Source organism: Agrobacterium sp. CNPSo 2736, assembly GCF_004005385.1.
Classification (GTDB): domain Bacteria; phylum Pseudomonadota; class Alphaproteobacteria; order Rhizobiales; family Rhizobiaceae; genus Agrobacterium; species Agrobacterium leguminum.
This window is the reverse complement of sequence record NZ_RZTX01000018.1, coordinates 1-110831: the sequence shown is the minus strand read 5'-3', so window position 1 is coordinate 110831 and position 110831 is coordinate 1. Positions and strand designations below refer to the sequence as shown.

General features: G+C 61.0%; 96 protein-coding genes and 1 pseudogene. 54 read left to right on the top strand and 43 right to left on the bottom strand.

All coding sequences use genetic code 11. From position 1 onward, the window contains the following. The 4 genes and pseudogenes from EM858_RS23205 to EM858_RS23190 all read left to right on the top strand — a co-directional run. Positions 1 to 186, top strand: a pseudogene (locus EM858_RS23205) (IS110 family transposase); the annotation flags it as partial. A gap of 192 nt (positions 187 to 378) precedes the next feature. After that, positions 379 to 1251 (top strand): bifunctional helix-turn-helix domain-containing protein/methylated-DNA--[protein]-cysteine S-methyltransferase, encoded by an 873-nt coding sequence (locus tag EM858_RS23200; protein WP_127758091.1) that lies wholly within the window; start codon positions 379 to 381, stop codon positions 1249 to 1251. Positions 1252 to 1305: 54 nt separating this feature from the next. Then, a complete protein-coding gene (locus EM858_RS23195; RefSeq protein ID WP_127758090.1) occupies positions 1306 to 1542 on the top strand; it encodes a CopG family ribbon-helix-helix protein in 237 nt (78 codons plus the stop codon). 5 nt (positions 1543 to 1547) lie between these two features. After that, positions 1548 to 1835: a type II toxin-antitoxin system RelE/ParE family toxin gene (locus tag EM858_RS23190; protein WP_127758089.1), complete on the top strand. Its 288-nt coding sequence runs from the start codon at positions 1548 to 1550 to the stop codon at positions 1833 to 1835. Here the strand turns inward: EM858_RS23190 and EM858_RS23185 are convergent. Further along, complete coding sequence (locus EM858_RS23185) at positions 1832 to 2818, bottom strand: sugar-binding transcriptional regulator (RefSeq protein ID WP_035259694.1); 987 nt, start codon at positions 2816 to 2818, stop codon at positions 1832 to 1834. The genes EM858_RS23190 and EM858_RS23185 overlap by 4 nt on opposite strands. 206 nt (positions 2819 to 3024) lie before the next feature. Here EM858_RS23185 and tal point away from each other — a divergent pair, with 206 nt between their 5' ends. Further along, positions 3025 to 3990 (top strand): transaldolase, encoded by a 966-nt coding sequence (gene tal, locus EM858_RS23180; protein ID WP_127758088.1) that lies wholly within the window; start codon positions 3025 to 3027, stop codon positions 3988 to 3990. A 106-nt stretch (positions 3991 to 4096) separates the two neighbouring features. Here tal and EM858_RS23175 read toward each other — a convergent pair whose 3' ends face one another. Further along, complete coding sequence (locus EM858_RS23175; protein WP_127758087.1) at positions 4097 to 4870, bottom strand: IclR family transcriptional regulator; 774 nt, start codon at positions 4868 to 4870, stop codon at positions 4097 to 4099. 199 nt (positions 4871 to 5069) lie between these two features. Between EM858_RS23175 and EM858_RS23170 the strand changes: the two genes are divergently transcribed. Continuing rightward, complete coding sequence (locus EM858_RS23170; protein WP_127758086.1) at positions 5070 to 5801, top strand: SDR family oxidoreductase; 732 nt, start codon at positions 5070 to 5072, stop codon at positions 5799 to 5801. Positions 5802 to 5858: 57 nt separating this feature from the next. Here EM858_RS23170 and EM858_RS23165 read toward each other — a convergent pair whose 3' ends face one another. The 5 genes from EM858_RS23165 to EM858_RS23145 form a co-directional block, all read right to left on the bottom strand. Then, entirely contained in the window at positions 5859 to 6032 is a 174-nt protein-coding gene (locus EM858_RS23165) for a DUF1328 domain-containing protein (protein ID WP_003499086.1), read from the bottom strand. Positions 6033 to 6242: 210 nt separating this feature from the next. Next, the gene (locus EM858_RS23160; RefSeq protein ID WP_127758085.1) at positions 6243 to 7097 is read right to left on the bottom strand and encodes a metal ABC transporter permease; all 855 of its coding nucleotides are present in this window, start codon (positions 7095 to 7097) and stop codon (positions 6243 to 6245) included. Next, positions 7094 to 7954 (bottom strand): metal ABC transporter permease, encoded by an 861-nt coding sequence (locus EM858_RS23155; protein WP_110759904.1) that lies wholly within the window; start codon positions 7952 to 7954, stop codon positions 7094 to 7096. Before EM858_RS23155 ends, EM858_RS23160 begins: the two co-directional genes overlap by 4 nt. Continuing rightward, positions 7935 to 8843: a manganese/iron ABC transporter ATP-binding protein gene (locus EM858_RS23150; protein WP_003523118.1), complete on the bottom strand. Its 909-nt coding sequence runs from the start codon at positions 8841 to 8843 to the stop codon at positions 7935 to 7937. Before EM858_RS23150 ends, EM858_RS23155 begins: the two co-directional genes overlap by 20 nt. Next, positions 8840 to 9730 (bottom strand): metal ABC transporter substrate-binding protein, encoded by an 891-nt coding sequence (locus EM858_RS23145; protein ID WP_162520335.1) that lies wholly within the window; start codon positions 9728 to 9730, stop codon positions 8840 to 8842. Before EM858_RS23145 ends, EM858_RS23150 begins: the two co-directional genes overlap by 4 nt. A 314-nt stretch (positions 9731 to 10044) precedes the next feature. Here EM858_RS23145 and EM858_RS23140 point away from each other — a divergent pair, with 314 nt between their 5' ends. Then, positions 10045 to 10947 (top strand): hypothetical protein, encoded by a 903-nt coding sequence (locus tag EM858_RS23140; RefSeq protein WP_164865538.1) that lies wholly within the window; start codon positions 10045 to 10047, stop codon positions 10945 to 10947. A 54-nt stretch (positions 10948 to 11001) separates the two neighbouring features. On the opposite strand, the gene EM858_RS23135 is transcribed toward EM858_RS23140, so the two are convergent. From EM858_RS23135 to EM858_RS23100, 7 genes are all read right to left on the bottom strand, one after another. After that, complete coding sequence (locus EM858_RS23135) at positions 11002 to 12741, bottom strand: patatin-like phospholipase family protein (protein ID WP_127758082.1); 1740 nt, start codon at positions 12739 to 12741, stop codon at positions 11002 to 11004. Between the two features lie 307 nt (positions 12742 to 13048). Next, a complete protein-coding gene (gene lysS, locus EM858_RS23130) occupies positions 13049 to 14548 on the bottom strand; it encodes a lysine--tRNA ligase (RefSeq protein WP_065117072.1) in 1500 nt (499 codons plus the stop codon). A gap of 251 nt (positions 14549 to 14799) precedes the next feature. Beyond that, positions 14800 to 16257: a glutamate--tRNA ligase gene (gene gltX / locus EM858_RS23120; protein WP_127758081.1), complete on the bottom strand. Its 1458-nt coding sequence runs from the start codon at positions 16255 to 16257 to the stop codon at positions 14800 to 14802. Positions 16258 to 16469: 212 nt separating this feature from the next. Next, positions 16470 to 18242 carry an SLC13 family permease gene (locus EM858_RS23115; protein WP_127758080.1) on the bottom strand — a complete coding sequence of 591 codons (1773 nt, stop codon included), beginning with the start codon at positions 18240 to 18242 and terminating at the stop codon, positions 16470 to 16472. Between the two features lie 241 nt (positions 18243 to 18483). Next, positions 18484 to 18771, bottom strand: a complete 288-nt coding sequence (locus tag EM858_RS23110; RefSeq protein WP_065117070.1) for a GIY-YIG nuclease family protein — start codon at positions 18769 to 18771, stop codon at positions 18484 to 18486. 177 nt (positions 18772 to 18948) lie between these two features. Next, a complete protein-coding gene (locus tag EM858_RS23105; RefSeq protein ID WP_127758079.1) occupies positions 18949 to 19707 on the bottom strand; it encodes a TerC family protein in 759 nt (252 codons plus the stop codon). 265 nt (positions 19708 to 19972) lie between these two features. After that, positions 19973 to 20659 (bottom strand): TetR/AcrR family transcriptional regulator, encoded by a 687-nt coding sequence (locus EM858_RS23100; RefSeq protein WP_080820634.1) that lies wholly within the window; start codon positions 20657 to 20659, stop codon positions 19973 to 19975. A gap of 161 nt (positions 20660 to 20820) precedes the next feature. Between EM858_RS23100 and EM858_RS23095 the strand changes: the two genes are divergently transcribed. From EM858_RS23095 to EM858_RS23060, 6 genes are all read left to right on the top strand, one after another. Further along, positions 20821 to 22035 carry an HlyD family secretion protein gene (locus EM858_RS23095; protein WP_127758078.1) on the top strand — a complete coding sequence of 405 codons (1215 nt, stop codon included), beginning with the start codon at positions 20821 to 20823 and terminating at the stop codon, positions 22033 to 22035. A gap of 34 nt (positions 22036 to 22069) precedes the next feature. Beyond that, entirely contained in the window at positions 22070 to 23653 is a 1584-nt protein-coding gene (locus tag EM858_RS23090; protein ID WP_003520997.1) for a DHA2 family efflux MFS transporter permease subunit, read from the top strand. A gap of 340 nt (positions 23654 to 23993) precedes the next feature. Beyond that, positions 23994 to 25016, top strand: a complete 1023-nt coding sequence (locus EM858_RS23085; RefSeq protein ID WP_127758077.1) for a LacI family DNA-binding transcriptional regulator — start codon at positions 23994 to 23996, stop codon at positions 25014 to 25016. Positions 25017 to 25120: 104 nt separating this feature from the next. Continuing rightward, positions 25121 to 26575 carry a xylulokinase gene (gene xylB, locus EM858_RS23080; RefSeq protein WP_127758097.1) on the top strand — a complete coding sequence of 485 codons (1455 nt, stop codon included), beginning with the start codon at positions 25121 to 25123 and terminating at the stop codon, positions 26573 to 26575. Positions 26576 to 26811: 236 nt separating this feature from the next. Beyond that, the gene (gene xylA / locus EM858_RS23070; protein WP_004433392.1) at positions 26812 to 28122 is read left to right on the top strand and encodes a xylose isomerase; all 1311 of its coding nucleotides are present in this window, start codon (positions 26812 to 26814) and stop codon (positions 28120 to 28122) included. A 746-nt stretch (positions 28123 to 28868) separates the two neighbouring features. Continuing rightward, positions 28869 to 30248 (top strand): GH1 family beta-glucosidase, encoded by a 1380-nt coding sequence (locus EM858_RS23060; protein ID WP_127758076.1) that lies wholly within the window; start codon positions 28869 to 28871, stop codon positions 30246 to 30248. 78 nt (positions 30249 to 30326) lie between these two features. Here EM858_RS23060 and EM858_RS23055 read toward each other — a convergent pair whose 3' ends face one another. The 3 genes from EM858_RS23055 to EM858_RS23045 are packed head-to-tail and all read right to left on the bottom strand — an operon-like array spanning position 30327 to position 33339. After that, entirely contained in the window at positions 30327 to 30968 is a 642-nt protein-coding gene (locus EM858_RS23055) for a ThuA domain-containing protein (RefSeq protein WP_003523774.1), read from the bottom strand. Between the two features lie 17 nt (positions 30969 to 30985). Beyond that, positions 30986 to 32086, bottom strand: coding sequence for a Gfo/Idh/MocA family oxidoreductase (locus EM858_RS23050; RefSeq protein ID WP_127758075.1), 1101 nt, complete (start codon positions 32084 to 32086; stop codon positions 30986 to 30988). Positions 32087 to 32139: 53 nt separating this feature from the next. Next, positions 32140 to 33339, bottom strand: a complete 1200-nt coding sequence (locus tag EM858_RS23045) for an ROK family transcriptional regulator (RefSeq protein ID WP_020809468.1) — start codon at positions 33337 to 33339, stop codon at positions 32140 to 32142. Positions 33340 to 33534: 195 nt separating this feature from the next. Here EM858_RS23045 and EM858_RS23040 point away from each other — a divergent pair, with 195 nt between their 5' ends. From EM858_RS23040 to EM858_RS23015, 6 genes are all read left to right on the top strand, one after another. Next, complete coding sequence (locus tag EM858_RS23040) at positions 33535 to 34836, top strand: extracellular solute-binding protein (RefSeq protein WP_127758074.1); 1302 nt, start codon at positions 33535 to 33537, stop codon at positions 34834 to 34836. A gap of 70 nt (positions 34837 to 34906) precedes the next feature. Then, positions 34907 to 35845, top strand: a complete 939-nt coding sequence (locus tag EM858_RS23035; RefSeq protein ID WP_127758073.1) for a sugar ABC transporter permease — start codon at positions 34907 to 34909, stop codon at positions 35843 to 35845. Next, on the top strand, positions 35838 to 36686 hold the full coding sequence (locus EM858_RS23030) for a carbohydrate ABC transporter permease (RefSeq protein ID WP_078052712.1): 849 nt from the start codon (positions 35838 to 35840) through the stop codon (positions 36684 to 36686). The genes EM858_RS23035 and EM858_RS23030 overlap by 8 nt, the downstream gene beginning before the upstream one ends. Positions 36687 to 36703: 17 nt before the next feature. Continuing rightward, complete coding sequence (gene ugpC / locus EM858_RS23025) at positions 36704 to 37777, top strand: sn-glycerol-3-phosphate ABC transporter ATP-binding protein UgpC (protein ID WP_127758072.1); 1074 nt, start codon at positions 36704 to 36706, stop codon at positions 37775 to 37777. Between the two features lie 143 nt (positions 37778 to 37920). Beyond that, positions 37921 to 38973 (top strand): sugar phosphate isomerase/epimerase, encoded by a 1053-nt coding sequence (locus tag EM858_RS23020; RefSeq protein WP_059757362.1) that lies wholly within the window; start codon positions 37921 to 37923, stop codon positions 38971 to 38973. Positions 38974 to 38994: 21 nt separating this feature from the next. Next, positions 38995 to 40182 carry a Gfo/Idh/MocA family oxidoreductase gene (locus EM858_RS23015; RefSeq protein WP_127758071.1) on the top strand — a complete coding sequence of 396 codons (1188 nt, stop codon included), beginning with the start codon at positions 38995 to 38997 and terminating at the stop codon, positions 40180 to 40182. Positions 40183 to 40457: 275 nt separating this feature from the next. On the opposite strand, the gene EM858_RS27475 is transcribed toward EM858_RS23015, so the two are convergent. From EM858_RS27475 to EM858_RS23000, 3 genes are all read right to left on the bottom strand, one after another. Further along, positions 40458 to 40706 (bottom strand): hypothetical protein, encoded by a 249-nt coding sequence (locus EM858_RS27475; protein WP_127758070.1) that lies wholly within the window; start codon positions 40704 to 40706, stop codon positions 40458 to 40460. 119 nt (positions 40707 to 40825) lie between these two features. Beyond that, complete coding sequence (locus EM858_RS23005; RefSeq protein ID WP_127758069.1) at positions 40826 to 42112, bottom strand: glycerate kinase; 1287 nt, start codon at positions 42110 to 42112, stop codon at positions 40826 to 40828. A 3-nt stretch (positions 42113 to 42115) separates the two neighbouring features. Next, positions 42116 to 42472, bottom strand: a complete 357-nt coding sequence (locus EM858_RS23000; protein WP_080820661.1) for a DUF1304 domain-containing protein — start codon at positions 42470 to 42472, stop codon at positions 42116 to 42118. Positions 42473 to 42702: 230 nt separating this feature from the next. Here EM858_RS23000 and EM858_RS22995 point away from each other — a divergent pair, with 230 nt between their 5' ends. The 3 genes from EM858_RS22995 to EM858_RS22985 are packed head-to-tail and all read left to right on the top strand — an operon-like array spanning position 42703 to position 48171. Next, entirely contained in the window at positions 42703 to 43467 is a 765-nt protein-coding gene (locus EM858_RS22995) for an ImuA family protein (RefSeq protein ID WP_127758068.1), read from the top strand. Then, positions 43382 to 44899 (top strand): DNA polymerase Y family protein, encoded by a 1518-nt coding sequence (locus EM858_RS22990; protein ID WP_164865536.1) that lies wholly within the window; start codon positions 43382 to 43384, stop codon positions 44897 to 44899. Before EM858_RS22995 ends, EM858_RS22990 begins: the two co-directional genes overlap by 86 nt. Beyond that, positions 44896 to 48171, top strand: a complete 3276-nt coding sequence (locus EM858_RS22985) for an error-prone DNA polymerase (protein WP_127758067.1) — start codon at positions 44896 to 44898, stop codon at positions 48169 to 48171. Before EM858_RS22990 ends, EM858_RS22985 begins: the two co-directional genes overlap by 4 nt. A 9-nt stretch (positions 48172 to 48180) precedes the next feature. Here the strand turns inward: EM858_RS22985 and EM858_RS22980 are convergent, their stop codons facing one another. Beyond that, positions 48181 to 49119, bottom strand: coding sequence for an AraC family transcriptional regulator (locus tag EM858_RS22980; RefSeq protein WP_080820666.1), 939 nt, complete (start codon positions 49117 to 49119; stop codon positions 48181 to 48183). Positions 49120 to 49301: 182 nt separating this feature from the next. Between EM858_RS22980 and EM858_RS22975 the strand changes: the two genes are divergently transcribed. Further along, positions 49302 to 50519 (top strand): MFS transporter, encoded by a 1218-nt coding sequence (locus tag EM858_RS22975; protein ID WP_127758066.1) that lies wholly within the window; start codon positions 49302 to 49304, stop codon positions 50517 to 50519. A gap of 43 nt (positions 50520 to 50562) precedes the next feature. Here EM858_RS22975 and EM858_RS22970 read toward each other — a convergent pair whose 3' ends face one another. The 5 genes from EM858_RS22970 to ytfQ form a co-directional block, all read right to left on the bottom strand. Beyond that, on the bottom strand, positions 50563 to 51297 hold the full coding sequence (locus tag EM858_RS22970) for a FadR/GntR family transcriptional regulator (RefSeq protein ID WP_127758065.1): 735 nt from the start codon (positions 51295 to 51297) through the stop codon (positions 50563 to 50565). A gap of 18 nt (positions 51298 to 51315) precedes the next feature. Further along, complete coding sequence (gene yjfF / locus EM858_RS22965; RefSeq protein WP_127758064.1) at positions 51316 to 52296, bottom strand: galactofuranose ABC transporter, permease protein YjfF; 981 nt, start codon at positions 52294 to 52296, stop codon at positions 51316 to 51318. Further along, positions 52293 to 53336, bottom strand: coding sequence for an ABC transporter permease (locus EM858_RS22960; RefSeq protein WP_164865537.1), 1044 nt, complete (start codon positions 53334 to 53336; stop codon positions 52293 to 52295). Before EM858_RS22960 ends, yjfF begins: the two co-directional genes overlap by 4 nt. Continuing rightward, positions 53336 to 54859: a sugar ABC transporter ATP-binding protein gene (locus EM858_RS22955; RefSeq protein ID WP_127758062.1), complete on the bottom strand. Its 1524-nt coding sequence runs from the start codon at positions 54857 to 54859 to the stop codon at positions 53336 to 53338. Before EM858_RS22955 ends, EM858_RS22960 begins: the two co-directional genes overlap by 1 nt. Before the next feature lie 75 nt (positions 54860 to 54934). Then, positions 54935 to 55894, bottom strand: a complete 960-nt coding sequence (ytfQ, locus tag EM858_RS22950) for a galactofuranose ABC transporter, galactofuranose-binding protein YtfQ (RefSeq protein WP_020809449.1) — start codon at positions 55892 to 55894, stop codon at positions 54935 to 54937. 522 nt (positions 55895 to 56416) lie between these two features. On the opposite strand from ytfQ, the gene EM858_RS22945 reads away from it, so the two are divergent. Continuing rightward, positions 56417 to 58237, top strand: coding sequence for an IlvD/Edd family dehydratase (locus EM858_RS22945; protein WP_065655500.1), 1821 nt, complete (start codon positions 56417 to 56419; stop codon positions 58235 to 58237). A gap of 164 nt (positions 58238 to 58401) precedes the next feature. Here the strand turns inward: EM858_RS22945 and EM858_RS22940 are convergent, their stop codons facing one another. From EM858_RS22940 to EM858_RS22895, 10 genes are all read right to left on the bottom strand, one after another. Next, on the bottom strand, positions 58402 to 58617 hold the full coding sequence (locus EM858_RS22940) for a hypothetical protein (protein WP_127758061.1): 216 nt from the start codon (positions 58615 to 58617) through the stop codon (positions 58402 to 58404). Between the two features lie 50 nt (positions 58618 to 58667). Beyond that, positions 58668 to 59072: a VOC family protein gene (locus EM858_RS22935; protein ID WP_080829785.1), complete on the bottom strand. Its 405-nt coding sequence runs from the start codon at positions 59070 to 59072 to the stop codon at positions 58668 to 58670. A 14-nt stretch (positions 59073 to 59086) separates the two neighbouring features. Further along, positions 59087 to 59575 carry a helix-turn-helix transcriptional regulator gene (locus EM858_RS22930; RefSeq protein WP_127758060.1) on the bottom strand — a complete coding sequence of 163 codons (489 nt, stop codon included), beginning with the start codon at positions 59573 to 59575 and terminating at the stop codon, positions 59087 to 59089. Positions 59576 to 59641: 66 nt separating this feature from the next. Next, positions 59642 to 59836 (bottom strand): hypothetical protein, encoded by a 195-nt coding sequence (locus tag EM858_RS27225; RefSeq protein ID WP_003523745.1) that lies wholly within the window; start codon positions 59834 to 59836, stop codon positions 59642 to 59644. 158 nt (positions 59837 to 59994) lie between these two features. Continuing rightward, entirely contained in the window at positions 59995 to 61113 is a 1119-nt protein-coding gene (locus tag EM858_RS22920) for an aminotransferase class V-fold PLP-dependent enzyme (RefSeq protein WP_127758059.1), read from the bottom strand. A gap of 9 nt (positions 61114 to 61122) precedes the next feature. Beyond that, positions 61123 to 61902 carry an ATP-binding cassette domain-containing protein gene (locus EM858_RS22915; RefSeq protein ID WP_127758058.1) on the bottom strand — a complete coding sequence of 260 codons (780 nt, stop codon included), beginning with the start codon at positions 61900 to 61902 and terminating at the stop codon, positions 61123 to 61125. Beyond that, complete coding sequence (locus EM858_RS22910; protein WP_127758057.1) at positions 61899 to 62702, bottom strand: ABC transporter ATP-binding protein; 804 nt, start codon at positions 62700 to 62702, stop codon at positions 61899 to 61901. The genes EM858_RS22915 and EM858_RS22910 overlap by 4 nt, the downstream gene beginning before the upstream one ends. Beyond that, positions 62699 to 63529 (bottom strand): ABC transporter permease, encoded by an 831-nt coding sequence (locus EM858_RS22905; protein ID WP_127758056.1) that lies wholly within the window; start codon positions 63527 to 63529, stop codon positions 62699 to 62701. The genes EM858_RS22910 and EM858_RS22905 overlap by 4 nt, the downstream gene beginning before the upstream one ends. After that, positions 63526 to 64515 (bottom strand): ABC transporter permease, encoded by a 990-nt coding sequence (locus EM858_RS22900; protein ID WP_127758055.1) that lies wholly within the window; start codon positions 64513 to 64515, stop codon positions 63526 to 63528. The genes EM858_RS22905 and EM858_RS22900 overlap by 4 nt, the downstream gene beginning before the upstream one ends. A 9-nt stretch (positions 64516 to 64524) precedes the next feature. Next, a complete protein-coding gene (locus EM858_RS22895) occupies positions 64525 to 66135 on the bottom strand; it encodes an ABC transporter substrate-binding protein (protein WP_127758054.1) in 1611 nt (536 codons plus the stop codon). A 374-nt stretch (positions 66136 to 66509) separates the two neighbouring features. Between EM858_RS22895 and EM858_RS22890 the strand changes: the two genes are divergently transcribed. Beyond that, complete coding sequence (locus EM858_RS22890; protein ID WP_127758053.1) at positions 66510 to 69200, top strand: DNA translocase FtsK; 2691 nt, start codon at positions 66510 to 66512, stop codon at positions 69198 to 69200. A 92-nt stretch (positions 69201 to 69292) separates the two neighbouring features. Next, positions 69293 to 70369 (top strand): Ldh family oxidoreductase, encoded by a 1077-nt coding sequence (locus tag EM858_RS22885; protein WP_164865535.1) that lies wholly within the window; start codon positions 69293 to 69295, stop codon positions 70367 to 70369. Positions 70370 to 70413: 44 nt separating this feature from the next. Here EM858_RS22885 and EM858_RS22880 read toward each other — a convergent pair whose 3' ends face one another. Beyond that, positions 70414 to 72408 carry a GGDEF and EAL domain-containing protein gene (locus tag EM858_RS22880; RefSeq protein ID WP_080820699.1) on the bottom strand — a complete coding sequence of 665 codons (1995 nt, stop codon included), beginning with the start codon at positions 72406 to 72408 and terminating at the stop codon, positions 70414 to 70416. Between the two features lie 316 nt (positions 72409 to 72724). Here EM858_RS22880 and EM858_RS22875 point away from each other — a divergent pair, with 316 nt between their 5' ends. The 9 genes from EM858_RS22875 to EM858_RS22835 all read left to right on the top strand — a co-directional run bounded on the left by EM858_RS22875 (position 72725) and on the right by EM858_RS22835 (position 85680). Then, positions 72725 to 73771 carry a class I SAM-dependent methyltransferase gene (locus EM858_RS22875; protein ID WP_164865534.1) on the top strand — a complete coding sequence of 349 codons (1047 nt, stop codon included), beginning with the start codon at positions 72725 to 72727 and terminating at the stop codon, positions 73769 to 73771. Positions 73772 to 73863: 92 nt separating this feature from the next. Beyond that, positions 73864 to 74688, top strand: coding sequence for a bifunctional allantoicase/(S)-ureidoglycine aminohydrolase (locus EM858_RS22870; protein ID WP_127758052.1), 825 nt, complete (start codon positions 73864 to 73866; stop codon positions 74686 to 74688). 166 nt (positions 74689 to 74854) lie between these two features. Beyond that, positions 74855 to 76360, top strand: coding sequence for a sensor domain-containing diguanylate cyclase (locus tag EM858_RS22865; protein ID WP_080820704.1), 1506 nt, complete (start codon positions 74855 to 74857; stop codon positions 76358 to 76360). 417 nt (positions 76361 to 76777) lie between these two features. Further along, a complete protein-coding gene (locus tag EM858_RS22860) occupies positions 76778 to 77992 on the top strand; it encodes an efflux RND transporter periplasmic adaptor subunit (protein ID WP_127758051.1) in 1215 nt (404 codons plus the stop codon). Positions 77993 to 78004: 12 nt separating this feature from the next. Beyond that, complete coding sequence (locus EM858_RS22855) at positions 78005 to 81139, top strand: efflux RND transporter permease subunit (RefSeq protein WP_127758050.1); 3135 nt, start codon at positions 78005 to 78007, stop codon at positions 81137 to 81139. Between the two features lie 118 nt (positions 81140 to 81257). Beyond that, a complete protein-coding gene (locus EM858_RS22850) occupies positions 81258 to 81881 on the top strand; it encodes a TetR family transcriptional regulator (RefSeq protein ID WP_080820708.1) in 624 nt (207 codons plus the stop codon). Positions 81882 to 82078: 197 nt separating this feature from the next. After that, complete coding sequence (locus tag EM858_RS22845) at positions 82079 to 83602, top strand: sugar ABC transporter ATP-binding protein (protein WP_127758049.1); 1524 nt, start codon at positions 82079 to 82081, stop codon at positions 83600 to 83602. Positions 83603 to 83652: 50 nt separating this feature from the next. After that, positions 83653 to 84654, top strand: a complete 1002-nt coding sequence (locus tag EM858_RS22840) for an ABC transporter permease (protein ID WP_003506587.1) — start codon at positions 83653 to 83655, stop codon at positions 84652 to 84654. A 72-nt stretch (positions 84655 to 84726) separates the two neighbouring features. After that, positions 84727 to 85680, top strand: a complete 954-nt coding sequence (locus EM858_RS22835; protein WP_020810860.1) for a substrate-binding domain-containing protein — start codon at positions 84727 to 84729, stop codon at positions 85678 to 85680. 246 nt (positions 85681 to 85926) lie between these two features. Here the strand turns inward: EM858_RS22835 and EM858_RS22830 are convergent, their stop codons facing one another. Further along, a complete protein-coding gene (locus EM858_RS22830) occupies positions 85927 to 86820 on the bottom strand; it encodes a LysR family transcriptional regulator (RefSeq protein WP_065117027.1) in 894 nt (297 codons plus the stop codon). A gap of 537 nt (positions 86821 to 87357) precedes the next feature. On the opposite strand from EM858_RS22830, the gene odc2 reads away from it, so the two are divergent. From odc2 to EM858_RS22800, 6 genes are all read left to right on the top strand, one after another. Then, positions 87358 to 88491 carry an ornithine/lysine decarboxylase gene (gene odc2 / locus EM858_RS22825; RefSeq protein WP_003523360.1) on the top strand — a complete coding sequence of 378 codons (1134 nt, stop codon included), beginning with the start codon at positions 87358 to 87360 and terminating at the stop codon, positions 88489 to 88491. A 192-nt stretch (positions 88492 to 88683) separates the two neighbouring features. After that, on the top strand, positions 88684 to 89253 hold the full coding sequence (locus EM858_RS22820) for an N-acetyltransferase (protein ID WP_127758048.1): 570 nt from the start codon (positions 88684 to 88686) through the stop codon (positions 89251 to 89253). A 147-nt stretch (positions 89254 to 89400) separates the two neighbouring features. Further along, positions 89401 to 89802 (top strand): MarR family winged helix-turn-helix transcriptional regulator, encoded by a 402-nt coding sequence (locus EM858_RS22815; RefSeq protein WP_080820716.1) that lies wholly within the window; start codon positions 89401 to 89403, stop codon positions 89800 to 89802. Between the two features lie 87 nt (positions 89803 to 89889). Beyond that, positions 89890 to 91185: an MFS transporter gene (locus EM858_RS22810; protein WP_127758047.1), complete on the top strand. Its 1296-nt coding sequence runs from the start codon at positions 89890 to 89892 to the stop codon at positions 91183 to 91185. A gap of 310 nt (positions 91186 to 91495) precedes the next feature. Then, positions 91496 to 92194, top strand: a complete 699-nt coding sequence (locus tag EM858_RS22805; protein WP_127758046.1) for an OmpW family protein — start codon at positions 91496 to 91498, stop codon at positions 92192 to 92194. Between the two features lie 210 nt (positions 92195 to 92404). Continuing rightward, positions 92405 to 92848, top strand: coding sequence for a glyoxalase superfamily protein (locus tag EM858_RS22800; protein WP_077984241.1), 444 nt, complete (start codon positions 92405 to 92407; stop codon positions 92846 to 92848). 72 nt (positions 92849 to 92920) lie between these two features. Here the strand turns inward: EM858_RS22800 and EM858_RS22795 are convergent, their stop codons facing one another. From EM858_RS22795 to ugpB, 4 genes are all read right to left on the bottom strand, one after another. Next, complete coding sequence (locus tag EM858_RS22795) at positions 92921 to 93982, bottom strand: sn-glycerol-3-phosphate import ATP-binding protein UgpC (RefSeq protein ID WP_127758045.1); 1062 nt, start codon at positions 93980 to 93982, stop codon at positions 92921 to 92923. Further along, positions 93982 to 94830, bottom strand: coding sequence for a sn-glycerol-3-phosphate ABC transporter permease UgpE (ugpE, locus tag EM858_RS22790; protein WP_127758044.1), 849 nt, complete (start codon positions 94828 to 94830; stop codon positions 93982 to 93984). Before ugpE ends, EM858_RS22795 begins: the two co-directional genes overlap by 1 nt. A gap of 10 nt (positions 94831 to 94840) precedes the next feature. Beyond that, positions 94841 to 95722, bottom strand: a complete 882-nt coding sequence (gene ugpA / locus EM858_RS22785; protein WP_003523346.1) for a sn-glycerol-3-phosphate ABC transporter permease UgpA — start codon at positions 95720 to 95722, stop codon at positions 94841 to 94843. Between the two features lie 69 nt (positions 95723 to 95791). Beyond that, complete coding sequence (gene ugpB, locus EM858_RS22780) at positions 95792 to 97102, bottom strand: sn-glycerol-3-phosphate ABC transporter substrate-binding protein UgpB (protein WP_127758043.1); 1311 nt, start codon at positions 97100 to 97102, stop codon at positions 95792 to 95794. Between the two features lie 337 nt (positions 97103 to 97439). Here ugpB and EM858_RS22775 point away from each other — a divergent pair, with 337 nt between their 5' ends. The 3 genes from EM858_RS22775 to EM858_RS22765 all read left to right on the top strand — a co-directional run bounded on the left by EM858_RS22775 (position 97440) and on the right by EM858_RS22765 (position 99349). Then, positions 97440 to 98546 carry a GTP-binding protein gene (locus tag EM858_RS22775; RefSeq protein ID WP_245483037.1) on the top strand — a complete coding sequence of 369 codons (1107 nt, stop codon included), beginning with the start codon at positions 97440 to 97442 and terminating at the stop codon, positions 98544 to 98546. Beyond that, on the top strand, positions 98543 to 98821 hold the full coding sequence (locus EM858_RS22770) for a hypothetical protein (protein WP_080820725.1): 279 nt from the start codon (positions 98543 to 98545) through the stop codon (positions 98819 to 98821). The genes EM858_RS22775 and EM858_RS22770 overlap by 4 nt, the downstream gene beginning before the upstream one ends. A gap of 90 nt (positions 98822 to 98911) precedes the next feature. Continuing rightward, positions 98912 to 99349, top strand: coding sequence for a YqaA family protein (locus EM858_RS22765; protein ID WP_127758042.1), 438 nt, complete (start codon positions 98912 to 98914; stop codon positions 99347 to 99349). A gap of 156 nt (positions 99350 to 99505) precedes the next feature. Here the strand turns inward: EM858_RS22765 and zigA are convergent, their stop codons facing one another. After that, positions 99506 to 100711, bottom strand: a complete 1206-nt coding sequence (zigA, locus tag EM858_RS22760) for a zinc metallochaperone GTPase ZigA (RefSeq protein ID WP_080820728.1) — start codon at positions 100709 to 100711, stop codon at positions 99506 to 99508. 296 nt (positions 100712 to 101007) lie between these two features. Here zigA and aztA point away from each other — a divergent pair, with 296 nt between their 5' ends. From aztA to ugpC (EM858_RS22710), 10 genes are all read left to right on the top strand, one after another. Further along, positions 101008 to 101835, top strand: coding sequence for a zinc ABC transporter ATP-binding protein AztA (gene aztA / locus EM858_RS22755; RefSeq protein WP_127758041.1), 828 nt, complete (start codon positions 101008 to 101010; stop codon positions 101833 to 101835). Continuing rightward, on the top strand, positions 101828 to 102694 hold the full coding sequence (gene aztB, locus EM858_RS22750) for a zinc ABC transporter permease AztB (protein ID WP_127758040.1): 867 nt from the start codon (positions 101828 to 101830) through the stop codon (positions 102692 to 102694). The genes aztA and aztB overlap by 8 nt, the downstream gene beginning before the upstream one ends. A gap of 28 nt (positions 102695 to 102722) precedes the next feature. After that, on the top strand, positions 102723 to 103748 hold the full coding sequence (gene aztC, locus EM858_RS22745) for a zinc ABC transporter substrate-binding protein AztC (RefSeq protein ID WP_127758039.1): 1026 nt from the start codon (positions 102723 to 102725) through the stop codon (positions 103746 to 103748). Between the two features lie 125 nt (positions 103749 to 103873). Next, on the top strand, positions 103874 to 104347 hold the full coding sequence (locus tag EM858_RS22740; protein ID WP_127758038.1) for a ribonuclease HI: 474 nt from the start codon (positions 103874 to 103876) through the stop codon (positions 104345 to 104347). Between the two features lie 229 nt (positions 104348 to 104576). Beyond that, positions 104577 to 105269, top strand: a complete 693-nt coding sequence (locus tag EM858_RS22735; RefSeq protein WP_161991439.1) for a FadR/GntR family transcriptional regulator — start codon at positions 104577 to 104579, stop codon at positions 105267 to 105269. Beyond that, positions 105266 to 106438 carry a PLP-dependent transferase gene (locus tag EM858_RS22730; protein WP_065117691.1) on the top strand — a complete coding sequence of 391 codons (1173 nt, stop codon included), beginning with the start codon at positions 105266 to 105268 and terminating at the stop codon, positions 106436 to 106438. Before EM858_RS22735 ends, EM858_RS22730 begins: the two co-directional genes overlap by 4 nt. A gap of 38 nt (positions 106439 to 106476) precedes the next feature. Then, positions 106477 to 107736, top strand: a complete 1260-nt coding sequence (locus EM858_RS22725) for a sugar ABC transporter substrate-binding protein (protein WP_127758036.1) — start codon at positions 106477 to 106479, stop codon at positions 107734 to 107736. Between the two features lie 151 nt (positions 107737 to 107887). Next, positions 107888 to 108832, top strand: coding sequence for a sugar ABC transporter permease (locus tag EM858_RS22720; RefSeq protein ID WP_127758035.1), 945 nt, complete (start codon positions 107888 to 107890; stop codon positions 108830 to 108832). 3 nt (positions 108833 to 108835) lie between these two features. Further along, complete coding sequence (locus EM858_RS22715) at positions 108836 to 109666, top strand: carbohydrate ABC transporter permease (RefSeq protein ID WP_127758034.1); 831 nt, start codon at positions 108836 to 108838, stop codon at positions 109664 to 109666. Between the two features lie 4 nt (positions 109667 to 109670). Continuing rightward, entirely contained in the window at positions 109671 to 110747 is a 1077-nt protein-coding gene (gene ugpC / locus EM858_RS22710) for a sn-glycerol-3-phosphate ABC transporter ATP-binding protein UgpC (protein ID WP_127758033.1), read from the top strand. Positions 110748 to 110831 lie beyond the last annotated feature (84 nt).

Sequence of the window (110831 nt, the reverse complement as noted above, 5' to 3'; positions counted from 1 at the left end):
GTGCGCGATGCCCTCTATATGGCGGCGCTGGTGGCCTACCGGCTAAAGTCGCCCTTCGCCCGCATGGTTCAAGCCATGCAGGCCAAAGGCAAACCGTTCAAGGTCATGATCATCGCCATCGCCCGCAAACTGCTCGTCATTGCAAATGCCATTCTCAGGGATAAAACCACATTCGAAGCAGCTTAAAACAACATGCATTAATACAGTTGCCAGCCGACGCGCGTCTGCGCGGCGAGACGACTCTTTTCAGCCCAAGGACTTGGGCTGGCTGGATACCGGCTCGAGGCCGGTATGACGGTAGAAACTGAGTACGGCGCAAGAAACGGGTGGAGACGAAGTCGCTTTAATGGTTTTCTCCTACCCGTTAGGAGATTTGCGATGAACGCCAATATTACGCTGAACGAAGATATCACCCCCATCGGATCGGATTACGACACGGTGCGCGGGGTTATCGAGCTTTTGACGCTGGATTATCGCGAGCAGCCCTCCCTCGAAGCCATTGCTGCAGAGCTCGGCCAGTCGCCGACGCAATTGCAGAAGACTTTCACCCGCTGGGCCGGCCTTTCACCCAAGGCATTCCTGCAGGCCGTAACGCTCGATCATGCCAAAAGGCTGTTGCGCGAGGAGGATTTGCCGCTGCTGGAAACCTCTATCGAGGTCGGCATGTCGGGGCCGGGACGCCTGCACGATCTGTTCGTCACCCATGAGGCCATGTCGCCCGGCGAATGGAAGGCCAAGGGCGGCGGGCTGACGATCCGTTACGGTTTCCACACCTCGCCCTTCGGGCTTGCGCTGGTCATGGTGACAGATCGTGGCCTTGCCGGCTGCGCCTTTGCCGATCCGGGTGAGGAAAGGGCCTGCTTCGAGGACATGGCCGGCCGCTGGCCGAATGCGGAATATCTCGAGGATCGCGAAGCGACGGCACCCTACGCCGCCCGCATCTTCGATCCGTCCATGTGGTCGGCGGACAGGCCGCTGCGCGTGGTTCTGCTCGGCACGGATTTTCAGGTGCGGGTCTGGGAAAGCCTCCTGAAAATCCCGATGGGCCGCGCTGTTACCTATTCGCACATCGCCTGCGATATCGGCCAGCCTACCGCGTCGCGTGCGGTTGGTGCGGCGGTCGGCGCCAACCCGGTGTCCTTCGTCGTTCCCTGCCATCGCGCCGTGGGGAAAAGCGGGGCTCTGACGGGCTACCACTGGGGCCTGACCCGCAAGCGGGCGATGCTCGGCTGGGAAACGGGGAAGGTGTGAGGCGAGGCTTGGATTGTCTTTGCCGATCTGCCCAGGATCGGTTATTCTTGGCCCATGAAAAGCACGATTGAACTTCCCGACGATCTTAAACACCGGCTGGATATCTTGGCCGAGCGCTCGAACTCGACTCCAAGCCGCATCATAGAAGATGCGCTTTCTCATGGACGTTCTCTGGCATGGCAGGAGAAATGGACGAGCGGCGTGAGGGCAGGGTTGGCGGAGGCCGAGGCCGGGGAGTTTGTTACTGAAGAAGAGATCGACGTCGTTCTGAATAAATATGCCAAGGCCTGAAACGCGTGCGGTTGGTTTGGACGCGGCGTTCTCTCCGGGAGCTTGATGCTATAGGCGACTATATCGCCGAACGTAATCCGCGTGCGGCAGTAAAAGTCGTTAGGGCAATTCACCAGACGACGGCACGTCTTTTATCTGATAATCCTCATTTAGGACGCAGTGGCGAAATCGAAGGGACCAGGGAGCTGGTTATTTCCGGCCTGCCCTACATTGTCGCCTATCGCGTGACGGAGCAACAGGTCGAAATCCTGTTCGTGCAACATGCCGCCCGCCAATGGCCCGGCGAGACCTAAACCAGTTCCATCAACGCCCGCGCCGCCGCCTCGTCTGTTATCAGCGTATTGCACCCGATCCGCTTGATCGTGGCGCGGATGGCGATGGCGCGGTGGGCGCCGCCGGAGGCCAGCACGATGTGTTTGGCCTTGCGCAGCGTATCGAGATCGATTGCCATGGCGCGCTGATTGATCGGGTGATCGACCGAGCGGCCTTCGGCATCGATGAAATTGAACATGGTGTCGCAGACGCAGCCGGCATCGATGAGTTCCTGCAGCGTCGCCTTGGAAATGAAACCTTCCGACAGCGATGTCGAATGCGGGCCGATATCTCCGCAGGAGACGATGGCGAGATCGAGCGTTTCGGCGAGATCGTAAAGCGTCGCGAGCCCGCATTTTTCAATCAGCGCCCGTTTCGTCTCAACCGAATCCACCAGGAGCGGCGCAAGGAACATGTAACATTCCGCCCCGAGCGCGCTCGCCAGCCGCCAGGTGTAATCCAGCGGGTTGGTCTGGTGCACGGCGACGATGCCGCCGAGCAGCGAGACGACCTTGCAGTTTTCCCGGCGCGGCGGGCGGAAGCTGGAAAGCGAGGCGGTCATGGTGCGGCCCCAGCCGACGCCGATGGTGGCCTCGTTCGGCACCGCTTCGGAGAGGAACTGCCCGAGCGCCAGCCCGACTGCCTTGGCCGTGCCTTCGGCGTTCGCCTTGTCCGGGGATGGGCCGGGGGAAGGGATGATCACGGCCTCGTCCAGCCCGTAAGCCGCCTCCAGCTGGCCGGCCAGCTCGACGAAATCCTCGATGCCCTCGTTGATCCATATCTGCACTTCGGAGCGCTTCATCGCCTCGTCCAGAAGGCGGATGACGGTGGAGCGGCTGATGCCGAGTTTTTCCGCGACGTCTTTCTGCGTCATACCCTGATTATAATAGAGCCATGCGGCGCGTAGCCTCAGCGAAGCCGCTTCCGAATAGGCCGTATGGGTTTCTCTTCTCAGTTTCGCCACGGTTTCCGCCATTCTTTATTAGCGACCGAGTATCGCAGGCGTGAAACTTATGTCAATTGCGATGCGCAAATGTCTTGACTTTCGCGCCTTCGACTTGCGATAGTTGGAACCGACGAAACCGCGATTTCGGCCTTGGGCGCACCCCCGGTGCGGGAACGAAATGACGGCAGAGCAAGTTTTCAAGAGATCATGAAGGATCATCAGATATGACATCCAAACTCGAACAACTTCGCGCCATCACCACGGTCGTTGCCGATACCGGCGATATCGAGGCGGTTGCGCGCCTGAAGCCGGTGGATTGCACCACCAACCCGACCATCGTTCTGAAGGCGCTCGGCACACCGGCCTTTGCGGATGCGGTGAAGGAAGCCGTCGCATGGGGCAAGAAGCAGGGCGGCCAGTCCGACGCCGTGGTTGCCGCCGTTGCCGACCGTCTGGCCATTTCCGTGGGCGCGGCCCTTGCCGGCCTCGTTCCCGGCCGCGTGTCGACCGAAGTCGATGCCGACCTTTCCTTCGATACGCAGGCCTCCATCACCAAGGCGCGCCACATCATCGCCGCCTATAAGGAGCGCGGCATCGAGCGTGAACGCATCCTCATCAAGCTGGCCTCCACCTGGGAAGGCATCAAGGCTGCCGAGGTTCTCCAGTCCGAAGGCATCGACTGCAACCTGACGCTGCTCTTCTCGCAGGCCCAGGCGATTGCCTGCGCCGAAGCCAAGGTCTTTCTCATCTCGCCCTTCGTCGGCCGTATTCTCGACTGGTACAAGAAGTCCACCGGTGAGAACTACACCGCCGAGACCGATCCGGGCGTCGTTTCGGTGCGCAGCATCTACAATTATTACAAGGCCAACGGCATCGGCACCGTCGTCATGGGCGCCTCCTTCCGCAATGTCGGCGAAATCGAAGCACTTGCCGGTTGCGACCGCCTGACGATCAGCCCGGCGCTGCTGGAAGAACTGGACAAGGACGGCGGCAAGCTGGAGCGCAAGCTTTCGCCTGACAATGTCAAGGCAGAGCCGCTGCAGTCGCTCGACGAGAAGGCCTTCCGCTGGGCGCTCAACGAGGACGCGATGGCCACCGAGAAGCTTTCGGAAGGCATCCGCCTGTTCGCCAAGGATCTGGTGACGCTGCGCGAGATGGTCCGCAAGGAACTGACGCTGGCTGCGGCCTGATACAAAAAGGGGGAACCATCCACGTTCCCCCTGCGTTTAAGAGATATAAATCTCCAGTCACTCAAAACGCGATCGGGTCCCTGCCGGTCGCGTTTTTTTGTGCGTCTCAGGAATTTCCGTTTCCCGTCGCCACTTCGGAAATCCGTTTTGCCGCCTCGCGGATCAAGGCTTCACAGGCCTCGCGTGTCGGGGCCTTGCCGCCGAGCGGGGTAATATAGGGGCAGGTGATGACGGCAAGCGCCGTGCCGTCGAGCGTCAGCACCGGGGCGGAAATATTGCGCACGCCGGCGGTCTGAAGGCTGTCCATGGATTCGAAACCGTTTTTGCGCACGTCCGTCAGCCGCCCGGCAAGGTCCGGCGGTACGGTTTCGCCGCTGCCGCGCACCTGTTCGGTTATCATGATCTGGCGCTGCGCCTCGGTCTGGAAGGCCAGAAGCACATGGCCGGAGCCGGTGTGGAACAGGCTCATCTGCGCGCCGACCCGCATGGACATGGCCCAGTAAGTGGACGATTCCTGCTGGGCGATGACGACCACGCTGCCGCGATCATAAACCGCCAGATGACAGGCCTGCTCGGCGCTCGCGGAAAAATCGCGCATAACCGGTGCGGCAAAGGAGACCAGACGGCGGATCGGCGCGTGGAAATGCGCCAGCCCGAACATCTTCAGCGTCAATGAGAAACGGTCGCCGTCAAGCCGCTGCACATAGCCGCGGCGCACCAGCCGGTCCAGCATGCGATAAAGCTCGTTCGGGCTCTTGCCGATAGACTTGGCGATCTCGATCTGCGTCAGCCCGCCATCGGTGCGGGCCAGAAGTTCGAGAATGTCCAGACCCTTGTCGAGGGCGGGAGCGCGATATCTTTCGCTGTCGTCGTCGGTCATCTGGCCTCGATGGTGTTTTGTGCGGTCGCCGGCTGGGCAGCCTGAAAATATGGTTGCCCGAGAGCCGCCATCCGCGCAAGTTTGCTTGACGCCATATGAATACCGCGTTTACATATGAATTGTCGATCCATATTTGAGATCATCGAAATTCAGCGGTCCGGTGCCCGAAGGGCGGGCGGGCCTTAGCGGGAGGCTATTCATGGTGCAGGATTTTAACGGCCGGACAGTGGTGATTACCGCCGCTGGCCAAGGTATCGGCCGGGCGGCGGCGGAGCGGTTCGTCTCGCTCGGCGCGCGCGTCATCGCCACCGATATCAACGAGCAGGCGCTTTTGACGCTGAAAGGTGCGGAAACGAGGGTTCTGAACGTGCTGGATGGCGATGGCGTCAAGGATTTCGCCGCCGATATCGGCCATGCCGACGTGCTGTTCAACTGCGCCGGCTTCGTTCATTCCGGAACCATCCTCGAATGCGAAGAGAAGGACTGGGATTTCTCCTTCGATCTCAACGCCAAGGCCATGTACCGCACCTGCCGCGCCTTCCTGCCCGGCATGCTGGAAAAGGGCAAGGGCGCAATCGTCAACATGTCCTCCGTCGCTTCCAGTGTGAAGGGCGTGCCGAACCGTTTCGCCTACACCGCCTCCAAGGCGGCCGTGGTGGGTCTGACCAAGGCGATTGCGGCTGATTTCGTCACCAGGGGCATTCGCTGCAACGCCATCTGCCCCGGCACGGTCGATAGCCCGTCCCTGCATGACCGCCTGCGCGCCACCGGCAATTACGAACAGGCGCTGGCCGATTTCATCGCCCGCCAGCCGATGGGCCGCATCGCCACGCCGGAAGAAATCGCAGCACTCGTTACCTATCTCGCTTCGGACGAGGCAGGTTTCACCACCGGCCAGATTCACGTCATTGACGGCGGCTGGACGGGCTGAATCTTTTTAAGGGAGAAAGGAGAGGCGACCGGCGTGAAAAACGGTCGCCTTTTTCATTCAGACGACGGCGCTTCCGGCCATCAGTGCAAGCACGAGGAAGACCAGGAAGATCACCACGGCGATGAAGAACAGGATTCGGGCCACGCCCGCCGCCGCCGCGGAAATGCCGGTGAAGCCGAATACGCCTGCGATCAAAGAAATAACGAAGAAAATAAGAGCCCACTTCAGCATGGCGCTTCCCCTTTTGCGTAATTTGCCGAGCCCGCCGCCCCGCGACAGGCTCGGTAAAATGACGCGCAAAAGGCGAAAATGTTCCATACGCCCGCAAAAATCGTTGTTTTAGAGTGTTTTCGCTTTTCTTCGAATTGCGAAAACACTCCAACTCTTTGTTTTGGCGCATTTCCGGACGGAAAACCGGGGGCCACTTTTCGTGGAAATGCTCTAGAAGCCTGTTTCACGCGCCGCATCGATCCGGCGGGCATTCCAGATGGTGCGGATGAAGGTGGCGACGAAAGCAAGGCTCATGAACATGACGATGGTGGGAGCCGGCGCGCTGTCGATGAGGAAGCTCAGCCATATGCCTGCCAGCGATGAGGTTATCGCCACCGCAATGGCCACCAGCAGCATGGCGGAAAAACGCCGGGTCAGCAGGAAGGCGATTGCCCCCGGCGCGACCAGCATGGCGACCGAGAGGATGATGCCCACTGCCTTCAGCGCCCCGACGACGGTGAGCGACAGAACCATCAACAGGCCATAATGCAGGATACGCACCGGCAGGCCGATGGCTTTCGCATGCTGCGCGTCGAAAGCGTTGACCAGCAGATCCTTGCGCAGAATGCCGAGAAACAGCGTGGCGAAAAGCGCGATCAGGCCCGTCTCCAGCATGTCCGAAGGCGCAATGCCCAGCATGTCGCCGAAGAGGATATGGTCGAGATGCACGTCGCTCTGCACCTTCACATAAAGCACCAGCCCCAGCCCGAACATGCCGGAAAAGACGATGCCAAGCACCGTATCTTCCTTGATGCGGCTGTTTTCCTTGATGAAGCCGGTGCCGAGCGCGCAGATCATGCCGGCGATGAAAGCGCCGATCGAAAGCGGGATGTTGACGATATAGGCCAGCACCACACCGGGCAGCACGGCGTGCGAAACCGCATCCCCCATCAGCGACCAGCCCTTCAACACCAGAAGACAGGAGAGCATCGCCATCGGCACCGCGATCATCAGCGTGATCACGAAGGCATATTGCATAAAGGGCAGCTGAAACGGCAGGATGGCGAGTTCGAGATATTCGCTCATGGCGTTTCCCCCAGCGCCTTGCGGGCCTTGGCCCGGGATGCGAGAAGCCCATGCTTGGGCGCAAATACGAAGGCGGCAAGGAAGATCGCCGTTTGCAGCACGACGATGACGCCGCCGGTCGCGCCATCGAGGAAATAGCTGAGATAAGCGCCGACGAAGCTGGTGGCCGCGCCGATGATGAGGCTCATCAGGATCAGCCGCTCGAAACGGTCGGTCAGCAGATAGGCGGTGGCGCCGGGCGTCACCACCATGGCGACGACAAGGAAGGCCCCTACAGTCTGAAGGGCGGCAACCGTGGAAGCGGCAAGCAGGGTGAAGAAGATCACTTTCAGCACTTCCGGCTTCAGCCCCACGGTGCGGGCGTGGTTTTCATCGAAGAACACCACCATGAAGTCGCGCCATTTCAGCGCCAGTACCAGCAGGCTGATACCGCCGATCAGCGCCAGCTGGATGGTGTCTTCGGCGGTGATCGCCAGAATATTGCCGAGCACGATGGTCTGGATATTGACCGAGGTGGGCGAGAGCGACACCATGAACAGGCCAAGCCCGAAAAACGAGGTGAAGATCAGCCCGATGATCGCGTCTTCCTTCAGCCGCGTCTTCTGGTTCAGGAACAGCATGGAACCGGCCGCAAGCCCGCCGGAAAGGAATGCACCGAGCGAAAAGGGCAGGCCCAGCATATAGGCGCCGGCCACACCGGGAACGATGGCGTGGGAAAGCGCATCGCCGATCAGCGACCAGCCCTTCAGCATCAGATAGGCCGAGAGAAAGCCGCAGACGCCGCCCACCAGTGCGCTGACCCAGATGGCGTTCAGCATGTAACCATAAGTGAAGGGCTCAAGAAGGCTGTTTATCATCGACTTTTTCTTTCGGAGCCTCAGGATCGCGCCCGTTCTGGCCATTCTTGCCGTAGATCACGAAAGGCCGCTCGTCATCGGTAATGACCTTCACCCGGCGCGGATCGGCGTCGTTATGCAGGTCTGCCCCGCCAAGCACGAAGTGGCGCAGGCTGCCGCCGAAGGCTTTTTGCAGGTTCTCCTCGTTGAAGGTATCCGCCGTCTTGCCCGATGCCAGCACCGTGCCCTTGACGAAGACGGCGCGGTCACAGAATTCCGGCACGCTGCCGAGATTATGGGTGGAGACCAGCATGACGCGTCCCTCGTCGCGCAGCGCCTTCAAAAGTGCGACTATCTGCTCTTCCGTCGTTACGTCGACACCGGTGAAAGGCTCGTCCAGCAGGATGACCTGACCCTCCTGCGCCAGCGCGCGGGCCAGAAACACCCGCTTCTTCTGCCCGCCGGAGAGTTCGCCGATCTGGCGCTTGCGATAGTCCAGCATATTGACACGTTTCAGCGCCTCTTCGACCATGTGATGGTCGCGTTTCGAGGGAATGCGCAGGAAATTCATGTGGCCGTAGCGGCCCATCATCACCACATCCTCCACCAGCACCGGAAAGCTCCAGTCCACCTCCTCGGCCTGCGGCACATAAGCGACGAGGTTTTTCCGGAGCGCTTCCTTCACCGGCAGGTCGAAAATGGAGACGGAACCGGCCGCCAGCGGCACGAAACCCATGATCGCCTTGAAAATCGTGGACTTGCCGGCGCCATTGACGCCGACAAGTGCAGTGATCGTTCCGCGGGGGATGGAAAAGCTGGCATTTCTTAATGCGGTGTGGCCGTTTCGATAGGTCACTGTCGCATTTTGAACCGTCAGGCCGCCGCCTGATTTTTTACTGCCCATTCTCATGAAGACAGCCCCTTGGCGATGGTTTCGCTGGTCACGCGCAAAAGGTCCAGATAGGTCGGAACCGGGCCGTCCGCCTCGCTCAGCGAGTCCACATAGAGGATGCCACCATAGGCCGCGCCGGTTTCCTTGGCCACCTGCTGGGCGGGATCGGCGGAAACCGTGCTTTCGCTGAAGATGACCTGGATATTGTGCTCGCGCATGGCGTCGATCACGCCACGCACCTGCTGCGGCGTGCCCTGGCTGTCGGCATTGACCGGCCACAGGAACAGTTCCTTCAGGCCGAAATCGCGGGCGAGATAAGAAAACGCACCTTCGCTCGTTACCAACCAGCGCTTGTTTTCAGGCAGAACGGAAAGCGTGTCGCGGATCGGCTGCACGGTGGCTCTGATCTTGTCCGAATAGGCCTTGGCATTGGCGGCATAGACATCGGCATGGGCGGGGTCGATATCGGTCAGGCCCTTGCGGATATTTTCCACGTAGATCAAGGCGTTATCGGGCGACATCCAGGCGTGCGGATTGGGTTTGCCCTGATAGGCGCCGCCGCTGATCGCCATGGGTTCCACGCCTTCGCTCACCGTCACGCTCGGCACGCCGGAGAGGTTGGCCAGGAACTTTTCGAACCACAATTCCAGATTGAGGCCATTGCGAAGCACGAGATCGGCCTTGCGGGCTTTAAGAATATCGCGCGGCGTCGGCTGGTAGTTGTGAATTTCAGCTCCCGGCTTGGTAATGCTTTCCACTTCGGCCGCATCGCCCGCCACATTGCGCGCCATGTCGGCGATGATGGTGAAGGTCGTCACGACGGTCGGCTTTTCCTGAGCAAGGGCAGCGCCGGGAAGAAAAAGCGAAAAAGCGAAAATGGCGTGGCGGATTTTATGGAAGTTCACGGGGCTCACCAGATTTTGTTGCGATTAATTCGCAATACCATCTGTTATAAAATCACGCTTGTCAACGCTATTGCAAATCATTCGCAAATTAGTGCGTTTTGCAAATGTCCGAAAATGGCGCGTTTTTGCCGGTGTTGCGCCGGCGGGATTAAACTTTTTTCAATGAGAAAGCGGCACTATCGCAAGGCTCGGACAGCGTGGTCCGAAGCTTGTCCCGCGTGTGTTCCTCATCCTTCGAGCCACGTTTTGGGGTGAGGGCGAGAGGCGGGGTACTTGATGTCAGGATGTTGCGGGTGAAAGCTGTATTCGGACGAATGCGGTTTTCGCGCAAGCTCGTTATGATTGGAGGCGGGATCCTGCTTTTGGCGGGTGCGACCGGCTCTGCTGCCGTGTTTATCGGCAGCGAGCGGCTGCTCGGCCCATCCTATGCCTCCACCAACGGGCTTTCCTGCGACGCGGTCCAGACGGTCAATATCCGCAAGAACGGTTCCTTATGGGTCCGCAAATTCATTCGCACCCAGGGCGGTGACGGCACAGAGCGGCTGAAGACTGCGCTTCGTGTGGCAAGGGCGGTCTACGACAAGCAGAAACCCGATCTGGTTCAGGTCTCCGTGCTCGATAAAAACGGTCCGCAGTTGCGCTCGGAAATGCGTGGCCGTGCGATTGCCGCACAGGTGGTTTTCATTCCCGATCCGGCAAAAATTCCCGAAGGCGCGGATGCCCATCGTTATTCGGCCTTTTATTATGATGGCGCCGCCAATGCCAGCGGCCAGTTTTACGGCCTGCGCATCGATCTGCCGCTGGAAGATGCCGAGGCGCTGGCGGCAAGCCTCAACGATTCGGCCGATTGCGCCACCCCGGCTCTGGATGCCGGTTCTGAAGGCCATGAAGCAAAACCCGCGAAAAGTGCGACGGGACACGGCGAAACCAAAGATGACGGCGCGGGTGGCCACGGCGGCGCGCCGGCGGAAGCCAACGAAGGCGGGGCTGCCCATGGCGAAACCCCGTCTCCCGAAGCGCATGGCGAACCGGCTGCCGACGAACTTCTGACCTCGACGCCGGAAGTCGATGGCGGCAGCATCTTCAGCCTGTCTTATCTGAAATCGCTGATCTTCGGCAAAGGCTCGACGACCGCACAGGCGGCGGAAGAAAAGCCGGCGGCCGAAAATGCGCCGGCGGAAGAACCCGGTGCGGAGAAAAAGGCCGCGAGCCACTAAGCGGGTGAGGGCGGTTTCTCTCCCCGAATCCTTCCGGGGCTCGCATCTGACGTGTCAGATATCCGGCCCGATCCGCAGGCGGCCAGCCGGATTTGGAAATTTCTTCCGTTTGTTGACGATTGCCGGAGAGAAACTCTGCGACAGGGCGGCAAAGGCGGCAATGCGGGCGATCAGCTTTTCCCGATCACCCTTTGTCACCGCTTCGTAGCTCTCGATCTTGTCGATATAGCCCGTCAGCCAGTCTTGATATTTGCCTTCGTTCCACAGGCGCTCGGTCGCAAACACCGTGTCTTCCAGCCGATCATAGGCAACGAGCGTCCGTCGCCAGCGATGCTCGTCGAAATCCAGCGCGCCATTGGCGAAGAGCGATCCGACCTCGAGGCCGTAGCTCATCAGCTTCGCAGAGCGTTCCGGCGGCATGGTGAGGTTCAGCCCGCCTTCCTCCTCGTTGAGGAAAACGCGGGCGATGCGTTCTCTCTGGCCCGGCATGGTGGCGAGCGACTGATCCTGCCAGTCCTTCGCCGAGCTGAGGATGCTGCCGAGAAAGCCGCTCATTTTTTCCATCTTGTGAACGGGCACGCCGATCCCTTCGCCCGCCGCCTGCGGGATCGTGACGCGCTTGCCGCTACTTGCGATGGATTTCGGCAATTCATCGAGGCTAAGCGCGAAAGTGGGACGCGACGGAAGCAGGGCATCGAAAAGATGAATGGGGAAGTTGCTGCTGATGCCGCCATCGGAGAACCAGATTTTCGCCTTCATGACGGGCCGCGCTTTGCCACCGAGACGCTGCACGATATCCAGCGTGCCGCGATCGTTGGTATAGGCCGGAATGGCCTTGAACAGCACCGGAAAGCTCAGGCTCATGCGCGTTGCGATGATGACCGGCAACTGGGCGGGCTCCGGAAAAGCCTTGAGTTCGGGAAAGGGGCCGCCCGGTGTTGCGATCTGCTTCAGCCAGTTCATCACGGCCGCGGGAAAGAGCTGGCTCCATTCCGTCGGGTCGTAAGCCACCATGAGACTGGTGGTCGGAAGCGTGTGCGGCCGCCGCATCGACAGGTTCGTCGTGACCATCTTCAGGTTGATGACCGGCTTCTCCGGCTCCGCACCGATGAGATCGCCGAAGGTCAGCGGTGGCGCGGTTGCGGCGTCGCTGCCGAAAGCGATGTCCTGGATCGATGCATGAAGCCATTCCGTCAGGCCCGGAACCTCGGCATCGGAAACCGTCAGTCCCGAGCAGAAACCGAAGCCGTCCCTTGGCAACCGGTAGAAAACCAGCCACAGGATCTGGCCGAGGATGCCGGCCAGCATCCCCACCAACCCGCCGAGAACCGACCCGGCCCAACCGCCGCCCAGAACCCACAGGGCGCCGGTGCCGATGACAATGCCGGCTATGGCTGCCAGCGGAAAAGCCAGAAGCAGGCCCAAAACCTTGCCCGGCCAGCCGCCGGCCTGCGCCCACAGCAGGTAACGCATCAGCGGGCGAAAACGGCGCTGCGGCTGGAAAAGCCTGTCCAGAATGGTGGGTATCGTATCGCAATGAGCCTGCAGGCGGGTGAAACCATCCGGATCGTTTCTGACCGTGCGGGAATATTCCGCTGCCGCCGCAAAGGCGGCGGCAATCGCCCCGGCCGATGTGCCGCCTATCGAGCGGAAGCGATACCGGCGCGCCAGTTCCAGAACCGCATAGGGATAAACGACACCGGAGGTGATGCCGCCTTTCATCACCACGTCGCATTCCTTTTCAGGTGCGGCGAACATATCGGGCTGGTATCTGGGAAGCTCATTCTCGGGCATGCGTATCTCCCCCGGCGGCCCTTGATCGAAAGCCGTCAAACACAATGCGAATGATGGGGAATGGGTATCACAAGTTGAGGCGATATCGCCAGTATATTCTACTGAAAGTTAAATAAACTGACGCGATCCGTTCACTGAAAGCCGGATAATTACTTGCGAGCGTCTATGTATGGAGAGGAAAACCGACAGACGAACGGGGCGAAACCTCGCCACACTCGCCGACGTCAAGAAAATGCGCCCCTTCGCCACTGGCGAGAGAATCGGGGCGCGGAAGGCGGCCGCGAGGCCGCCCCCGGGTTTCGTCCGATCAGTCCGCCTTGTTACGGCGGGCCGGGAAGAGGATGACGTCGCGGATCGACGGGGCATTGGTCAGAAGCATGATCAGGCGGTCGACGCCGATGCCGAGGCCGCCGGCGGGCGGCATGCCCTGGTCGATGGCGTCGAGGAACTCGTCATCCAGCTGCTTGTCTTTTTCGCCGCGGGCGTGCGCCTGTTCCAGCTGCTCCACCATGCGGCGGCGCTGTTCTTCCGGATCGTTGAGTTCGGAGAAAGCGTTGCCCACTTCCCAGGCGTTGCAATAGCTTTCGAAACGCTCGACGAGGCGCGGTTCGCCAGGCACTTCCTTGGCGAAGGGCGAGATGTCCTTCGGGAAATGCGTGACGTGGCTCGGCTGGATAAGCGTGCCTTCCACCTTCTCTTCGAAGATGAAGGCAAGGCATTCGCCCCAGGTCCAGTCCTTCTCGACGGCAAAACCGGCGGCCTTGGCGGCGGCGCGGGCTTCTTCGTCGGTCTTGAGGCCAAGGAAATCGATACCGGTGGCTTCCTTCACCGCGTCGGGCATCGGCACGCGCTTGAACGGACCCTTGAAGGAGATCGTCTGGCCCTGGAATTCAACTTCGGTCGTGCCGTGCAGGGCAATCGCCAGCGTCTCGAACAGCCGTTCCACGAGACCCATGATGTCTTCGTAGTCGGCATAGGCCCAGTAGCACTCCATCATGGTGAATTCAGGATTGTGCCGCGTGGAGACGCCTTCGTTGCGGAAGTTGCGGTTGATTTCGAAGACCTTGTCGGTCAGGCCCGAAACCAGCGTGCGCTTCAGGAACAGTTCCGGCGCGATGCGCAGATACATGTCCATCTTCAGCGTGTTGTGGAAGGTCTTGAACGGATCGGCCGTCGCGCCGCCATAGATGGTCTGCAGCATTGGCGTTTCCACCTCGAGGAAGCCTTCGGCCTCCATGAAGCGGCGGATGCCGGAAAGAATCTTCGAGCGCTGCAGGAAGCGTAGCTTGGATTCCTCGTTGGAGAGGATATCGAGGTGGCGCTTGCGGTAACGCAGCTCGATGTCGGAGACGCCGTGCCACTTTTCCGGCATCGGCAGCAGCGACTTCGTCAGCATGGTGATTTCTTCGGCGTTGATCGTCAGCTCGCCGCGCTTGGTACGGCGTACCTTGCCGGTCACGCCGATGATGTCGCCGATATCGATCATCGGCAAAAGGTTACGCGCCGCTTCCGGTGTCGTATCCTTGTGGGAGAAGATCTGCACCTTGCCCGAGGCGTCATGAATATCCATGAACATGCCGGAATTGCGCGAGGAATAAACGCGGCCGGCCACCGTCACCGTATCGCCGGTTTCGACGTCGGCTTCGATATCGGCATATTTTTCCGCGAGCTCCGCATTGGTCAGCGTGCGGTGGAAATGCGCCGGATAGACATCGCCGATCTGTTCGCGCAGCAGCGCAAGTTTCTGGCGGCGCACTTCTGTCGCGTCGGAGGAGAGGGCGGTGGTTTCGGTCGTCTTGTCGTTCATCGTATTCGCCTTCAGCGGCCTTGTTCGTTGCGGTTACCCTGTGCGCTCCGGGCTTACCCCCCTCTGTCCTGCCGGACACCTCCCCCTCAAGGGGGGAGATCAGATGCCGCGCCCACCCGTTCCATGGGCAAGGTGTCAGCCGCTTGTCGATCTCCCCCCTTGAGGGGGAGATGCCCGGCAGGGCAGAGGGGGGTAAGCCCCAAGCAGAGGGCGTATTCTAGGATGCCGGCGTCACCGCCAGCACGTCATCATCAGCTTCCGCTGCCCACCATCGTGGCCACAACGGCAATCGCCATCTTCAGCCGCTGGCGCACCACGGAGCGGCCAAGCAGCGCCATCGAGTCAAACAGCGGCAGCGAGCGCGAGGAACCGGACATGGCCACGAAGAGCGGCGGCGTCACGACGCGCAGCTTCTTGCCGGTGCGTTCGGCAACATCGCGCAGCTCGGCCTCGATCGCTTCCACGTTCCAGTCCGGCATCTTCTCGAGGTCGGCGGCAACCGTGGTGAGGATCTCGTGGATTTCCTCCGGTTTGCTCTTCAGCCCGGCAAAGGAGGCCGGCGTCAGGCCGACATCGCTTGCCAGCAGGAAGCCGGCAAGGTTCGGCAACTCGCCGAGTCTCGAAATGCGGCTCTGGGCAAGCTTCAGCCCTTCGGTCAGGCGGGCATTTTCCATCGCCCATTCCAGCGTGCGGGCAATGAACTCCTCCGGCGAAAGCTTTTCGCGCAGCCAGCGGCCGTTCAGCCAGTCCAGCTTCTGGATGTCGAAGATGGCGCCGGCCTTGGACAGCGCTTCCGGATCGAACTTCGCCGCCAGTTCTTCCATGGTCAGAAGTTCTTCGCCTTCGGCGATCTGGATGAAGAACAGGCCAAGGAAGTTCATCAGCGCTTCCGGCAGGTAACCCAGCGCGGAATAATAGGAGATCGAGGTCGGGTTCTTGCGCTTGGAAAGCTTCGACTTGTCGGCGTTGCGCATCAGCGAGAGATGCATGAACACCGGCTGGTCCCAGCCGAAATAACGGTAAAGCAGAATGTGCTTGGGCACGGATGCCAGCCACTCTTCGCCGCGCGCCACATGGGTGATCTTCATCAGATGGTCGTCGATGACGTTGGCCATGTGATAGGTCGGCATGCCGTCGGCCTTGATCAGCACCTGCATGTCGACCGAATCCCAGGGGATCGAGACATCGCCATAAACGCCGTCATGGAAATCGCACGAACCTTCGGTCGGGATTTTCATGCGCACGACGTTGGGCTCGCCGGCGGCGACGCGGGCGGTGACTTCCTCGGCCTTGAGGTTAAGGCAGTGGCCATCATATTTCGGCGGCTTGCCGGCGGCGCGCTGGGCTTCGCGCATTTCTTCCAGCCGCTCGGGCGTGCAGAAACAGCGGAAGGCATGGCCTTTTTCCAGAAGCTCTTCGGCATAGGGCCAGTACATGGCCTTGCGCTCGGACTGGCGATAGGGACCGTAAGGGCCGCCGACATCCGGGCCTTCCGACCACGTGAGGCCGGTCCAGCGCAGGGCTTCCAGCACCTTCTGCTCATATTCGAGGGTCGAGCGGGTGGCGTCGGTATCCTCGATGCGCAAGATGAACTCGCCACCGTGTTTCTTGGCGAAGAGATAGTTGAACAGCGCGATATAGGCGGTGCCGACATGCGGCTCGCCGGTGGGGGAAGGTGCGATGCGGACGCGAACGCCGGAAGTGGTCATGAAATTCACTCGTCGTGACGTGGCAGTGACATCGGGGCGGTTTCACCCTTCTGTCACGATGTTTTCGTTTGGATGCGGCAGGAAATCATGTTGGAAGACGCAATGAAAGCGCCTTTTGCACATTCCCGTTCGGCTTCGGCTTAGGCCATATTCTGCCGCAGGCGTCAAGGAAATACGAAGCCCGCGCTGGTTCGGCGTCCTAGCTGAGAGTCCTAGCTCACTGGCCAGACGTAAAGCAGCATGGGAATGCTGGCGATGACGATCATGATCGACAGCGGCAGGCCGAGGCGCGGATAGTCGCTGAAGCGATAACCGCCGGGGCCCATGACCAGCGTGTTGCACTGGTGGCCGATGGGGGTGAGGAAATCGCAGCCCGCGCCGATCGCCACCGCCATCAGGAATGCCTCCGGCCGGAAACCGAGCGTGGTGGCGAAGCCGGCGGCGATGGGGGCCATGACCAGCACGGTGGCGGCATTGTTGAGAAAGGGCGTCACTGCCATCGCGGTGAGCAGGATCATGCCGAGCGCCGCAAAGGGCGGCAATCCCTGCGCGGCTTGGCCGAGCCATGCGGCGATCAGTTCGCTTGCCCCGCTGGTGCGGAGCGAGTCGCTGACGGGAATGAGGGCGGCGAGCATGACGAGGATCGGCCCGTCGATGGATTTATAGACTTCGGTGAGCGGGATGGCGCCGACGACGATCATCATGAAGGCGGCGGTGAAAAAGGCGACGGAGACCGGCACCAGCCCGCTGCCGGCGGCGATCATGGCGGCGGCGAGCACGATGACGGGCAAAAGCGCGCGGCGCTGCACGCCCAGCAGGATTTCCCGCTGCGCCAGCGGCAAGAGTGAAAATTCCTGCAGCACCTGCGGCAGGTTCTTGCGGCTGCCCTGCAAAAGAATGACGTCGCCCGCCTGCAATGTCAGCTCGGAGAGCCGCTGGCTGACGCGCTGGCCGCGCCGGCTCACCGCGATCAGATTGACGCCGCGCGTATAGGAGAGCGAAAGCTCACGCGCGGAAATGCCGCTCAGCACCGATTCATTGCTGATGACCGCTTCCATGGAAATGAGATCGGCGGTTTTTTGGCCATTTTCCATCAGCGGCTTGCCGGAAAGCAGAAGCTTCGCCTGCGAGACGATGCGGTCCAGCCCCTCCGGACTGCCTTCGAGGAGAATCGTGTCACCCGCCTTCAGCGTCACGTCGGGGAAGGGGGAGATGCGCCGCGGTCCGCGGAGGATGGTGCTGGCGATCACATCGCCGTCGGCCTGTTTCAGTAATTCGCGCAGCGGCTTCTCCGCATGGGTGCTGTCGGCGGGCAGGGTGGCTTCGGCGGTATAGGCGGACTGGTCGAGAATATCCTCCACCGATGCCTGCTGGCGGTTGCGCACCGGCAGCAGCCGGTAACCGAAGGTCAGGAAGATGATGCCGATGACGGTCAGCCCCGCGCCGACGGGGGTGAAGTCGAACATCGAAAAACTCTGTCCCGTCATCTCCTCGCGCAGCCGCGAGACGACGATGTTGGGCGAGGTGCCGATCTGCGTCATCAGACCGCCCAGCAGGGCGGCGAAGGCCATGGGCATCAGATAATAGGAGACCGGGCTGCCGGATTTGCGGGCGAACTGGAAGGCGACCGGCATCATGATGGCGAGCGCGCCGATATTCTTGATGAAGGCCGACATGACGGCGACGACGATCATCAGGAAGGCAAGCTGCAGGCTCTTGGAGTGCATTTCGGGAAAATATTTCTTGATCGTCATATCGACGATGCCCGACCGCGCCACCGCCGAACTGACCACCAGCGCGCTGCCGACGATGATGACGATATCGTCCGAAAAACCGGAAAAAGCTTTTTCGAAAGGCACGACGCCGAGCGCGACGGCCACGAGCAGCGCACTGCAGGCGACGACATCGTAACGCAGCCTGTCCCAGATGAACGCGACCATCATGCCGGCGATGACGGTGAAGGCGAGGATCTGGTCTGTCGTCATGCTGGCTTATGCTTTCGAAGGAGAGACGGCGGGAATGACTCTATCGATGAGGATATCGAAGAACGCAAGCCGGGGTGAAGCGGTTCCGGGCTGGGGATCTCATTCCTGTCTCTTCGTCATGCCGGCCGTGAGCCGGTATCCAGCCGCCGCAGCCCTCACGTGACGAGAAGAGTTTTTCAGCCCAAGGACTTGGGCTGGCTGGATGCCGGATCAAGTCCGGCATGACGGAGCGCAGGCATCGTCAGAGAAGAAAATGGGCAATGTCGTCCCAGGCTGGATTGAGATCTTCAATCAACTTGATCTTCCATGCCCGCGGCCAGTTTTTTATCGTCTTTTCTCTCGCAATTGCGTCCGTAACGAGATCGTATGTTTCAAACCACACAAGCGTCTTAACGCCATAACGGGTTGTGAATCCGGGCGTCAGGTTGTTCTGATGTTCATATAAACGGTGAGAAAGGTCGCTTGTTACGCCAGTATAGAGCGTACCGTTTCTTTTGGATGCAAGAATATAAACGTAACCTTGGCGCATGAGAAAAGCATGCGCAAAGGTCATTGTTTTGGCAAGAGGTGAAATTATTTCCGTCATACCGGACTTGATCCGGTATCCAGCCGCCGCGCGTCTGCGCGGCGAGAAGAGTTTTTTCAGCCCAAGGACTTGGGCTGACTGGATGCCGGATCAAGTCCGGCACGACGGAAGGAAGTGCGGTCAATGCGCCTCTTCCGCACTCGCCTTCTTCCGACGCCTCGCATTGCGGGCCAGCATGTTGAGCAGTTCCACCAGCGCCGAGAACGCCATGGCGGCATAGACGTAGCCCTTCGGAACATGGAAGCCCATGCCTTCGGCGATCAGCGTCGTGCCGATCATCATCAGGAAGGCGAGCGCCAGCATGACGATGGTGGGGTTGCGCTCGATGAAGTTGGCGAGCGGCGTTGCGGCCAGCAGCATGACGGTGACGGCCACGATGACCGCGACGATCATGATCGGCAGATGCGGCGTCATGCCGACGGCGGTGATGATGCTGTCCACCGAGAAGACGAGGTCGAGCAGCAGGATCTGGCCGATGGCGGCACCGAAATTCATGCCGACAGGGCCGCCCACCATGTCTTCCTTGTGGTCTTCCGGGTCGACATTGTGATGGATTTCCTTGGTGGCCTTCCACATCAGGAAGAGACCGCCGGCTATAAGGATCATGTCCTTCCAGGAGAAGGCGTGGCCGAAGAGTTCGAAGACCGGCGTGGTGAGCTGCACGATCCACGCGACGGTGCCGAGCAGGCCGAGACGCATGATGAGCGCAAGGCCTATACCGATCTTGCGGGCTTTTTCGCGCTGTTCGGGCGGCAGCTTGTTGGTGAGGATGGAGATGAAGATCAGGTTGTCGATGCCGAGCACGACCTCCATGACGATCAGCGTGACGAGCGCCACCCAGGCGGCGGGGTCAGATAGAAGAGGGAGAATGGACTCCATCAGGTAGGTTTTCCTTTCAGCAACAAGGCCAGCCGAAACATTCGGTGGGTGGAATTTATAGCGCAATACGCGAGAAACAAGGAGTTGATGGCTCCAGGGCGCAAGATTTCATCGAAATTTCGCGCAGACCGCGTATTGGCGTTCACGCCGTTGCGAGTGCATTTCCAGGAAAAGTGGCCCCCGGTTTTCCGTCCGGGAATGCTCCGAAACAAAGAGCTGGAGTGTTTTCGCGATTCGGAGAAAAGCGAAAAAACTCTAAATGATCTCAGGCCTTGTCGGTTCCGTAGGCGGCCATGAATACCTTGATGGCGCTGGCGATCACCCGGTCCAGTTCTTCTTCCGGAACCGGGCCTTCGATCTCTCCGAACAGGCGCAGCTTGAAGAAGGTGCCGGTGGAAAGCTCGATATATTGCCGGGCGGCCAGTTCCACGTCATCGACCTTCAGATGGCCGAGCGCGACATGGTGCTCGATGAAATCCTGAAGCACGGTGCGGACATTGTTGGGTGCGGCGATGAAGAAGCGCTGCGCCAGCTTCGGCATGCGGTCGATGACGCCGATGACCGAGCGCATGGCCGGGACCATGTCCGAGCAGATCATCTTGTTGGCGAAGGCCTTGCCGAATTGTTTCAGCCCGTCGCGCACCTCTTCGGTGCCGGCCAGAATATTGCGCATGGAGGTGGCGAATTCCTGCCGGTGCTGGTCGACCAGCGCCGCGAACAGATCCTCCTTGTTGGAGAAATAGACATAGATCGTGCCCTTGGAAACGCCCGCTTCACGCGTGATGTCGTTCATGCTGGCCGCATCGAAACCCTTGCGCTTGAACACACGCCAGGCGCCCGCCAGAATCTGCTCGCGTTTGGCCGGGTCTTCACCCGCCGCAAAACGCCCGGCGGCATTGCCCGGACAGCCCGTTTCCGTTTCCGTCTCCATATCCCTGTCTTCACCTGCCATCGCTACCCGCCTCTTAGCATCGCAATGGCGTAAAAAAAATTAACCGAACGTCGAACCAATCGGTTCGATAACACTTGATATGTGTCAGGAAAGAGATTATGTCAATCGAACCGAACGGTTCAGTTCGAAAAACTTTCTTCAATTTATCACGGTAAGCTCCCATGTCGGCCCAGAAGAATAGCGCGGTTCGCGCCGTCAACGATGCGGAAGAGGCGGATATCTCCGCCAAGGCCGAGACCTCTCCGGCAAAGCCGGCTGAGGCCGCGCCGCCGCAGCAGCCCCAGACCATCGCGGCGCCGAAGCAGAAGAAGCGTTCGAAGCTTCTGCCGGTCATCGCCGTTGCCCTTCTCGCCGGCGCCGGCTGGTACGGTTACAACTGGTGGGTCGACGGCCGCTTCATGGTCTCGACGGACGACGCCTATATAGAAGGCGATATCGCCGTCATCGCACCGAAGGTTTCGGGCTATGTCGCCAAGGTGAACGTGGTCGAGAACCAGGAAGTCAAGGCGGGCGATCCGCTGGTGACGCTGGACGATGGCGATTATCGCATCGCGCTCGATCAGGCCGAAGCCCAGATCCGCACCGAAGAACTGTCGCTGAAGCGCATCGATGCGCAGATCGTCGGCGGCGAAGCTTCGCTGGAACAGGCTGTCGCCCAGAAGGGCGCGCTGGATGCTGCCCTTCGCGGTGCCGAAATTACCCAGAAGCGCGCCAGCGAGCTGCAGGCGAAGGATGTCGGCACGGTTGCCGCTTCCGACAATGCGCAGGTCGCGCTCGATCAGGCCAGGGCGAATGTCGTGGCCGGCGATGCCGCCATCTCCTCGGCCAAGGCCAATGTGGAACTCCTGCGCGCCCAGCGCGAGGAAGCCGAAAGCACGATCCGTTCGCTGCAGCTTTCCCGCGACAAGGCCGCCCGCGATCTCTCCTTCACGGTTCTGAAGGCGCCCTATGACGGCGTCATCGGCAATCTGGCGGTTCAGAACGGCGATCTGGTTTCGGTGGGCAAGCGTCTGGCTTCGCTGGTGCCGATGAACGAGCTTTATATCGACGCCAATTTCAAGGAAACGCAGCTTGCCCGCGTCGTGCCCGGTTCGAAGGTGCGCGTGCATGTCGACGCCTTTGACGATGCGACGATCGAGGGCACGGTGCAGTCGATTTCGCCCGGCTCGGGCTCGGTCTTCTCCATGCTGCCGCCGGAAAATGCGACCGGCAACTTCACCAAGGTCATCCAGCGCGTGCCGGTGCGCATTGTCTTCTCGAAGGAAGACCTCGCCAGGCACAATCTGCGCGCCGGCCTCAGCGTCGTTGTCGATGTCGATACCCGCACGGCGCCGGAAACCACGAAAACCGCGCAAGTTAACCCGGAAGCCAAGTAAGGCGCATCGCTGATGCGCCGTTGAGGTCAAGATCATGGCGGCTACGGTTGTCGGTACGGGCGGGGCGTCCATCCCCGCCGATCCCCCGATGGACAGGCGCAGGCTCATCGCGTTCTTCGCGATGGTCTTCGGCATGTTCATGTCCATCCTCGACATTCAGATCGTCTCCGCGTCGCTCGCGGAAATCCAGGCGGGTCTCGGCGCGGGTTCCGATGAGATCGCCTGGGTGCAGACGTCCTATCTGATCGCCGAAGTCATCATGATCCCGCTGTCGGGCACGCTGGCGCGCATTCTCTCCACGCGCGTGCTCTTCGCCACCTGCGCGGCCGGTTTCACCATATCGAGCGCGCTCTGCGCCACAGCCACCAATATCGACCAGATGATCGTCTACCGCGCGATCCAGGGCTTTATCGGCGGCGGCATGATCCCCTCCGTTTTCGCCGCCGCCTTCACGATCTTCCCGCCCTCGAAGCGTTCGGTCGTCTCGCCGATCATCGGTCTCGTCGCCACGCTTGCGCCCACCATCGGCCCGACGGTCGGCGGTTATCTCTCCAATGCCTTTTCCTGGCACTGGCTGTTCCTCGTCAACATCATCCCCGGCATCATCGTCACCATCCTCACCTGGAGCCTGATCGATTTCGACAAGCCGGAAAAGTCGCTCTGGAAGAAGTTCGACTGGTGGGGGCTGATCTCCATGGCCGTCTTCCTCGGCTCGCTGGAATATGTGCTGGAAGAGGGCAACAACAAGGACTGGTTCAACGACGAGCATATCGTCATGGGAACGGTCGCCATGGTCATCGGCGCGGTCGTGTTCTTCTGGCGCGCCTTCAAGGTGGAATTCCCGGTCGTCGATATCCGCGCCTTCGCCGACCGCAACTTCTCCATCGGCTCGCTGTTTTCCTTCGTCATGGGCATCGGGCTTTACGGGCTGACCTATCTTTACCCGCTCTATCTCGGACGGGTGCGCGGTTACGATGCGCTGATGATCGGCGAGACCATGTTCGTCTCCGGTCTAGCCATGTTCTTCACCGCGCCGATTGCCGGCAAGGTCTCCACCAAGCTCGATCCGCGGGCGATGATGGCCATCGGCTTCATCAGCTTCGGCTGCGGCACATGGATCATGACGCATGTGACGACCGACTGGGATTTCTACGAGCTGCTGATCCCGCAGATCCTGCGCGGTTTCGGCCTGATGATGTGCATGGTGCCGATCAACAACATCGCGCTCGGCACCCTGCCGCCGGCCCGCATCCGCAATGCGTCCGGCCTGTTCAACCTCACCCGTAACCTCGGCGGCGCGGTCGGCCTTGCCATCATCAACACCATGCTGTCGCAGCGCACGGACGACCATTATGTACGGCTGGCCGAACATGTGAGCTATTCCAACCCGCAGGCGCTGGAATGGCTGAACAGCGTCGGCGCCAACTACGATTCCTACGGGCTGGACGGCGCGTCCGTCGCCGTCAAGAAACTGGTCGGCATGGTCTCGCAGCAGGCATGGATATTGGCCTTCGCGGATGTGTTCTTCGCGCTGACGCTGTTGTTCTCGAGCCTGATCTTCATGACCGTACTGATCCAGAAACCCAAGGCAGCGCCGCCGCCAGACGCGGCGCACTAACAAGAATCCCCTCCCATCCACCGCAGAGCTGGGGCCGTCGGAAATGACGGCCCCTTTTTTGTTTTGAATACGGAGCGAGCGAGGGCGGCATATTTCTTCTCCCCGCCGGGGAGAAGGTCGCGGCAGCGGGATGAGGGCGCGCGCTCTCGGTCTATCGCTGGGTTGCCCCCTCATCCGACCCTTCGGGCCACCTTCTCCCCGTCGGGGAGAAGAAACGCGCGGCACCGTTTCGCGAAGAGCCGCCAACCCGATACCGCCTTTCCGTGAAATATGAGGTACGTACATCATTTTTCAGTTTACCTCGACTGCAAAGCTGGATATGCAAGGGGAGGGAGGAGCCATGAAGCCGACAGTTCACGATATCGCCGAGCGGGCGGGCGTCAGTCTCGCCACCATCGACCGGGTGCTGAACATGCGCCCCGGCGTGCATGCGGCAACGCGGGCACGGGTGGAGGCGGCCATTGCCGAGCTTGGTTACGTGCGCGATATCGCGGCCGCCAATCTGGCCAAGGGCCGCAATTATTCGCTGGTCTTCATCCTGCCGGGCAATGACAATTCCTTCATGGCAACATTGCGCGCCGAAGTGCGGGCCGCAGCGGCACGGGCGCATCTGGAGCGCACGGCGATCCGCGTTATCGAGGTGCCGCCGTTCAATGCCACGGCGCTGACGGAGGCTCTGGAAGTCGCGCGGCGGGAAAAGCCCTCGGGCGTCGCCTTCGTCGCCACCGATTCCGAAGATGTGGCCGAAGCCGCCGACCGGCTGGCCGAAGACGGCATCGCCACGGTGACGCTGGTGTCCGATCTTTCCGGTTCGCGGCGGGATCATTATGCCGGTGTGGACAACGTCGCGGCCGGGCGCACGGCGGCGAGCCTGATGGGACGTTTTCTCTCCGGGCGCGGCGGCGATGTCGCGGTTGTCGCCGGCTCCATGCTGGTGCGCGACCATCGCGAACGTCTGGAAGGATTTCGCGCCGTCATCGAATCCGAATTTCCGCAATTGCGGCTGCTGCCGGTGCTGGAGGGCAGGGACGATCCGCTGACCGTCGAGACGCTGGTGCGCAAGGCGCTCGGCAATGCCGCGCTCTCCGGCATCTACAGCCTCGGCGCGGGCAATCGCGGCCTCATCCGGGCGCTTGGCGCGGCAGAGGACGAAAGAGCGCTTTCGGTCATCGCCCATGAGCTGACGGAAAACACCGCCAATGCGCTGCGGGAAGGGCTGCTGGATGCCGTACTCAACCAGGATGCCGGCCATGAGGTGCGCAGCGCCATCCGCGTTTTGAAGGCGCGGGCCGACGGTCTGCCCGTCATCGCCGCGCAGGAACGTATCCGTATCGACATATTCCTCAGGGACAATCTTCCCTGATGAGAGCATTTCCAGGAAAAGTGGCCGCCGGTTTTCCGTCCGGAAATGCGGTGACACCTAAAACCGCTGAAAGCGGCGCATGGCGCGCCGGAATGGAGAAATACATGTATCTCGGTCTCGATCTTGGCACATCCGGCGTCAAAGCCCTGCTGATGGACGGCGATCAGAAAATCATCGGCTCAGCCAACGGCTCGCTGGAGGTTTCGCGCCCGCATCACGGCTGGTCCGAACAGGACCCGGCCGACTGGATTGCCGCGACGAAAACCGCCGTTGCCGGCCTGAAGCAGAAGTTTCCGAAGGAGCTTGCCGCCGTCAAGGGCATCGGCCTTTCCGGCCAGATGCACGGCGCAACGCTGATCGATGCGGCCGGCAAGGTGCTGCGCCCCTGCATCCTGTGGAACGACACGCGCTCTTATGCCGAGGCCGCCGCGCTGGATGCCGATCCGCGTTTCCGCAAGATCACCGGCAATATCGTTTTCCCCGGTTTCACGGCGCCGAAACTTGCCTGGGTGGCGAAGAACGAACCTGAAATCTTCGCGAAAGTGGCCAAGGTGCTGCTGCCGAAGGATTATCTGCGTCTGTGGCTGACGGGCGAATACATCTCCGAAATGTCGGATTCCGCCGGCACCTCCTGGCTCGATACCGGCGCGCGCAAATGGTCTTCCGAACTTCTCGCCGCCACCGGGCTGGATGAAAAACACATGCCCTCGCTGGTGGAAGGCACGGATGAGGCGGGCGTGCTGCGCGCCGAACTTGGCTCCGAATGGGGCATTTCCGGCCGCACCGTCGTTGCCGGCGGCGCGGGCGACAATGCCGCTTCCGCCTGCGGCATGGGCACGGTGAGGCAAGGCCATGCCTTCGTGTCGCTTGGCACATCCGGCGTGCTTTTTGCCGCCAATGCATCTTACCTGCCGAAGCCGGAAAGCGCCGTGCACGCCTTCTGCCATGCGCTGCCCAATACCTGGCACCAGATGGGCGTCATCCTCTCCGCCACCGATGCGCTGAACTGGTATTCGCGCCTCACCGGCCAATCCGCCGCTGATCTGACCGGCGAGCTGGGCGAGACGCTGCTTGCACCGACCGGGGTGACCTTCGCGCCCTATCTTTCTGGCGAGCGCACCCCGCACAACGACGCCGCCATTCGCGGCTCCTTCATCGGCCTTTCGCATGAAAGCGACCGCAAGGCGCTGACTCAGGCGGTGCTGGAAGGCGTGACTTTCGCGATCAGGGACAATCTGGAAGCGCTGAAGTCGGCTGGCACGTCCATCTCCCGCGTCACGGCCATCGGCGGCGGTTCGCGCTCGGCCTATTGGCTGGCCTCCATCGCCACCTCGCTCGGCGTGCCCGTCGATATTCCAGCCGAGGGCGATTTCGGCGCCGCCTTCGGTGCGGCCCGCCTCGGCCTCATCGCCGCGACCGGGGCCGATCCGGTGGCGGTCTGCTCGCAGCCGGAAACGGCGCGGACCATCGAGCCGGTGGCGGCGCTGGCCGGCGCCTATGAGGAGGCTTACCGGCGCTATCATGCGCTTTATCCGGCTATTCGGGCGCTTTCGCATTGAGACACGGCGTGTGCGGCTTCACCCCCCTCTGCCCTGCCGGGCATCTCCCCCTCAAGGGGGGAGATCAGCAGGACGCTATCTATCGCTCCATGCTCAGCCTCGCATGAGGACGAGATGTAGCCGCTTGTCGATCTCCCCCCTTGAGGGGGAGATGCCCGGCAGGGCAGAGGGGGGTGAGCCACACCCTCCAACCTATACCGCACACCATCTAAACCCACCCCAAGAGGAGGATCACCATGAGCACAGGTTTCTTCGGCGATATCGCCAAGATCAAATATGAAGGCCCCGACAGCACCAACCCGCTGGCCTTCCGTCATTACAACCCCGACGAAATCGTCGCCGGCAAGCGCATGGAAGATCACCTGCGCTTCGCGGTGGCCTATTGGCACACCTTCACCTGGCCGGGCGGCGACCCCTTCGGCGGCCAGACCTTCCTGCGCCCATGGTTCGAAGATACGATGCAGGCGGCGAAACTGAAGGCGGATGTGGCTTTCGAATTCTTCTCGCTGCTCGGTTCGCCGTTCTACTGCTTCCACGACGCCGATGTGCGCCCGGAGGGCCGGAACTTCGCGGAGAATACGAAGAACCTCAACGAGATCGTTGATTATTTTGCCCAAAAGCAGGCCGATACCGGCGTGAAGCTCCTTTGGGGCACGGCGAACCTCTTCTCCAACCGCCGTTTCATGTCGGGTGCGGCGACCAATCCGGACCCGGATGTTTTCGCTTTCTCCGCTGCAACGGTGAAGACCTGCATGGACGCCACCAAGAAGCTCGGCGGCGCCAACTATGTTCTCTGGGGCGGCCGTGAAGGTTACGAGACCCTGCTCAACACCGATCTGTCGCGTGAACTCGACCAGCTCGGCCGCTTCCTCAATCTGGTGGTGGAGTATAAATACAAGATCGGTTTCGAAGGCACGATCCTGATCGAGCCGAAGCCGCAGGAGCCGACCAAGCACCAGTATGACTACGACGTCGCCACCGTTTACGCCTTCCTGCAGAAGAACGGTCTGGAAAAGGAAGTGAAGGTCAATATCGAGCAGGGCCATGCCATTCTCGCCGGCCATTCCTTCGAGCACGAACTGGCCATGGCCAATGCCTTCGGCATTTTCGGCTCCATCGACATGAACCGCAACGACTACCAGTCCGGCTGGGATACCGACCAGTTCCCCAACAACGTGCCGGAAATGGCGCTGGCTTATTACCATGTTCTGGCCGGTGGCGGTTTCAAGAACGGCGGCACCAACTTCGATTCCAAGCTGCGTCGTCAGTCGCTCGATCCGCAGGACCTGCTGATCGGCCATATCGGCGGCATGGATTGCTGCGCCCGCGGCCTGAAGGCGGCGGCGAAGATGATCGAGGACGGTGCGCTTTCGAAGCCGCTTGCGGAGCGTTACGCCAGGTGGGATTCGGCTGAAGCCCAGAAGATGCTGCGCGGCGAACTGAAGCTGGAAGAGATTGCCGCCCTGGTGGAGCGCGAGGATATCAATCCCGAGCCGAAGTCCGGCCGTCAGGAATATCTCGAAAACGTGGTCAATCGTTACGTTTGACGCGATGGAGGGGGCGATGGCAACGTCGCCCCCTCATCGCCTCGCTACGCTCCGGCACTTCTCCCCGGCGGGGAGAAGAACAAGCGGGGTGCTCTTTGCCCAAAGCGACCTCTCCTGAGAAGATGCTGCGGTCACTGCACATTTCTTCTCCCCGGCCGGGGAGAAGGTGGCCCGAAGGGCCGGATGAGGAGCCTGCTCGCCATCTCTTCCCAAAGGCGAGGACAATTCCACACCGCCACTCCTTCCTTTTCAGCCACTTCCGAAAAAATCCTTCCCCTGCCATCCCCATCTCCCCATTTGGCCGCATCATTCCTCCCGCAACCGGAACGGAAGGGCGATACGCGCGGCGTCTTTCGCGAACCGGAGGCCGGCATCGACAAGCATGGTTCTGGCAGACCGTGTTTCGGAAAGGCATTCCGCCGGGCCAGAGGCGGGAAGGACCGATCCGATAGGTGCCGTGAAAAGGCTGTGACCGATGGGCTGCCCAGGCGGCCCTGATGATGCGGCCCGGTGAATGCAACGACTTCCACCACCTCCCATCTCCCACCCGCATTCGCCGGGTCGATGCCTTGCGCCGCCGGCAAACCGCTGCGGCGGCACGCCCGCATGCAAAGCGCTTTGGACTTGTTAACTGCGCATCCTGAAACGTTGTAGATTCCTGCCGCCCACGACTGTACCTGCCGGCCGACATGGTCTAAACCGCTGCTGATCTTTTCACGCTCGATGGACAGAGAAGGGCCTCGTAGATGACCGATCCCAAAACGCTAGCCGCCCGTTTCCCCGGCGATTTCCTGTTCGGTGTCGCGACCGCCTCCTTCCAGATCGAAGGCTCCACGAAGGCAGATGGCCGCAAGCCCTCCATCTGGGACGCCTTCTGCAACATGCCGGGCCACGTCTTCGAGCGTCACAATGGCGATATTGCCTGCGATCATTATAATCGCTGGGAGCAGGATCTCGATCTCATCAAGGACATGGGTGTCGAGGCCTATCGGTTCTCCATCGCCTGGCCGCGCATCATTCCGGATGGTTTCGGTCCGATCAACGAGAAGGGGCTGGATTTCTACGACCGCCTCGTCGATGGCTGCAAGGCGCGCGGCATCAAGACCTATGCGACGCTTTACCATTGGGATTTGCCGCTGACGCTGATGGGCGACGGCGGCTGGGCCTCGCGCTCCACCGCGCACGCCTTCCAGCGATACGCCAAGACCGTGATGGCCCGTTTGGGCGACCGGCTGGATGCGGTGGCGACCTTCAACGAACCCTGGTGCGCGGTGTGGCTCAGCCATCTTTATGGCATTCATGCGCCGGGCGAGCGCAATATGGAGGCAGCCCTTGCCGCCATGCATCACATCAATCTCGCCCATGGTTTCGGCGTGGAAGCCTCCCGCCATGTCGCGCCGAAGGTGCCGGTGGGGCTGGTGCTGAACGCCCATTCCGTCATCCCGGCTTCCGATAGCGAGGCCGATCTCAAGGCCGCCGAACGGGCCTTCCAGTTCCACAACGGCGCGTTTTTCGATCCGGTCTTCAAGGGCGAATATCCGGCTGAGATGATGGAAGCGCTGGGAAGCCGCATGCCGGTGGTGGAGGCGGAAGACCTTGCCATCATCAGCCAGAAGCTAGACTGGTGGGGCCTGAATTATTACACGCCGATGCGCGTTGCCGACGATGCGACACCGGGCGCGGAATTCCCCGCGACCATACCGGCCCCGGCCGTCAGCGATGTGAAGACAGATATCGGCTGGGAGGTCTATGCCCCGGCGCTGCAGTCGCTGGTCGAGACGCTCTACAAGCGTTACGACCTGCCGGAATGCTACATCACCGAAAACGGCGCCTGCTATAATATGGGCATCGAAAACGGTGAGGTGGATGACCAGCCGCGGCTCGACTATTACGCCGAACATCTCGGCATCGTCGCCGATCTCATCCGCGAGGGTTATCCGATGCGCGGTTATTTCGCCTGGAGCCTGATGGATAATTTCGAATGGGCCGAGGGCTATCGCATGCGCTTCGGTCTCGTGCATGTGGATTACGACACACAGGTGCGCACGCTGAAGAACAGCGGTAAGTGGTATAGCGCGCTGGCTTCGGGCTTTCCCAAGGGGAACCATGATGTGACGAAGGGGTGATACCTCTCCTCGTCACCATCAATGCAAGGCTCAAAGACAGAGTTGATGACGTCGCGTTGGGAGAGGCTTCCGATAACCTCAACGCGCCGCCCAGTTCGCGCCGCGGCGGAACATGGTCTTCATCTGCGGCACGGAAAACTCCTTGGCCTGATGGCCGAGCGCCGAATAGAAGACGCGGCCCTTGCCGTATTTGCGTTTCCAGACCACCGGCATCACCACGCCGTCGATCCACCATGCGTGGTCGCCTGTAAACTTCGTCGTCGCCAGCACCTCGTTGGAGGGGTCGACATGCATGTAATATTGCTCCGACGTATAGGGGAAATCGGAAATCCCCTCCATCAGCGGATCGTCGGGGCGGGTGATGTTGACATGGTAGTCGATGATATTGCCGGGATGGGCAACCCACTGGCCGCCGATCATGAACTGATATTCGACGCATTCGCGGAAACTGTCGCCCGCGCCACCGTGAAAACCGGCAATTCCGACGCCGTTTTCCACGGCGGCCGTCAGGTTCTTGATCTCTTCCTTTTCGATCTTCGACATAGTGACGATGGGCACGACGAGGCTGAGATCATGCACTGAAGGATCGGCGAAGGCCTCCGTGCTGTGCTCGACATAGACCTTGAAACCGTCCTCTTCCAGCATGTCCTTTACGATGGTGGCGCATTCCTGCGGTTCGTGGCCGCTCCAGCCGCCCCAGACGATGAGTGCTTCGCGCATTTATTTCCTCCTCAGGATTATTTGCCGAGCTGGCCGTCGACCAGCGATGTTTCAAGCGGGGCAGGGCGCTCCGCCTTGGTGGTGATGGAAACGGCGGCGCCGCTGTCCGATGCCGTCTGGAAGGCTTCCATCACCTCCAGCACATGCAGGGCAAGATCGCCATTGGCGCGATGCGGGCGGTTTTCGCGGATCGCATGGGCCATATCCGCGACGCCTATCGAGCGGTAATTGCCGTCCGCATAGGGGGATGACAGCGCCTGCGGCTCGAACTGGCCGCCCTTCTTCAGCAATTGCACTTCGCCGCCGAAATGGTTTGGATCGGGAACGATCAGCGTGCCTTCAGTGCCATAGAGTTCCAGCGGCACATGTTTGTGGCCCGCCACATCGAAGCTCATGCCCACCTGCACCACAGCGCCGTTCTCAAAAGCCAGCACGCCGGACACATGTGTGGCGACATGGACAGGGATTTTTTCACCGTTCTTCGGTTCGCTGGTGATGAGGCGTTCATTGCGCGGCGCGATGGCGAAACCCGCCACCCTGGCGACCGGGCCGAACAGGTTGACGAGATCGGTGATGTAATAGGGTCCCATATCCAGCATCGGCCCGCCGCCAACTTCGTAATAGAAGGCGGGGTTGGGGTGCCAGCGCTCGTGGCCGGGGCACATGAAGGTGGCCGTGCCGCCGACCGGCTGGCCCAACACGCCCTCATCGATCAGCCGGCGTGCGGTCTGGTGCCCGCCGCCGAGGAAGGTATCCGGGGCCGAGCCGATGCGCAGGCCCTTTGCCTTTGCCGCATCGGCAAGGCGTTTTCCCTCGGCGAAATTGATGCCGAGCGGCTTTTCGGAATAGGCGTGCTTGCCGGCGTCCAGCGCGCGCAGCCCCACCTCCACATGCGCCTTGGGAATGGTCAGATTGACGATGATCTCCACGGAGGGATCGGAGAGAAGTGCGTCGATGCTTTTTGCCTGGAGGTTGAATTCATCGGCGCGGGCCTTCGCGGCCGCCTCATTCATATCCGCGAGACCGCGAATGTCGAGAATGGGAAACGACGCCATGGCCTTGAGATAGGCGCTGGAAATGTTGCCGCAGCCGATGATGCCGATACCGACCCTGTTCATGTGATTTCCTCCCGTAAATCAGAAATGCCGAAGCCCGTGCTCAACCTTGCTGGTCAGAGTGCCGGCCCCGTGGTGTTCCATGGCGATTCGTAAAGCTCGTAAAGCGCGACGGCCGCTGCCCCCTGCGCCCATAATTCGTCGCTCGCAATATCGAAAACCAGCTCGGCGACGCCGGCCAGCGAAGGCGGCACGGCGGCGTTGTAGCTGTCGCGGATGCTGGCGATGAAGGGTTCTCCGAGCTCGAGGCTGGAGCCGGTGATGATGACTCGCGGCGGCGCAAACAGCGTGACGATATTGGCAAGTGTCAGGCCCAGCGCCGCGCCGGCGCGCAAAGCGGCCGCGATGAGATCGTGGTCTTCCGCCGCGATCAATGCATGGGCATGCTGCATGCCACGGCCGAGCCGGATCGCCTCGGCAAAGCGCCCATCCGCAGGGCGTGAGCCCAGAATGGCGTTTTCACCCGCCTGACTCGCCAGCCGCACAGTGCCCTCATTGGCAAGGCCGATGACAAGATCGCCGAGATTGTGGCTGAGACCGCCGGCGCCGCGAAACAGCTGGTTCTGATGCAGCACGCCAAGCCCGAGCGTCTGTTCGAGCGAAATCAGCACCATGTCTTCCAGATCGCGCGCATGGCCGAACCAGTGGTGGGCGAGCGTGATGGCGTGGGCGTCGCTTTCGATGATGGTCGGCGAATTCAGCCGTGCGGTCATTTCCTCGGCGAAATTGACGTTTACTTCCCGCAAAATCGGGCTGCTGCGGATTTTCCCGGTGCGATGTTCGATGACGCCGGGCAGGCCGAGGCAGACCATGTCCACATCTTCCAGCGAAAGACCGGCATCGACCACGCAGCGCCGCACCCCGTCCTCCACCAGATCGGCGATGACGCCGATGGGCTGGCGGTCGACACGGATCGGCAGGGCAAGCGTCGAAAGCACGTTGCCGCAGAAATCGGTGACGACGAAGACCATGCGGCTCGCGGCGATCTTCGCGCCCACCACGCGGGCGGCATCCGGGTTCAGTTCCAGCATCACGCGCGGCCTGCCGCGTGCGCCTTCGGTGCGGATATCGCCGATATGGCGGGTGAGAATCAGCCCGTCATCGAGCAGCGAGGCGGTGATCGCCGAAACGGTGGTGGTGGAGAGCTGCGTTCTTTCGCTGATTTCCACCCGCGAGATCGGCCCATGGCGGCGGATGCTGTCCAGCACGCTCAGCCTGTTGATCGCGCGCATTAATTCGGGGTCTGCGGTCTTCATGGGGTCCTGCTGCGATCGGGTTCGATCTAAAACGAATTTATATCGGATTGCGGATTAAATAACGTCTGCCGGGAGGGGTGTGTCAAGCCGTCAGGGTAAAAAATCAGCAACCCGCCTTGACATTGGGCAGGGTGTGGGGTGAATTAATCCGCATTGGGGAATAAATGGTGAGGAACCCCAGGGAGGATCACGAACATGACCTATTGGCACGCAGGCGCAAGCCTGAGCGGCAGGCGGATCGCCTTTGCCGCAACGACAAGCATAGCCCTGATGCTCGGCGCGGCCAGCGCCTCGGCGGCGACCGTCGTTAAATGGATGCATGTGGAATTGGACCCGAAATCCGTGGCTGTCTGGGAGGAGATCGCCAAGGAATACGAGGCCAAGCATCCCGATGTCGATATTCAGCTGCAGTTCCTCGAAAACGAGGCTTTCAAGGCAAAATTGCCGACGCTGCTGCAATCCAACGACGTGCCGGATTTTTTCTATAGCTGGGGTGGCGGCGTTCTTGAGGAACAGTCCAAGACCGGCGCACTGAAGGACCTGACCGAGGTTTTCGACGCCGATGGCGGCAAGCTGCGTCAGGCCTACAATGCATCCGCAATCGACGGCCTGTCTTTCGATGGCAAGGTCTGGGCCGTGCCCTACAAGGTCAGCCTCGTCAGCTTCTTCTATAACAAGGAGCTGTTTGCCAAGGCCGGCGTGAAGGCGGAAGACATCAAGACCTGGGACGATCTCGGCACCACGGTCAAGAAGATCAAGGAAGCGGGCATCGTCCCGATCGCCGGTGGCGGCGGTGAAAAATGGCCGATCCATTTCTACTGGAGCTATCTCGTCATGCGCGTTGGCGGGCAGGCCGTGTTCGATGCCGCCCGCAAGGGCGAAGGTGAAGGTTTCATGGATCCGGCCATCATCAAGGCTGGCGAGCAGCTGGCCGAATTCGGCAAGCTGGAACCCTTCCAGCCCGGTTATCTCGGCTCCACCTGGCCGCAGGCGCTCGGTGTCTTCGGTGACGGCAAGGCAGCGATTATTCTCGGTTTCGACAATACGGAAGCCAACCAGCGCAAGAATGCCGGTGACGGCAAGGGGCTGGCCGCAGACAATATCGGCCGCTTCGCCTTCCCGGTCGTCGAGGGCGGCGCGGGCAAGGCCACCGATACACTGGGCGGTCTGAACGGCTGGGCAGTCACGAAAAATGCATCCAAGGAAGCCATTGATTTTGCGACATTCCTGACCAGCAAGGAAAGCGAAGAAAAGATGGCGGCTGCCGGCATGATCCTGCCGGTTGCGAGCGGGGCGGACGGCGCGGTCAAGAACCCGCTGCTGGCGGATTCGGCCAAACAGCTTGCCGGCTCCACCTGGCACCAGAACTTCTTCGACCAGACGCTGGGGGCCGCCGTCGGCCGTGTCGTCAACGACGTCTCCGTCGAGATCGTTTCCGGCCAGATGAGCGCGGAAGAGGGCGCCAAACAAATTCAGGACGCTTTCGAGCTTCGCTGATTTGTGTTCCATGACGGCGCCGCGCGGGATGCGGCGCCGCAATTATCTGCCTCCATGAAAGCGGATAGAGATGACGGATATTTCCATGACTTCTGCGTCGATACCGGCGCGCGGCGCGGCAAAGCCGAAGCGCAAGCAAAGTTCGGTTGCGCATGACCGGGCGCTGACCCTTCTGGTCTTCCTGCCGCCCGCACTGCTGCTCTTTACCCTGTTCGTCATCCTGCCCATGGGCGAGGCGGCGTGGTACAGCCTTTATCGCTGGAACGGCTATGGCACGCCGACGGATTTCGTGGGCTTAAGGAATTTTCAGGTCCTGTTCGGCAACGCCGCCTTCTCGCAGGCCCTGCTCAATAACGGCCTCATCATCCTGATCTCGGTTCTGATCCAGATCCCGCTGGCGATCTGGCTTGCGATGATGCTGGCGCACCGTATTCCCGGCGTCGTCGCCTTCCGGCTGGTTTTCTTCCTGCCCTATGTGCTGGCGGATGTCGCAGCCGGTCTGATCTGGCGTTTCGTTTATGACGGCGATTACGGCCTCTTCGCCGCCATTTCCAATTTCTTCGGCTTCGCCAATCCTTACGTGCTGGCCGACAAGGATGTGGCGATCTATGCCGTGCTTGGCGTCATCGTCTGGAAATATTTCGGCTTTCACATGATGCTGTTCATCGCCGGACTTCAATCCGTCGACAAGAATGTGCTGGAAGCCGCCGAAATCGATGGCGCTTCCGGCTGGCAGAAGTTCCGTTATGTCACCCTGCCGATGCTCGGCTCAACCGTTCGCCTTTCCGTCTTCTTTGCGGTGATCGGCTCATTGCAGCTCTTCGACATGATCATGCCGCTCACCGGCGGCGGGCCATCCAACTCCACGCAGACCATGGTCACGTTCCTCTACACTTACGGTGTCATGCGCATGCAGGTGGGGCTTGGCAGTGCGGTCGGCGTCGTTCTTTTCGTCATCTGCGTGACGCTCGCCTTCGGTTACAAAAGGATTTTCATGCGCCATGACTGACACATCCACCTCCGTCCGCATGCCGCTGCAAACGAAGCTCTACCTTTACATTTCGCTGAGCCTGATCGCGGCCATCGTGCTCATCCCGTTGCTCACCACCGCGCTTGGCGGCTTCAAGACGCTGGGCGACCTGCGCGTCAACCCGTTCGGCATTCCTGCCGAATGGCAATGGGCCAATTATGGCGATATTCTCTTCGGCAAACGTTACTGGCTGCAAATCTTCAATTCGCTTGTGATCGCGCTGTTGACGGTGTTCCTGACGCTGACCGTTTCGGCCATGGCCGCCTTCACCTTCGCGCATGTGAAGTTCTTCGGCTCGTCATTCCTGCTGAATTATTTCCTGCTAGGGCTGATGTTCCCGGCGGCCACCGCCATCCTGCCGTTGTTCATCCGCATCCGCGATCTCGGCCTGCTTGACACCTATTGGGGCGTGGTGCTGCCGCAGGTGGCCTTCGGGCTGGGCATGAGCATTCTCCTGTTCCGCAATTATTTCCGCAATCTGCCGGAGGAGCTGTTTCAGGCCGCCTTCGTGGATGGCTGCGGGTATCTGCGGTTCTTCTGGCACATTTCCGTGCCGCTTTCGCGGCCGATTGTGGCGACCGTCGGCATCGTCTCCTTCGTCGGCAGCTGGAACAGCTACATCCTGCCGCTGATCATGCTGAACTCGGAATCGAAATATCCCTGGCCGCTCGGCATCATGGTGTATCGCGGCGAATTCGGCACCGAATGGCAGCTCGTTCTCGCCTTCATCACGCTGACGATCCTGCCGACCGTCATCGTTTTCTTCCTCGCACAGAAACATATCATCGCGGGCCTGACGGCCGGTGCCGTCAAATCGTGACTTGAAAGGAGCAAAACATGGCTTCCGTCGAACTCAGGGATATCGCCAAGTCCTACGCCGCGCTCGATGTCATTCACGGCATCTCGCTTGATATAGCGGATGGTGAATTCATCGCGCTGGTCGGGCCTTCCGGCTGCGGCAAGTCCACGCTTTTGCGTATGATCGCCGGGCTGGAGGAAATCACCGATGGGGATATTCTCATCGGCGACAAGGTGGTCAATGGTATGACCCCGCGTGAGCGCAACATCGCCATGGTGTTCCAGTCCTATGCGCTTTATCCGCACATGACGGTGGCAGAAAATATGGGCTTCAACCTGAAGCTCGCCGGCCAGCCGAAAAACGTCATCGAGGAGCGCGTGGCGGAAGCCGCCCGCATGCTCGACCTCGGCAAGCTTCTCGACCGCAAGCCCTCGCAGCTTTCCGGCGGGCAGCGCCAGCGTGTCGCCATGGGCCGGGCCGTGGTGCGCAACCCGGCGGTCTTCCTGTTCGATGAGCCGCTGTCAAACCTGGACGCCAAGCTGCGCGTGCAGATGCGCAGTGAAATCAAGGCGCTGCACCAGAAAGTTGGAACGACGTCCATCTATGTCACCCATGACCAGATCGAGGCGATGACACTGGCGGACCGGGTTGTGGTGCTCAATCACGGCCGCATCGAACAGCAGGGCACGTCGCTTGAACTTTACAAGACGCCCGCCAATCTCTTCGTCGCGGCCTTCATCGGCTCGCCGGCCATGAACCTCATCGAATGCGTGGTCGATGGTGAGGGCGATCAGCCCGCCGCCCGGCTGAAGGACGGCACCGCGATCCGCATTGCCACCTCCCGAAAGGTCAAACGCGGCCAGCCGGTAACGATTGGCTTGAGGCCGGAACATATCGGCTCGGCCATCGGCGGTGATGTGTCTCTCTCCGGCCGGACGCTGCTGGTGGAGCCGACAGGCGCACAGACCCATGTGATCTTCGAACTGGCGGGCGATCATGTGACGGCGGTGGTGGATGGCGAGCAGCCGGTCAAGGTCAACACTCCCTTTGCCGCCACCGTGCACCATGAGCGTGTGCACGTCTTCGACAGGGCGAGCGGACTGGCGCTTTAAGCGCCTTCCGCATTTTCAACGAAATGCGGAAATTCTCTCGTCCCTCCGTTTTTGGGGCTTGTTTGAAAATCATGAGCGGTTAGCTTGGCGCTTGGGAAAAAGCGGATTACCGCGAAACTGCATCGATACAGGAGGAGATTTTTATGAGAACGATCAAGGGGCCGGGTCTTTTTCTCGGCCAGTTTGCCGGCGATGCCGCACCCTTCAACAGCTGGGACGGCATTACCAAATGGGCGGCGGAAAAAGGCTACCTCGGCGTGCAGGTGCCGACCTGGGCCGGGCAGCTGATCGATCTCAAAAAAGCAGCGGAATCGAAGGATTATTGCGACGAGTTCGCCGGTGTCGCGCGCCAGAACGGCGTGGAAGTGACCGAGCTTTCCACCCATCTGCAGGGTCAGCTCGTCGCCGTTCATCCCGCCTATGACGAGGCCTTTGACGGTTTTGCCGCACCGGAAGTGCGCGGCAACCCCAAGGCGCGTCAGCAATGGGCGGTGGAGCAGGTGAAGCTGGCGCTGAAGGCGTCGAAAAATCTCGGAATCAAGGCGCATGCCACATTTTCCGGTGCGCTTGCCTGGCCCTTCGTCTACCCGTGGCCACAGCGCCCGGCCGGTCTGGTGGAAACGGCCTTCGATGAGCTGGCGAAACGCTGGACGCCGATCCTCGATTATGCCGATGAGCAGGGTGTGGATGTCTGCTACGAAATCCATCCGGGCGAAGACCTGCATGACGGCGTGACCTTCGAGATGTTCCTGGAGCGGGTGAAGAACCACAAGCGCGCCAACATGCTCTACGACCCCTCGCATTACATTCTGCAATGCCTCGATTATCTCGACAATATCGACATCTACAAGGACCGCATCAAGATGTTCCACGTCAAGGATGCGGAGTTCAATCCGACCGGACGGCAGGGCGTTTATGGCGGTTATCAGGGCTGGGTCAACCGCGCGGGTCGGTTCCGTTCGCTGGGCGACGGGCAGGTGGATTTCGGTGCGGTCTTCTCCAAGATGGCGGCCAATGATTTCGATGGCTGGGCCGTGGTCGAGTGGGAATGCGCGCTGAAGCACCCTGAAGATGGCGCCCGGGAAGGGGCCGAATTCGTCAAGGCGCATATCATCCGCGTCACGGAAAAAGCCTTTGACGATTTCGCATCGAGCGGCACGGACGATGCGGCCAACCGCCGTATGCTTGGGCTTTGAGAGCATTTCAGGGGAGATATTATGGCTATTGAAGGAAAGACAACCGACAAGGCGAACAAGCGGATTCGCCTTGGCATGGTGGGTGGCGGTTCGGGTGCATTTATCGGCGGCGTTCACCGCATGGCCGCGCGGCTCGACAATCGCTTCGATCTCGTGGCGGGGGCACTGTCCTCGACGCCGGAAAAATCCCTCGCCTCCGGCCGTGAGCTGGGGCTAGATCCCGAGCGTTGCTACGGTTCGTTCGAGGAAATGGCCGAAAAGGAAGCGCTGCGTGAGGATGGCATTGAGGCGGTAGCGATCGTCACCCCCAACCATGTGCATTATCCGGCCGCCAAGGCGTTTCTGGAGCGCGGCATCCATGTCATCTGCGACAAGCCGCTGACCTCCAACCTGGAAGACGCCAAAAAGCTGAAGCAGGTGGCCGACAAGGCCGATGCCCTGTTCATCCTCACGCATAATTATACCGGCTATCCCATGGTGCGGCAGGCGCGAGAACTGGTGGAGGCCGGTGAACTCGGCACCATCCGTCTGGTGCAGATGGAATATCCGCAGGACTGGCTGACGGAAGCGGTGGAACAGACCGGTGCGAAACAGGCTGTCTGGCGTACCGATCCGGCGCAATCGGGCGTCGGCGGCTCGACCGGCGATATCGGCACACATGCCTATAATCTCGGTTGCTTCATTTCCGGTCTGGAAGCGGATGAGCTGGCGGCGGATGTGCACACCTTTGTCGAAGGCCGCCGGCTGGACGACAACGCGCATGTGATGCTGCGCTTCAAGCAAAAGGGCGGCAAGCAGGCGGCCAAGGGGCTACTCTGGTGCAGCCAGGTTGCCGTCGGTCACGAAAACGGGCTGAAGGTTCGTGTTTATGGCGACAAGGCCGGCATCGAGTGGACGCAGGCCGACCCGAACTATCTCTGGTTCACGAAGCTTGGCGAGCCCAAGCAGTTGATCACCCGTGGCGGCGCCGGGGCAGGGGCTGCGGCAGCACGCGTCACCCGCATTCCGTCCGGCCACCCGGAAGGTTATCTCGAAGCCTTCGCCACCATCTATACCGAGGCGGCGCATGCCATCGAAGCCCGCCGCACCGGCTCGGCGCTCGACGCGGCGGTGATTTACCCGACCGTGGATGACGGGGTTAAAGGTGTCGCTTTCGTCACGGCCTGCATCGAGTCCGGCAAGAAGAATGGCGGCTGGGTGAAGCTATAAGATTGCGCACGGGGGCGCGGCAAGCTTCTTCTCCCCGCCGGGGAGAAAGGTGGCCCGAAGGGTCGGATGAGGGGGCAACGTTGCCGAATATCTCGATCCTTGCCCCCTCATCCCGCTGCCGCGGACTTCTCCCCGGCGGGGAGAAGAAACAAGTGGCATGCGCTCGCGTCATCGCTTGGCTCTTGGTTCAGGATTATTTGTCGGAACCGGAAGGATGAAGGCTGTGGCGATACGCGGCTGCGATGCAGAGCTTGGCCTGCCTCCACCCAACGCCATCAATTGACTCGGCTTGACTGCGTCTGCGCCCGTTCCGTTATGGGGCAACCGTCCTCAATCTTTGTCCAGGACGAAACGTTGAGCTTCATCTCGCAGCGCGCGAGATAAGAGCCGCCATCGACCTTCAGGCAGGATGTCTGGCCGAGCTGGAACATGACGCCGCGATTTCGGCATTTGCAATTGTGGGCATCCGCCAAACTTGGAATAAGGGCCATGATCAGGCCAAGTATGAGCACTCCAGGACGCATGGCTGAAGCTCCAAAGGATATCCCTCCAGATTACTCCTGTCCGAGGGCATAGTCAAAACGTCTTCCCTCCACGACGCCCACGCCTGAAGGCCGGTAATCCCTGCGAAATCCCCCCGCTATCACCCGATCAAAATCGCGCGGATATCATTCACATTCGTCAGCGTCGGCCCCGTCACGACAAGGTCTCCTGCTGCCCTGAAAGCGGTGTAGCTGTCGTGGCCCACGAGCGATTGGCGCGGATCGATACCGGCTTCGCGCATGCGGGCAAGCGTGTCCGGTGTCACCACCGCACCCGCCGCATCCTCCACGCCGTCTATGCCGTCGCTATCGCCGGCAATGGCCCAGATGCCGTCCGCACCTTTGAGCGTCAGCGCGAGGCTCAGCAGGAATTCCGTGTTGCGGCCGCCCTTGCCGGCCGGCCCCTTGCCGCCAACGCCCCTGTTCAGCGTGACCGTGGTTTCGCCGCCGGAAAGCAGCACGGCCGGGCCTTTGACCGGCAGGCCCTTGCGGCTGGCGGAAAGGGCGATGCCGGCCATGACGGCGCCGACATCTTTTGACTCGCCTTCCAGCGAATCTCCGAGGATGAGCGGCGTAAGTCCAAGTTTCACCGCCTTATCCGCTGCCGCCTGCAGGGCGAGCGAGGGGGCGGCGATGAGCCGGATATCTTCCTCGATATCGCCCGCCTTCGGGGTTTCCTCGCCTTTTTCCAGCACCTTGCGCACGTTTTCGGGAAGATCGAGCGCATAACGGGAGACGATTTCCCGCACGGTTTCGATGTCGCTTGGGTCGGCAACCGTCGGGCCGGAGGCGATCTCGGAGGGGTCGTCTCCGGGCACGTCGGAAATCAGCAGTGAAACGACCCTGGCCGGTTTGGCGGCCAGCGCCAGCCGTCCGCCCTTGATGCGGGAGAGGTGCTTGCGCACGGCGTTCATTTCCGAGATCGTCGCGCCGCTGGCCAAAAGGGCACGGTTGACGGCCATCTTGTCCGCAAGCGTCATGCCTTCAGCGGGGGCGACCATCAGCGCCGAACCGCCGCCGGAGATCAGCGCGATCACCATGTCCTCGGCGGTCAGGCCTTCAACGGCGGCGAGAATGCGTTTGGCCGCCTCCGCACTTTTGTCATCAGGCACGGGATGCGAGGCCTCGATGATCTCGATGCGGCCGGCCGGAACGGCATGACCGTAACGCGTCACCACCACACCGGAAAGATCGACATGCGGCCATGCCGCTTCGAGCGCTGCGGCCATGGCGGCCGAGGCCTTGCCCGCCCCCACCACCACGCAGCGGCCTTTGGGCGGGGAGGGAAGGTGGTGTTGCAGCACCTTCGCCGGATCGGCGCTTGCGACTGCCGCCATGAAAATCCGGTTGAGGGCGTCTTTGGCGCGGCGGTCATTCCATGCGGTCATCGTTCACACTCCAATCCAGAGCGCGCCAAGCGCCAAAAGGGCGGGCAGCGCCTGAATGAACAGGATCTTCATGGTATTGGCGGTAACCGCGCCGAAAATACCGGCCACCAGAACGCAGGTGAGGAAGAAGACCTTGAAGCTCAGCCCGGTATCGCCCTGCATGAGCCCATAGATCAGCCCGGCTGCCAGAAACCCGTTATAAAGCCCCTGATTGGCGGCCAGCACTTTCGTCTGCCGGGCGAAATCCGCCGAGAGACCAAAGGCCTTGCGGCCGGCCGGTTTTTCCCACAGCAGCATTTCCAGAATGACGATGTAAATGTGGATGGCCGCAACCACGGCAATCAGAATGCTGGCGATCATCGGCGGTTTCCTCCAAAACGCTGATGTCCGTGGTGCATCGGTTCTCGTGAGAAGAACGGCAACGAACGGACAATTCCGTTTTAACGGCGGGACGAAGCGCTGCAAGGGCTTAATCCTCTCTTCCCGTGCAAACTGTTGATGAGCGACAGCCTGTTGCTTGACTCTTTGCTGAAATGGGAACAAAACAAGAACAGCAAGATTGAAAATCCGGAATTGAAAACCGTCATGCCATGCAAAAGCGCGCGGACCAGTTGCTCGTTGTCGAAGAGCTGCGTGAAAGGCTGGAAAGGATCGGTAACGGCCCTGAGCGGCTGCACGAGACCCTGCCTTTCGGCGTGGATGCCATCGACCATCACCTGCCGGGAGGCGGGCTGAAGCTCGGTTGCCTGCATGAGCTGAGCGGCGGCGGCAATGGCGCTGCCGATGGGGCAGCGGCAGCGCTGTTTGCTGCCGGTGTGGCGGCACGGCTTTCCGGCAAGGTTTTATGGTGTGTCACCCGGCGGGATCTGTTCATGCCGGGCCTGACGCAGGCCGGCCTGTCGCAGAACCGGCTCATCATCGTTGAATGCCGCGATGAGAAAGGCGTGCTCGACTGTTTCGAGGAGGGCTTGCGCTGCAATGGTTTCGGCGCGGTGATGGGTGAAGTGGCGAAACTGCCGATGACCGCCTCGCGGCGGCTGCAGCTGGCGGCGGAAACCTCTGGAGTTACCGGCATCGCCATCCGCCGCTTCCGGCGTCAAGCCGATGCGGCGCTGTTCGGGGAGCCGACGGCGGCGGTGACCCGCTGGCGCATTTCCGTGCGGCCTTCATCCCCCCTGCCGGTGCCGGGGGTGGGCAGGCCGCGCTGGTTTCTGGAGCTCTTGCGGTGTCGCGGCGGCGAAAGTGCCGAATTTGAAGTGGAAGCCTGTGATGCAAAGGGTCGTCTCGCTCTACCTGCCGACATGGCCGACGGATCGTTTCCGGCGTCTTTCGGGCAAGAACGCGCCGCCGGTTGAAAAGCCGCTGGTCATGATTGGTCGTCAGGGCAGCCGCCGGCTTGTGCTGGCGCTCGACAAGGCGGCAAAGGCGGCGGGCATCCGCCCCGGCACACCGGTCAGCAAGGCGCAGGCGCTGGTGCCGGGTCTTCTCGTTGAAGATCTGGATGCGGCTGATGATGCCCGCGCCCTGCAGCAGCTGGCCTTTCATTTCCTGCGCATCTATGCCCCGATCGTCGCCGCCGACCCACCCGACGGGCTGGTGCTGGACACGGCGGGTGCGGACCATCTGCACGGCAATGAGACGCTGATGCTGAGCGGCATGGTCAACCGCCTGCATGCCGCCGGCTTTGCCGCCCGCGCCGCCATTGCCGATAGCTGGGGTGCGGCCCATGCGCTGGCGCGCTTTGGCCGTGACGCGATCAGCATCGTGCCGCCGGGCGGGCAGCGTGTCGCGATCAGCGGCTTGCCGCTTGCTGCGCTCAGGCTGGAGGAGCGTATCGTTTCCGGGCTGAAGGTGCTCGGTTTCCGCAGCATCGGCGAGCTTGCCGAAGCCCCGCGCGCGCCGCTGACCCTGCGTTTCGGCCCCGAGCTCGTTCGCCGTCTTTCCCAGGCGCTCGGGGAGATCGGCGAACCCATCGAACCGGTGCGGGTGGCCGAACTGGTGGAGGTGCGGCGCGCCTTTCCCGAACCCATCGCAGCGGCGGAAACGATTGCCCGTTATACGCAAAAACTGGTTGCCGAACTTTGCGTCGCGCTGGAAAAACGCGGCCTCGGCGCGCGCCGGGTCGATCTGGTGCTGCACCGGGTGGATAGCGGTCTGCAGGCCATACGGGCCGGCACATCCAGACCGGTGCGCGATGTCAAACAGCTTGTCCGGCTTTTGACTGACCGCATCGACACCATCGATCCCGGCTTCGGCATCGAGATGATGGTGCTGACCGCCACCCATGCCGAGCCGCTTGTCGCCGCGCAGGCCCGTTCTTCGCTTCTGGAGGAAGGCCGTGCGGAAATCGCCGATACGGTCGATGTCATCCTCAATCGCGGCCACCGGGTCTATCGTTATGCGGCGGTGGCAAGCGATGTGCCGGAACGCTCCCTTACTTCAGTTGCGGCGCTGGCGGCGGAGGATACGCTCGGCTGGCCCGGCCACTGGCCGCGTCCGGTCAGGCTTTTTGCAAGGCCTGAACCCATCGAGACGCTGGCGCTGTTGCCCGACCATCCGCCGCGTTATTTCCTCTGGAAAGGCGTGCGCCATAATGTCAGGCGGGCCGACGGGCCGGAACGGGTGTTCGGCGAATGGTGGAAACGCGACCGGGAAAAGGCCGCCGTGCGCGATTATTTCATGGTGGAAAACGAAGGCGGCGAGCGCTTCTGGATTTTCCGCTCCGGTGATGGCGAACATGCCGAAACGGGCTCACAGGGCTGGTTCATTCACGGGGTCTTCGCATGAATACGCCCCGTTATGCCGAGCTGCAGGTGACCACGCATTTTTCCTTCCTGCGTGGGGCAAGCTCCTGCGAGGAGCTTTTCGAACAGGCCAAAAATCTCGGTATTGAGGCGCTGGGTATTGTCGACCGCAACAGTCTTGCGGGCATTCCCCGCGCTTATGAAGCCGCCAATAATCATGGCATCCGCCTCATCATCGGCTGCCGGCTCGATCTGGATGACGATCTTTCCGTGCTTGTTTACCCCATGGATCGCCCGGCTTACGGGCGGCTTTGCCGGCTGCTTTCCGTCGGCAAGAAAAGAGGCGGCAAGGGCAAATGCCGGCTGGCTTGGGACGATCTCGTTGCCTATGGCGAAGGCCTGATCGTCGTGCTGCTCGCTGACCTCGCGGATGATCTCTGCGCGCTTCGCCTGCGGCGGCTCAAAGCCGCCTTTGCCGACCGGGCCTATATGGCACTCAGCCTCAGAAGACGCCCCAACGACCAGATGCGGCTTTTCGAGCTATCGGAGATGGCGCAGGTCGCAGGTGTGCCGACCGTGGTGACTAATGACGTGCTCTTTCATGTGCCGGAGCGGCGAATGCTACAGGATGTCGTCACCTGCATAAGGCACAATTGCACCATCGATGAGGCCGGTTTTCGCCGCGAACGCCACGCCGACCGTTACATGAAACCGCCGGAAGAGATGCACCGGCTGTTTGCCCGTTACCCTGAAGCGCTTGCCCGCAGTCTCGAAATTGCGAAACGCTGTAAATTTTCGCTGAAGGAACTGGTCTATCAATATCCCGAGGAGCGCAGCCTGCCGGGGCTGACGGCGCAGCAGGCGCTGGAGAAGATGGTCTGGGAAGCGGTGCCGGGGCGGTATCCGAAAGGTTTGCCTGAGAAGGTGGAAAAGGCGTTGCATCATGAGCTTGGCCTGATCGGCAAGCTGGAATACGCCCCTTATTTCCTGACGGTGAATGCCATCGTCCAATTCGCGCGGGGGAAGGATATTCTCTGTCAGGGACGCGGCTCGGCGGCCAATTCGGTGGTGTGTTACGTGCTTGGCATCACCGCCATTGATCCCCTCAAGGTTGACCTCCTGTTCGAACGTTTCGTTTCGGAAGAACGGCGCGAACCGCCTGATATCGACGTAGATTTTGAACATCAGCGGCGCGAGGAGGTCATCCAGTGGGTCTATGATACCTATGGTCGCGACAAGGCCGCACTGTGTTCGGTCGTCACCCGTTATCGCGGGCGCGGGGCGTTGCGCGATGTCGGCAAGGTTCTGGGCCTGCCCGAAGATTTGACGAAACTCCTGTCCTCACAGGTCTGGCGCTGGAGCGAAGGGGTGGACGAGAAGCAGGTGAAGGAGCTGAACCTCAATATGGAGGACCGTCGTCTGAAGCTTGCCCTTGAATTGGCCAACCAGCTTGTAGGCACGCCGCGCCACCATAGCCAGCATCCGGGCGGCTTTGTTCTGACCCATGACCGATTGGACGAGTTGGTGCCGATAGAACCCGCCGCCATGGATGATCGCCAGATCATCGAATGGGACAAGGACGATATCGATGTCGTGAAGTTCATGAAGATGGATTGCCTGGCGCTCGGCATGCTCTCCTGCATGAAGCGCGGCTTCGATATGCTTGAGGAGCGGTATGGGGAGAAGTACGATCTCACTTCCATGCCGGATGATGATCTCGCAACCTTCAAAATGATCCAGAAGGCCGATACGCTTGGCACCTTCCAGATTGAAAGCCGGGCGCAGATGTCGATGCTGCCGCGCCTGAAACCGGCAAAATTCTACGACCTTGTCATTCAGGTCGCCATTGTTCGTCCCGGCCCCATTCAGGGAGATATGGTGCATCCGTATCTGCGTCGCCGAGATGGAAAGGAAAAAGAGGATTATCCGAAGCCGGAGCTTAAAAATGTGCTGGGCAAGACGCTCGGCGTACCCCTTTTCCAGGAACAGGCGATGCGCGTCGCCATCGAATGCGCCGGGTTTTCACCCGGTAAGGCGGATCAGTTGCGCCGCGCCATGGCCACCTTCAAGAATGTCGGCACCATCTCCAAATTCAGGCAGGATCTGATCGATGGCATGGTAGAGCGCGGTTATGAGCAGGAATTCGCCGAACGCATCTTCAAGCAGCTCGAAGGTTTCGGCAGTTATGGTTTCCCCGAAAGCCACGCGGCCTCTTTTGCGCTGATTGCCTATGCTTCCTCATGGCTGAAGTGCCATCATCCCGATATTTTCTGTACGGCGCTTCTCAATTCGCAGCCCATGGGTTTTTACGCCCCGGCGCAGATCGTGCGCGATGCGCGCGACCATGGCGTGGAGGTGCGCCCGGTCTGCGTCAATAACAGCCGTTTCGATTGCACGCTGGAACCGACGGGTGAAAAGGATGCGAAGGGAGGGGAACGTTATGCCGTGCGGCTCGGCATGCGTCTGGTGAAGGGGCTTTCCAACAATCATGCTGCCGATATCGTCGCCGGCCGGCAGGACCGGGCGTTTGCCTCAGTGGATGACCTCTGGCGACGGGCGGGCGTTCCCGCCGCTGCCCTCGTCTGTCTTGCCGAAGCCGATGCCTTTCTGCCGTCGCTTTCGCTTGCCAGACGCGAAGCGCTCTGGGCCATCAAGGCTTTGCGGGATGAGCCGCTGCCGCTTTTTGCCGCCGCCGCCAGCCGGGAAAATGCTGTCGTGGACGAACTTCAGGAACCCGCCGTCGCGCTCCGGCCCATGACTGATGGTGGCGAGGTGGTGCAGGATTACGGTCATGTGGGGCTGACGCTGCGCGAACATCCCATGACCTTCCTGCGGCGCGATCTTTCCCGCCGGCGCATCGTTACCTGCGCGGAGGCGGTGCGCGTCCGTGACGGCATATGGCTGGAAACGGCGGGCCTGGTGCTGGTGCGCCAGCGTCCCGGCTCGGCCAAGGGCGTGATTTTCATGACGCTGGAGGACGAGACCGGCATTGCCAATGCGGTACTGTGGGTCAAGACCTTCGAAAAATACCGGCGCGTGGTGTTGTCCGCCGGCATGGTCGGCATTTACGGCAAGATCCAGCGGGAAGGCGAGGTGGTGCATCTGGTCGCCCACCGGCTGACCGATCTGTCAGAGGCGCTGGCAAGTGTGGGCGAGCGCAACCGCGCTTTTCCCCTGCCGCATGGGCGGGGCGATGAGTTCCACCGCGGCATGCCGCCGGAAGATCATCGCACTATCAGGAAACACGCGCCGGCTATGGTCGATGATGACGATGAGGTGGAGCGGATAAAGGTCATTTCCCGCAATTTTCATTGAGACACATTCCTATGCCGCATCCTCCAGCCCGGCCGTGTCCTTCCTGCGGAACTGGCTGGGCGGCGCACCAAGCACACGTTTGAAGGCGCGGCTGAAGGAGGCTTCGGAATCGTAACCGAGCTTTTCCGCCGCCACTGTCACGCGCATGCCTTCGCGCAGCCACAGCCGCGCCTGATGCATGCGCACGCGCACCACATAACGGGCCGGGCTTTCGCCCACCACGCGGGTGAAACGTTCCGCGAAACTGGAGCGGGATGCGCCCATCAGCGAGGCAAGCTCCTCCACGCTCCAGTCCTTTTCGGGGTTGAGGTGGATGGCGGCCAGCACCCGCCCGAGTTCGGGATTGCGCACGGCGGCCAGCCAGCCGCTGGAATCGCCGCAGCCATATTCCACCCATGTGCGGATCAAGGTTGCCGTCAGCACATCGGCAAGCCTTGCCAGAATGCCGCCCGCACCGACGCGGTTCAGTTCCACCTCGCGCGTCATGGCTTCAAGCAGATGGGGGATGGCCGGGTCGCTTTTAGCCAGATCGCTGGTCAGCATCACATCCGGCATCAGCTGCAGCAGCGGGTGCAGATTGTCCATGTTGAACCGCATGGAAGCGGTAAAGGCCACGGTATCGCCGCCGGCGCTGGCGCATTGCAAGTCGAAAACGCCCTGGCACACTTCCTTCTTGCCGAAACGGTCGAAGGGGGAAGGCGTCACATTTTCGCCGCTGCCCAGCACATGGGCGTGGCCACGGGGCAGAAGCACGGCGTCGCCGCAGGTCAGCGTCAGCCATTCCCCGGAAGGTTTCTGCAATTTCGCCTGACCGACGCCGATGAAATGAAACCGCGCGGCTTCCTGTTCGGGAAAGGCTGTCGCCCAGGGTGTGGCCATGCGGCACCGGCCGTATTCGACACCATCGAGCCTCAGGCCACGCAACATTTCGGTCAGGGCATCATTCATGGCGCTCTCGCAAATTCGGATGTTTGGTTAAGGAATATGGATTTTCTAGCATGGAAACGCCGGGATGTCACGCATAGCTTATGTGCATCGATTTGCGGTTGTTGAACCAGGCTCCCACCGGTTTCACCACGTCGCCTTTCCGTTTCAGGACGCATTCCGGGAATGCGCATCAGGAGATTTTCATGAACAACCGGACCATTAACGAGCTTGAATATGTGCCGCGCAAGACAGAGCCGGATGCGAAATGGGCGGCCGTGGTTTCGCTTTCGCTCGGCGTTTTCGGGCTGGTGACGGCGGAATTCCTGCCGGTCAGCCTTCTCACGCCGCTTTCGGCCGATCTCGCCGTCAGCTCCGGCATCGCCGGTCAATCCATCACCGTTACGGCGCTGGTCGCGGCGGTCGCCGGCCCCGGCGTCGTCATCGGCACACGCAGCATCGACCGCCGCTGGACATTGCTTGGGCTGACCACGCTGCTGATCATTTCCAGCACGCTGGCCGCCTTCGCCAACGGTCTTTTCATGCTGTTCGCCTCGCGCGTCCTGCTCGGCATCGGCCTTGGCGGCTTTTGGGCCATGTCGGCGGCGCTGGCGCTGAGGCTGGTGCCGCTTGAGAAGACGCCGCGCGCCATGGCCATCATCCTGACAGGGGTTTCGGTCGCCACCGTCTGTGCAGCGCCGGTGGGCGCGTGGATCGGCGCGACGTTTGGCTGGCGCTCGGCCTTTGTGGTTGCGGGGGCGCTCGGTGTCATCGCACTTTTAGTGCAATTGCTCACCGTTCCGTCGCTGCCGCCGGCTGGCGCACCCGGTCTTTCCACCATGTTCCGCCTGTTGCAGCGGCCGCAGGTGCGGATCGGCCTTCTGACGACGCTGTTCATCGTTGCGGGTCATTTTGCCGGCTTCACCTATGTCCGTCCGTTCCTGGAAGATGTGACGCTTCTTGGCGTCGAGGCGATTTCCCTCGTCCTTCTGGTTTATGGTGTCGGCGGCTTTTTCGGCAATCTTTTCGGCGGTTTCCTCTCCGAGAAAAACACGGCATGGGCGGTGACGTTCGCCGCGACTCTCATCGCGGCATCGGCCTCCGTTCTGGTCGTGGCGGGTGCGTCGCCCCTGATTGCCGGCCTTGCCATCGCCTCCTGGGGCTTCGCCTTCGGTGCGCTTCCGGTCAGTGTGCAGAGCTTCATCACGCGCGCCGCTTCCGATGAAGCGGAAAGCGCCGGTGCGCTGCTGCTCACCACGTTCCAGATCGCCATTTCCAGTGGTGCGGTTCTGGGCGGCCTGCTGATCGATCTTCAGGGGGCGACGATGGTCTTCGTCTTCGTGGCGATTACCGCCCTTCTCGGCGCATCGCTGATGGCGTCGCGCCGTGGCGTGGTGCCGCAGGTCGAGGCATCGCAGGGGTAATTGGTTGGAGAAGACGGACCCGCATTCCTGCGGGCCCTCCTCCTCAAACCGTCTTGATCGCATTCTGCGTCCGGTCTTTACCGACCTCGATCACGTGGCGCATGGCTTTCACCGCCGCATCCGCGTCACGCGCTGCAATGGCGTGGACTATGCGCAGATGATTGGACGCGATTTCGGCGATGGTACCAGGCGAAGCGGCCGGCGACGAGAGCTGGAAGGAAATGGCAAGTGCTGCTTCGATCAGCCCGCTTGCCGAGCGCATGAAGGGGTTGCCGGACATATGCGCCACGGCGAGGTGGAATTCGAGATCGACCTTGGCGATGCTTTCCGGCGTATGTTTCGGATTGTCGAACTTTGCAGCGATGACGTAAAGCGAAACGATATCGTCATTGGAGGCCTGCAGGGCCGCTGCTGCTGCCGCTGCCGGCTCCAGCGCCAGACGGATCTCCGCCAGATGCGTGACGAATTCCTGGTCTATGCCGGCCTCGCAGCGCCAGCCCAGCACATCCGGATCGAAGAAGTTCCAGCTCGAGCGGTCGAGAACGCGGGTGCCCACTTTCGCCTTGGGCTCCACCAGCCGCTTGGCCGCCAGCGTCTTCATGGTTTCGCGCAGCACGGTGCGCGAGACGCCGAAGCGCATGGAGAGTTCCGCGTCATTGGGCAACAGGGAGCCTTCCGCAATTCTGCCCGAGACGATGGCGCTGCCGAGTTCGGAGACCACATGGGCGTGGCTGTTCCGGCGTTTTCGCCCGCTTATCGTCGTTTCGAGCAGCCCCAAGCAAGCCTCCCTTGGTGGTTATGCCGGGTGTGGCCCGGCCAGTCTCCTGTTTGAATACCAGATGATTGCGCGCTGCAACACGATGAAGACGAAAAGCAGCACACCGATGACGATTTTCGTCCACCAGGAGGAAAGCGTCCCGTCAAAAACGATGTAGGTCTGGATCAAGCCCTGGATCAGAAGGCCGATAAAGGTTCCCGCCACCAGCCCCGTGCCGCCGGTCAGAAGCGTGCCGCCGATCACGACCGCGGCGATGGCGTCGAGTTCAACGCCCACCGTCGCCAGCGAATAGCCCGACGAGGTGTAGAGCGTATAGACGATGCCGGCGAGGCCGGAGAGAAAGCCGGACAGCGCATAGATGCCGATGGTCGTCGCGCCGATCGGTACGCCCATCAGCTCGGCCGATTGCGGGTTGCCGCCGAGCGCATAGACATTGGCGCCGAAGCGGGTGCGGCTGGCGATCAGCATGCCGGCGGCAAAGACGAGAAGCATCAGCATGGCGAGCGCCGTCAGCCTGCCGCCGCCGGGGAAGCGGTAATAAAAGCCCTGTATCGCATCGATGAACGGATGCGAGATCGGCACTGACTGGGTGGAGATAAGGTAAGCCGCGCCACGCGCCAAAAACATGCCGGCCAGCGTAACCACGAAGGGCGGGATGGACAGGAAACGGATCATCGCACCCATCAGGCAGCCGAACAGCGTCGAGACCACCAGCACGATGGCGAAGGCCAGCAGCGGATGGATATTATAGGTGCCGACCATGACGGCGACGAAGACGCTGGTGAAGGCGATGACCGAACCAATGGAAAGATCGATGCCGCCCGACAGGATGACGAAGGTCATGCCGACGGCCGCGATGCCGAGGAAGGCATTGTCGGTCAGAAGGTTGCCGATCACCCGTGTCGACAGGATCGCCGGATATTGCAGCACGCAGAGAAGATAGGCGATCACGAAGATCGTCAACGTGGTGAGGAAGGGCAGGTTGCGGCTGTGGATCATCGCGCGGTTCCTTCCTTGGTCATGCCATTGGTGGCCGCCGGTTTTGCATGCGGCTTCGGCGCTTTCACGAAACCGAGGACGGCCATGATCGCCGGTGATTGCAGCGTCAACACCACCATGATGATGCCGGCCTTGATGATGAGGTTGAATTCCGGCGGGAAGCCCGAGACGAGAATGCCGGTATTGATGGTCTGGATGATCAGCGCGCCGATCAGCGAGGCGGTGATGGAAAAGCGCCCGCCATTCAGCGAGGTGCCGCCGATGACCACCGCAAGGATCGCGTCCAGCTCCAGCCACAGCCCGGCATTGTTAGCATCCGCGCCGCGAATATCGGCGGTGACGATCATGCCGGCGATGGCCGCGCAGAGGCCGGAAACTGCATAGACGAAAAACAGCAGGAAGCGGGCTCGCACCCCGGCCAGTGCTGCGGCACGGCGATTGATGCCGGTGGCCTCGATCAGGAAACCGAGCGCGCTCTTGCGCACTAGAAGGCCGATCGTGAGCGCCGCCGCAACCCAGATGATGACCGGCAGCGGAATGCCTGCGAACGAGCCGGAACCGATGGCGGAAAAGCTGTCGTTGTTGAAGGTGAGAATGACGCCTTCAGTGATGAGCTGGGCGATGCCGCGACCCGCCACCATCAGGATCAGCGTGGCGATGATCGGCTGTATGTCGAGAAGGGCGACCAGCACGCCGTTCCACAACCCGCAGGCAATGCCCACCGCAAGCGAGATGACGATGACCGAGGGAATGGAATGGCCATTGCTGATGAGCGTGGCCGCGACCGCGCCGCAGATGGCGATGACGGCGCCGATGGACAGATCGATGCCCTTGGTGGCGATAACCAGCGTCATGCCGATGGTCAAAAGCGCGACCGGTGCGGCACGCACCAGAATATCCACCAGACTGCCATAGAGCCTGCCGTTCTGGAACGAGACATGCAGGAAACCCGGCGAAAGGATTGTTATCGCTGCCAGAATGATAAAGAGCGCGGCAAGCTGGGGAGCAAGCCTTTTCAGGCGTCGTGTCACTGCTGCCATCATGCCGCCTCCGTTTTTGCCGCGTCGGCAATCGCCCGCATGATGTTGTCGGCGGTCACGTCGCCGCCCTTCAACTCGCTGACATGACGGCGGTCTGAAAGCACCACGACACGGTGTGCGACGGCGGTGAGTTCTTCCAGTTCGGAGGAAATGACGACGAGCGACATGCCTTCGCTGCAGAGTTTTTCGATCATTTTCAGGATTTCCGCATGCGCGCCGATATCGATGCCGCGTGTCGGCTCGTCGAGGATCAGCAGCCGGGGGTGGGTGGCGAGCCAGCGCGCCAGAATGGCCTTCTGCTGATTGCCGCCGGACAGGAATTTGATCGGCCGGTTGGGATCGGCCGGGCGGATATCCAGCGACTTGATGAAGCTTTCGGCCAGTTCCACTTTCTGCCGGCGCGACAGCGGCCGGGCCCAGCCCTGCCGGGCCTGAAGCGCCAGCGCGATATTATCGGTGACGGAAAAGTCGCCGATGATGCCGTCCGTCTTGCGTTCCTCCGGGCAGAAGCCGAACCCGGCGGTAATGGCGGCTTCCGGCGAAGAAATCGCCACCGTCTGGCCGTCGATGACAGCCTTTCCGGTATCCGGCCGGTCGATGCCGAACAGCAGGAAGGCTGTTTCCGTCCGGCCAGAACCCAGCAGCCCGGCGACACCGACGATTTCGCCGGGGCGGATGCCGAGATCGAAGGGGGCGATGCTGCCGCGTTTGCCGTAACCTTCGAACCGGATCGGCGGCTCGCCCTCGGCAACCGTATCTTCGGTCGCCTGATGTTCATGGGTGATGTGCTGAAGCTCGCGGCCGAGCATCATCGAGATCAGTTCGGAACGGGGCAGGCTGCCGATATCGCGGGTGCCGACGAGGCGGCCGTTGCGCAGCACCGTCACCCGGTCGGCTATATCATAGACCTGATTGAGGAAGTGGGTGATGATGACGATGCCGATGCCGCGTGCGCGCAGGTTTTTCAAGACGCCGAACAGCATCTCGACTTCATGGGCATCAAGGCTGGCGGTCGGTTCGTCCAGCACCAGCACCTTGCCGGAAAGATCGACGGCGCGGGCAATGGCGATGATCTGGCGGATGGCGACGGAATAGCTGGAGAGAAGCGCGTTGACGTCGATGGACAACCCGTACTGGGCAAGCAGCGCCTGTGATTTTTTCTGCATCGCGCTGCGGTCGATCAGCCCGAAGCGGCGCGGCTGGCGGCCGAGAAACAGGTTTTCGGCAACCGTCAGGTTTTCGAGAAGGTTCACCTCCTGATAGACAGTGCCGATGCCCAGCGCCTGCGCCTCGCCGACATTGGTGGGCGAGATTTCGCTACCTTCCAGAAAGATCGAACCGCTGTCGCGGTGATAAACGCCGGTGAGAATTTTGATCAGCGTCGATTTGCCCGCACCGTTTTCGCCGAGCAATGCGTGGATTTCACCGCGCCCGAGCGAAAAATCGACGCCATCAAGCGCCGTAATCCCGAGAAAGGATTTGCCGATGGCGCGTGCTTCCAGAAGTGGTGCCGTTTCGGACATTGAGCAGGTTCCGCATGAAGAATGCCATGATGGAGCGGCACGAACGACGCGCCGCTCCTTCCGAAGAATGGGTTGTCAGTAACCCAGACCCTTCTTCGCCTCGTAGACCTTCATCGGGTCGTCGGATGCCGTATAGAGCTTGGATTCCGTCTGGATCCACTTCGGCGGGGCCTTCTTGTCCTTCAGATAGGCTTCGAGCGCGTCGAAGGCGGGGCCGGCCATGTCGGGTGTCAGTTCGACGGTGGCGTTGGCTTCGCCGGCTGCCATGGCCTTGAAGATATCAGGCACGGCATCGATGGAAACGACCTTGATGTCGGTTCCGGGTTTCAGACCGGCTTCCTTGATCGCCTGGATCGCGCCGACGGCCATGTCGTCATTGTGAGCGTAGACCGCACAGATATCCTTGCCGCCGCCTTCGGCCTTGATGAAGCTTTCCATCACTTCCTTGCCCTTGGTGCGGGTGAAGTCACCCGTCTGCGAGCGCGCGATCTTGATGTTCTTGTGCGAGGCAATAGCCTCTTCGAAGCCCTTCTTGCGGTTGATGGCGGGCGAAGAGCCGGTTGTGCCCTGCAATTCAACGACCTTGCAGTCCTTGGAGCCGACATCCTTGACCAGCCAGTCGCCGGCAACCTTGCCTTCATGAACCTGATCGGAGGTTACGGCGGTGAGGTAAAGATCGTCCGAAGCCTCGATCTGGCGGTCGAGCAGGATGACAGGGATTTTTTCTTCCTTGGCTTCCTTCAGCACGGCGTCCCAACCGGTTGCGACAACCGGAGCGATCAGGATCGCGTCGACGCCCTGCGCGATGAAGCCGCGAACGGCCTTGATCTGGTTTTCCTGCTTCTGCTGCGCGTCGGCGAATTTCAGCGTGACGCCGCGCTTCTCCGCCTGCTGCTTGGTGACGGTGGTTTCAGCCGCGCGCCAGCCGGATTCCGAACCGATCTGCGAGAAGCCGACGGTAAGCGATTGTGCGGAAACACTGGATGCAAGGCATGCGGAAACGGCGACAGTGAATGCCGCAAGAGCTTTTCTCATCTTATCCTCCCAGAGATGATGTCAGCGTGACGGCGACACTATGAGCATATAGTAATACTCTTGAAAAGTGGTTTTTTGGCCTTTTCGCAATTTGGCTTTCGCCAGTTACGGCGAAATTTTGTCATAAAATATAATGAATCAATGGTTTGTGCGGAAATCAATAGCACTCTTTTCCTGTCTGAACATGCCGAAAATGGCCCATGACGTGGCTTGACAGGCAATGATGGCATCTAATAGTAATACAAATAAAGAGATCGGACTGAGGCGGAGTGCCGGGCCATCGGGCCAGCCGCATTCCGGCAAGGCAGGGAGGAAGAGGCCGTTGCGCGACACCGGTATCATCGTAAATGCCGAAAAATATTCGGCTAAAGCCGAAGAACAGCTCCAAATCACTCGTCTGGGGCTGCTCTGTCGGTTATGCGTGATCTCCGAAAGCTGATTCCATTTTCCTTGCGCACAACATAAGCTTGTCGCATTTCGTAATATTTTACCGTTGGCCACTTCCGGCTGGAGACCCGCATCATGACTACATCCGACAATCTTCCCGCAACCCAGGGCAAGGGAGGCAAGCTTCGCTCGCGCGCGTGGTTCGACAATCCCGCCAATGCGGATATGACAGCGCTTTATCTCGAGCGTTACATGAACTTCGGTCTGAGCCAGGCCGAGCTTCAGTCCGATCGCCCGATCATCGGCATTGCCCAGACCGGTTCGGATCTTTCGCCCTGCAACCGTCACCATCTGGAACTGGCAAACCGCCTGCGTGAAGGCATCCGTGAAGCCGGCGGCATCGCCATCGAATTCCCGGTCCATCCGATCCAGGAAACCGGCAAGCGTCCGACGGCCGGTCTCGACCGCAATCTTGCCTATCTCGGCCTCGTGGAAGTGCTTTATGGCTATCCGCTTGATGGCGTCGTGCTGACCATCGGCTGCGACAAGACCACGCCTGCCTGTCTTATGGCGGCGGCCACCGTCAACATTCCGGCCATCGCCCTTTCCGTCGGCCCCATGCTGAACGGCTGGTTCCGTGGTGAACGCACCGGCTCCGGCACCATCGTCTGGAAGGCGCGCGAATTGCTGGCGAAGGGCGAGATCGACTATCAGGGCTTCGTCAAGCTCGTCGCCTCGTCGGCGCCGTCCACCGGCTATTGCAACACCATGGGCACGGCGACGACCATGAACTCGCTGGCTGAAGCGCTCGGCATGCAGCTTCCGGGCTCCGCCGCCATTCCGGCTCCTTACCGCGACCGTCAGGAAGTCTCCTACCTGACCGGCCTGCGCATCGTCGAAATGGTCAAGGAAGACCTGAAGCCTTCCGACATCATGACCAAGGATGCCTTCATCAACGCCATCCGCGTCAATTCGGCCATCGGCGGCTCCACCAATGCGCCGATCCATCTGAACGGCCTCGCACGTCACGTCGGCGTCGAGCTGACGGTGGATGACTGGCAGACCTATGGTGAAGACGTGCCGCTGCTCGTCAACCTGCAGCCGGCAGGCGAATATCTCGGCGAGGATTATTACCATGCCGGCGGCGTGCCCGCAGTCGTCAACCAGCTGATGAACCAGGGACTGATCATGGAGGACGCCATGACCGTCAACGGCAAGACCATCGGCGAAAACTGCCGTGGCGCGATCATCGAGGACGAGAAGGTCATCCGCCCCTATGAGCAGCCGCTCAAGGAGCGCGCCGGCTTCCGCGTGCTGCGCGGCAACCTGTTCTCCTCCGCCATCATGAAGACCAGCGTGATTTCGGAAGAGTTCCGCAACCGTTACCTCTCCAACCCGAACGATCCGGAGGCCTTCGAAGGCCGCGCCGTGGTGTTCGATGGTCCGGAAGATTACCATCACCGCATCGACGATCCGTCGCTGAAGATTGACGCCAACACCATCCTCTTCATGCGCGGCGCAGGCCCCATCGGTTATCCGGGTGCCGCGGAAGTGGTGAACATGCGCGCGCCGGATTATCTCCTGAAGGAAGGCGTCAATTCGCTGCCCTGCATCGGCGATGGTCGTCAGTCCGGCACGTCGGGCAGCCCGTCCATCCTCAACGCTTCCCCGGAAGCAGCGGCGGGCGGCGGTCTTGCCATCCTGCAGACCGGCGACCGTGTCCGCATCGATGTGGGCCGCGGCAAGGCGGATATCCTGATTTCAGGTGAAGAACTGGCCAAACGTTACGAGGCGCTGTCGGCTGAGGGCGGTTACAAGTTCCCCGATCACCAGACGCCATGGCAGGAAATCCAGCGCGGCATCGTCAGCCAGATGGAGACCGGCGCGGTTCTGGAACCGGCGGTCAAGTACCAGCGCATTGCCCAGACCAAGGGCCTGCCGCGCGACAACCACTAAAGGCAAGGCCGTTTCGGCCGGCCGCTTTTAAAAATCAGCTAAAAATCAGCCCCGGGCGTCGTCCCGGGGCTGAAATATTTTCAGGCATCGATGAAGCGCCGGTCTTCAAAACCGCCGCAATGTTCCCGATGTGTGAGGCATACAGCGCCTCGTTGCCCGCCCGCCTACTCCTTCGAGGGGGAGAGCGGCTTTCCCAGATAAGGCAGGAAGAACATGTAGAGCCCGCTGCCGATAAGCAAGGTCAGCGGAATGAGCGGGGCATAAACGATCACCGGTGGTGTCGGGCCGAAAGCCATCGAAGCGAAGTTCGCCAGAATGGTAACGGTCAGCAGAATGCCCAGCCACCGATGGCTCTGCCTTATCCATTTTTGCAAGATCAAAGTCGCCCCCGAGAAAAAGCATCCATGATGGAATGTGACACACGGTTGCCTCAACGGGCCTGAACGAGCTTCCAGCCATTGCCGGAAGGGTCGCGGAAACTCGCATCCACTGATCCATAGCGGGCGATTGGTTCCTGGGTGAATTCGACGCCGCGTTTGTGCATGGCGTCAAAGGCCTTCTGGCAATCCTCGACCACCAGAACCAAAGGCGGCATGGCGCCCTTGGCCACGGCTTCGTTCAGATCCTGCGCCGTTGCCTCGTCAACGGTCGGTGCCTGCGGCCGAAACAGGCCGAGCTGGAAATCCGGCTGGTCCGGATGCTGCACGGTCAACCAGCGATAGTCGCCGTTGCGTGCGTCCGTATGCACACGAAATCCAAGTTTTTCGACATAAAATTGCAGCGCCTCGTCCTGGTCATGAACGTAAAGCCCGACGACTTGAACACCATTTTTCATGAGCTATCTCCCTTTCACTCACCGTGCCTACCGCTTTCCGTTCGCCGGCGCTTCTCCGAAACTGCGATTGTGAGATGGGGGCGATGCGCGGCGCTGACGAAGCAATGGGGAACCTGCGCAAGGTCGGCAGGCAAAAGCCGCATCCTGCGCCGCAATTCACTCGGGTTTTCCCCCGTCACGTCGCGGAAAACACGGCCGAACGTGCCGATGCTGTTCCAGCCGGTTTGCAGCGCGATCTCGATGACCGGAAGATCCGTGTCACGCAACAGCGCCACGGCGCGCTCCACCCGGCGGGTCAGCAGATAGCGGTGAGGGGGTATGCCGAAAGCATCGCGAAACGATCTCGCGAAGTGTGCCTGCGAGGCGCCGCTGACGCTTGCAAGGCGTGAAACAGGCCACGCCTCGTGGGGCGCCGCGTCCATATGATCCTTGGCCCGCAGAAGGCGGCGCAGCAGTTTCAAGTCTCTGTTTGCAGAGTTCTTTTCATTTCCGGACCGGCGCATGCGGCAATCATTGAATGAACCGGCGGTCCTTGGCAAGGCTCATGGCTGCAAGCCGCCGGGAGTGGTTCAGATCACCGGGTAAAGCGACCAGAAGAACAGTTCATATTCCTGATCGCGGTCGTCGTCGTGCGACTCGTCGTCGGGTCTGCGCGGTGTTTTGTCCTGAAACTCGGTCTCCACCCGCTCATTGACGACGGGCATCCTTCGGCCGATGCCAAAGAGGTCAAAGGAGAGCATGTTGAACCCTGCTACCATGGCCATTTCCCTTCTTCACGCGAGTTAACGGTGTGTTAAGTTTCGCGCGTTGCCATGATTTCGTCAAGATTGGCCGAGGAATTTGTCTACCATTTTTAACAACAATGTCGTGACTGACATTCCACCGCTGCCGGATTTGGCGAAATGAACGTTTATCGGAGCGGTCAAACGTCGTTCGCGGGGGCGTCAGAATAGGCTTTTTCAGTCGCTTCCAGTGCGGAATCGGTATCCGCGGCATGGCCGAGGCTTTTCAGGGCGCTGGAGAAGGCCGCGATATTGGCTTTCACCGCCTCCGGATGCGCCCTCCGACCGGTGTGATTGAGCCTTATCAGCCGTTCCGCGCCGGGGCCGACACCGGCGGAAAGATCCGCGCCCTGCTTTTGGGATGCAGCGGCGAGGAACGCCTTGGCTTCCATGGTATCCGGCAGGATCGCCGTGGAAACGAGGGCGGAGGCGTGCGCCTCTTCCACCCAGGTCGGTATACCGAGCGCCCTGATGCCGTTCCGGGTGGCTGCCGCCGCTCTTTCATGGCGTTCATTGGCGGATGCCAGGCCTTCCGCCTCTATCCGGTCGAGGGCGGCCTCCAGCGCGTAGAATTCCAGCGGAGCGGGTGTTCCGGGCAGCGCGCCGCGGCCGGCATCGAGCCAGAGTTTCTTCTGGTCCAGAAGCGAGAGCATGGAGTTTTCCGTCGCCTCGCCGTGGGAAAGAAGCTCCCACGCTTTTTCGCTGACGGAAATGGCGGAAACCCCGGCCGGGCCGGCCAGCGCCTTTTGCGGTCCGATGACGGCGATATCGATGCCCAGCCGGTCGACCTCGAAGGCATGGCCGCCGATGGAGGCGACGGCATCGACGAGCGTGACGATACCCTTTTCCCGAGCGAGCGCGGCAATGGCGGGCAGGGGGTTGAGAATGCCGCTTGCCGATTCCGCATGGACGATGGCGAGAAGATCGAAGCCCGGCCCCTCGTTCAGCGCCCGCTCCACCTCCTCCAGCGTGACCGGCTTCGCCGGGCTGGCGGCCAGGTTGCGCACCGTCGCGCCGCCTCTATTGAGCCAGCCGCCGAACCATGCGCCATAGGGGCTGGTGACGATGTTGAGCGCTCTAAGACCCGGTCGGGCAAGGCTCATCGCCGCCGCTTCGAGTGCCAGTACGGCTTCCGCCTGTATGAGAAGGACGTCGTTCCCCGTGCCCATCAACGCTGCCAGCCGGTCAGCCAGAGTGGCGTAACGCTCCGCGGGAAAAGCGGGTGGGTCGAGCAGCAATGCATAGTCCGGAACGGGCATGTCTTTTCCTTACGTGGCAATGGTCAGGCGCGGTGCGGCGTCGATCAGGGTTCTGGCGGTCGAGGATTGCGGCGCCGAGACGATATTTCCCGTCCTGCCGATTTCAACGATCCGCCCCGTTTCCATGATGGCGACGCGGTGGCAGACGGCTCGGATGACCGCGAGATCATGGGAAACGAAAATACAGGAAACGGCCGTCTCGCGCTGTATTTCCACCAGCAGTTCGAGGATTTGCCGGCGAACCGAAACATCGAGCGCGGAGACGGCTTCGTCCAGAATGAGAAGCGACGGTTTGAGCGCAATGGCCCGTGCAATCGCGACACGCTGTCTTTGGCCGCCGGAAAGCTCGAAGACCGAGCGGCCGGCATAGCTGGCGGGCAGGCCCACACGCTCGAGAAGGCGGTGTATTTCCGCCGCACGTTCGCGTCTTTTGACCATGCGATGGATGCGCAACGGTTCGCCGATGGCATCCTCGACGCTGGCGCGCGGATTGAAGGCGCCATGCGTATCCTGAAACACCATCTGCATGTGCCGGCGGGCGGCGCGAAGCTTGCCGCCGTCAAGCGCCAGCCAGTCACGGCCTTTGAAATGGATCGTGCCTTCATCGGCCGGGATCAGCCGCATCAGAATGCGCGCCAGCGTCGATTTCCCGCAGCCGGAGGGACCCGCAAGCCCCAGGGTCTCGCCGGGCTGAAGCGAAAAGGAGATGTCGGAAAGCGCCGCCACCGTTCTTGCGCCGGTGCGATAGGTTTTCGACAGTCCATCGACGCTCAGAAGGGCTTCGTTCATGACGCGGCCTCGCTGATGAGCGGCGGGGTGGAGAGATCGAGATAATCGGCAAGCAGCGCACGCGTATAGTCATGGGCGGGTGTAGAGAGCACCCGCCGCGTCGGGCCGTGTTCCACCAGCAGCCCCGCGCGCAGAACCGCGATCTCGTCGGCAAGGCTGGAAGCAAGGCCGATATCATGGGTGATGAACACCAGCGTCTTGTTTTCCTGCCGCACCAGATCGTCCAGCAGCGTGGCGATGGCGGCCTGGCTGACCGTATCGAGCGCGCTCGTGGCCTCGTCGGCAATCAGGACCGAAGGACTGGCGGCAATGGCGGCCGCAATTGCCACGCGCTGCCTTTGGCCGCCGGAAAGCTGGTGCGGATAGGCGGTGAGCAGATGGGAGGGGTGGGGCAGCCGCACCCGCTCCAGAAGATCGCGGGCAAGATCGCGCGCTTGCCTCCATGACAGGCCGAGATGCCGCACGGCGCCTTCGGCCACCTGTTCGCCGATGGTGAGAACCGGGTTGAGTGTCGCGCCGGTATCCTGAAAGATCGTGCCGATATCGCGTCCGGGCTGTGGCCTGCCGTGAAACAGGCCGCTATCTCGGCTCCAGGAAATATCGCCGGAAACCCGCGCATTGCCGGGAAGAAGCCCGGCAATGGCTTTGCCGAGCGTGGATTTTCCCGAACCGCTTTCGCCGATGATCGCCAGCCTCTGCTCCTGCCGGATCGTCAGCGAGACATTCTGCAATGCCGGCGTATCGCCCGCGGCATAAAGAACGCTGAGATCGTCGATGCGGCACAGCGCATTTCCGCTCATGGCGCTTCTCTCCTCGTCGCCATCGCCCTGTTGATGCCTTCTGCGAGAAGATAAACGCCGAGAACCGTAAACAGAAGGCCGATGCCGGGGATGACGGATAAAAACGCGGCCGAGCGCAGGACGTTGCGTCCTTCGGCGATCATTGAGCCCCAGGTGACGATGTTCGGATCGCCAAGTCCGAGGAAGGACAGTGCCGCTTCGGTGAGGATGGCTGCCGCGACGATGATGGCGGCCAGCGCCAGAACCGGCGGCAAAGCGTTGGGCAGGATCTGCCGGAAGGCGATCTCCAGCGGGTGCATGCCGATGGCGCGGGCGGATTGAACATAATCGCGCTCGCGTATGCTCAACACCTGCGCCCGCATCAGCCGCGCCGGATCCGCCCATGCGCCGAGCGCAATGGCAAGAATGACGATGGGCATTGAGGGGCCGATGGTGCTGACGAAGGCGAGCGCGAGCAGGAAATTCGGCACGATCTGGAAGGCGTCGGTGACGCGCATCAATGCTTCATCCACGAGGCCGCCGGCAAATCCGGCGATCGTGCCGATAACGGTGCCGATAACCAATGCGGCGGCGGCAGCACCCATGCCGACGAGCAGGGAGGCCTGCGCGCCATGGGCAAGCTCGGCCAGCACATCGCGGCCCAGCCGGTCGGTGCCCAGCGGCAGGGCGGCATCCGTAAAGGGTGCGATCAGCGGCTCGCCGACGATGGCCAGCGGGTCGCCCGGAAAGAAGAGGGGGGCGGCAAGCGCCGTCATGGCAAGCGCCACCAGAATGATGGTGCCCGTGGCGCCTTCGAAACTGCGCAGCAGCCGGAGAGCGAAACTCATGCCTGTCGCTCCCCGCTGCCGATGCGCGGATCGAGAACGGCATAGACAATATCGACAGCGAGATTGACGAGGATGACGAAGACGGCGCTTGTCAGAATAATGCCCATCAAAAGCGGCGTGTCGCGGCCGCTGACGGCCTCCTGCGCCAGTCGGCCGAAACCGGGAATCGCAAAGACGCTTTCGATCACCACGCTGCCGCCCAGCATGGTGGCGGCTTGCAGGCCAAGCACGGTGACAAGCGGAAGAGCGGCGTTGCGCGCGACATGGCGCAGCACGATCCTCCGTTTGGAAAGTCCCTTGGATTGAGCAAAAAGCACGAAATCCAGCGGCCAGACCGCAGCCATGGCGGTGCGCATGACGCGCAGGAAAAGCGCGAGATAAATAAGGCCGAGGCTGGCGACCGGCAGCACGAGATGGCGGGCAATATCGAGCGCCCTTGCAAATCCCTGCTTGCCCGAGGCGATGGTTTCGATGCCTGAGGTGGGCAGCCATTTGAGTTGAACGGCAAAGACGATGGCCAGCACGAGGCCGAGCCAGAAGCCGGGCGTGGCGTAAAGCGCCAGCGAAAGCGTTGAAAGCACGCGGTCCGTCAGCCCTCCGGGACGCGCGCCGGCCACGATGCCAAGCCCGGTGCCGAGGATGAAGGCGAGTGCGGTGGCGCTGCTCATCAGGAGAAGCGTGTTCGGCAGTCGCTCGAGGATCAGCCCCAGCACCGGCCGGTCGAAGGCAAGCGACCAGCCGAGATCGAGCCGCAGCACCGAGCTGGCATAGAGCCAGAAACGGGCGAATACCGAACCGTTCAGGCCATATTGCTCGCGCAACACATCCCTGAGCGCGGCATCGCCGCCGCCGATGGAGACGAGATAGGCGTCTACCGCATCTCCAGATGCATTTTCAAGCAGTACGAAAGTGAAGACGAGAACAATCAGCAGCACCGGAATGGCGCTGACTGCCCTTCGCTTCAGCAATGTTACTGCACGCTTCACGATGCGTCCTTACGTATCGACCGCCGTATCCGCCCAGTTGGAAACGGGCCAGCGGGGATTGCTGGCGACATGTTTGACCGTATCGCGCGCCACCGTGATGAAGCCCCATTCGGCAACGTTGATCAGCGGCAGATCGGCGGCGACCTGCTTCTGGAAATCCTTGTAAAGCGCCGTGCGTGCGGCGGTATCGACCGTTATCGCCGCCTTGTCGATCAATTCGTCCAGCGTCTTGTTCTCGTAACCGCCCTGGTTGGAGAAACCTACGCCCGCCGGAATGCCGGAACGCACGAGAATGGTGGTGGAAATTGCCGGGTCGCCGCGGAAGACCGGCGGCGCGATGGCGAGATCGAAGGCATGATCGGTGTAGACCGCCTTCTGGTGAGCAGCTGAATCATTATTGACCAACTCGGCATCGATGCCGATTTCCTGCAACGCCTGACGAAGATAGGCGCCGAACTGCCTGGTTTCGTTGAAATAGGGCGCCGGCAGAAGTTTCAGCGAGAAACGTGTTCCGTTCGGGCCGCGCGCATAACCCGCCTCGTCCAGCAGGGCATTGGCCTTGGCCACATCGAAATCATAGGTCTCGACATCGTCGGTGTAGAATTCAGGGGCGTTCTTCGGCACCGGGCCTGTGGATGCCGTGGCGTAACCTAGGAAGACCTTGTCGATGACGAATTTTTTGTCGATGGCGTGGGCGATGGCCTTTCTGACCTTGAGATCGGCCAGTTCCTTGCGGCGATGGTTGATTTCGACTACCAGCTGATAGGTCAGCGCCTCGTAGCCATCGGCAATGACCTTGATGCCAGGCACCTTCGAGATGCGGTCGAGATCGGCCAGAGGCACGGCGGAGAAGGCGGCGAGCTGGATTTCCTCTGCTTCGAGCGCGGAAGCTGCACCCGCCCGGTCCGGCAGGACGCGGTAGATGATTTCTTCGAGCTGCGGTTCGTCCTTGCCCCAGTAATTGGGATTGCGGGTCAGGCGATAATATTCGCCGGGCTTGTATTCGGCAAAGACGAAAGGCCCGGTGCCGACCGGTTTGGTATTGGCCGGGTTGGTGGCGATATCGGTGCCTTCATAAAGATGTTTCGGCACGACGCTGGTAACGACCGGCAGCGCGTTGCGGATGAGCTGGAAGGGCGTGGGCTTGGAGAAGCGGAAGATCGCCGTATGTTCATCCGGCGTGTCCACCTTCTCGAGATTGGCGAAGACCAGCCGCCCGAGATTCTGCAAGGGTTTCCAGATGGAGAGCGCCGAAAAGGCCACATCCGCCGAGGTGAACGGCTTGCCGTCATGCCAGGTCACGCCTTCGCGCAGCTTGAAAGTGGCGCTGAGCCCGTCATCCGATCCCTGCCATTCGGTCGCAAGCCGCGGCGTGAGCCCGTCCTTGCCATCGAAGGAGGCTTCGGCCAGCGGCTCGATAATCTTGCTGGCGATATAAAACACGCCGTTTGAGGCGACGATTGCCGGGTTGAGGTTCTTCGGCTCCGAATCGGCCGCGACGATCAGCCTTCCGCCGGGTGCCGCCTGCTGCGCGGCGGCGATGCCCGCCAAACCCGTGGTTGCGGCAAGAAGGAGTGACGTCTTGAGAAGCGAGCGGCGGGACAGGTGGACAGGCGACATGATTCACTCCGGAAATGAGGACTGGGCGGGCCTTTCCGCTTGGTCCGCGGCGGCCGATCTTAAGACTGCAACCTCGGCAGTGTCCACGTTAATTCGCGGGCTTTACAGCAATGATTTTACGTTGCGCGGGCCTTTGCGGAAACAATATGCTTTCTGGCGGCAATACGCTTTTCTCCTGTTGCGGTCCTGCCTGCGGCCATGCTCCGGAAATTTGATTTAACGCAATGAAATTAGGTGGTTGGGACGCCGATGCTTCGGCCGTGTGTGCCCCGTTGCGCCTGTGGACGGAGCGAAAATCTGCCGCGATGACCCCGTTTGGAAAGGGGTAATTAACCTTTATTTTCTATTTCAGGGAGACCGAAATATGTACGTTTATGATGAGTGTGCACGCTGCCATGAGTTTCTCCCGATCCAGATTCCAGAATTCGTCCAATAGCGTAGGGGAGGGGAGCGTGAAGGCTCGTCATGCCGGCGGCCAGTCGGTTGCCGGTCAGCAGACGGCGGGAATGAAGGCCGGCGCGGCATCCTGGCCGAATGCCGACGTCAGCGCAGCCGACGCCATTGAAGGCCGCGCCGAGATGCCCGGCTGGCAGAATGCTTTCGTGCTTGGCCCGAATGTGCGTTTCACCCGCACGCCGGAAAGCGCCTTTGCCCGGCGCATGCCGGTCGAGACACCCAATATTCCGGAAGAGGAAGTCCAGGCTGCCGCTCCCCCTGAAACGGTGGAGCAGGAAGCGGTGCCGCAGCAGCAGGCTGTGCAGCAGGAGGTTTCTGCCCCTCAACACGTCATGAAGCCTGTGGAGCAGCGCGTGCCGCCGCAGCGCATGCCATTTCTGCCGCAGCCGCCGGAGGCCCGGGGCGCCAGAGCGCTGACTTACAAATTGCGGCTGGAGCTTGCCCGCAAGCAGGCGGAAGAGGCGGCTGCCGCTGCCCAGATGCCGGTTCAGGAGGGTATCTCCGTAGCCGTGGAAGCGCCTGTGCCGCAGATATTCCCGTCGGTTCAGCCGCAATCCGTCGCGCCTGCTGTCGAGGCCGCTCAAGCCGTCATTCCTGCTTTCGCGGCCCATCTGCCGGATGAGCTTTTCTGGGAAGTGATGACGCTCGATCTGCCGGGCAGTGCCGGCGAGGGCGTTTCCGCGTCCACGCGCGCTGTTCTTGCAAATTCGGTCGTCACGGCGCCAGCGATAGTCGCGCCGGTCGCTGTCGTATCGCCGGCAGCCGCTGCGATCGTGCTTTCGTCCGAACCTCCGGTCGTCACCGTGCCGGGCGGTTCGGCAATCCGGCTTTACCGCGAGATCGGCGTGCGTCAGTCCGTCGTTCCTGCCGCCCTTCCAGTCGTGGAACAGGAAGTCGCGCCGCCGCCCGTCACGGAAGCGCCGATGGTTGTCGAGACGCCGCGACCTGTGGAGCAGGTTCAGCCGGTTGAGAGAATTGCGGCCGAGCCGCGCTTCACGCCACGTGCGCCCATCCAGGCCTCGCAGCCGATGTTCCGCGAAGCGCCTGTCTTCGCCGAGGGGGAATATGAATACCCCTCCATCGATCTTCTGCAGGAGGCCCGCGTCCAGCAGACGACGACCATGACGCCGGAAGCGCTGGAGCAGAGCGCCGGGCTTCTCGAAAGCGTGCTGGAGGATTTCGGCATCAAGGGCGAGATCATCGATGTCCGCCCCGGCCCGGTCGTCACTCTGTATGAGTTCGAACCGGCTCCTGGCGTCAAGTCCTCGCGCGTCATTGGTCTCTCGGACGATATCGCCCGCTCCATGTCGGCACTCTCGGCCCGTGTCGCCGTCGTGCCCGGCCGCAATGTCATCGGCATCGAACTGCCGAACCCGGTGCGCGAGACGGTTTATCTTCGCGAATTGATCGAAGCGACCGACTACGCCGAGACCCGCCAGAAGCTCGCGCTTTGCCTCGGCAAGACGATTGGCGGCGAACCTGTCATCGCCGAACTGGCGAAGATGCCGCATCTGCTGGTCGCCGGCACCACCGGCTCCGGCAAGTCGGTCGCCATCAACACCATGATCCTGTCGCTGCTCTATCGTCTGAAGCCGGAAGAGTGCCGCCTCATCATGGTCGATCCCAAGATGCTCGAGCTTTCCGTTTATGACGGTATTCCGCATCTGTTGACGCCTGTCGTCACTGATCCGAAAAAAGCGGTCATGGCGTTGAAATGGGCCGTGCGCGAAATGGAAGACCGTTATCGCAAGATGTCGCGTCTCGGCGTGCGCAATATCGACGGCTACAATGCAAGGGCCGCTGCCGCCCGCGCCAAGGGCGAAACGGTGTTCTGCAACGTGCAGAGCGGCTTCGACCGCGCCACCGGCGAGGCGGTCTACGAGCAGGAGGAAATGGACCTCACGGCCATGCCTTATATCGTCGTCATCGTCGACGAAATGGCCGACCTGATGATGGTCGCTGGCAAGGAAATCGAAGGCGCGATCCAGCGCCTGGCGCAGATGGCGCGTGCTGCCGGCATCCATCTCATCATGGCAACCCAGCGCCCGTCGGTCGATGTCATCACCGGTACGATCAAGGCGAATTTCCCGACCCGTATCTCCTTCCAGGTGACCTCGAAGATCGACAGCCGCACCATCCTTGGCGAACAGGGCGCGGAACATCTGCTCGGTCAGGGCGATATGCTGCACATGATGGGCGGCGGCCGCATCGCCCGTGTCCACGGTCCCTTCGTTTCGGATGAGGAAGTAGAAAAGGTGGTCGCGCATCTGAAGACGCAGGGCCGTCCGGAATATCTCGGCACCGTTACCGAAGACGCCGACGAAAACGACGAAGAGGTGGAAGAGGAAGCGGCCGTTTTCGACAAGACCGCCATGGGTGAGGACGATAGCGACGATCTCTATGAAAAGGCCGTCAAGGTGGTGATGCGCGACAAGAAGTGCTCCACATCCTATATCCAGCGCCGCCTGTCCGTCGGTTATAACCGTGCAGCTTCGCTGGTCGAGCGCATGGAACAGGAAGGCATTGTCGGGCCTGCCAACCATGTCGGCAAACGCGCGATTATTGCCGGCGAACGCTCTTCTTACGATGCCATGGGAGCGGAAGACTGATTGAGCCTTCGGCGCGTGCGATATTCGATTGCAAAAACGCGCCCCGTGAATAGCTTGTGCGGCATGGATTCTGGAATTGGGAGGATTCCCTCATGGCGCACAGCAATGAAAAAGCCACCGTTCTGGCGAGTCTGGATGAGCTGGAGCGGTTTTGCCGCGCCGTTTTCCTGGCCGCCGGCACCGATGACGAAACGGCCGATGCGGCGACGCGCGCCATGATGCATGGCACAAGGCTTGGTGTGGACAGCCACGGCGTCCGTCTGCTAGCCCATTATATCACCGCGCTCGAAGGCGGGCGTCTCAATCGGCGGCCGCAGATCCGCCGCGTTTCGGGCTTCGGCGCGGTGGAGACGATCGACGCCGACCACGCCCATGGCGCCCGCGCCACCTATGCGGCGATGGACAGCGCCATGGCGCTCGCGGAAAAATTCGGCATTGGCGCAGTGGCGATCCGCAACTCATCGCATTTCGGTCCGGCCGGCGCTTATGCGCTGGAAGCGGCGCGGCAGGGCTATATCGGCCTCACCTTCTGCAATTCCGACAGTTTCGTGCGCCTGCACGATGGCGCCATGCGTTTCCACGGCACCAATCCCATCGCCATCGGTGTGCCGGCAGCGGATGCCATGCCCTGGCTGCTGGATATGGCCACCAGCGCGGTGCCCTATAACCGTGTCCTGCTTTACCGGAGCCTTGGCCAGCAATTGCCGCAAGGTGTGGCCTCGGATGGTGATGGTGTCGATACGCGCGATCCGCATGCCGTTGAAATGCTTGCCCCGGTCGGCGGCGAGTTCGGTTTCAAGGGTGCGGCGCTTGCGGGAATGGTTGAGATTTTCAGCGCCGTTCTCACGGGCATGAAACTCAGCTTCGATATCGCTCCCATGGGCGGGCCGGATTTTTCCACGCCGCGCGGGCTTGGGGCCTTCGTTCTGGCGCTGAAGCCGGAAGCATTCCTGGAGCGCGAGGTGTTCGACGAGGGCATGAAACGTTATCTCGAGGTCCTGCGTGGATCCCCCGTGCGGGAAGACTGCAAGGTCATGGCGCCGGGTGACCGGGAGTGGGCGGTGGCAGCAAGACGGGAGAGGGAAGGGGCTCCTGTCGATCCCGTGACGCGGGCGGCCTTCTCGGAACTTGCTGCAAAATTCTCGGTCATCCCGCCGGCCTATCATTAAAGCAGCCCGCGGGATGACGGCGGCGTTCCGCCGTCATCCCATGATCAGGCGGGTCGCAGCAGCATGTTCGGGCGCGGATAGGGCGCTGCCGCCGCGCCCAGCCTTTCGGCCCCGATCGGGCGGCCGATATAATAACCCTGCGCGTAGTCGATCTCCATCTGACGCACGAGCCTCAGCTGTTCCTCGGTTTCGACGCCTTCGATCAGGATCTTGTGGCCGCGATTGCGGATGAGGCGGATCATGTCCTGCAGCATCGCCCGGCCACGCGGGGTCTTGCTGTCGTGCAGGAAGGAGCGGTCGATCTTGACGGTATCGAAATCCGTCATGCGCAGCCACGAAAGGCCGGCAAAACCCGTTCCGAAATCATCCAGCCAGATATTGATGCCGAGCGTTTTCAGGTCGTTCAGACAACGCAGCACGTCCGAATGCATTTCCATGTCGACGCCTTCAGTGATTTCGAAGGCAAGCCTGTTGCCGGCAATTCCCGCTTCCACGAGAATGGCGGCCACCGAGGTGGCGAACCCCGGATTTTTCAACTGCATCGGCGATACGTTGACACTGACGACCGCCACCTTGTCATCGGCCAGTATCTGCTTGCAGACGGTCTTGATGGTCCACAGGCCCAGTTCCATGATCGTTCCGGTGCGTTCGGCAATCGGAATGAAAATACCGGGTGCGACTGGATTGCCATCCAGCAGGCGAAGCCGCATCAGCGCTTCGACCCCCGCGGTCTCGTTGGTCGAAACGTTGAGAATAGGTTGATAGACGAGGGAAACGAGATCTTCCGCGACGGCGATTTTCAGCAGGGCGGCAATATTCTCCGTCTCGTCGCTGGTCTGCGGATCGTCCGGATCGAACAGCTTCATGCAGTTGCGGCCATTGCCCTTTGCTATATAGAGCGCGCGGTCGGCCTCGTTGATGATCTTTTCCAGCTTGCCGTCCGCATTGGGACGGGTGAAGGACGCACCGATGCTGACGGTGACGATGAAGGTGCCATCCCGGCGCTGGTCATGCGCCAGCGACAGGTTTTCAACGGTGTGGCGGATCGTCTCGGCAAGCTCGCCCACCTGCTGCTTGGACTTGAACGGCGCCAGCACGATGAACTCCTCGCCGCCATAGCGGCCGATGGAGGCGCCGTGTTCGGTGATCGCATCCCGCAGGGCGGTGCCCACCGTCACCAGGCATTTGTCGCCTTCCTGGTGGCCGTAACGGTCGTTGTATTTCTTGAAGAAGTCGACGTCGATCAGGAAAACGGCAAAGCCTTCTTCCTTCCTGATCCAATTGTCCCACAGCAGGCGCAGATGGTGGTCGATGGCGCGGCGGTTCTGCAGGCCGGTCAGGGAGTCGGTATTGGAAAGCCGCAGCAGCGCCTGGCCACGTTCGTCCGCTGCCTTTTGCTGCGCCTTCGCTTCCAGCCCGTTGACGAAGACGTGGTAACGCTCCCGGTTCAGGTTCCAGTTCACGTAAGAGGTGAAAACGAAGCAGGATATGTAGAAGGTGCCGAAGGCGAACTTGTAGAAGCTGTCCTCAGGAAACTGCGTTGCCGCCAGAAAATAGGTAACGAGAATGATGCCTGAAGACACCAGCGACAGATGGAAGCGGAAGGTGAAAAACAGATTGGCGCCCATCATGAAGATCGCGCCGAAAACCATGTAATAGGACATGTTTTCGGTATTGTCGGTCAGCAGCGAGGGCAACAGCCAGCCGATATATCCCATGACGAGAGCGGTCGCACAGGTAAGGTCGAGCGCTGCGGTGCTGGCGCCCCTGTGCAGCTGGATTTCCAGCGTCAGAAGGGATGACAGGACGACCGCGAAGCGTGCGACAATGGTGTAAAAAGCGACGTCGGGTATCAGAATGATGTCGGTTGCGGCAAACAGCATATAGATGAAGACAGCGGTCCACAGGCCCCGCCGGATCGAACCGCGGCGGCTGCGCTCACCTTCCTGCTGGTAAAGGGCAAGAAGTTCATCAGAAAACCGGGAGTCCGGCCGCCGATAGTCTTGCTGTCCACTCACCTCTCCCAATGTGTGCTTCATGCACTTTCCCATAGTGTTGCGTATACTTTATTAAGTAACTGCTTATTCCACTTTTCCGTGTGCTGTCGCACCCAGTGCGGGTTCCCGTCGATCTCTGCCGATGTGTGCGGAGAACATGGAAAGGAAGAACGCATCATACGTTCGCAACATTAAGTTTCACTAAACCGCGTATCTGCTTTCTCCCGTCCTCACGAGTGTGACCAAAAAAATACGCTAATCTACTAATGTATCCCTACACCGCTCAAAAATCGAAAGCGAGTGGCCTTCCGCCTCCCAGAAACGTATAGTTAACAATGTGTTAATACTGGAGGCTGAAGTGGTGCGGGTAAAGAAGAAAAATCTTGACGGGGCAAGTCTGATTACCCCGGATACTGTCGCAAAAGAGATTTTTGCACGCAGAACGGAAACATTCGATGAGCAGTTCGCAGTTGCGAAAGCAGAGGTGGCGCTCATTCTCGAATTGGCACAACAGCAATTCGACAATCGTGTTTCAGCACGTGAGATAATACATCGGACGGCGGGTGCACTTCACGGTCTGCGAGAAAAGCTCCACTCAAGCGTGTGGGCTGAACTGATTCCGCTTGTACAGAATCACCCTGTTTCCGCCCATTTTCTGGAGGACCCCTTCACGCGCTGGTCTTTCGAAAAGCCACGGGGTTATTCGGGCGATGCGCAGCTGCTCGATTTCATTTATGGCCACGACAGTGTTGCCGAACTGGTGAACAAGGCCACGCCGCTCGGTGCAGCCCTTTACGATTACACCAAGGATGCCAGCTCCTCGGTTGCCGTGCGTGAGCGGCGCGACTTGCTGACGCGGTTCGTCGATGAGGCCGCGGCCCGGCATGGCAATGAGACGGAAATCCTCACCATCGCTTCCGGCCATCTGCGCGAGGCGGATGCCTCCGTGGCTCTGAAAGAGGGCAAAATCAAGCGCTGGGTGGCGCTCGATCAGGACCCCTTGAGCGTCGGTTCCGTCGCCCGCGATTTCAACGGCAGCTGCATCGAGGCGATCGACGGTTCCGTGCGCGATATCGTCCTGCGCACGCAGGAACTCGGCACTTTCGACCTGATCTACGCGGCCGGTCTCTACGATTATCTGAACGACCGCGTGGCGATCAAACTCACGCGGCGCTGCATGGAAATGCTGAAGCCCGGCGGCATGTTCCTTTTCGCCAACTTCTCGGAGGACATCGTCGTCGACGGTTACATGGAAACCTTCATGAACTGGGCGCTGCTGTTGCGTTCGAAAGCGGATATGTGGCGGATCGTCAACGCCAGCGCCGATCCTGCAGGCATCGAGGCGGATGTGTTCTTCGGCGAGAACCACAATATCGTCTACGCCACGATGCGTAAGAAGGCGTGACGTTCTTCGGGCCAGTCTCTGCTTTCCAATAACCATTTGATTAAACCTCGGCGCGGGCCTAAGAATCCGCGCCGAATGCGTTGCAGAATGGAATGGCTGAAATGAAGAGATATTATTCGGATATGGGTGGTCTGCCGGGACAGACGGAACTTCTGTCGAGCAAGGCGGTGTTCAAGACCGCCTATGCGGTCATCCCCAAAACCGTCATGTCCGATATCGTGACGAGCGTGCTGCCGCACTGGACCGGCACCCGGGCCTGGATCATCGCCCGGCCGATGACGGGTTTTTCCGAAACCTTTGCGCAATATATTGTCGAGGTTCAGCCCGGCGGCGGCAGCGACCGGCCGGAACCGGACGCGCGGGCCGAAGCGGCGATCTTCGTCGTTGACGGCGAAATGACCGTGGAATTCGAGGGCGTGCAGCATGCGTTGCGGGAGGGCTCCTTCGCCTTCCTGCCGGCCGGTACCCGCTGGCAGCTTCGCAATTCGGGCAAGGCGCCCGTCAAGTTCCACTGGGTCCGCAAAGCGTTCCAGGCGGTCGACGGGCTGGAGCCGCCGCCGGCGATCTTTTCGCATGAGGATGAGCACGCTTTGTCGGCCATGCCGGACACGGACGGCAAATGGGCGACGACCCGCTTCATCGATCCGGAAGACGTGCGTTACGACATGCATCTCAATATCGTCACCTTCGAGCCGGGCGCGACCATTCCCTTCATGGAAACCCATGTGATGGAACACGGCCTTTATGTGCTGGAAGGCAAGGCCGTCTACCGGCTGAACGAGGACTGGGTGGAAGTGCAGGCGGGTGACTTCATGTGGTTGCGCGCCTATTGCCCGCAGGCCTGCTATGCGGGTGGGCCGGGCCGCTTCCGTTACCTGCTTTACAAGGATGTGAACCGGCACGTGAAGCTCTGGTAACGGGCGTCATATCCGCAAAACCCATGAATTATCGCGCAATCCGGCGGTTTGCGCGATAAATGCTTGCGTTAAATCGAATATCACTAATAAATCCGGTTATGCGGACGGCTATCGCTGTGCCGCACCGTTTCGGCATTCGCCTGCTATCCTTGAGAAGACCTCCCGTATGAATGAGATAATCGATACCAATGTCTTCAATCTTGCCCCCGTGGCGATGTGGATCGAGGATTTCAGCGAGGTGAAAAGCCAGTTCGATATCTGGCGATCGCAGGGCGTCGAGGATATCCGGGCGTTTCTTCTGGAAGATTTATCGAGGGTGGCGGCCTGCTCGCAGAAAATCCGCGTGATCAAGGTCAACGCCAGGACGCTGGAACTGTTCGAGGCCCGCGATCAGGCCCATCTCGTCGACAATCTGCATCGGATTTTTCGCGACGACATGCTGGAGAGCCATGTGAACGAGCTTTCCGAACTCTGGGCGGGCAAGACGGAATTCACCAGCAACGCAGTCAATTATTCGATCGGCGGCAAGCGGCTGGATATCCAGTTGCGCGGCGCGGTCATACCCGGCCACGAAGAAACCCTCGGACGGCTGCTTTTGACCACCGAGGATGTGACGGAGCGGGAGGAGGCTCGCCGCAAGGAGCTTCTCAACCGCCGTTACGCCGAAGGCATGTTCAAACATTCGCCCGTTTCCCTGTGGGTGGAGGATTTCAGCCGGGTGCGGCGGCTGATCGAGGAGGTCAGGGACCGCGGCATCGTCGATTTCCGCGTGTTCATGGATGTGCATCCCGAATTCGTGCGGCAATGCATGAGCGAAATCCGCGTCATCGACGTCAACCGCGCGACGCTCGACCTGTTCTGCGCGCCGGATCGGCAGGTTCTGTTGCAGCGGCTTGGCGATATTTTTCGCGGCGAGATGGAAAAACCGTTCCGGGAACAGCTGATGGAGCTTTGGAACGGCAATCTCACCCACCATCGCGAGGTGGTGAATTACGCGCTTGACGGGTCGGAGCGGCATGTGCTCCTGCATTTTTCGGTTTTCCCCGGCCATGAGCGCGACTGGTCGCTGGTGCAGGTGGCGCTGACGGACATTACCGCGCGCAAGAAGGCGGAAGCCTATCTCGAATATCTCGGCAAGCACGATGTGCTGACGAAGCTCCACAACCGCGCCTTCTATTCGGATGAGCTGAACCGGCTGGAGCGTAGCGCGCTCAGGCCGGTTTCCGCCATCGTCATCGATCTCAACGGTCTAAAGGACGCCAATGACAGGCTGGGGCACGATGCCGGCGACGCATTGTTGCGGCGTGTGGGCGAGGTGTTGAACGGCGTGGTGACCGCGCCGAACCATGCCGCGCGCATCGGCGGCGACGAATTCGCCATCCTTCTTCCGGGCGCCGACAAACAGATTGCCGCCGCCATGGTCGAGACCGTTTATGAGCTGCTGAAGATCAACAACCAGTTCTATTCCAGCGCGCCGCTCAGCCTGTCGCTGGGTGTGGCCACCAGCGAGGCCGGCGAGACGATGGAATCGCTGGTGCGTCGCGCCGATATGAATATGTACGAGCAGAAGAACGCCTATTATGCGGCGCTGCGCAACAGATCCGCAGACAATAACGATACGACGAAACCCGGCCCGCAGTCGGAAGCTTCCTCGCTGAAGCGTTTGTCCTAGAGTGAGCGAGGGCGTCGTGGGACATTCCCTCAGCCCCGACGTCAGCCTCGGCCCCGTGCCGAGGATCTAATCACGTCGAATAAAATCAATCGGTTGCAGATCCTCGGAACAGGCCCGAGGATGACGTCGAGAGAATGCTCACCTTCGGAATTAAAACCGCAAGCTGTGGCTTGGGCCTGACGGAAGCAGCAGAAAGCTTCATTCGTCCGACTGTCGCCTCCAGCTCGTCGCGATATGTCCTGCCTTGAACGCCAGTTAATCCTCCCTTCGCAATCACAGCGGCCGATGGAAGCCGTCTCACACGCCTTCACAAGCGCGTGAGACGGCTTTTGCATTGCAACAATTCCGTTGCCGAAATTTTACATACGTCTTAGTATGTATGTAAATGTGACCTTTTTTATGGATTCGGAGCGCAGTATGGCGAAGAGACTGGGGCAGATCGCGGCGGTGTTGTTGACGGGCATCGTTTTGGTCGGATGTAGCGATGAGCAGGCGTCTGCGCCCGGCGCGCCGCCGCCCGGTGCGGTGAAGATCGTGACGGTGAGCCAGGAAGAGCTGCCCATCACCAACGAATTGCCGGGGCGCATCGCGCCGACGCGGCTTGCCGAAGTGCGCCCGCGTGTTTCCGGCATCATCGTGGAGCGGGTGTTCGAGCAGGGCTCGCTGGTGAAGGAGGGCGACGTTCTCTACCGGATCGATCCCGCGCCGTTTCAGGTGCGCGTCGACAGCGCCGAAGGCACCTTGCGCCGGGCGCAGGCCGCGCAGCTTCAGGCGCGGCAGACGGCCGACCGGCAGCAGCAGCTTCGCCGCTCCAATGTCGGTTCGCAACAGGAATTCGACAATGCCATCGCCCAGCTGGCGCAGGCCGATGCCGAGGTGGCCGTGGCCGAAGCAGGCGTCGCGGAAGCGAAGCTCAATCTGCAATATGCCGATGTCAAAGCCCCGATCAGCGGCCGCATCGGTCGCGCGCGTATTACGGAAGGCGCACTCGTCAGCGCAACCGGCTCGGAAAATCTGGCGACGATCCAGCAGCTCGATCCGATCTATGCCGACTTCACCCAGCCGGCGGCCGATCTTATCCGCCTGCGCAAGGCCCTGCAGGATGGCCAGCTGATGACCGGCCCGAACGAAGCCGAAGTCAACCTGCTGTTCGATGACGGCAGCCGTTACCCGCTGCCCGGCCGCCTGCTGTTTTCCGAAGCGGCGGTGGATGAAACCACCGGTCAGGTGACGCTGCGCGGTGAGTTCCCGAACCCGAGCGGCGATCTGCTGCCGGGCATGTATGTCCGCGTGCAGATCCAGCAGGGTATCCAGAAAGCGGCCTTCGCCGTGCCGCAGCAGGCGGTGCAGCGCGATGCGGGCGGGCAGGCGAGCGTGCTTGTCGTTAATGCCGAAGACACGGTCGAGCAGCGGCGCGTCAGCGTCGGCCGCTCCATCGGCGACCGCTGGGTGATTTCGGAAGGCCTGAAGGATGGCGACCGCGTTGTGGCCGAAGGTTTCCAGAAGACCGCCCCGGGCGCCAAGGTAAAGCCTGAACCATGGTCTGCGGAGCCCGACGCCACTGCCGCCGCCGGCAGCGAGAACGCGGGTTCGGCCGAGACCTCGTCTGAGCCCCCGGCCGCGAAGCAATAAGGACCGATTTCCATGGCACGTTTTTTCATCGATCGGCCCATTTTTGCCTGGGTCGTCGCCATCTTCATCATGCTGGCGGGCCTGCTCGCCATTCCGATGCTGCCGATTGCGCAATATCCGAATGTGGCGCCGCCGCAGATTTCGATTGCGACCACCTATCCCGGTGCCGCGCCCGAGGACATTTACCAGAGCGTCACGCGTCCCATCGAGGAAGAGCTGAACGGGGTTCCGGGTCTTCTCTATTTCGAATCGACTTCCGAATCCTCCGGCAGCATTTCCATCAACGTCACCTTCGCGCCGGGCACCAATATCGGCGAGGCGCAGGTCGAGGTGCAGAACCGCATCGCCCGCGTTCAGCCGCGTCTGCCGCAGGCGGTCACGCAGCAGGGCCTGCGCGTCGAGCAGGCGGGCACCTCGTTCCTGATGATGGTGGCGCTCACCTCCGTTGACGGCAATACCGACGCCATCGGCCTCGGCGATTATCTCAGCCGTAACGTGGTCGGTGAATTGCGCCGCGTGCCGGGCGTCGGCAGCGCGCAACTGTTCGCCACCCAGCGCTCCATGCGCATCTGGATGGACCCGGACAAGATGCTGGGCCTCAGCCTCACCTCGTCCGACGTTATCGGCGCCATTCAGGCGCAGAACTCGCAGGTTGCGGCTGGCCGCATCGGCGCATCGCCCAACCCCATCGGCCAGCAGATTTCGGCCACCGTCAACGTCCAGGGCCAGCTGACGACGCCGGAGGAGTTCGGCTCCATCGTGCTGCGCGCCAATCCGGACGGTTCGTCCGTTCGGCTGCGGGATGTGGCGCGGGTGGAAGTTGGCGGCGAAAGCTACGCCTTTTCCAGCCGCCTGAACGGCAAACCCAGTGCGGCCATCGGCGTGCAGCTGTCGCCCACCGGCAATGCGCTGCAGACTTCCGATGGCGTGCGCGCCACCATGGAGGAACTGTCGCGGTATTTCCCGCCGGGTCTGGAATATGAAATTCCCTACGACACCAGCCCCTTCGTGAAAATATCGATCCAGAAGGTGATCAACACGCTGGTGGAGGCGATCATTCTCGTCTTCGTGGTGATGTTCGTCTTCCTGCAGAACATCCGCTACACCATCATTCCAACACTGGTGGTCCCCGTGGCGCTGCTTGGCACCTGCGCCATCATGTATGTCTCGGGTTTCTCCATCAACGTTCTCACCATGTTCGCCATGGTTCTCGCCATCGGCATTCTTGTCGATGACGCGATTGTCGTGGTGGAAAATGTCGAACGCATCATGGCGGAAGAGCATCTGTCGCCGAAGGAGGCGACCCGCAAGGCGATGGGCCAGATTTCCGGCGCCATCATCGGCATCACGCTGGTTCTGACGGCGGTGTTCGTGCCCATGGCCTTCTTCCCCGGCGCCGTCGGCATCATCTACCAGCAGTTCAGCCTGACCATGGTGGTTTCCATCCTGTTTTCCGGCTTCCTTGCGCTGTCGCTCACGCCGGCGCTCTGCGCATCGTTCCTGAAACCGATCAAGGCCGGGCACCATGAAAAGAAGGGCTTCTTCGGCTGGTTCAACCGCGGCTTCGACAAGGCCTCGCATAAATACTCCTCGTCGGTCGGCAGCATCATCAAGCGTTCCGGCCGCTTCATGGTCATCTATGCGGCGCTGCTTGCCGGTCTCGGCTGGGCCTATATGCAATTGCCCAGCTCCTTCCTGCCAAACGAGGATCAGGGTTACCTGATCGTCGACATTCAGGCGCCGGCGGAAGCCAGCAGCGAACGCACCCTGCAATCCATCCAGGAGATCGAAAAGATCTTCCTGGCGGAGCCGGCGGTCGATCGCGTGATTGCGGTTTCGGGCTTCTCCTTCTCCGGTTCCGGCCAGAATGCCGGTCTCGCCTTCGCGACGCTGAAGGACTGGAGCGAGCGTGGGCCGGAGGATTCCGCATCCGCCATCGCTCAACGCATCAACGGCAAGCTCTGGGGCCTGCCGGGTTCGATGTCCTTCACGCTATCGCCGCCGCCCATTCAGGGTCTCGGCAATTCCAGCGGCTTCACCTTCCGCCTGCAGGATCGCGGGGGTGCCGGACAGACGGCGCTTAGCGCCGCCGGTGCACAGCTGATGGCGGCAGCGCAGAAAAGCCCCATTCTGGCCGGCCTGCGCGTGGAAGGCATGCCGGACTCTCCGCAGGTCAACCTCATCATCGACCGTGAGAAGGCCAACACCTTCGGCGTGACCTTCAGCGACATCAATGCCACCATCTCGGCCAATATGGGCTCGTCCTACGTCAACGACTTCCCCAATGCCGGCCGCATGCAGCGCGTGACGGTGCAGGCGGAGCAGGGCCAGCGCATGAAGACCGAGGATCTTTTGAACCTCAATGTCCGCAATGCCAATGGCGGCATGGTGCCGGTAAGCTCCTTCGCCACCGTGGAATGGGTGCGCGGCCCGTCGCAGGTGGTGGGTTACAACGGCTATCCGGCGATCCGTATCGGTGGCCAGTCGGCACCCGGCTACTCCTCGGGTGATGCGATTGCCGAAATGGAGCGTCTGGCGGGCGAATTGCCAAGCGGCTTCGGTTTCGAATGGACCGGCCAGTCGCTGCAGGAAATCCAGTCGGGTTCGCAGGCGCCGGCGCTTATCGGCCTCAGCGTGCTGTTCGTCTTCCTGCTTCTGGCGGCGCTTTATGAAAGCTGGTCCATCCCGCTCTCCGTCATGCTGGTGGTGCCGCTTGGCGTCATCGGTTCGGTGGCGGCGGTGATGCTGCGTGGCATGCCGAACGACGTCTACTTCCTGGTTGGCCTTGTCGCCATCATCGGGCTTTCGGCCAAGAATGCGATCCTGATCATCGAATTTGCCAAGGATCTGCGGGCGGAGGGCAAATCCACCTATGATGCGACGGTGGAGGCGGCCCACCTGCGCTTCCGGCCAATCCTGATGACCTCGCTTGCCTTCTCGCTCGGCGTGTTGCCGATGGCAATTGCGTCGGGTGCCAGTGCGGCCAGCCAGAACGCCATCGGCACCGGCGTGCTCGGCGGCATGATCTCGGCGACGATCCTTGCGATCTTCTTCGTTCCCGTCTTCTTCGTATTTGTCATGAAGTTTTTCGGGGATCGGAAGAAGGAGAATGAGATTGCTGCTGACGCGGTATCGCCGGCGGAATAAAACGGGTGTGACGGCTGGGCGAAAAGTCACGTGAATGCGTTCATCTGACTGACAGCCCGGCACCGCAAACAAGGCACGGTGCGAAAGCGCCGTGTCACGACTGGAAGGAGACATCAGCATGCGCCGTACCAAGGCCGAGGCAGAAGAGACGCGTCAGGCGATCCTTGCCGCTGCCGAGCGGGTGTTCTTCAAGAAGGGCGTGGCCAACAGCTCTCTGGATGAGGTGGCGGCTGCGGCCGGCGTTACGCGCGGAGCGATCTACTGGCATTTTTCCAGCAAGAGCGATCTTTTCATCGGCCTTTACGAATCGGTCGCGTTGCCTGAGTCGGATTTGCTGGACTTTGCCGATCCGGACCTTAAGGGTGCGGCGCTGCTGGAAAAGATCGAGGAGGCGACGTGCAAGTGGCTTGCGCTTCTGGCTGAAGACGAACAGCGCCAGCGCATCATGACGATTAGCCTGCGCACCAATTATTCCGACGAATTCGCCCCCGTCCTGCATGCGCAGGAAGAGCTGGACCGTTACCACAAGGAGCGGCTGGAGGCGGCTTTCGAGCGAGCGCAGGCCGAGGGCATCTTCAACGACAACTGGACGGCGGAATCGGCGCTCGGTGCGCTCTACTGGCTGATCAAAGGTATCGTCTACGATTGGCTGCTGTTCGGGAAACGTTTCGATCTGGTCAAGGAAGGCGCCGAGGCCATGCATCGTCTCATGAAGGGGTTCCAGCGTCCCCCGGCGTCATGACCGAAGGCGGCCTGCATCGTCCGTGCAATACGGTTCGAATTTAAGAGTATTCCAGAAGACCAGCGAAATTTGCTTTACGTACCTCAAAACGGAGGTTAGCTTCTTCCTCGAGCTTTGGGAGGAGTTCGCAGATGGTCGTTTCAGATAAAATCAAGGGGCAAGCGCCGTCCGTTCACGCCGGATACCGGTGACGGCACATGGCTTTTGCTGACGAATCTCCAGACCACGCCCTTATCCGGACGGTTGGGCTGTCCAAGTCCTTCGGGCCGGTACAGGTTCTCAAGGATATAGAGATCGCGGTGCGCGCCGGTGAGGTCCATGCGATCATTGGCGAGAATGGCGCCGGCAAGTCGACGCTGATGAAGCTGCTGGCCGGCAATGAAAAGCCGTCGGGCGGCGAAATCCGCATCGACGGCGAAGCCGTTACGCTGAGCGGTCCGGTGGATGCCGAACATCGCGGCATCGTTCTCGTGCATCAGGAAATATTGCTGGCCCCGGATTTGACGGTGGCGCAGAACATCTATCTCGGCCGCGAAGTGCGCCGGGGCGCCATGGTGGACGACCGCGCCATGCGCGCCGGCGCCCGCAAGGCAATCGCCGATCTCGGCGGTACGATCGATCCGGACGCCATTGTCGGCAGCCTGTCGATTGCCCAGCGGCAACTGGTGCAGATCGCCCGCGTGCTGCTGGTGCCGCACCGCGTGGTGATTTTCGACGAGCCGACGGCGAGCCTGACGCCCATCGAAACGGATGCGCTGCTGAATGTCATCAGGGACATCCGGGCGAAGGGCGTGGCCGTGCTTTATATTTCGCACCGTCTGCCTGAAGTGAAGGAAATCGCCGACCGGGTGACGGTTCTGCGAGACGGCAGGCTGGTCGCCTCCCATCCGGCATCGGCGCTGGAGCCTGCCGATATGGCGCGGCTGATGGTGGGGCGCGATGTCGCCAAGCTTTATCCGGACCGCGCCGCCGGCGGCGAGCACGAGCCGGTTCTGCAGGTGGAGCATTTTACCGTTCCGGGTTACGCGGAGGATGCCGGTTTCAGCCTGCGAAAGGGCGAAATCCTCGGTTTTGCCGGTCTGGTCGGCGCGGGCAGAACGGAACTCATGGAAGGAATGCTCGGCCTGCGCGCCGGGCGGGGAACCGTGCGGCATCATGGCAGGCCGGTGCATTTCGCAAAGGCGGAAGACGGCCTGAAGGCCGGCATCGTTTATCTGAGCGAGGACCGCAAGGGCAAGGGCCTGCTGCTTACCAAGGATTTGCGTGTCAATCTTACGCTTGCTTCGCTGAAGAAATTCAGCCGGCTGTTCCAGATCGATACCCGCCGGGAAACGGCGGCGCTCGATGATGCGGTCCGGGATTTCGACATCCGCACCGGCCGCAAGGATTTGCTGGCGGGCCAGCTTTCCGGCGGCAACCAGCAGAAGCTGCTGCTGGCGAAGATGATGCTGCTCGATCCCTCCATCGTCATCATCGACGAACCGACGCGCGGCATCGATATCGGCACCAAGGAACAGATCTACCGCTTCATCGCCAGGCTTGCGGATGAGGGGCGCTCGATCATCGTCGTTTCCTCGGAAATGCCGGAGCTGATCGGCATCTGCGACCGCATTCTGGTGATGCGGTCGGGCCGGATCGTCGGTGAGGTGACCGGCGAGCGCATGACCGAAAACGACATCGTGGCGCTGGCGACGGGTGTTCATACGCAGGAACCCGCCTGAGCGCCCATGTGCCGGGAAACATGGCCTGACAAAAGAGACTGAGGGGAAACATGACTGAGGCCGCATTTGACAACGGCAAAACGCCGAAGACCTCGAAGGACTGGGACCTGCGCGCCGTCGCGCCTTTCGTGGCGCTGGCCCTGCTGCTGGTTCTCGGCACCATCGCCAATCCCAATTTCATCGGCATCGACAATCTCCTGAATGTCGTCACCCGCAGCGCATTCATCGCCATCATCGCTCTTGGCGCGACCTACGTCATCACCTCGGGCGGGCTCGATCTTTCGGTTGGCGCGATGGTGGCTTTCGTCGCCAGCCTGATGATCCTGTTCATGAATAGCGGCGTCATCGCCAGTCCGCTTTTGATGCTGCTCACCGCCATGGCGCTGGCGCTCGCCATCGGGGCTGCCTGCGGGCTGACGAACGGCCTCATCACCACAATCGGCCGCATCGAACCCTTCATCGCCACGCTCGGCACCATGGGCATCTATCGCGGCTTGACCACATGGCTGTCGCAGGGCGGGGCGATCACGCTGCGCAACCCGGAAATCCAGACGCTTTATCGTCCGGTCTATTTCGGCAATGTCTTTGGCGTGCCGGTGCCGGTCATCGTCATCTTCGTCACCGCTGCGATAGCCGCCTTCGTGCTTTACCGCACCCGTTACGGGCGGCATCTGACCGCGGTAGGGTCGAGCGAGGATGTGGCGCGTTATTCCGGCATTTCGGTCGCGCGGGTGCGCACCATCGCTTATGTGGTGCAGGGGCTGTGTGTCGCCGTTGCGGTGCTGCTTTACGTGCCGCGCCTCGCTTCCACTTCGGCCACCACAGGCATGTTGTGGGAGTTGCAGGCCATCACCGCCGTCGTTGTCGGCGGCACGGCGCTGAGAGGCGGGGTAGGGCGCATCTGGGGCACGATCTGCGGCGCCTTCATTCTGGAGATCGTCGGCAACATCATGATCCTGTCGAACTTCGTCAGCGAATATCTGATCGGCGCCATTCAGGGGGCCATCATCATCATCGCCATGCTGGTGCAGCGTTCGCTCAGCCGCAGGTGAGGTATCACGCCGCGCCATGTGGGGCAGGCGCGGTCGAAGGAGGAACGCCCCGGTCTTGGGAGGAAAGAGACTATGCGTAGTAAATTCATCGGCGTGGCCTTTGCCGCGCTGGCCACGGTGCTTGCCGCTTCAGCGCATGCGCAGGACAAGAAAGTCACCATCGGCGTATCCATTCCAGCGGCCGACCATGGCTGGACGGCGGGCGTCGTCTATCATGCCGAGCGCGTGGCGAAGCTTTTGATGCAGGAGCATCCGGGGCTCAATGTGATCGTCAAGACATCGCCGGACGCCGCCAATCAGGCCAATGCGCTGCAGGACCTTGCCGTGCAGGGGCTCGATGCGCTGGTCGTGCTGCCGTCCGATCCCGATCCGCTGGTCAACGCCATCAAGGAGATCAAGGACAAGGGCACCTTCGTCGCGCTGGTCGACCGCGCGCCGAGCGTCAACGACAATTCGATCCGCGATCTCTATGTTGCCGGCAACAACCCCGCACTTGGCCAGGTGGCCGGCGAATACATCAAGAAGACGACGCCGGATGCCGAAGTCGTGGTCATTCGCGGTCTGCCGATCCCGATCGACCAGCAGCGTCAGGATGGTTTCGACAAGGGTATCGCCGGTTCCAGCGTCAAGGTTCTCGACCGCCAGTACGGCAACTGGAACCGCGACGACGCCTTCCGCGTGATGCAGGACTATCTGACCAAATACAAGAAGATCGACGTGGTCTGGTGTCAGGATGACGACATGGCGATTGGCGTGCTGGAAGCCATCCAGCAGGCGAAACGCACCGATATCCAGTATATCGTCGCGGGCGCCGGTTCCAAGGACATGATCAAGAAGGTCATGGACGGGGACAAGCTGGTGCCGGTCGACGTGCTCTACCCGCCGGCGATGGTGGCGACAGCCATGCAGCTGACGGCCGGGCATTTCTACGATCAGGTGCCGGTCGCGGGTGAATATATCCTCGATGCGACGCTCATCACCAAGGACAATGCCGAGCAGTTCTACTTCCCGGATTCGCCGTTCTGACGAGCTGGCTTCTGCCAAGCGACGCCCGCTGAAACGCGGGCGTCGATGCTGCTAAAAGTTTTGCCGAGGTTTGGATTTGACGAGACGGCTGCATCCCCACTCCGTCACCCCGGACTTGATCCGGGGTCCAGGGCGATCAAGTACTTGATCGCGGGAGAGTCCTTTCACGGCGCAGACGCGCCGTGGCTGGATGCCGGATCAAGTCCGGCATGACGGAAGGACGCTCGGCGAATGCCGCCCGGCCCTTCATCCATTCTTCCTGAACCACGCCGAGAGATAATCCACGAAGCTGCGCACCTTGGCCGGCAGGTAGCGGCGATGCGGATAGACCGCATAAATGCCCCTGTCCTTGGAGATATAATCGTCGAACAGCGTCACCAGCTCGCCGGACTGGATATAGGGCCGGGCGATGAAATCCGGCACCATGGCGATGCCGAGGCCGGCGCGGGCGGCGCGCAGCGTCGCCTGTGGGCTGTTGACCTCGATAGGCCCGCTGATGGTGACCGAATTCGAGCCGCCATCCGGCTCGAGATAGCGCACCGTATTGTGAAAACGCGTATTGGTGTCGATGATGAAGGGGACGCGGGAGAAATCCTGCGGTCCGTCGAGCGGCCCGTGCTGCGCCACGAAATCCGCCGTCGCCACCGCATAGACCCGGAAATCGGAAAGCTTGCGGGCGATGAGACCGGAATCTTCCAGCCGGGTTATCCGAACCGCGAGATCGAAACCCTCCTCGATCAGGTCGACGAACCGGTCTTCCGCGACGATTTCCAGCGACAGTTCCGGATTTTCCTTGGCGAAGTCGATCAGGCTCTGGCCGACATCGGCATCGATGAAGGTGCGGGGAACGGAAATCCTGAGCTTGCCCTTCAGATCGGCATTCTTTTCGCGCACCAGATCGGCAAGGTTATCAATCTCCTTCAAAATATCCGAAGCGGTGCGGTAATAGGTGTGCCCGGCCTCCGTCAGCGAGAACTGCCGGGTGGTGCGATTGAGGAGCAGCGCGCCGAGATCGTCCTCCAGTTCCCGCACATATTTGGACAGAAGCGCCTTGGAACGCCCCGTCTTGCGCGCCGCGGCGGAAAAACCCTCCGCTTCGACGACATCGATAAAGGCGCGGATGCGGGTCAGCGTGTCCATGAAAATCCTCCGGTTCGTTCCACATAATTGAACGCTGGAAGGCTACTGTTCAACCTTAAAATTGATGCCGAAAAAATCCGCGATATGATGAAAAATTCCTCTTGATTATGACGGCGAATATTCTTATTTCCCGTGCTGCCCAAAGTCGCACGTGCCCATGTGTGTCCGCCGATTCCTCGATGTGGTGAGGATTTAGGTAAGGTACCTGGAACTAACCCCTCCAGTCGCTATTCCGGCCAACCGGAAAATGCGAGGACATACGAAGCAACGACGGTGCGGGCCTTTCTGGTTCTCTGCCGGCTTTCCATCAGCCGGGGTACTAAAGAGGCACACCATCATTGCCTGAAGTGCGGTCGGGTCATTCCCTCCAATCCATGGCAGACAAAGCCGAATGATGCTCTGGCAGGGCGTCGTTCACATTCGCGCCTTGAGCGTATGCTATCGATTCTGCGCCTCCACCGGCTGATTCGAATGCATATCTCGAGCGTCCTTTGTCCTTCGGATTTTTCCGGAGCCGGTTTAACAGGGAATACATCGATGACGACTGCACGCATTCTCGACTTCATCAAGACCCGACGTCCCGAAGGCCCTTGCCTCGTGGTTGATCTCGACGTCGTGCGCGACAATTTCAACGCTTTCCGGCACTCCCTGCCGAACAGCGCGATCTATTATGCCGTCAAGGCAAATCCGGCTCCCGAAATCCTGAAGCTGCTCGCTTCGCTCGGCTCCAACTTCGATTGCGCCTCCGTGGCTGAAATCCAGATGGCGCTCGATGCCGGCGCGACGGCCGACCGTATTTCCTTCGGCAACACCATCAAGAAGGAACGCGATGTTGCGCGCGCCCATGCGCTCGGCATCGATCTCTTCGCGGTGGACAGCCACGAGGAAGTCGAGAAGGTTGCCCGTGCCGCTCCCGGCGCGCGCGTCTTCTGCCGCGTGCTGACGGATGGCGAAGGTGCGGAATGGCCGCTGTCGCGCAAGTTCGGCTGCGTTCCGCAGATGGCTGTCGACGTTCTCGTCTACGCGCATCAGCTCGGCCTCGAATCCTACGGCGTATCCTTCCATGTCGGTTCGCAGATGATGAATCTCGACGCATGGGATGCGGCGCTGGCCGATGCCAAGCGCGTCTTCGCTTCGCTTGCCAAGCAGGGCATCCACCTGCAGATGGTCAATATGGGCGGTGGTTTCCCGACCAAGTACCTGCGCGACGTTCCGGCTGCCGAAGAATACGGTCAGGCGATCGACACGGCGCTGCGCAAGCACTTCGGCAACCAGATCCCGAAGACGATCATCGAGCCGGGCCGCGGCATGGTCGGCAATGCCGGCGTCATCAAGGCGGAAGTCGTTCTTGTGTCGCGCAAGTCCGACAATGACAACCACCGCTGGGTGTTCCTCGACATCGGCAAATTCGGCGGTCTCGCCGAGACGATGGACGAGGCTATCCGTTACCCGATCCGCACCGAGCGTGATCAGGACGAGATGGAGCCCTGCGTTCTGGCCGGCCCGACCTGCGACAGCGCCGATGTGCTGTATGAAAAGAACATGTACCCGCTGCCGGTCTCGCTGACCATCGGCGACGAAGTTCTGATCGAAGGCACGGGCGCTTACACGACCACCTATTCGGCGGTCGCGTTCAACGGTTTCGAGCCGCTGAAGGCCTACGTCATCTGATCCGAGCGCCGTCCGCTGAAAAGGGCGGCGTCTCGACCAAGCTTCCGTTCCGGCCCTGCCGATTGTGCTGTTGCGCAAATCCCTGCTTGCTGCACCTCTTCCAGCCGAGGAAAGCGTGTCGGCGGGCCGGAACGGCTCCACCAATTTTCATCAAGGGCCGCGTGTGGGCGGTAGTGTGACGGGAGGCCAAGGATGGCCGCTCTTTTGAATTCGGTACGGGCATTTTTCACGCCGCAGACATTTCATGTCGATCAGGAAAATCCGGGCGATGTCGTCGCCCGTGAGAACCTTCTGGACCGCGCCATGGGCGCCGGCCGCCGCCGCAAGTCTTCCGAAAAACTGCGCGCCGGCCGCATTCCGGCCGAAGGCCTCGCGCTCGTCGCCCGCGATGAGGATGGCCATGTCATCGGCACGGTGCGCCTGTGGAACGTCGAGGCCGGCATCTCGCGCGAAGGCCGCGCCGTCGAAGCGCTGCTGCTCGGCCCGCTGGCCGTCGATGCTGCCCATGAGGGCAAGGGCATCGGCTCGGCGCTGATGCGCGCCGCCATTGCCGAGGCCACCAAGCGTGGCCACGGCGCCGTTCTTCTGGTGGGCGATGCACCCTATTACGAGCGCTTCGGCTTTTTCGCCGACAAGGCCCAGCACCTCATCATGCCCGGCCCGTTCGAGCGCAGCCGTTTCCTGGCGCTGGAACTGAAATCCGGCTGGCTTGAAGGCGCTGCCGGCCTGCTGGTGGCAAGCGGCCGCAGGCTCTCGGCCTGAGACGGGTCTCGCTGCTGATATCAAACCCCGGCCCAAAGCCGGGGTTTATTGTTTTTGCTCTATGGCCATGGGTTCGGGCGTTGCCCGCCGATAATTTCTCGGAGCGTCTCTTGCGCGCAGAAATTTACGGGTATATACCCGAGACAAATGCCAAACGATAGTTGCCATTGCATTCTGTTGCGCAAAGCATCCCGCAAGGTTTCGTCCTATTATGACGAGGCCCTGGCGCCGCTTGGCGTGAATATCGGTCAGTTCAGCCTGTTGCGGAACATCAATCGCACCGCGCCGGTCTCGCTGACCGATCTCGCCGCGAGGGTGGAGCTGGATCGCTCCACCGTCGGCCGTAACGCCAGGGTGCTGGCTCGCATGGGTCTGGTCGCCATCGGTCACGGGGAGGATCAGCGGGAAGCGATGCTGACGGTGACGAAGGAAGGCCACGCGATCCTGAAAGCGGGCGCCCCGCTCTGGGATGGGGTGCAGGATGAAATCGAGGCCCGGCTTGGGCCTGAGAAGACAGCACAATTGCAGGAACTGCTCGCAGCCCTGTGAATTTTGGGGATATGCGGGTATCTGCCCGCAATGCAGGGTATATACCCGCAAAATATCGGCCGCGGCCGCTGGAAAGGGAATTTGAACATGCTCTCCACACGCCTCGCCAGCTGGATGGCCGGCAGAAATCTGCATTACGGCTGGCTCGTTGCCGCAACCACCTTTTTGACCATGCTGGCCACCGCCGGTGCCATGGGGTCCGCCGGGGTGATGATCCAGCCGCTGCATCAGGAATTCGGCTGGGATATCGCCGATATTTCCTCCGCAATGGCCGTCAGGCTGGTGCTTTTTGGCCTGCTCGGGCCTTTTGCCGCCGCCTTCATGAATCATTTCGGCGTCCGGCAGGTGGTGTCCACCGCGCTTGCCCTGATCATGGGCGGCATCGTCGCCTCCTTCTTCATGACCGAGGTATGGCAATTGCTGCTGCTCTGGGGCGTGGTGATCGGCGTCGGCACCGGCATGACCGCGCTGGTATTGGGCGCCACCGTGGCGACACGCTGGTTTTCCAAGCGTCGCGGACTGGTAATCGGCCTCATGACGGCGAGCAACGCCACCGGCCAGCTTGTTTTCCTGCCGCTGCTGGCGGCGCTGACGGAAGCCTATGGCTGGCGAACCGCCCTGACCCTGTCCGTTGCGGTGATCGCCACCGCCATGGTCCTTGTCCTGCTTTTGATGCGTGACCATCCCGCCGATGTCGGCCTGCCGGCCTATGGCGAGACGGCGGTGGCAAAGCCGGTCAGGCAGGATCACAATCTTCTGGCCACGCTGGTATCGCCACTGGTGACCCTGAAGAGCGTATCGGGCAACCCGGTCTTCTGGGTGCTTTTCGGCACCTTCTTTGTCTGCGGACTTTCGACCAACGGTCTCATCCAGACACACTGGATTTCGATCTGCGGCGATTTCGGCATGGCGGCGGTGACGGCGGCGGGCACGCTGGCGGTGATCGGCATTTTCGACTTCTTCGGCACCATCTTCGCCGGCTGGCTTTCCGACCGGTTCGACAATCGCTTCCTGCTGTTCTGGTTCTACGGTCTGCGTGGGCTGTCCCTGCTTTATCTCTCATTCTCGGGGTTCAGCTTCGTGGAGCTTTCGGTCTTCGCCGTCTTTTACGGTCTGGATTGGGTGGCGACCGTGCCGCCGACGGTGAAGCTCGCTGCCGAGAATTTCGGCCGCGAAAAGGCCGGTCTCGTTTTCGGCTGGGTGTTTGCCGGCCATCAGCTGGGAGCCGCCACCGCCGCCTTTGGCGCCGGATTTTTCAAGAGCGACTTTAATACCTATATGCCCGCGCTGCAGATTGCCGGTCTGATGTGCATGATCGCGGCCGTCTCGGTTCTGCTTCTGCGCAAGCCGGGTTCAGCAACCCTGACGCCGCAGGCCGCGTGATAGAGGTGGTGCATTGGAAAAAGGCCTGCAAATGCGGGCCTTTTTCGTATTTTTCCGGCATCTGCCCGGCGCGTTGTGCATCCGCTTCCCAATAACCGCATGGCATTTGTTGCGTAATTGTCACAATGCTTGCCGGTTAATCGCTCCGATCCATGATCGGCGTCCCGGTTTGATCCATCTCAATCGGCCCGCCTCTGCCTTCGTCATAGTGGCCCCAAGCGGTTGCGGCAGGCGAAGATTCGCGAAAGCCCGCCGTCATCAGCCGGTTCCGGGGACTTGCCCGGCTGCGGTGCGCTATAGGAGAGATGGAATGACGAACAGAAACAAAAAAACCGCCTTGCTTGCCAGTGTCGCGGTTGGTGTTGCGACCATGCTGGTATCCGCCAATGCCATGGCCGCCGATCTGGCCCCGGCAGCGCCGGCCCCTACCGCCGAAGAGGCGATTGCAGCGGCAAGCCCGTGGATGCTGCGCGTGCGCGGCCTCGGCGTCATCACCCATGATAGCGGCAGCGTCGACGGTTTGCCGGGAGCGGGCCTGTCCTATTCGGACACCGTGATCCCGGAACTCGACATCAGCTATTTCTTCACCGAAAACTTCGCCGCGGAGCTTATCCTCGGCACCACCTATGCCAAGATCAACGGCGAGGGTGTGCTGGCCGGCACGCCGGTCGGCAAGACGTGGCTGCTGCCGCCGACGCTGACGCTGCAATATCACTTCACCGATTTCGGCGCTTTCAAGCCTTATATCGGCGCGGGCGTGAACTATTCGCTGTTCTATGACCAGACGGAAAAGCCCGGCTTCACCAATCTCGACGTCAAGAACAAGGTCGGCGCAGCCGTGCAGGTCGGTTTCGACTATATGCTGGACGAGCATTGGGGCGTGAACTTCGACGTGAAGAAGATCTTCCTCAAGACCGACTGGACGGCGGAACTCGGCGGCGCGCCGATCAGCGGCAAGGCCAAGCTCGATCCATGGCTGATCGGCGCGGGTATCACCTATCGCTTCTGATCTCGGGACGCGCTTCAGCGCGGCCTTTGACGGGCGGCCCGTTCTGAGTTATACGGACGGCTACGGGCAAAGAGCCCCGGCCGTCCGCAGGCATTTATGCCCCTGGTGAAGCTCTTATCCTTGATAACGGTCATCCCATGTTTTGCATGTCGTCGATGGCAACGCGGACCCCCTTCGGAACATTCGGCATGCGTATGTTGGAGAACCGTTATGAACGTGTCCAAACCGCTTCCCGCACTTGAGGGGCTGAAAGAACAGGCGAAACGCCTGCGCGCCGCCCTTGAGGATCAGGGGCAGGCAATCACCCATTCGAAAGCGCTGGAACTCATCGCCGCGCAATATGGCTTCCGCGACTGGAACACCCTCCACGCATCGGCCGGCAACCGCCCCGCCTTCAACCCCTATCTTCTGGGTTCAAGAGTGGAAGGTTTTTACCTCGGCCAGCCTTTCGTGGCCTCCGTTCTGGGCGTGCAGGCGCTCGGCGGAGATCCCGAACGCTACCGGCTGACCCTGCATCTCGACGATCCGGTGGATGTGGTGACTTTCGAAAGCTTTTCCGCTTTCCGGCAGCGCGTTCATTGCAACGTCGATACGTCCGGCCGCACCGTGGAGAAAACCTCCAATGGCCGGCCGCAGGTGGAACTCGTCTGGTAAGGAGCTGCCGGAGATTCTTGCAATAGTGCGAGCACCCGCCGAATGGCGGGTGTCTCTTTTTCGTCGGCAGGCTTAGATTCTCTTCCCCGCCGCATCGAACAGGTGAAAATCCTTCGCCTGTGCGGCGATCTTCAGCGTTTCGCCGATGCGAAGCTGAGAGCGGCCGTGGACGCGGAAGACGATTGTTGTGCCGTCTGCGAAGGAGCCGTGCACATAGCTTTCCGCACCCACCAGCTCCACGGCGTCCACCTGCACGGTGCCGGTGAAGGCGGCGTCCGCGGGGGCTTCATCGGCGAGGGTAATGTCTTCGGGGCGGATGCCGAGCGTGGCGACGCCCTGCGGCAGTGCCGCGGTTGCCTGCACCGACCAGCCGGAAGAGCCGTTTGCCGATGTCGCGCCATGGTTCAACAGGTTCATGGAAGGCGAGCCGATGAAGGTGGCGACGAAAGTGGTGGCCGGTTTTTCGTAAAGCTCGATCGGCGTGCCCATCTGCTCGATGCGGCCGGCATTCAGCACCACCAGCCGGTCGGCCAGCGTCATGGCCTCCATCTGGTCATGGGTCACATACACGCTTGTCGTGGCGAGCGAGCGTTGCAGGCGGCGGATTTCCACACGCATCTGCACGCGCAGCTTGGCATCGAGGTTGGAGAGCGGCTCGTCGAACAGGAAGGCCGCGGGCTTGCGCACAATGGCGCGGCCCATGGCCACGCGCTGGCGCTGGCCGCCGGAAAGCTGGCGCGGCTTGCGCTCCAGGAACTGTTCGATTTCCAGCGCCTTGGCCGCCTCGGTGATGCGCCGTTCGATCTCCTCCTTCGGCGTGTTGCGGTTCTTCAGGCCATAGGCAAGGTTCTGGCGCACCGTCATATGCGGATAAAGCGCATAGTTCTGGAACACCATGGCGATATCGCGGTCGGAGGGCTCCAGATCGTTGACGACACGGTCGCCGATGACGATCTGGCCGCCCGAAATGCCTTCCAGCCCGGCGATCATGCGCAGCAGGGTGGATTTTCCGCAGCCGGAGGGGCCGACGAGCACGATCATTTCGCCGTCGGCGATATCCATCGATACCCCCTTGATGGCCTCGACATTGCCGCCATAAACCTTGCGGACGTCTTTCAGCGCAATTTTTGCCATTACTTCTCGGTCTCCACCAAACCTTTGACGAACCAGCGCTGCATCAGCACCACAACGATAATCGGGGGGATGATGGCGAGGATCGCCGTCACCATCACGTAATTCCAGGGCGTCGAAGCGTCGGTGAAATCCACCATGCGCTTCAGGCCGATGATGATCGTGTTCATCTTGGCGTCGTTGGTCACGAGCAGCGGCCAGAGATACTGGGTCCAGCCATAGATGAACAGGATCACGAAAAGGGCGGCGATATTGGTTCTCGACAGCGGCAGCAGAATATCCCGCATGAAACGGAACGGACCAGCATTGTCGATGCGCGCCGCCTCGACCAGCTCGCCGGGAATGGTCAGGAAGAACTGCCGGAACAGGAAGGTCGCGGTCGCCGACGCCATCAGCGGCAGCGTCAGCCCCGCATAGGTGTCGATCAGGCCCAAATCAACGATGACCTTGTAAGTGGGCAGGATGCGCACTTCCACCGGCAGCATGAGCGTGATGAAGATCATCCAGAAAAAGCCCATGCGGAAGGGAAAGCGGAAGAAGACGATGGCGAAGGCCGACAGGAACGAAATGACGATCTTGCCGATGGCGATGGCGAGCGCCACGACGAAGCTGTTGAACAGCAGCCGCTCGAGGCTGACGCCGACCACTCTTTCGACACCGCCAGCCATGGCCTCGGTGTAATTGGCGCCAAGATGATCGCCGGGCAAAAGCGACATGGGCGGGCGGATGATATCCGTCGATGTCATGGAGGAGGCGACGAAGGTGTAATAGATCGGGAAGGCCACGATGATGATGCCGAGAACGAGCATCAGATGGGCGATCACGCGGGCGACCGGGCGATTTTCAATCATTGTGAAATCCTCAGCCGTAATGCACGCGCTTCTCGACGAAGCGGAACTGGAAGGCGGTGAGCGCGATGACGATCACCATCAGGATCACGGATTGCGCGGCGGAAGAGCCGAGATTGAGGTTCACGAAACCATCATTATAGACCTTGTAGACCAGCGTTTCCGTCGCCTTGGCCGGGCCGCCGCCGGTCACCGCATGGATGATGCCGAAGGTGTCGAAGAAGGCGTAGACCGTGTTGACGACCAGAAGGAAGAAGGTTGTCGGCGCAAGCAGCGGGAAAACGATGGTCCAGAAGCGCCGCGAACCGCGCGCGCCATCGATGGAGGCCGCCTCCAGCAATGATTTAGGAATTGCCTGCAAACCTGCGACAAAAAACAGGAAATTGTAACTGATCTGCTTCCACGCAGCAGCCGCGACGACGAGCAGCATGGCCTGATCGCCGTTGAGCAGCGGGTCCCACATGATGCCGTTGCGGCGCAGGATGTAGGAGAAGGTGCCCATGGCCGGGTTGAACATGAAGAGCCACAACATGCCGGCCACCGCAGGGGCGACGGCATAGGGCATGATCATCATGGTGCGGTAAAAACCCTTGCCGCGCACCACGCGGTCTGCCGCCGTCGCCAGAAGCAGCGCCAGCCCCATGGAGACGAGCGCGGTCAGGATGCTGAAGATGACCGTGACCTGCAGCGAGTTCAGATAGCTTTCATCCGAGAGCACGGCCGAAAAATTCGCCAGCCCGACGAAATTGCTGTTCAGCCCGAAGGCGTCCTCGCGCATGGTCGACTGATAAAGCGCCTGGCTTGCCGGCCAGAAGAAAAAGATCACCGTGAGGATGATCTGCGGCGCAACCAGCAGATAGGGCAGGATCTTGTTGGGGAATACGACGCTTTGCACGGCGATCTCCTGATGAGATGGGAATGCCGCCCGCACCCTGTCGAGGATGCGGGCGGGGCAGGGGATCTCCTAGTTGCCGGCAGCCTGTTTGATGGCCGCATCGCCGCGCTCGACGATCTTGTCGAGCGCCGCTTTCGCGTCCTGCTTGCCGGCCAGCATCGCCTCGAACTCTTCATTCATGATGTCGCGCACCTGCGGCAGGTTCACGAGACGCACGCCCTTGGAGTTTTCTGTCGGCGGCTTGCCCATCATCTGCAAGAGCGGCGTTTCACGGGCGGGGTTCTTGTCATAGAAGCCGGATTTCTTGGTTTCCTCATAGGCCGCGATGGTCACGGGCATATAGCCGGAGACCTGATGCAGGCGCGCCTGGATCTTGGTCTGGGAGAGGAAGTGGAAGAATTCGGCCACGCCCTTATATTCGGCGTCGCTCTTGCCGCCGAAGACCCAGAGGCTGGCGCCGCCGGGAATGGTGTTCTGCGGACCATGGCCCTCATAATAGGGCAGCTGGCCGATGCCGTAATTCATGCCGGTCTTGACGATATCGCCAAGGCCGCCGGAGGATTCGGTCAGGATGCCGCATTCGCCGGACATGAACAGCTGCTTGGCTTCCGAGGTGCGGCCGCCATAACGGAAGGTGCCGTCTTTCGCGAGATCGGCAATCGCCTGGAAATGCTCGACGAAGAGCGGCGCATTGACCGCAAGCTTCACATCCGTGCCGCCAAGGCCGTTTTCATTGCTGCCGTAGGATACGTTGTTCCAGGCGGCGAAGTTTTCGGTCTGGATCCAGGTGAGCCAGGTGGAGGTGAAGCCGCACTGGGCCGCACCGCTGGTCTTGATCTTCTTGGCGGCTTCGAAAACTTCCGGCCAGGTCTTCGGCGGGTTGGCGGCATCAAGGCCGGCCTTCTGGAAGACATCCTTGTTGTAATAAAGGATCGGCGAGGACGAATTGTAAGGGAAGGACAGCATGGTGCCGTCAGGCTTGGAATAATAGGCGACGATGCCGGCCAGATACTCATCCTTGTTAAAGGTGTAGCCGCCTTCCTTCAGCACGTCCGCCACCGGCTTGATGGCGCCGGCAGCCCCCATCATCACGCCCGAACCGGCATCGAAGACCTGAATGATCGCCGGCGGCTGCTTGGCGCGGAACGCCGCAATGCCGGCATTCAGCGTTTCCGGATAGGTGCCCTTGAAGACGGGCGTGATCTTGTATTCTTTCTGGCTGTCGTTGAACTCTTTGGCAAGCGTATCCACGACCTCGTTATTGGCGCCGGTCATGGCGTGCCACCACTGAATGTCCGTTACTGCATATGCATTCGATGTGACAAAAAACGAAAGCGCGGATGCCGCGGCGAGGCGGTAGCTGAGTTTTTTCAAGGTCATTCCTCCCGTTATGAAAACAGTAAAAGATACAGCCCCTTATTGCAGCCTATCCTCCTCGATCCGGCTGCGGGCGATCTTTTCTGTATTAGCGATCTGATTAAAAGCGAACTCTAACGAAAATGCAAGAGAACGTGGAACGATTAAAACGAAAGTGAAGGAAACGGATTTATTATTCCATTTCCTTCGTTCCATGGTTTTTTCATGCGCCCTGCCGTTGGCGGCGTGCGGGCGCGAGATTGACTCCCGCCGAAATCCAACAATCGCCATTGATATGTTATTACATTACGTATTATGGTGCGTTGAATTTATGGATGTCGAAGGTGCGGATGTGTTCGGAATGAAGCGGAAAAAGGCGGTCGATTCCAGGCAGGATTCGGCCGTCGCGCCACCTGTCCGCACGGTGCCGGTTACCCTGCTGACCGGTTTTCTGGGGGCGGGCAAGACGACGTTGCTGAACGCGCTTCTGACTGAGCCGGCCATGCGCGATGCCGCGGTCATCGTCAATGAATTCGGCTCGGTGCCCATCGATCACGGTCTGGTGCGAACGGGTTCTGAACGATATTTCAGAACGACGACGGGCTGCATCTGCTGCACGGCCACCAGCGATATCCGCACCTCGCTTTACGAGCTGCATCAGGCCTTTCTGGAAGGGATGATGCCGGAAGTATCGCGGGTCGTCATCGAAACCACCGGCCTTGCCGATCCCGCGCCGATCATCAACAGCCTGATCGCCGGCGGCACGCCGGCTCTTGGCCTGCGCGATCACATCGTGGCCCGGCATTTCCACCTTTCAGGCGTGGTCACGGTTTTCGACGTTGTCTCCGGCCCCGCGATGCTCGACAGCTTTATCGAAGGCTGGAAACAGCTTGCCTTTGCCGACCATATCGTTCTGACGAAAACCGATCTTGTCGATGCTGCGGCCGTGGACCGCGAAAGCCTCGCCGATCTCAATCCTGCGGCCTCGTTCCATGATCGCAATGCGGCCGACTTCGACTTGATGTCGTTATTTGCAGCCGCGGATTATTCGCTGCGCGGCAAGCCGGAGGATGCGCCGGGGTGGCTTGCGGCCGACAGGCTGAGCCTTCATGCCACCCATCGGCACGATATCAATCGCCATGGCGTCGGGGTCGAGGCTTTCGATCTTACCTTTGACGGCGCTTTCGATCCGCAGGCGATTGTCACTTTTCTGGAGCTCGTCACCAGCAATGTGCATTCCGGCCTGCTGCGGCTCAAGGGAGTTTTCGACGCGACCGATGACCCGGAGCGGCCGGTTGTCGCGCACGCGGTGCAGCATCGGCTTTATCCATTGACCCGGCTGGAGCGCTGGCCGGATGGCAATCGTTCCACGCGCATCGTGCTGATCGGCATGGATATGCCGCAGCAGCCGATCCGCGCTCTCTTCGACACATTGGCCGCGCAGGCGGGGCGAAAGGTATTCCGATGACGCTAAAAACGAATCCGCTTGCGCGCAGCGGCTCTGCGATCGTCTCGCAGGCCCGCATCATGAAGGACTGGACGCGGGAACTGCTGTTTCTTTCAGAAGACGACATTGTTTCCGTCCACGAGATCGCCTGCGCGTTGCCGAATTGCCCGCCGAAGGAAACCGTGATCCTCATTCTGTCCGCATCCGGCAGTACCCGGCAATTGTCGGTTCACAAGGCGCTGCTGGATGTAGCCCGCCATGATATCCTCGGGGCCATTGCCGCCGATGTGCCGTAAGGCCGTGTGAAATATCGCCCGCTTGACGGCAAGAGCGTCTTCCGGCACTTCGGCAAGACCGTGAGATTCGCGGATGATAAAGGGCGGGCAATGGCCGATCTGGCGGTATATGCGGGTTTGTTCCTGACGGCGTTTATCGCGGCGACCATTCTGCCCATGCAGTCGGAGGCCGCACTGGCTGGCCTCATTCTTCTGAAATCACAGCCCGTCTGGCTGCTGGTCGCCGTGGCCAGCGCCGGCAATGTCGCCGGCTCCTTCGTCAACTGGCTGCTCGGCTGCGGCATCGAGCGCTTTCGGCATGAACGCTGGTTTCCGGTCGGGGAGGCGGCGCTGGAGCGCGCCCAGAACTGGTATCGGCACTATGGCAAATGGTCCCTGCTGCTCAGCTGGGCGCCGCTGATCGGCGATCCGCTGACGGTCGCGGCCGGCATCATGAAGGAACCGCTGCCGGTCTTCCTGCTGCTGGTCACCATCGCCAAGGTGGGGCGTTATCTCGTTCTGGCGCTGGTGACGCTGAATTTTCTATAAAGCCTCTCCTCCGTCATGCCGGACTGGATCCGGCATCCAGCCACGGCGCGTCTGCGCCGTGAAAAGAGTCTCTCGCGATCAAAGACTTGATCGCGCTGGACCCCGGACCTAGTCCGGGGTGACGGTTTACATATGCTTCGCATCGGTAGCTATCGATCAAGCCGCCTGCCTGTCCCAGCTTGCGAAAGGATCGGGCAGGTGCCGCCATGCATCCGGTGTGAATGCCTCGGTATCGATCAGGCAGGCGTCAAGCTGGGCGCGGATGCGCGCCTCGTTCATCGGATCGGAGCCGATGAAGACGATTTCCTGCCGGCGGTCGCCGAAAACCGGATCGAGATATGGCTTCATCATATCGAGGAACTGCTTTTCGCGCGGCCATTGCTCCTTCGGCACGGCGGACCACCACAGGCCCATCTTGCCGGTGCGCACCAACGCGCCGGCCTGGCTGATCTCGCCGACATAACGCGGACGCGTCGCCAGCCAGAAAAAGCCCTTGGCGCGCACCACGCCTGGCCAGGCGCGGTCGATGAAGCGCTGGAACAGCACGGGGTCGAAGGGTTTTTGGGCGCGGTAAACGAAGGAGCGGATGCCATATTCCTCGGTTTCGGGAATGTGGTCCTTGAAGCCGTGCAATTCCTTGAACCACAGGGGGTGTTCTTCGGCCCTGGCGAAATCGAAACGGCCGGTGCCGAGAACCTCATTCAGCGCCACCTTGCCGAAATCGGCCTCGATGAGTTTCGCATCCGGGTTCAGCCCGACGATGATCTTGCGGGCGGCGTCCCGCTCCTCCGGCGTCGCGGTGCCGATCTTGTTGAGGACGACGACATCGGCAAATTCGATCTGCTCCACCAGAAGGTCGACGATGGTGCGGTTGTCGCCATCGCCCGCCGTTTCGCCCCGGTCGGCCAGAAAATCGGACGAGCCGTAATCGTTGAGAAGATTGGCGGCATCCACCACCGTCACCATGGTGTCGAGACGCGCGACATCGGAAAGGCTGCGGCCGTTTTCATCGCGAAAATCGAAGGTCGCGGCCACCGGAAGCGGCTCGGCGATGCCGGTGGATTCGATCAGCAGGTAATCGAAGCGGCCCTGTTCGGCCAGCGCCCGCACCTCCGTCAGGAGGTCGTCGCGCAGCGTGCAACAGATGCAGCCATTGGTCATTTCCACCAATTGCTCTTCCGTGCGGGAGAGATTGGCGCCGCCATCGCGCACCAGTGCGGCGTCGATATTGATCTCGCTCATGTCATTGACGATCAACGCCACGCGCAGGCCATCGCGATTGGCGAGAATATGGTTGAGAAGCGTCGTCTTGCCGGCGCCGAGAAAGCCGGAAAGCACGGTGACGGGAAGTTTTTGCGACATATGGACCTCGTTCTTTGGCAAAGCTCGCGTGGACCTCATGGCGGCCACGCACACGATCTGGAAATGACGGGTTCGGTGCTGCCCCATCTTTGTTTTGTAACGTAATAACATTACATATTGACCGCCTGTCAACGGGCGACAGAAAAAAACGTCCCGCAATGCGGGAGCGGCGGCCTTATGCGAAGCGCAACGTATCTTTCCGATAGTTAATGTTATTTCATTACATATTCGTTTGACGAATGTAATAACATTACATATCAAGGGCCATCGAATGACATCCTGCCCCGGAGGGATCGATGAGCGATCCGTGCCTCGCCTTCAAAAACCTGACGCTTGGATATGCCGGCCGCGCGGCCGTGCATCATCTGAATGGCGATATCGCCAGAGGCTCGCTCACTGCGGTGGTCGGCGCCAATGGCTCTGGAAAATCGACGTTGATGAAAGGCATTGCCGGCATTTTGAAGCCGCTCGGCGGCGAATGCCGGGTAAGCCCAGATCTGTCCGTCGCTTATCTGCCGCAGCAATCGGAACTCGACCGCTCCTTTCCGGCGCAGGTGCGGGATCTGGTGGCGCTTGGTCTCTGGCCGAAACGCGGCCTGCTTGGCCGCCACCGTCCCGAAGACCGGGCGGCGATGGGCCGCGTGATGGAGGCGGTCGGGCTTTCCGGTTTTGAAAGGCGCAATATCGACTCGCTGTCCGGCGGGCAGATGCAGCGCGCCCTTTTTGCCCGCGCCATGTTGCAGGATGCGCAGCTGATCCTGCTCGACGAACCCTTCAACGCCGTCGACGAGCGCACCGTTTCCGACCTTATGGTCCTGATCAAATCATGGGTGGCGGAAGGACGCACGGTTCTGGCCGTCCTTCATGATTTCCAGCTCGTGCGGCAGCATTTTCCGGAGACCCTGTTCCTTGCCCGAAAGCTTGTCGGCCTTGGTCCCACGGCCGAAGTTCTGAAGGCGGAGAACATCCGGCAGGCGCGGCATTTCCACGAGGCGTGGGAGGAAAATGCGCCCTGGTGCGAGCCGGCCGAAGCGCCTTCGCTGCAGACCGTCGGAGCAAATCCGCAAGCGGCATCCGCCCATTCCCATGCTCACTCCCACGCGAATTCGAATGTCCATGGCTGATATCTTCATCCAACCCTTCGTCCAGTATGTCTTCATGCAGCGTGCACTTGCCGGTGCGCTGATCCTTGCCGTCAGCTGTGGCCCGGTCGGTGTGTTTCTGATGCTGCGCCGCATGAGCCTGACGGGCGACGCCATGTCTCACGCCATCCTGCCGGGGGCAGCGGTCGGGTTTCTGTTCTACGGGTTGGAAATCCTGCCCATGACCATTGGCGGGCTGGCCGTCGGCCTTCTGGTCGCGCTGGGTGCAGGCGCTGTGTCACGCTTCACGATCCAGAAGGAAGATGCGTCGCTTGCGGCCTTTTATCTTATCTCGCTGGCGCTCGGCGTGCTGCTCGTCTCATGGCGCGGTTCCAGCGTCGATCTGATGCATGTGCTGTTCGGCACCGTGCTGGCGCTGAACAATGAGGCGCTCGGCCTGATCGGCGGCATCTGCATCGTGACGCTTCTGGTGATGATGACCTTCTGGCGGGCGCTGCTGGCGGAATGCCTCGACCCCCTGTTCCTGCGCTCGGTCAGCAACTGGGGCAGCCCGGTGCATTTCCTCTTCCTTGCCATCGTCGTGCTCAATCTGGTCGGCGGCTTTCAGGCGCTGGGAACGTTGCTCTCCGTCGGGCTGATGATGCTGCCCGCCGCCGCCAGCCGCTTCTGGTCCAACCGTGTCGCACCCATGTGCTTCATTTCCATCGGGATCGGCATGGTGTCCTGCTTTACCGGCCTGCTTTTGTCCTATCACGCGTCGCTACCATCCGGCCCGGCGATCATCCTTTCCGCGGGCGTCATTTATGCGCTCTCCATCCTCATCGGCACGCGCGGCGTGCTCAGCGATCTTCTCGGTTCCGGCCGTCACAGGACGGCCTGAAAACAGCGTTCGAAAAAGGAGAACCTTCATGTTCAAAACCCTCCGTCTGGCCACCGGCGTCAGCCTTCTTTCCCTCTCCCCGGTTCTGATGGCTCAGGCGTCCGCCGCCGAACTCAAGGTCGTTGCCAGTTTCTCGATCATCGCCGATTTCGCGAAAAACGTCGGCGGCGACCGTGTCGAAATCACCACGCTGGTCGGGCCGGATGGCGACGCCCATGTCTATGAACCCCGCCCGGCCGATGCCGTCGCCGTCAGCAAGGCGGATGTGGTGCTGGTCAACGGTCTGGAATTCGAAGGCTTCCTGAAGCGGCTGATCGACACCAGCGGCACCAAGGCGCCGGTGGTGGAACTGACCAAGGATGTGGAGCCGCTCAAGCTTTCCGAAGAGCCGGCCGGTCACGCCCATCCGGAAGCCGAGGAAGAGGAAGGTCATGACCACAAGGCAGAAGAAGCCGGCCACAGCCATGAGACCGCCGAGGCCCATGATCACGACCACGGCCATGAAGGACATCACCATCATGGTGAATTCGACCCGCATGCCTGGCAGTCGATCAGGAACGCGGAAATCTATGTGAAGAATATTGCCGGCGCATTTTGCGAGGTCGACAAGGCCGGTTGCGCCACATACACTGCCAATTCGGAAGCCTATATCGCCAAGCTTGCCGCTCTGAACGAGAAGGTGAAGACCGAGATTGCCGCCATCCCGCCGGAAAAGCGCGTCATCATCACCTCGCATGACGCCTTCGGTTATTTCGAGCATGCCTATGGCCTGAATTTCCTCGCACCTGAAGGCGTTTCGACGGAATCCGAAGCCTCGGCCGCCGATGTCGCCAAGCTGGTGGATCAGGTGAAGCACGATAAGGCCTCGGCGATCTTCGTCGAAAACATCACGGACAAGCGGCTGATCGACCAGATCGCCAGCGAAACCGGCCTGAAGGTTGGCGGCACGCTCTATTCCGACGCGCTTTCGACCGCTGACGGCCCGGCTGCGACCTATATCGACATGATCAACCACAATATCGAGACGATCACGGCGGCTGTGCTCGGCCAGTAAGTTTGACCATATCGCTGCGAGTTCGGGGAGGGTGGCCTGTGCCGCCCTCTCTGCTTTTGTGTTAATGCAACGGCCCTGGAACTCCTCCTTTAGCGATTTCCATATTGGTGCTAAAACGCCTCCTCATGTCCGATGCGCTTCACATCTTCACTGACGGCTCCTTCGACGATGCCTCCGGATCCGGAGGATGGGCGTTCGTGGTTCATGAAGCGGGCCACCAAGTCCATTCCGCTTCAGGCAGGACTGTCGGCGCATCCAACAATACTTTCGAAGTCCTCGCCGTCCTCAATGCAATGTCGTGGGTCGTCGCCGAAGCGCCAACGCGGTCAGTCACGCTCTGGACGGATGCCGTTCATGTCATCGAAGGCTGCCGCCGATACAGGGCGATCTGGCGCAACAACGGCTGGAAGCGGATCACGCCCAACCAGCGCACCCGTCGAAGACCGATCCCCGACAGGGAAATCTGGCAGCAGCTCGACAGCCTGCTGGAGCGGCATCCCCATGTGGTTGTAGAATGGTGCAAAGGGCATTCCGGCACTGCCGGCAACGAGCATGCCGATGCTTTGGCGCGTGGAGTGGCCCGCGCGAAGGTACTTTAGCCGGCGGCCGTCCGTCGCCGTGACTCGGCGCGTCAATCCCTTCACTTCAGCCATCCCCGTCTGGACCTTTTTCCGTATCGAGCGGTTGCGCCGGTACTCTTTCGCGACTCCAGCCGAATGGTGCGCAGGCACGGCCGCCTTGCCGGTTGACAATTGACATCCCGTTTGAAATGGTAAGATGTCAGACCAATTTAGAGGGTACGTCTTGGACAGGTCCAGCCGGGAACTCATGCAGCCGATTCCGCCGAGCGACCGCGTGCGCCAGGTCGAGGCAGCGCTTTCCGACTATGTCGAGAGGGCAGGGCTGAAGGCCGGAGACCGGCTTCCCGCTGAACGCGAACTGATGGTGGCTCTGGGTGTTGGCCGCTCAACCATTCGCGAAGTCATCCGCAAGTTTCAGGCGCTCGGTGTCATCGACAGCCGCAAGGGCAGCGGCAATTACCTGCTGAAGCCAATTTCCGCCGCCACCGTGCATATGCCGATTTCCATCGATGCCGAAAGCCTGCGCGATGCGCTGCTGATGACGCTGGAAGTGCGGCGCGGCATAGAGGTGGAAGCCTCCATGGCGGCTGCGCGCCGCCGCACGGCAGACGATATCGCCACGATGGAAGCGCGGCTTGACGAGATGGAGCGGGTGCATCTGGCCGAGGGAACCTCCGGCAAGGCCGACCTTGCCTTCCATCTGTCGATCTACGACGCGACCCATAATACGCTGTTCAAGCAGCTTCTGGAGCAGATGCGCGAAGGTTTCGAACGCTTCTGGTCGAAGCCGTTCGACCGCCCGGATTTCGCCGGTCGCTCCTTTCCCTTTCACCGCACGCTGTTCAATGCCATCGCCGCCGGTGATGCCGAGACCGCCCGTGAAGAAACACTGAAAATCCTCGCCGTCGTCGAGGAGGATATCAAGGACATGTCGAAATGAACCATGGCAACGATCTCTTCGATCCCGCCTCATTTATCGTTGCGCATGACGAGGCCCACGCCTTCGAAGCCGTGGTGCCGCCCATCGTACAGACCTCGCTTTTCACCTTTTCCAGCTATGACGAGATGGTCTCCACCTATCGCGGCGAAAAGGTGCGGCCGGTCTATACGCGCGGGCTGAACCCCACCGTGCGGCTGTTTGAGGAGATGCTGGCGAAGCTGGAAGGTGCCGAAGATGCGCTCGGTTTTGCAAGCGGCATGTCGGCCATTTCCTCCACCGTGCTGTCCTTCGTTTCGCCGGGCGACCGGATCGTCGCCGTGCGCCATGTCTATCCCGATGCATTCCGCCTGTTCGGCACCTTCATGCAGCGCATGAATATCGAAGTGACCTATGTCGACGGCCGCGATGAGGCGGCGGTTGAAAAGGCGATGCCGGGCGCAAAGCTGTTTTACATGGAAAGCCCGACGAGCTGGGTGATGGAAGCCCATGATGTCGGTGCGCTGGCCGCCATCGGCAAGCGGCATGGCGCCGTCACCGTCATCGACAATTCCTGGGCAAGCCCGGTCTTCCAGCAGCCGATCTCGCTCGGCGTCGATCTCGTCGTGCATTCGGCCTCGAAATATCTCGGCGGTCACAGCGATGTGGTCTCCGGCGTGGTGGCCGGTTCGAAGGCGATGATCGACCGCATCCGGGCGGAAACCTATCCCTATCTCGGCGGCAAGATGTCGCCCTTCGATGCCTGGCTGCTCATTCGCGGGCTTCGCACCCTGCCGTTGCGCATGAAGGCGCATCAGGCCTCGGCGCTTGAGATCGCTACCCGCCTGCAGGCGCTGGATGTGGTGGAGAAGGTCTGCCATCCGGGGCTGGCGAACCGCCTGCCGCCCGGCCTTCACGGCACCTCGGGCCTGTTTTCCTTCATCTTTAGGGAAGGGGTGGATGTGCGAGCTTTTGCCGACCGCCTCAAGCTTTTCAAACTGGGTGTTTCCTGGGGCGGGCATGAAAGCCTGATCGTCCCCGGCGAAGTGGTGCTCGAACAGAAGGCGCAGCCAAACTCCGCCCACACCTTCGGCATCAGCGCGCGTTCGGTGCGCCTGCATGTCGGGCTGGAGGGCACGGAAGCCCTCTGGAACGATCTCGAACCCGCGATCAAGGCGGCCTCCGCCGCCTGACGCGTCTTTAAACTGACGACAAAAAAGGGGAGAACGACATGAAAAAACTGGTAACAGCAGCAATCTTCACCGCCCTGATGACCGGAACGGCGCTGGCGGACACGACCTTGAAACTGGTCGAGGTCATCACAAGTCCCGAGCGGACGGAAACGCTGAAGGGCATCGTCTCGAAATTCGAGGCTGCCAATCCCGGCACCAAGGTGGAAATCATCTCCCTGCCGTGGAGCGAAGCCTTCCAGAAATTCGCCACCATGGTCTCGGCCGGCGATGTGCCTGACGTGATGGAAATGCCCGACACATGGCTGTCGCTTTATGCCAATAACGGCATGCTGGAGAGCCTTGAGCCCTATCTTGCCAAATGGGAGCACACCGCGGGCCTGAGCGAGCGCACGCTCGAACTCGGCCGCGATGTCAAGGACACGGCCTATATGCTGCCCTATGGTTTCTACCTGCGCGCCATGTTCTACAACAAGAAACTGCTGGCCGAAGCCGGCGTGAAGGAGCCGCCGAAGACCCTCGAGGAATTTGCCGATGCGTCCAAGAAGGTCGCAGCCCTTCCCGGCAAATCCGGCTACTGCCTGCGCGGCGGCCCGGGCGGCCTTAACGGCTGGGTCATGTTCGGCGCATCCATGGCCGGTTCGAACGAGTTCTTCACCAAGGACGGCACCTCCACCTTCGACAGCCCCGGCTGGGTGAAGGGCCTGACCTATGTGATCGATCTCTACAAGAACGGTTACGCGCCGAAGGACAGCGTCAACTGGGGCTTCAACGAGATCGTCGCTGGCTTTTATTCCGGCACCTGCGCTTTCCTCGATCAGGACCCGGATGCGCTGATCGCCATTGCCCAGCGCATGAAGCCGGAAGATTTCGGCGTCATGACCATGCCCAAGGGACCTGACGGCAAGACCTTCCCGACGATCGGCTTCGCCGGCTGGTCGATGATGTCGAAATCCGAAAACAAGGACCTTTCCTGGAAGCTGATCGAGACGCTTGAAGGGCCGGAAGGCAATATCGAGTGGAACAAGAAGACCGGTGCGCTGCCGGTGCACAAGTCGGCGGAGAAGGACCCCTTCTATGCCAGCGAGCAGTTCAAGGGCTGGTTCGACGAACTGGCCGACAAGAACGCCGTGCCGACGACGATGCCGACCTATCTTGAGGAATTCGCCTTCTTCAAGGATTCGCTTGTGATCAAGACATCGCAGGAAGCGCTGCTCGGCGACATCACGCCGGAAGACCTTGCCAAGCAATGGGCTGATTACATGACCAAGGCGCAGCAGAAGTTCCTGGCCTCGAAGTAACGACATTGACCGGCTGCGCGGGCGCAAATGCCCGTGCGGCGGGTCTTGCCGGCCTTCACTGCGACAGGCCTTTTCCTCGCAATTTTTCGGATCGGTAAGCCGGGAGGCTGGAAAACCTGTCCGTTCCATCGTCCGATCAGGGAGCGATACAATGTCCTATGCCCATGGCGCCGGGCCGGTGGCTGCGCGCAAACCGGCCGGCAAGCCTGCGATTCGGCGGTTTGCCGATTGGGCCGAACCGTGGCTTTACAGCGCGCCCGTGCTGGTGCTCATCGTCGCCGTCATGCTGGTGCCGCTGGTGCTTGGCCTTTCCTATGCCTTTCGCGATGTGCAGCTGCTCAATCCGTTTTCCGGCGGTTTTGTTGGCCTCAAACATCTGGAGGCGCTGTCGCAGGATGCGGCCTTTTACCGGGCGCTGAAAAATACGCTGTGGTGGACCGGCGCTTCGGTTTTCCTGCAATTCTTCTTCGGCCTCATTCTGGCGCTGCTGCTGGATAAGCCCTTTGCGGGCAGGGGGCTGGCGCAGGCGCTGGTGTTCCTGCCATGGGCCGTGCCGACCTTCCTTGCCGGTCTCAACTGGGCCTGGCTGTTCAACCCGGTCATCGGGCCGCTGCCGCACTGGATGGTCTCGCTCGGGCTGTTATCGGCGCCCAACAATATCCTCGCCGATCCGCAGCTTGCCATGTGGGGGCCGATCATCGCCAATGTCTGGTGGGGCATTCCCTTCTTCGCCATCACTTTGCTTGCGGCACTTCAGGCCATCCCGCGCGATCTTTACGAGGCGGCGGAAATCGACGGGGCAAACCCGCTGCAGCGCTTCACCTCCATCACCCTGCCGTTTCTGGCGCCCACCATCGCCATCACCATCCTGCTGCGCACCGTCTGGATCGCCAATTTCGCCGATCTCATCATCGTCATGACCAATGGCGGGCCGGCGGACCGCACGCAGATCGTCGCCAGCTACATCTTCACCCAGGCCTTCCGGCGTCTGGATTTCGGTTATGCCTCGGCCATCGCGCTGGTGCTGCTGGTGCTGCTGCTTGCCTATTCCATGCTGATCGTGCTGCTGCGCCAGCGCCTGATCGAGAAGGACTGACCGATGACCTCAAGGATATTTCTCACCCTTGCCCATCGTCTGGCGATCCTTGCCTATATCGCCTTTGCACTGTTCCCACTGTTCTGGCTGCTCAAGGTGTCCGTGACGCCGAATGATCTGCTCTATAGCGAAGGTGTGAGGATGTGGCCATCGCATGCGACATTGGATCATTATCGTTTCGTCATTGAAAACAGTGCCTTACCGACGTTTTTTAAGAACAGCGTCATCGTCGCGGGCTCCACGGCAATTGCCGTGACGATACTTTCTTCGCTCTCGGGTTACGCGCTGTCGCGCTTCCGTTTCAAGGGCAAATACTGGATCGTGGCGCTGATGCTGATCACCCAGATGTTCCCGCTGGTCATGCTGGTCGCGCCGATCTTCAAGATGCTGTCGCCCCTCGGCCTCACCAACAGCCTGACGGGCCTCGTCATCGTCTACACCGCCTTCAACGTGCCTTTTGCCACCTTCCTGATGCAGTCGTTCTTCGATGGCATTCCGAAGGATCTGGAAGAGGCGGCGATGATCGACGGGGCAAGCCGGTTTACGGCCTTCCGCCAGATCATCCTGCCGCTGACGCTGCCGGGCATCGCCGCGACGCTCGGTTTCGTCTTCACCGCCGCGTGGAGCGAGCTTCTGTTTGCGCTGATGCTGATTTCCGGCAACCAGAGCGCCACCTTCCCGGTTGGCCTTCTGACCTTCGTTTCGAAATTCTCCGTCGATTTCGGGCAGATGATGGCGGCGGGCGTTCTGGCGCTCATTCCGGCCTGCCTCTTCTTCCTGCTCATTCAACGTTATCTCGTGCAGGGCCTGACGGCCGGCGCGGTGAAAGGATAATCCCATGGCTTCCATCGAGCTGAAGAATGTCGGCAAGACCTATGGCGACCTCGCCGTGCTGCATGGCGTCGATCTTGATATCAGGGATGGCGAGTTCATCGTCCTCGTCGGCCCCTCCGGCTGCGGAAAATCGACGCTGCTGCGCATGATCGCCGGCCTTGAAGAGATAACATCCGGCGACCTGTCCATCGACGGTGAACGTGTCAATGATCGCCGGCCGAAGGATCGCGATATCGCCATGGTGTTCCAGTCCTATGCGCTCTATCCGCATATGAGCGTCGCCGACAATATGAGCTATAGCCTGCGCCTGCGCCGCAGCCCGAAAGAAACCATCGCTACGGCGGTGGCCGGTGCTTCCGCGAAACTTGGCCTCGATCCCTATCTCGCCCGCCGCCCGAAGGCGCTCTCCGGTGGCCAGCGCCAGCGCGTCGCCATGGGCCGCGCCATCGTGCGCCAGCCAAAGGCCTTCCTGTTCGATGAGCCGCTGTCCAACCTCGATGCCCGGCTGCGCGAGCAGATGCGGGCCGAGATCAAACGCATGCATGCCGATCTTGGCGCAACCTCGGTTTACGTCACCCATGACCAGATCGAGGCGATGACGCTTGCCTCGCGTATCGTCGCCATGAATGCCGGCCATGTGCAGCAGATCGGCGCGCCGCTCGATCTTTACGACCGCCCCGCCAATCTCTTCGTTGCCGGCTTCATCGGTTCGCCCGGCATGAATTTCCTCGAAGGACGGCTCGTGCAGGAGAATGGCGGCAGTTTCGTCGTGCTGGGTGACGGCACGCGTCTGGCGCTTGGCCGGGAAGTGGACCTCGCTGATGGCGAGCCGGTCACGCTCGGCATCCGCCCGGAACATGTCACTGTTGCGCCGGCTGAAGGCGGTGTGGAAGCGACGGTCGATCTGGTCGAGCCGACCGGCCTCGGCGTCATCCTGCACCTCACCGTGCATGGATTGCCCTTCAAGCTGTTTTCATCAGACCGGGCATTGTTGCAGCCAGGCAAGTCCCTGCGGGTCGGTTTCCCGCAGGAAAGGCTGCATGTCTTTGATCGGAATGGCGTGAGGATCGGGGAGGCGTGAGGTTCGGCATAGTACCCAGGAATATTTCCTGGGCGGTCGCACACCCACCTCCGTCATTCCGGCCTTACCCCCCTCTGCCCTGCC

Bases quoted from the DNA above. Each gene is read 5' to 3' on its own strand.
- EM858_RS23200 (WP_127758091.1), top strand. From the start codon at position 379: ATGAACGCCAATATTACGCTGAACGAAGATATCACCCCCATCGGATCG.
- EM858_RS23195 (WP_127758090.1), top strand. From the start codon at position 1,306: ATGAAAAGCACGATTGAACTTCCCGACGATCTTAAACACCGGCTGGAT.
- tal (WP_127758088.1), top strand. From the start codon at position 3,025: ATGACATCCAAACTCGAACAACTTCGCGCCATCACCACGGTCGTTGCC.
- EM858_RS23175 (WP_127758087.1), bottom strand. From the start codon at position 4,870: ATGACCGACGACGACAGCGAAAGATATCGCGCTCCCGCCCTCGACAAG.
- EM858_RS23170 (WP_127758086.1), top strand. From the start codon at position 5,070: ATGGTGCAGGATTTTAACGGCCGGACAGTGGTGATTACCGCCGCTGGC.
- EM858_RS23165 (WP_003499086.1), bottom strand. From the start codon at position 6,032: ATGCTGAAGTGGGCTCTTATTTTCTTCGTTATTTCTTTGATCGCAGGC.
- EM858_RS23160 (WP_127758085.1), bottom strand. From the start codon at position 7,097: ATGAGCGAATATCTCGAACTCGCCATCCTGCCGTTTCAGCTGCCCTTT.
- EM858_RS23155 (WP_110759904.1), bottom strand. From the start codon at position 7,954: ATGATAAACAGCCTTCTTGAGCCCTTCACTTATGGTTACATGCTGAAC.
- EM858_RS23150 (WP_003523118.1), bottom strand. From the start codon at position 8,843: ATGAGAATGGGCAGTAAAAAATCAGGCGGCGGCCTGACGGTTCAAAAT.
- EM858_RS23140 (WP_164865538.1), top strand. From the start codon at position 10,045: ATGCGGTTTTCGCGCAAGCTCGTTATGATTGGAGGCGGGATCCTGCTT.
- EM858_RS23135 (WP_127758082.1), bottom strand. From the start codon at position 12,741: ATGCCCGAGAATGAGCTTCCCAGATACCAGCCCGATATGTTCGCCGCA.
- lysS (WP_065117072.1), bottom strand. From the start codon at position 14,548: ATGAACGACAAGACGACCGAAACCACCGCCCTCTCCTCCGACGCGACA.
- gltX (WP_127758081.1), bottom strand. From the start codon at position 16,257: ATGACCACTTCCGGCGTTCGCGTCCGCATCGCACCTTCCCCCACCGGC.
- EM858_RS23115 (WP_127758080.1), bottom strand. From the start codon at position 18,242: ATGACGACAGACCAGATCCTCGCCTTCACCGTCATCGCCGGCATGATG.
- EM858_RS23110 (WP_065117070.1), bottom strand. From the start codon at position 18,771: ATGCGCCAAGGTTACGTTTATATTCTTGCATCCAAAAGAAACGGTACG.
- EM858_RS23105 (WP_127758079.1), bottom strand. From the start codon at position 19,707: ATGGAGTCCATTCTCCCTCTTCTATCTGACCCCGCCGCCTGGGTGGCG.
- EM858_RS23100 (WP_080820634.1), bottom strand. From the start codon at position 20,659: ATGGCAGGTGAAGACAGGGATATGGAGACGGAAACGGAAACGGGCTGT.
- EM858_RS23095 (WP_127758078.1), top strand. From the start codon at position 20,821: ATGTCGGCCCAGAAGAATAGCGCGGTTCGCGCCGTCAACGATGCGGAA.
- EM858_RS23090 (WP_003520997.1), top strand. From the start codon at position 22,070: ATGGCGGCTACGGTTGTCGGTACGGGCGGGGCGTCCATCCCCGCCGAT.
- EM858_RS23085 (WP_127758077.1), top strand. From the start codon at position 23,994: ATGAAGCCGACAGTTCACGATATCGCCGAGCGGGCGGGCGTCAGTCTC.
- xylB (WP_127758097.1), top strand. From the start codon at position 25,121: ATGTATCTCGGTCTCGATCTTGGCACATCCGGCGTCAAAGCCCTGCTG.
- xylA (WP_004433392.1), top strand. From the start codon at position 26,812: ATGAGCACAGGTTTCTTCGGCGATATCGCCAAGATCAAATATGAAGGC.
- EM858_RS23060 (WP_127758076.1), top strand. From the start codon at position 28,869: ATGACCGATCCCAAAACGCTAGCCGCCCGTTTCCCCGGCGATTTCCTG.
- EM858_RS23055 (WP_003523774.1), bottom strand. From the start codon at position 30,968: ATGCGCGAAGCACTCATCGTCTGGGGCGGCTGGAGCGGCCACGAACCG.
- EM858_RS23050 (WP_127758075.1), bottom strand. From the start codon at position 32,086: ATGAACAGGGTCGGTATCGGCATCATCGGCTGCGGCAACATTTCCAGC.
- EM858_RS23045 (WP_020809468.1), bottom strand. From the start codon at position 33,339: ATGAAGACCGCAGACCCCGAATTAATGCGCGCGATCAACAGGCTGAGC.
- EM858_RS23040 (WP_127758074.1), top strand. From the start codon at position 33,535: ATGACCTATTGGCACGCAGGCGCAAGCCTGAGCGGCAGGCGGATCGCC.
- EM858_RS23035 (WP_127758073.1), top strand. From the start codon at position 34,907: ATGACGGATATTTCCATGACTTCTGCGTCGATACCGGCGCGCGGCGCG.
- EM858_RS23030 (WP_078052712.1), top strand. From the start codon at position 35,838: ATGACTGACACATCCACCTCCGTCCGCATGCCGCTGCAAACGAAGCTC.
- ugpC (WP_127758072.1), top strand. From the start codon at position 36,704: ATGGCTTCCGTCGAACTCAGGGATATCGCCAAGTCCTACGCCGCGCTC.
- EM858_RS23020 (WP_059757362.1), top strand. From the start codon at position 37,921: ATGAGAACGATCAAGGGGCCGGGTCTTTTTCTCGGCCAGTTTGCCGGC.
- EM858_RS23015 (WP_127758071.1), top strand. From the start codon at position 38,995: ATGGCTATTGAAGGAAAGACAACCGACAAGGCGAACAAGCGGATTCGC.
- EM858_RS27475 (WP_127758070.1), bottom strand. From the start codon at position 40,706: ATGCGTCCTGGAGTGCTCATACTTGGCCTGATCATGGCCCTTATTCCA.
- EM858_RS23005 (WP_127758069.1), bottom strand. From the start codon at position 42,112: ATGACCGCATGGAATGACCGCCGCGCCAAAGACGCCCTCAACCGGATT.
- EM858_RS23000 (WP_080820661.1), bottom strand. From the start codon at position 42,472: ATGATCGCCAGCATTCTGATTGCCGTGGTTGCGGCCATCCACATTTAC.
- EM858_RS22995 (WP_127758068.1), top strand. From the start codon at position 42,703: ATGCAAAAGCGCGCGGACCAGTTGCTCGTTGTCGAAGAGCTGCGTGAA.
- EM858_RS22990 (WP_164865536.1), top strand. From the start codon at position 43,382: ATGCAAAGGGTCGTCTCGCTCTACCTGCCGACATGGCCGACGGATCGT.
- EM858_RS22985 (WP_127758067.1), top strand. From the start codon at position 44,896: ATGAATACGCCCCGTTATGCCGAGCTGCAGGTGACCACGCATTTTTCC.
- EM858_RS22980 (WP_080820666.1), bottom strand. From the start codon at position 49,119: ATGAATGATGCCCTGACCGAAATGTTGCGTGGCCTGAGGCTCGATGGT.
- EM858_RS22975 (WP_127758066.1), top strand. From the start codon at position 49,302: ATGAACAACCGGACCATTAACGAGCTTGAATATGTGCCGCGCAAGACA.
- yjfF (WP_127758064.1), bottom strand. From the start codon at position 52,296: ATGATCCACAGCCGCAACCTGCCCTTCCTCACCACGTTGACGATCTTC.
- EM858_RS22960 (WP_164865537.1), bottom strand. From the start codon at position 53,336: ATGGCAGCAGTGACACGACGCCTGAAAAGGCTTGCTCCCCAGCTTGCC.
- EM858_RS22955 (WP_127758062.1), bottom strand. From the start codon at position 54,859: ATGTCCGAAACGGCACCACTTCTGGAAGCACGCGCCATCGGCAAATCC.
- ytfQ (WP_020809449.1), bottom strand. From the start codon at position 55,894: ATGAGAAAAGCTCTTGCGGCATTCACTGTCGCCGTTTCCGCATGCCTT.
- EM858_RS22945 (WP_065655500.1), top strand. From the start codon at position 56,417: ATGACTACATCCGACAATCTTCCCGCAACCCAGGGCAAGGGAGGCAAG.
- EM858_RS22935 (WP_080829785.1), bottom strand. From the start codon at position 59,072: ATGAAAAATGGTGTTCAAGTCGTCGGGCTTTACGTTCATGACCAGGAC.
- EM858_RS22930 (WP_127758060.1), bottom strand. From the start codon at position 59,575: ATGCGCCGGTCCGGAAATGAAAAGAACTCTGCAAACAGAGACTTGAAA.
- EM858_RS27225 (WP_003523745.1), bottom strand. From the start codon at position 59,836: ATGGCCATGGTAGCAGGGTTCAACATGCTCTCCTTTGACCTCTTTGGC.
- EM858_RS22920 (WP_127758059.1), bottom strand. From the start codon at position 61,113: ATGCCCGTTCCGGACTATGCATTGCTGCTCGACCCACCCGCTTTTCCC.
- EM858_RS22915 (WP_127758058.1), bottom strand. From the start codon at position 61,902: ATGAACGAAGCCCTTCTGAGCGTCGATGGACTGTCGAAAACCTATCGC.
- EM858_RS22910 (WP_127758057.1), bottom strand. From the start codon at position 62,702: ATGAGCGGAAATGCGCTGTGCCGCATCGACGATCTCAGCGTTCTTTAT.
- EM858_RS22905 (WP_127758056.1), bottom strand. From the start codon at position 63,529: ATGAGTTTCGCTCTCCGGCTGCTGCGCAGTTTCGAAGGCGCCACGGGC.
- EM858_RS22895 (WP_127758054.1), bottom strand. From the start codon at position 66,135: ATGTCGCCTGTCCACCTGTCCCGCCGCTCGCTTCTCAAGACGTCACTC.
- EM858_RS22890 (WP_127758053.1), top strand. From the start codon at position 66,510: ATGATGAGTGTGCACGCTGCCATGAGTTTCTCCCGATCCAGATTCCAG.
- EM858_RS22885 (WP_164865535.1), top strand. From the start codon at position 69,293: ATGGCGCACAGCAATGAAAAAGCCACCGTTCTGGCGAGTCTGGATGAG.
- EM858_RS22880 (WP_080820699.1), bottom strand. From the start codon at position 72,408: ATGAAGCACACATTGGGAGAGGTGAGTGGACAGCAAGACTATCGGCGG.
- EM858_RS22870 (WP_127758052.1), top strand. From the start codon at position 73,864: ATGGCTGAAATGAAGAGATATTATTCGGATATGGGTGGTCTGCCGGGA.
- EM858_RS22865 (WP_080820704.1), top strand. From the start codon at position 74,855: ATGAATGAGATAATCGATACCAATGTCTTCAATCTTGCCCCCGTGGCG.
- EM858_RS22860 (WP_127758051.1), top strand. From the start codon at position 76,778: ATGGCGAAGAGACTGGGGCAGATCGCGGCGGTGTTGTTGACGGGCATC.
- EM858_RS22855 (WP_127758050.1), top strand. From the start codon at position 78,005: ATGGCACGTTTTTTCATCGATCGGCCCATTTTTGCCTGGGTCGTCGCC.
- EM858_RS22850 (WP_080820708.1), top strand. From the start codon at position 81,258: ATGCGCCGTACCAAGGCCGAGGCAGAAGAGACGCGTCAGGCGATCCTT.
- EM858_RS22845 (WP_127758049.1), top strand. From the start codon at position 82,079: ATGGCTTTTGCTGACGAATCTCCAGACCACGCCCTTATCCGGACGGTT.
- EM858_RS22840 (WP_003506587.1), top strand. From the start codon at position 83,653: ATGACTGAGGCCGCATTTGACAACGGCAAAACGCCGAAGACCTCGAAG.
- EM858_RS22835 (WP_020810860.1), top strand. From the start codon at position 84,727: ATGCGTAGTAAATTCATCGGCGTGGCCTTTGCCGCGCTGGCCACGGTG.
- EM858_RS22830 (WP_065117027.1), bottom strand. From the start codon at position 86,820: ATGGACACGCTGACCCGCATCCGCGCCTTTATCGATGTCGTCGAAGCG.
- odc2 (WP_003523360.1), top strand. From the start codon at position 87,358: ATGACGACTGCACGCATTCTCGACTTCATCAAGACCCGACGTCCCGAA.
- EM858_RS22820 (WP_127758048.1), top strand. From the start codon at position 88,684: ATGGCCGCTCTTTTGAATTCGGTACGGGCATTTTTCACGCCGCAGACA.
- EM858_RS22815 (WP_080820716.1), top strand. From the start codon at position 89,401: ATGCCAAACGATAGTTGCCATTGCATTCTGTTGCGCAAAGCATCCCGC.
- EM858_RS22810 (WP_127758047.1), top strand. From the start codon at position 89,890: ATGCTCTCCACACGCCTCGCCAGCTGGATGGCCGGCAGAAATCTGCAT.
- EM858_RS22805 (WP_127758046.1), top strand. From the start codon at position 91,496: ATGACGAACAGAAACAAAAAAACCGCCTTGCTTGCCAGTGTCGCGGTT.
- EM858_RS22800 (WP_077984241.1), top strand. From the start codon at position 92,405: ATGAACGTGTCCAAACCGCTTCCCGCACTTGAGGGGCTGAAAGAACAG.
- EM858_RS22795 (WP_127758045.1), bottom strand. From the start codon at position 93,982: ATGGCAAAAATTGCGCTGAAAGACGTCCGCAAGGTTTATGGCGGCAAT.
- ugpE (WP_127758044.1), bottom strand. From the start codon at position 94,830: ATGATTGAAAATCGCCCGGTCGCCCGCGTGATCGCCCATCTGATGCTC.
- ugpB (WP_127758043.1), bottom strand. From the start codon at position 97,102: ATGACCTTGAAAAAACTCAGCTACCGCCTCGCCGCGGCATCCGCGCTT.
- EM858_RS22775 (WP_245483037.1), top strand. From the start codon at position 97,440: ATGAAGCGGAAAAAGGCGGTCGATTCCAGGCAGGATTCGGCCGTCGCG.
- EM858_RS22770 (WP_080820725.1), top strand. From the start codon at position 98,543: ATGACGCTAAAAACGAATCCGCTTGCGCGCAGCGGCTCTGCGATCGTC.
- EM858_RS22765 (WP_127758042.1), top strand. From the start codon at position 98,912: ATGGCCGATCTGGCGGTATATGCGGGTTTGTTCCTGACGGCGTTTATC.
- zigA (WP_080820728.1), bottom strand. From the start codon at position 100,711: ATGTCGCAAAAACTTCCCGTCACCGTGCTTTCCGGCTTTCTCGGCGCC.
- aztA (WP_127758041.1), top strand. From the start codon at position 101,008: ATGAGCGATCCGTGCCTCGCCTTCAAAAACCTGACGCTTGGATATGCC.
- aztB (WP_127758040.1), top strand. From the start codon at position 101,828: ATGGCTGATATCTTCATCCAACCCTTCGTCCAGTATGTCTTCATGCAG.
- aztC (WP_127758039.1), top strand. From the start codon at position 102,723: ATGTTCAAAACCCTCCGTCTGGCCACCGGCGTCAGCCTTCTTTCCCTC.
- EM858_RS22740 (WP_127758038.1), top strand. From the start codon at position 103,874: ATGTCCGATGCGCTTCACATCTTCACTGACGGCTCCTTCGACGATGCC.
- EM858_RS22735 (WP_161991439.1), top strand. From the start codon at position 104,577: ATGCAGCCGATTCCGCCGAGCGACCGCGTGCGCCAGGTCGAGGCAGCG.
- EM858_RS22730 (WP_065117691.1), top strand. From the start codon at position 105,266: ATGAACCATGGCAACGATCTCTTCGATCCCGCCTCATTTATCGTTGCG.
- EM858_RS22725 (WP_127758036.1), top strand. From the start codon at position 106,477: ATGAAAAAACTGGTAACAGCAGCAATCTTCACCGCCCTGATGACCGGA.
- EM858_RS22720 (WP_127758035.1), top strand. From the start codon at position 107,888: ATGTCCTATGCCCATGGCGCCGGGCCGGTGGCTGCGCGCAAACCGGCC.
- EM858_RS22715 (WP_127758034.1), top strand. From the start codon at position 108,836: ATGACCTCAAGGATATTTCTCACCCTTGCCCATCGTCTGGCGATCCTT.
- ugpC (WP_127758033.1), top strand. From the start codon at position 109,671: ATGGCTTCCATCGAGCTGAAGAATGTCGGCAAGACCTATGGCGACCTC.